Raw genomic sequence first — 113532 nt, 5'->3', positions numbered from 1 at the left:
GCGCGCAGCGCGTCGAGCCGGCCGCGCGGCCGCTGATGGGCAGCGAGGACTTCGCGTTCATGCTCGAAGCCTGCCCCGGCACCTATGCGTGGATCGGCAACGGCGTCGGCTCGAAGGGCGGCTGCATGGTCCACAACCCGGCCTACGATTTCAACGACGACATCCTCGCTATCGGTGCGAGCTACTGGGTGCGCCTGGCCGAAGCCTGGCTCGCCGACTGATCCCTTCGGAGCACATCATGAACGCACCCACCATCGCCCGCGCGCCGGCGAATGTATCGACGCCCACGAGCCGCGCAGCGCGCACGCGGCTTGTCATGGCGGCGGCAGTCGGCAATGCGCTCGAGTTCTACGACTTCACGGTCTATGCGTTCTTCGCGCTCGTCATCGGCAAGCTGTTCTTTCCGGTGCACGATCCGGTCGGCCAGTTGCTCCTTGCCGTGGCGAGCTTCGGCGTCGGGTTCTTCACGCGGCCCGTGGGCGGCCTGTTGATCGGCATGTACGCCGACCGCGCCGGACGCAAGAAAGCGATGCTGCTCACGCTCGGCCTGATGGCGCTCGGCACCGCGATGATCGCGGCCGCGCCGACGTTCGCGCAGATCGGCATCGCCGCGCCCGTCATCCTCGTGATCGCGCGCCTGATACAAGGCTTCTCGGCGGGCGGCGAAGTGGGCGCATCGACCACGCTGCTGCTCGAACAGGCGCCGTCGAATCGACGCGGCTTCTACGCATCGTGGCAGTTCGCGAGTCAGGGACTCTCGGCGCTCGCGGGCGCGCTGACCGGCGTCGTGCTGACGGCATCGCTCACGTCCTCGCAACTGGAGAGCTGGGGCTGGCGCGTGCCGTTCATCATCGGCACCGCGATCGTGCCGGTCGGCTGGTGGCTGCGCCGCACGATGGAAGAAGCGCCGCGCGAAAGCGTGGCCGCCGCGCCGAAAGCGCCGAAGCTCCCGCTCGTCACCGTGCTTCGCGAGCATGGCCGCGCGGTGCTCAACGGTTTGGGTCTCACGATCGGCGGCACGTCGGCGCACTTCATCATCGTGTTCTATCTGTCGATCTACGGCGTGAAGACGCTCGGCCTGCCGGGCTGGACGTCGATGCTCTCCGGCTGCGTATCGGGCGCGATTCTCTTCATCGTTGCGCCGATCGGCGGGTATCTGTCGGATCGCATCGGCCGCAACAAGCTCGCGCAGACGACGCGCATCCTGCTCATGCTCGCGATCTGGCCGGCGTTCGCGCTCCTGAACATGTCGCCGACGACCGAAACGCTGCTCGCGGTCGTCACGGCGCTCTCGATCGTGCATTCGCTCAATGTCGGCCCGACCGGCGCGATGCTCGGCGAACTGTTCCCGCGTTCCGTGCGGGCGACGGGCGCGGCGATCGTCTACAGCCTGGGCGTCGCGATCTTCGGCGGCTTTGCGCAGTTTTTCGTGACTTCGCTCATCGTCATCACGAAGAGCGTGATGGCGCCCGCGTGGTACGTGATCGGCTGCGGCGTGTTCTCCGTGATCGCCGTGGCGTGCATGCGCGACAGATCGAAGGACGCGCTCGACTGATCGTCAAATCTTGCGCCTGACGCGCGCCGGATGCGAAGCGAGGTGTATAACTCGACGTATCCGGGTTTTGAAAAAGGCCGCTCGCGCGGTCTTTTTCACTGGATCCCACACTATGAAGAAAGCGCGATAAAGGGGACATCCATGCGCAAGCTACGCTCGCAAAGCTGGTTCGGCGGCAACGACAAAGACGCCTTCATCCACCGCTCGTGGATGAAAAATCAGGGCATCCCTCACGATCAGTTCGATGGCCGGCCGGTCATCGGCATCTGCAATACATGGTCGGAACTCACGCCTTGCAACGCGCATTTCCGCGAGCTCGCCGAGTATGTGAAGCGCGGCGTGCGCGAGGCGGGCGGCCTGCCGCTCGAATTCCCGGTGATGTCGCTCGGCGAATCGAATCTGCGGCCCACGGCGATGCTGTTTCGCAACCTCGCGTCGATGGACGTCGAAGAGTCGATCCGCGGCAATCCCATCGATGGCGTCATTCTTCTCGTCGGCTGCGACAAGACCACGCCGGCCCTGCTGATGGGCGCGGCGTCGTGCAATCTGCCCGCGCTCGCGGTATCGGGCGGACCGATGCTGAACGGGCGCTTTCGCGGCGGCACGATCGGTTCGGGCACGGGCGTATGGCAGATGTCGGAGGAAGTGCGCGCGGGCAAGATGACGCAGGAGGAATTCGTCGAAGCCGAATCGTGCATGAACCGCTCGCGCGGCCATTGCATGACGATGGGCACTGCGTCCACGATGGCGTCGATGGTCGAATCGCTCGGCATGGGCCTGCCGCACAACGCCGCGATTCCCGCCGTCGACGCGCGCCGTCAGGTGCTCGCGCATATGGCGGGGCGGCGCATCGTCGGGATGGTCAAGGAGGATCTCACGATGGACAAGATCCTCACGCGCGAAGCCTTCGAGAACGCGATCCGCACGAACGCGGCCATCGGCGGATCGACGAATGCGGTCGTGCATCTGATTGCGCTGGCGAAACGCATCGGCGTCGAACTGAAGCTCGAGGACTGGGAACTCGGGTCCGACGTGCCGTGCCTCGTGAACCTGCAACCATCGGGCGAGTATCTGATGGAAGACTTCTATTACGCGGGCGGCTTGCCCGCGGTCCTGCGTCAGCTCGGCGAGCAAGGCTTGCTGCATCGCGATGCGCTCACGGTGAACGGCCGGACGATCTGGGACAACGTGAGCGAAGCGCCCAACTACGACGATAAGGTCATCACCCGGTTCGAGAAGCCGTTCAAGCCGCACGCGGGCATCGCGGTGCTGAAGGGCAATCTCGCGCCGAACGGCGCGGTCATCAAGCCATCGGCGGCGACGCAATCCTTGCTGAAGCATCGCGGGCGCGCGGTCGTGTTCGAAAACGTCGAGGACTTGCACGCGAAAGTCGACGACGATTCGCTCGATATCGACGAGCACTGCATCATGGTCCTGAAGGGCGCGGGGCCGAAGGGTTATCCGGGTTTCGCCGAAGTCGGCAACATGCCGCTGCCGAAAAAAGTGCTGCAAAAGGGCATCACCGACATGGTCCGCATTTCCGATGGCCGCATGAGCGGCACCGCATACGGCGCGGTCGTGCTGCACGTGTCACCGGAGGCCGCGGCGGGCGGCCCGCTTGCGCTCGTGCAGACAGGCGACATGATCGAGCTCGACGTCGAGGCGCGCCGTCTGCATCTCGAAGTGTCGGACGAAGAACTGGCAAAGCGCCGCGCCGCATGGCAAGCGCCCGAGCTGCCGAGGCGGGGCTATTACCGCTTGTACGTGGAGCATGTCTTGCAGGCGGATCAGGGCGCGGACCTGGATTTCCTCGTCGGTTCGAGCGGCGCGCCGGTGCCGCGCGATTCACATTGAGCGGAGACGATCGATGTCACAACATCAAACGCCGCCGTCCGGCATGTGGCCGGTGCTCTACGCCTACTTCGACGCGCTGAACCGGCTCGACGGCGACGCCACGCGCAGACAGATCGACGCGACCATCGCGGCGGGCGCGCCCGCGATCGTCACGCTCGGTCTTGCAACTGAAGTGAATCGCCTGTCCGACGCCGAAAAGCGCACGATGATCGACGACTGTGCCGCGCACATCGCGGGCCGCGTGCCGCTCGCGGTCACGATCACCGGCGACAGCATCGAGCGCCAAGTCGCGCTCGCTGACTACGCGCTCGAACGCGGCGCATCATGGCTCATCCTTCAGCCGCCATCGATACGCGGCGAGCCCGAAGCCTTCTATTACGAGTTCTTCGCATCGGTGCTCGAACGAACCGGCGCGAACGCAGGCATTCAGAACGCGCCGGAATATCTCGGCGTTGGTCTGTCCGCCGAATCGATCGCCGCGCTCGCGGCCGAGCAGCCCAACTTTCGTTTGCTGAAAGGCGAAGGCCCGGCCGGGACGATCCGCGCGACCATCGAACGCCTGCGCGCGCTCGAACAGCCTCTCGCGGTGTTCAACGGACGCGGCGGTCAGGAACTCGTCGACAACCTGCGCGCGGGCTGCGACGGCCTGATCGTCGCGCCGGATGCGTTCGATCGCCAGGTGGCGATCCATCAGGCGTTCGTCGAAGGGCACGAGCACGACGCCGAATCGCTGTATGCACAAACGCTGCCGGAAATCGTCTTCGTGATGCAGTCCCTGGAAACGCTCACCTGTTACGGCAAGCGCATCGCGGCATGGCGCATGGGCTTCGATGTCGTGCACGATCGCGGCGCGCGACCGACCCCGTTCGGCATCGAATGCGCACGGCGGTTCGCGCAACGCCTCGGGCCGGCGTCGCGCGTTTTGCGTGGATGAATCATCGAACCGGGCGGCGCGCGAAGCGCTGCTCGATCACCGACGTCCCCCATTGCGTGCCTTCGGCTTCATCGGTCAAGGTGAAGCCGAAGGATTCGTACAGATGGCGCGCGGCGTCGAGGCTCTTGAAGGTCCAGAGATACGTCTCGTCGTAGTGGGCATCGACGAAATCCATCGCGCGCGCCATCAGTTGCCGGCCCACGCCGCTGCCGCGCAATGTATCGTCGATGATGAACCAGCGCAGATGCGCGACGCGCGTCTTCGCATCGCCGTCGATGGCGAGCGAGCCGAGCGTGCGTTCGCCGTCCATGACGAGCCACAGCGCCTTGCCGGGCGCGGGCAGGCTCTCGGCGAACGCGGCCAGTTCGGTGGCGACCTTGCGCTCGAAGTAGACGCCAAAGCCCGCATGATGCGCATAGAAGCGCGCGTGCAGGCTCGTTACATCGCCGATGCAGCCCGGCCGGTATCCCTCGACGACGCGCGCATTCGGCGCCTGCGCGGCGTGCGCCGTCTTGTGGTCGTGACCGTGCGCGAGCGCATCGGCGTAGAGCGCGAGCGAGCGCACGAGCGTCTGCTGATCCTCGGGCACCATGCGGCGCAGCGCATCGGAGACCTGATCGGTCGCGAACTTGTCGATCTTTCTGCGCAGCTTCTGGCCTGCCGCCGTGAGATAGAGCTCGGACGAGCGCGCATCATCGCTGGATGTTTGCCGCGTGACGAGCCCCGCCGCTTCGAGCCGCGCAATCTGCCGGCTCGCGTTGGACTTGTCCAGTCGCAAGATCTGCGCGATGTCGCGCGCCTGAATGCCGGGTGTCGCGCCGATCTCGATGATCGCGTGCACCGCTGACGGCGGCAGGCCGCTCTCGGCGAGCGTGTTGCGCATGAAGCCCAGTTCGCGCACGAGCTTGCGCGAGAACTCGCGCAATTCGAGGATCGTTTTATCGCGGGATTGAACGGGTGTGTCGATGAAATCCATGACGGCTCCATCGGTTGCAAAGCGCAACCATGTCCGTTCAATTTAGTTGCGGCATGCAACTTTCGCAAGAAAAATCGTGCTCCCGAAAATGCTCACCTTTAGCCGCGATCGCGTGCGAATGGATCTCCACAGTTGCCTTGCACAGCGCAGTGATTCGAATGCGTGTCGAGAACCGAAGCCTGCCTTCGCAAACCTTAAGAGATGCTTAGACAAGCGAACGCATGCGCATTGAAATTGCGATGAAAGGCATGTGTATCGTCGCGTGAGGAAACTACCGTGGACGAAAAAAAAACCCGGCGGAGAGGCCGGGCGAAGGTGGTCGGGCGAGTTCCGAGTTCACGCCCGACCGCGTGGCACTCTGCAGGACGCCGCGGCGCGCGGACAGGTCTGCGCGCCGCTGAGCCGGGAGCCGGCGGGATGAAGTTCCACATGAAGCTGCACGAGCCAGTCGCCCGGGCAGGCTCCGTCGATCACGAGCTTGTCCGAAGCCCAGGCGATGCGGCGTGCCGAACGGGCGGCATCGAATGCGAGCCTCGCAATGCGCCGCACGACGAGCACGATGCCCGCGGCGCTCGCGAGAGTCGCAAGGCGCACCGCGGTACTTCCGAGCGCATTCACGTGGCCCGCGCAGCCGCAGACCGTGAGCCACGCGGCATCCGACGCGGCGATGCACCAGGCGATCAGCACCGCATTCGCACGCAGGGAAGCAAGAGTGGACGATCGCATCGGCATCTCCGGGCCGCACGGCCGCGAATCGGCGCGCTCGACGGTATAGTGCGGGGACGAAGCTTATGCAATGCTTAAGCAGGACGCGCACGACGCCGATAACGGGGCCACGATGTGCGGCAGCGCGCAAAACTTAAGTGGCGCTTAAGCATGCAGGCCGGACAATCGGTGCGACCTGTTCGAGCCTGGAGAAAGCGCATGCGCCTGTTATTGGTGGAGGACGACGAGATGATCGCGGAAACCGTGCTCGCCGCGTTGCGTCGCGGGGGTTACACCGTCGACTGGGCGCAGGACGGCCGGGCGGCGGAGCTTTCGCTCGGCAACGGCGTCTACGACCTCGTACTGCTGGACCTGAATCTGCCCAAGCGCGACGGTCTCGACGTGCTCGCCACGTATCGCAAGAACGGCGGCGATGCGCCCGTGATGATCCTGACCGCGCGCGATGCCGTCGACGACCGCATCCGTGGCCTCGATGCCGGCGCGGACGACTACCTGATGAAGCCCTTCGATCTCGACGAGCTCGCCGCCCGCGTGCGCGCGCTTCTGAGACGCCGCACGGGCCACAAGCATCCGGTGTATTCGCACGGCGAGCTGACCCTCGATCCCGCCGCGCACGAAGCAGGCAAGGGCGGCGTCGCGCTCAACCTCGTGCCGCGCGAGTTCGCGCTGCTGCAGGCGCTGATCGAGGAGCCGTCGCGCGTGTTTCGCCGCTCGGAGCTCGAAGAAAAGCTGTACGGCTGGGGTGAGGAAGTCGGCAGCAACGCGATCGAAGTCCATGTGCACAGCTTGCGGCGCAAGATCGGCGCGGAGGAAATCGTGACGGTGCGCGGTGTCGGTTATCGCCTGAAGAGGATCGGATGACATCAATTCGCCGATGGCTGCTCGGATGGCTCTTATGCGGCCTCGGCGTCGCCTGTCTGATCGCGGGTATCGGCATTTTCAGCACGGCGCGGCTTGAAGCGGGCGAGCTCTTCGACTACGAGCTGCGCACCGTCGCGCTCTCGCTGCCGCACAACATCAACGCCGACGATGTCGCGCAAGGGCGCGATCACGAACTGCATGGCATTGCGGATGACAGGCTCGTCATCGACATTTGGGACCGGTCCGGCCGGCTCATCTATCACTCGCCTCACGAGCCCGCGCTGCCGCGTTTTGGCGTGGGTTTCGGCTCCGCCGAGCGCGAAGGCTATCGCTGGCGCGCGTTTGGCGTCGCGCAGCAAGACCGTTTCATCCAGGTGGCCCAGCCCTATTTCATTCGCGACGATCTCGCCATCTCGCTCGCGCTGCGCACGATCTGGCCGCTCGCCTTGCTCATTCCGGTGATCGTCGTGATCGTGCTCTTCGTCGTCGCGCGCGGGCTTTCGCCGGTGCGCTGGCTGTCGCACTCGCTCGCCGCGCGCTCGCCGGAATCGCTCAAACCCATTGCATTCGACAAGCCGATGCCCGACGAACTGCATCCCCTTGTCAACGCGTTGAATGATCTGCTCGGGCGCCTCGGTGACGCGTCGCAGGCGCAGCGCACGTTCGTCGCGGATGCGGCTCACGAGTTGCGCACGCCGCTCACGGCGCTCAAGCTGCAAATCCAGGGCGCGATCGGCGACGGTTCGCTTCAGGTCGATGCCGCGACGCTCGCGAAAATCGATGGCCGGCTGAATCGGCTCATCCATCTCGCGCAGCAACTGCTCAGCATGGCGCGCGAAGATGCCGCGCGCGAGGCGGCTATCGCGCCGATGAGCCTGCGCGCGCTGTGCGAACTCCGCGTGAGCGATTTCTCCTTGCTGGCCGAAGCGCGCTCGATCGATCTCGGCCTCGAGCTCGAACAGGCGCGGGACGAACACGACGCGTTCACCGTCATGGGCGACATGCACGCGCTCGCCGTGCTCGTGAACAACCTGCTCGACAACGCGATCCGTCATACGCCGCACGGCGGACGCGTCGACGTGACGTTGCGGCGCGAAGCGGAAGGCATCGCGCTGACCGTGCTCGATTCCGGTCCGGGCATTCCGGAAAGCGAGATCGATCGCGTCTGCGACCGCTTCTATCGCTGCGTGGGCACGTCGGGGCATGGCAGCGGGCTCGGCCTCGCGATCGCGCTGCGCGTCGCACAACGGCATCACGCGACGCTCGAAGTCACGAATCGCGACGATGCGAGCGGACTCATCGTCCGGGTGCGCGGCTTGCGCGCGGTTGCATCGGCGCCGCACGCGAAGGACATCGTCAGCGGAATGCATGTGTGAATGAAAGCGCAAGAAGCGGGGCGTCATCCGTTCCAGGCGCGACGATGCTTGTCGTTTCATCTCTCCATGCCGGGCCTATCATGAAGAAGCTCGTCCTTTGCGCATGTCTCGCATGGACCTGCGCCGTGCTTGCGGCCAATGTCGACGCGCCTGCTACCGCTTCGGCCGCGGCGTCCGAACCGAAGACGCTGAAAGAGCGCCTGGGCGACAAGGCAAGCGACGAGCAACGGGTCGACAATTGCCACGTCCCCGCCGATCAGCGCGGCACGAAGATTCGCCCCGACAGGTGCGCGCCCTGAAGCATGGGCGGATGTGTTACCTTTCGAGAATGAACCATTTGGTACAAACTCAAGGAGCCCGCCTTGTCTTCCACTCAAGCATCATCCGTCCTGCGCCTCGGCATTCTCGGCGGCGCGAACATCGCCAGGCAGTTCGCGCGTGACGTCAGGCCGAGCGAGCGCGTGCGCGTCGTGGCTGTCGCGAGCCGCAGCGACGAAAACGCGAAAGCCTTCGCGCAAGCGAACGGCATCGACACATGGTTCGGCAGCTATGATGCGCTGCTTGCGAGCCCGGATATCGACGCCGTCTATATTCCGCTGCCCAACAGCCTGCATGCCGAATGGGCGATCAAGGCCGCGGACCACGGCAAGCACATACTGTGCGAAAAGCCGCTTGCGCTCGACCGCGACGAAGCCGTGCGCATGTTCGAGGCCGCCGATCGCAACGGCGTGATGCTGCTCGAATCGTTCCCGTATTACTTCCAGCCGCAGACCGCCGCGATGATGGCGCTGATCGGCGAAGGCGCGATCGGCGAGGTGCGCGCGATTCAGGCGAGCTTCGGCTTCACGGTGGGCAATCCCGGCGCGAACATCCGCATGAAGCCCGAGCTCGGCGGCGGCGCGCTGCTCGACGCGGGCAGCTATCCGCTGAGCCTCATTCGCCTCGTGATGGGATGCGCCCCGCAACGCGTCGATGCAATCGCGACGTGGGCCGACAGCAAGGTCGACATCAGTCTCATGGCGACGCTCGTCTATGCCGATGGCCGCCGCGCGCAGGTCTCGTGCGCGATGGATGCGGCGAATCATCGTTACGCGACGATCATCGGCTCGCAAGGCACCATCGACACCGAGTATCTCAATCATACGAGCGCAGAAACGGCCGGCGACCAGTACGGCTATCTGCCGAGCCAGATGCGCGTGCGGCGCGGCATTCCGAATTCGGTGCCGTTCGAGCCGGTCGCATCCGATGTGGGCAGCGGCTTCTTCTTCGCGGCGGAAAGCTTCGCGCGCATGGTTGCGACGCGCGACGCCGCCGCGATCGAGTACTACGCGCAGGTGAGCCTCGACAATGCCGCGACGCTCGCGGCGATCAGCGAAAGCGCGCGCAGCGAGAAGCCCGTCACGCTTTGAGTGGCCGAAGCGATTCACGCGCCGGCCGGACGCGTGAATCGCGCGTCATGCGCCGCACATCAACGCTTGACGATCACCACTTCCATGTACTCGCTCGGCACCACGAGCGACGACGTTCCCGCCACATTGCAGCGTTCGAGCAGGCCGGTGATATCGCGTTCCAGTTCCGCCTGCTTCGCGGAATCGAGCGTGGCGAACGCGCGGTGCACCGGTCCGTAAAAATCGCGGAACACCTGAATCCAGTGCGCGCCCGATTCATAGCGCATGTTGAAGTGCTTGCGCACGCAACGAATGTCCGCCGCCTCCGACCCGAACAGCGCGACGAGATGCGGCTCGGTGCCCCAGAGCGCGGGCGATTGCAGGCCCGCGGGCGGCGGTACATAAGCGCCGATGATCTTGAACAACTGCCCGATGAAACCTTCGGGCGTCCAGTTCGCCATGCCGATGCGCCCGCCGCTCTTTGCCACACGAAGCATCTCGCTCGCGGGACGCTTGTGATCCGGCGTGAACATTGCGCCATAGGTGGACAGGACGACATCGAAGCTGCCGTCGTCAAAGGGCAGGTCTTCCGCATCGGCCACCTTGAAATCGACCGCGAGCCCTTCGGCCTGCGCGCGCGCCCGGCCCTTTTCCAGCAACGCGGGCACGTAGTCGGTCGATGTCACGTGAGCGAAGCGTCGTGCCGCGGCGAGCGTCGCGTTGCCGTTGCCGGCGGCGATATCGAGGACGCGTTCGCCGGCGCGCACGTCGACCGCTTCGGCAAGCATCTCGCCGACGATCTGCAACGTCGTGCCGATGACCGCAAAGTCTCCGCTTGCCCAGGTGGCCTGTTGCCGGGACTTGATCGCGGCGAAGTCGGGCTGCGGATTGATCGGCTCGTTGCGAACCGCGGATGTATTCAACGCATGCATGGTTCCTTCTCCAGATTCCAGATGATGTGTCGAGCAACGCCCTGATGGCGGGCAACGGCAGTATCCCGTTACCATCGCTTCGACGCCTGTCCGCGAGTCGCCGCGAATTGCCCATTCGTCCGCTTCGTCTTCGCGCCGCGTTCCGGCGATGCTTTCGAACGGCGGGAGCCGACATGAGCCACGACATCCTTTCCGATGTGCTGCGCACGGTGCGCCTGCGGGGCGCGCTCTTCTTTCACGTGAGCGGCAATCGAAGCTGGGCGGCGGAGGCGCCGCCCGCGCGCGACATCGCGAGCATCGTCATGCCGGAATGCGAGCACGTGATGGAATATCACGTCGTGACGCACGGCAACTGCTGGGGCGCGATCGTCGGGGAAGCGCCGGTGCGCCTCGCGAGCGGAGACATCATCGTGTTTCCGCATGGCGATGCGCATGTGATCTCCAGCGCGCCCGGCGTTCGCGCCGAAGTCGACGTGGCCGCGCTGTCGGCGAAGATCGATCAGTTGCCGTTCACGCTGACCTACGACGCGGTCGAAGCGCGCAACAATCCCTGTCCCGACGATCCATATGAAACGATGCTCGTATGCGGCTTTCTCGGCTGCGATCTGCGTCCGTTCAATCCGCTCATCGCCACGTTGCCGCGGCTTTTGCACCTGAAGGAGACGGGCACGCAGGGCTGGATCAATCACTTCATGCACCAGGCCGTGCTGGAATCGCGTCACAAGCGGCCAGGCGGCGAGGCGATGCTCGAACGCATGAGCGAAATGATGTTCGTCGATGCCGTGCGCCGCTACGTCGATGGACTGCCCGATGAAAGTCGCGGCTGGCTCGCGGGCTTGCGCGATCGTTTCGTCGGCCGCGCGCTCGCCGTCATGCACGACGCGCCCGCGCACGAGTGGACGGTCGAAGAGCTCGGCGAGCGGGTGGGTCTGTCGCGCTCGGCATTGCATGAGCGTTTCGTCGACATGATCGGGCTGCCGCCGATGCAATACCTCGTCAACTGGCGCATGCAGGTCGCGGCCGGACTGCTGCGCAACACGAACTCGACGATCGCGGCCGTGGCGCAGGAGGTGGGCTACGCATCCGAGGCGGCCTTCATTCGCGCGTTCAAGCGTCTCGTCGGCAAGCCGCCGGCAACATGGCGTCGTGAGAAGAGCCGCGCGGAAGCCGTGACCGAGGCCCCACACGCGAATTCGGATTGACGCGGCTGGAATCTCTGACTAACGTCAGAGATATGAACCCGACCGACATCAGCCAGATTCGCAGCTTCAATCGCACCGTTGCCGAGGGCATCGGCGCGCTCAACGATCATTTTCTCGGGCGCGGCCGTCCAATGGGCGAGTCTCGGCTGCTCTGGGAGATCGGAGCACAGGGCGTCGATCTTCGCGTGCTGCGCGAGCGCCTCGGTCTCGATTCGGGCTATCTGAGCCGCACGCTCACGGCGCTCGAGCGGCAGGGGCTCGTCACGGTCGAGTCTCGTCCCGAAGACCGCAGGGTGCGCCGCGCCAGTCTGACCGAAGCCGGTCGCGCCGAACGCGAGGAACTCGAACGGCTTTCCGATGCCGTCGCGGGCGGCATGCTGGCGCCTTTGAGCGAGGCGCAGCGCCGGCGGCTGATCGCAGCGATGGCCGAAGTCGAGCGCCTGCTGCTGCCTTCGCTGATCCGCTTCGCGATCGAAGATCCTGCGAGCGCCGATGCGCGATGGTGCATCGACCAATATTTCGCCGAGCTGAACGCCCGCTTCGATGCGGGCTTCGATCCGTCGATCAGCCTGTCCGCCGATGCGCGCGAATTGACCGCGCCGCAAGGCGCGCTGATCGTGGCGAGGCTTCGCGGTGCGGCGATAGGCTGTGTCGCCCTCAAGTTTCACGGCACGTCGCCGGCCGAGCTGAAACGGATGTGGGTGAGCGCCGACGCTCGCGGACTGGGCGTCGGACGGCGATTGCTCGAAGAGGCCGAAAGGCACGCGCGGCAAAGCGGCGCGAAGGTCGTGCGGCTCGAGACGAACAAGGCGCTCGCGGAAGCCGTCGGACTCTATCGGCGGTCGGGTTACGTCGAGGTCGCCGCGTTCAGCGACGAGCCTTATGCGGATCACTGGTTCGAGAAAGCATTGCGTTGACGCGTATCGTCAGCGCGTGCCCGTCAACGCGATGACGAGATCCAGGAACGCGCGCGTCTTCGCCGGCGGATGATGCCGCGACGGATAAAACGCATAGAGCGGAAAGCGCTCGTCGGGCCAGTCGGGAAAGAGGTCTACGAGCTTTCCATCGGCAAGCAGGTGCTCGTGGCCGAGCAGGAGTATCTGCGCGATGCCATAGCCCGAAAGAATCGTGCTCAGCATCGTGCCCGGATCGTTGAGTGTGAGGCGGCCGTGCGTCTGCACGCTCAGGCGCTTCTTCTTGCGATGAAACTCCCACGCGAACGGCCGTCCCGTTTCGGGATCGCGAAACTCGATGCACGTGTGCGTGTCGTCGGCGAGTGCCTGTGGCGTCGCGGGCTTGCCGTGCCGCTTGATATACGAAGGCGCGGCGACGGTGCGCACCGGCGTATCGAGCAGCTTGCGCGCGACGAGGCTCGAATCGCGCGGCTCGCCGAAGCGCACGGCGAGGTCGAACCCGTCCGCGATGATGTCGCCGAGACGATCGCTCGTGATGAGCTCCAGTTGCAGATCCGGATGCGCGTTCAGGAACGCATCGAGCTTCGGGCCGAGCAATAGCCGCGAGAAGATCGGATCGACGTTTACGCGCAGGCGGCCGCGCACGGCCGTTGCACCCTCCGATGCGGTGGCCGCGGCTTCCTCCAGTCCCGCGAGATGCGGCATGACGTGTTCGAAGAAACGGCGGCCGTCATCGGTGAGCGAGACGCTGCGCGTGGTGCGATCGAAAAGACGGATCTTCAGGCGCGCTTCGAGGCGCGCGATGGCGCGGCTCACGCCGGGCTGCGACATGCCGAGACGTTCGCCCGCCGCGGCGAAGGTGCCGGCATCGACGATCGCGGCGAACACGCTGATGCCGTTGAGGATGCGTTCGTTGAAGCCGGCCATTCATGCCTCCGCGTCATGGATAAAAGGGCATTCATGTTATCGCGATGCGGGGGAAGGAGCGAATGCCAGCCGGATCAGCAAAAAAAAAAACGGGCCCCGAAGGGCCCGGCAAATCACTCCAATACGGTCAGCTTCATGCGTGGTGGGCCTTGGCGACCTTGTCCACGGACATCGAATCGGCGCGCAGACGCTCGTACTCTTGCTCGCTCATCGGCACGGCGTCCTTCTTGCCCAGATCGTTCAGACGGATGCGATACGTCTCACGCGCCGAGTACGCCGCAATCGCCGCGATGACCGTCACGCCGAAGGCAATGGCGCCGACCGTCAGCGGGATGTTGCTCGATCCCGGGGGCGCAACCGCCGCGAACAGGGCGGGCAGCAGCGCGGTGATCGTCGTGCCGATGTTCTGCGCAATCGCCATCGCCGAAACACGCGAGCGGGTCGGGAACAGTTCCGGATAGAAGCTCGGGAAGATCGCGTTGTAGCCCTGGTACACGACACCCCACATGAGCAGCGACATCAGGAATGCGAGCGGGACGCTGTGGATGCTGATCGCATAGAGATACGCGAAAGCCAGCAGACCCGAGATCAGCGAGCCGCCGATCATCATCGGGCGACGGCCGATCTTGTCCGACAGGTTGCCGACGAACGGAATCACCAGCACCGCGACGATGTTGCCGACCACCGGAATCCACAGATACACGCTCTTGTGGAAGCCGATGCCGTACGAAGACTGCACCGCATACGCCGCACCGAAGATCGTCGCGACGACGGGAATCACGTTCATCAGCGCCATGCAGACGACGCGGATCATGTCCGGCGTGCTGTTGGCGAACGCTTCCTTGATCGGCGACTTCGGCAGATCGCCGTGCGATTCTTCGGACGTGAACGCTGGCGTCTCATGCACTTCCTTCCGGATGATGTAGCCCGCAACCAGCACGAAGGCCGACAGCAGGAACGGCACGCGCCAGCCCCAGGAGTTGAACATGTCTTCCGGCATGAACGTGGCGAGCGGGAGGAACACGGCGGCCGCGAGAATCTGGCCGGCCTGCACGCCTTGCAGCGTGAAGCTCGCGTAATAGCCGCGACGTCCGAAGGGTGCATGCTCCAGAATCATCGAGCTGGCGCCGGAGATTTCACCCGCCACCGCGAAGCCCTGAATCAGGCGCAGCACGACGAGCAAGGCCGGTGCGAGCATGCCGACGCTGTGATACGTCGGCAGCAGACCAACGGCCATCGTCGAGAAACCCATCAGGAACATGCAGATGAGCAGCACGTTCTTGCGGCCGTGCGTGTCGCCCAGATGGCCGAGCACGAATGCGCCGATCGGACGGGCGACGTAACCCACGCCGTACGTTGCGAGCGACGCGATGATCGCCACCTTCGGATTGCCCGACGGGAAGAACAACTGCGGGAAAATGAGGGCTGCTGCCTGGGCGTAGATGAAGAAGTCGTAATACTCCAGCGCCGAGCCGATCCAGCCGCTCGCGGTCGCTTTTTTCGCCTGGCGGCCGCCGTGCGCGTCTTCCTTAGGGCTAGCCATAGAGATGTCTCCGAACAATGGGTTTATAGAGTTGAGCTTGATACCTGGTCGAGCGGCGGGGCATTCGGAAACAGCGGAATTGCGCGTCGCTCTGAAAGTGATTGGAGAATAAAAGCACAACCCCTTTGCATCAATGTTTTATGATTATTTTTGCGCGATTATCGCACGCAAGTGTCCGATAATCGGACGCTTTGGGGGTTAGCACTAGCAAATGGCTTTCGTCGAGCGCCGAAACATCACAATATCCATAACTAAACAGACATGTCAGCATGACTAAACCGGAACTCGACAAGCGCGACTGGATCGCCGGTCTCGAGAAGGGTCTCGCGATCCTCGAAGCCTTCGACGATCAGCACGCGCGCATGACGCCCACACAAGCCGCGATGCGCACCGGCCTCACGCGCACCGCGGCGCGCCGCTATCTGCTGACGCTCGCGCATCTGGGCTACGTCCAGACCGACGGCAAGCTCTTCAACCTCACGCCGCGCGTGCTGCGCATGGGCTGGTCATATTTCGAGTCGGCGCGGCTGCCGCGCATCGTGCAGCCCTACTTGCAGCAATTGAGCGCGTTGATCCACGAATCGGTGTACGTGAGCGTGCTCGACGACTGGGACCTCGTGATCATCGCGCGCAACGGTTCCACGCGCGTGATGACGACGGGCTTCGTGCTCGGCGCGCGCGTGCCGGCCGCGCTGATGTCGGGCGGTATCGCGATGCTCGCTTACATGGACGAGGCATCGGTGCGCGGATGGCTCGACGCGACCGAGTTCAAGCCCTTCACGCCGCTCACGATCACCAACAAGGAAAGGCTCTACGAGAAGATCCGGCAGGCGCGGATCGACGGCTACGTCGAGATCGAGCAGCAATTGCAGATGGGCGTGCGTGGCATCGCAGTGCCGATGAAGAACCGGCACGGCGAAGTGGTGGCGGCATTGTCGGCGAACATGCCGATCGGAAAGGAAACGGGCGAGGCCGCGCTCGCTCGCGTATTGCCGCCGTTGCAGGAGACCGCGTTGTCGATGTTGAACGTGATCTAGTTATGCCGTGCTGTGGGTAAAGGTGAGGGTTTTCGGGATCATGTGGTCTGGGCGCTCCCGAGGCCCGTATTCAAAGGCCTTTTTGCGAACGCGGACGGTTCAAAGGTGAGGGTTTTCGGGATCTTCGCTATTCGCCGTCGGCTGGAAGAGGACTACCGCTGATACGCGACGTGCGTGACTCGTCGGGCACACTCTCACTTCGGCTAATTCCGCGTCCCTACACGCCTTTCCATGGTTAATCGCCAAAGGAAAGGGGAACGAAATGACCCAGTTCAACGCATCGGCGAGCGCGCGCAAGGCACGGCGCAGCGGCTCGCTTCTCAGGCTTTCGGCGGTCACTGTCCAGAAGACCACCTTCAGCGATGCGATTCGCCCGCAGTTCGAGAACATCGCGCGTCATCCGGCGGGCCCCTATGATCCGAGGACGGGACTCTGACGCGCGCGGCTCAGGCTCACGCTCCGCCCGTGAAGATCGGCCCTTGTCCGCCCGGCATGAAAGCGCGCGGCGCATGATCGGCGTTCGCGCCTGACTGATCGCGCGTGGCCGCCGCCGGCGCGGGATCGCGCAGCGTGACGGCCGTCTCCGACGTAATCGGCACGCTCGGTTGCGCGAGCAGTTCGGTCTTGCGCATCGAGCCCGCCGACGTCCCGAAGTAATACCCGATGATGCTGATCCATGCGGTCCCGAGCGCGCCGACCACGACGTTTACGAGATCGCGATTCGCCTCGGGCAAGGCGCGCAGCGCCATCAACAGCAGGATGCCGAAGAAGCCGCCCGTGACGCACATCGCGAGGACCTTCGGCACCCAGTCCTTGTTCGCGATGCCCATTGCGCGCGCATCGGCGCGGTCGCCCGCCGCGATGCGCGCCATGTCCGCTTCGAACGACAGCCGCGCCTGCGCCGCCGCGACCACCAGTTGTTGCAACTGCAACGAGTTCGCGCTTTCCGCCTGCCTGATCTTGTCGAGCGCGGCGGGATCGTTGAGCGCGGTCTCGACGACATCCGGATCGCTCGGCGTGCCGAGCGCATGCGAGATGATCGCGGCGGCCGTCGTGACGCCGAGCCCGACCGGCCCGCCGATGAGACCCGCCAGAAGAGGCGCCTTCGCGCCGATCGCTGCCGCCACTTTGGTCCAGTCCATCATGCTGCTCCCAAGAGAAGATTCGTCGCCATGCGGTCGGTCCAGCCGCGGCTGAACGTCGGCCAGGCATGCAGGCCCTTCAGATAACGCAATCGATAGGCAATGAAACGCAGGACGAAGCGCATCGGATCGGCGGCTTTCACGGCATCGACGGTATCGGGGCCGAACTTGCCGTCTTCCTTCGCGCCCGATGCCTTCTGCATCCACAGCACGACGAGACCGCCGTTGTAGTTCGCATCGAAGATCTGGAAGGCGACGCGCGGATCGAATTCGTCGAGATGCAGCGGATCCCAGTACTTCTGCTTGGCGATGCGCTTGGCGAGTTCGAGCGGAAGGTCCTTCATCGCGCCGGCATAGCCGTAGCCACGCGCGACGCGCGCCGTCACGCCCCACATCGTTTCGCCGCCCGGGTCCGCCGGATGGAACGAGTAGCCGCCTTCGCTGCCGATCAGCGCTTCGAAGGCGTTATCGAAACTGTTCATGGTGATCTCCTTGGCGCCTGCGCGTGCCGCCGGTAGCTCGCGTGACGAACAGCGCGGCGCCGGAAGGAACGGGCCGGCGCACGAGGCGGCCGGCCCGGTCGCGTCAAACAGTGGCAGGCAGTCATGACGCGACGGCAATGCCATATGCATCGGCCGTGCCAGTCGATCGATGAAACGCGCCTAAGCCTTGTCCTGCAAGGCTCAGGTGGAGCACGAAGGCAAGCCGGGGAAAGTGAACTGTCGTGCGACGGCCAACGCTTTCAAGCGCAATTGTTCGGGCCGCTCAGACATCGGAAGTGCATACCGGCACGCTCATTCGATGCTCATTCTCCCTTCCTACGATGCAAAGCATCCAGGCGGCGCGGTCCCGATCGAACCTATCGCACTGCCTTTCGTTGACCACGTTTCATCGAGGAGAAATGCCATGCGTCACTATCCAACGGACAGTCCCCGCGCGGCCGCGCGCATCGTCGTGATGTCGCTGATCGCGGACGGCCATATCGGCAGTGCGGAAATCGAAGAGCTCGAACGGCGCGGATTCTATGCGCGGCTCGGGCTTCATGCAGGGGAGTTGCATGAAGTCGTGCGCGAGGTCTGCGAAGACCTCACGCGCTGTTCCTTTCTCACATGGGACGACGCGTGCCGGGTCGATCCACGCGTCATGCAACGGCTTGCGGAAGAAGTGCGCGACGAGCGCATGCGACGCGACGTGCTCACGCTCTGCGAATCGGCCGTCGTCGCGGACGGCGTGATGACCTGCACCGAAGCCGCCGTGATCGATGCGGTGAAGCACGCGTGGCGCGTGCATTGAAGCGCGCGAACCATCGAACGGAGACGACATCATGCAACAGCACATTCTCGTCGCAGTAGGCCCGGATAACAGCCATGCCGCGCTCGCGCTCGGCATCGCGCGGGCCCGCGAATGCAATGCGCGCCTCACGGCGCTTCATGTGGTGGACCGTACGCCATTCTGGGCGCTATCGTCCGCGCAGTACGACTTCGGCGCGGCGCTCGCGCACGTCGACGAACGCGCGCGAGAGATCGAGAAGCGCACGCTTCAGGCGATACGCGCGTCGAGCATCAACGGCGTGTGCGTGACGATGGACCTGCCCGCCGGCACGACGCTCGCGCGCGTGATCGCGCAGGCCGCGCGCGAGTTCGATGCGGACCTCGTCGTGATCGGCCGCACGAAGGCCACGCACTGGCGCTTCTGGGAAGAGCGCGTGTCGGATGCGGTGAGCCGTCACAGCAATCGTCGCGTGCTCATCGCATCGAACCGCGCGGACGATGAAGCGCCCGTTGAAACAAAAGCGACACCGTTACGCTTTACCATCGTCGATTCGACGCAGCGCGTCACCCCATCGTACAGCTCGAGAGGAAGCTCGCCATGCCGGATCGTATCGTCAAGCCGTCCCGACGCACCTTGCTGAAGGGTCTCGTTTCCGGCACGGGGCTCGCGCTCACGGGCGCGGGTCTCGCCGATGCCCTCGCGCAAGGCGTCGCGCCCGCCGTCGTCACCGCCGACAAGTTGCGTCCGCAACTACCCGGCGGCGTGATGAGCGGCGACGTCACGGCGACGAGCGGCATCGTATGGAGCCGCACGGACCGGCCGGCGCGCATGATCGTCGAGTACTCGACGAGCGAGCGCTTCGATACGTTCCAGCGCCGCATCGGGCCGGCCGCGCTCGACAGCAGCGACTTCACGGCACGCGTCGATCTGACCGGCCTGCCGCCGGGCGCCGACGTGTTCTATCGCGTACGCTTTCAGGATCTCGTCGATGGCAAGGCATACAGCGAGCCGATGACGGGACGCCTGCGCACGGCGTCGCTCGAGGCGAGCAAGCCGATCACCTTCGTCTTCTCCGGCGATGAAGCGGGGCAGGGCTGGGGCATCAACGAACGCTTCGGCGGCTATCGCATCTATGAGGCGATGCGCCGCGAAGCGCCGGACTTCTTCATCCATCAGGGCGATCAGATCTACGCGGACAGCGTGATCGAATCCGAAGTGAAGCTGCCCGACGGCACGCTGTGGACCAACATCGTCACCGAGGGCAAGTCGCATGTCGCGCAGACGCTCGACGACTATCGCGCGGCTTTCGCCTACAACCAGCTCGACAGGAACAAGCGCCGCTTTGCCGCGGAAGTACCGTTCCTCGTGCAATGGGACGATCACGAAGTGCGCAACAACTGGTATCCGGGCCAGAGAATCGGTGACGCGGAGAAGCGTTATCAGACGCGCGCGATCAACCTGCTCGAAGCGCGCGCGAGACAGGCGATGTTCGAGTACAACCCGTATCGCATCAATCAGCTCGATCCAGAGCAGGTCTATCGCGGCTTTCAGTTCGGTCCGCTGCTCGATGTCTTCATGCTCGACGAGCGATCGTATCGCGGCGCGAACTCGCCGAACCGGCAGACACGTCTCGATGCGGATTCCGCCTTTCTCGGCTCGCAGCAGACGGCGTGGCTGAAGGCATCGTTGAAGGCGTCGCGTGCGACGTGGAAGGTGATCGCGAGCGACATGCCGATCTCGCTCGTCGTCCCCGATGCCAACCCCGATGTGCCGAAAGGCACGTTCGAGGCATGGGCCAATGCGGAGAATGGTGCGCCGCTCGGGCGCGAACTGGAGCTCGCGGAGATCCTGCGCTTCATCAAGCAGGAAGACATCAGCAACGTCGTGTGGATCACGGCGGACGTGCATTACGCTCAGGCGACGCACTACGATCCCTCGCGCGCGAAGTTCGCCGAGTTCAAGCCGTTCTGGGAGTTCGTCGGTGGGCCGATCAACGCGGGCACGTTCGGGCCGAACGATCTCGACATGACGTTCGGTCCGGAACTGCGCTACGTGAGCGTGCCGAAGGACAACCCGCAGAACCGCTCGCCCGCGTCGCTGCAACAGTTCTATGGCCGCGCGAAGATCGACCCCGTCAGCCGCGCAATGACGGTCTCGCTGCACGATCTGGACGGCAAGTCGCTCTACGAAGTGAAACTCGAGGTCGAAGCCTGAACGCAGCGTCGATCGCGCGGCTATCCGGCGAGCTTCGTCGCCAGTCCGGCGACATGCTTGCCCTGATAGCGCGCAATGTCGAGTTCGTTCTGCGAAGGCTGGCGGCTGCCGTCGGCGGAGGCCATCGTGGTCGCGCCGTAGGGCGTGCCGCCTGAGATCTCGCTCATGTTCGTGAGCCCGGCGCATGCATACGGCACGCCGACGACCACCATGCCGTGGTGCAGCAGCGTGCTGTGAAACGACGTGATCGTGGTTTCCTGGCCGCCGTGCTGGGAAGCAGTCGACGAAAACACGCTGCCGATCTTGCCGACGAGCGCGCCTTTCACCCACAACCCGCCGGTCTGGTCGAGGAAGGTGCGCATCTGGCCCGCCATGTTGCCGAAGCGCGTCGGCGTGCCGAAGATGATCGCGTCGTAATCCGCGAGTTCGTCGACGGTGGCGACGCTCGCCTGCTGATCGAGCTTCACGCCGATCTTCGCGGCCTGGTCGGCGGGGATCGTTTCGGGCACGCGTTTGACCGTGACTTCCGCGCCCGCGACGCCACGCGCGCCTTCGGCTATCGCCTGCGCCATCGTTTCGACGTGGCCGTACATCGAATAGTAGAGAACCAGTACTTTCGCCATGATGTGTCCTTGTGTGAGGGTGCATCGGATGGAGACACGCGGCTGCCTGCGCGCACTCAAAGATAGCACCGCCGCGTCCATGCGCAATGAATTGGCCTGCCCGCGCGAGCGCCAGGCGTTCATGGACGTGCGCGGCTTTCTCCGCTCACAATGGCGGCAATTCAAACGGAGACACGACCGCCATGAACGGCCACGCCTTGCTCAGCGCGAATCTGCTCATCGCTTACTCGGCTTATTTCGTCGGCACGGCGAGCCCCGGGCCGAGCAATCTCGCGATCATGTCCATAGCCAGCACATCGGGCCGGCGCGCGGCATTCGCATTCGCGGCGGGTGTGATGTCCGGCTCGTTCTTCTGGGCGATGCTCGCGGCGCTCGGCCTTTCCGCCGCGCTGACCGCGTATTCGGGGTTTCTCATCGGCGTCAAAATCTGCGGCGGGTTATATCTGCTGTGGCTCGCGTTCAAATCGGGGCGCGCGGCGTTGAAGCCTCCGCTGCGGCGCTCGTCGGCGGATGCGCAGGGGCAAAGCGGCCGCAGGCTCTATGCGCGCGGCGCGCTCTTGCATCTCACCAATCCGAAGGCGATTCTCGTGTGGATGTCGGTGGCGGCGCTCGGCTCGTCGGCGGGGGAAGGGCCGGGGCATATGCTCGTGGTCGTCGCGGGATGTCTGTGCATCGGCGCGTGCGTGTTCGGCGGCTATGCCGCGCTCTTCTCGATGCCGTCCGCGCGGCGCATCTACATGCGCATCCAGCGCGGCCTCGATGCGTGCCTCGCGCTCGTGTTCGGCGCGGCGGGCATTCGCCTGCTGACTTCGCGGGTGTGATGCACGAACCGGCTCGCACGCGCAACGCTGCTTTCGGCCGAGTGGGCGTTCGTGTGGCTGACGCGTCTGCCGGCGCCCGTTCTCATCGCCGTCGAGCAGGAAAAGCGCGGCGCGCGGTTCCGGGTCGTGACGACCGTGCATGCGTTCTGACAACCTCATCGTGTCGTTCGCGCTCGCGCAGCGCGTGTAGCGGATTTGCCGCATCGCGCGCGGTTCGGCTTTGCATCCGGACGATCGGCGGCTACGCTCAAACCAGACGCCCCTATCGCCAGAACAATGCCGACCGACGATTCTTCCCGACGCGCCCGCCCGATTCCGCCCGAAAGCGCCGAAGCCGTGGTCGCGTATGTGCACATCATCCGCGACGCATTTGCCGCGCTCGGGCGCGAACTCGTCGCGATCAGACCGACGCCCGCCCGCGCGCTTTTCGCGACGCAGGCGATGCTGTCCGTCGGGCTCGCTGTGGCGCTCGCGTATGCGTTCCACCTGAGCAACATCTGGTGGGCGGCGATCAGCGGCTTCGCGGTGATGCAGTCGAAGTTTTCCGCGTGCGCGCAGCGCGGCGTGCAGCGGGTGGTCGGCACGGTCGCGGGCGCGATCATCGGCGCGGTGGCGGGCGTCATGGTCGGCGATGTGCCGTGGCTCTTCGTGCCGCTGCTCGGCGTGATCGTGGGCGTGTCGGTGTATCGCGCGCTCGTGTCGGATGCGGGCTACGCGTGGGTGCTGGGCGCGGTGACGTCGTTGATGGTGACGTTCGAGGCGCATCGGCTCGTCTCTGCCGCGGCGACGGCGTCGTTCGCGTTGCTGCGGGTCGCGGAAGTCGTCGTCGGGACGATGGCGTGCGTGGCCGTGTCGGCGCTTTTTCATGCGGGCGTGCAGCACTATCGCAAGTCGCGGGGCGCGCCGCCGGTGCCGCGCGCGCAGGCGGCATCCACGGTGGATCGCATCGATGGCGTCAACGCGCAAGCCGTCACCGTGATTCCGTCCGATGCCGCGCGGGCCGTGCAGGCGCTCGACGCGACGCACGTCGCCCGCGCCGAGCAGATCGCGCTCGCGATGCGCAAGCGCCTCGCATGGCAGGGCGCGTGGTCGGTGACGATCCTGGCATCGCTCGCGTACACATGGAATCTGAGCGGCTTCGCGCAGGCGATGGTGACGGCGGTCGCCGTGCTGATCCTGCCCGCATCGGCGCTCGGCAAGCCGACGCGCAAGCCGGTCGCCGAGCGCATGATCCAGCGCTTCATCGGCTGTCTGCTGGCGGGCGCGGTGAGTCTCGCGCTGCTGCCGTTAGTGGGCGATAACGCGCTCGCCTGCATGGTCGCGCTGTGCGCGGGCGTGTGGATGGGCTGTCACGTGCAGACCGGCACGCAAGGCGCGAGCTATGTCGGGCGGCAGTTCAGCATCGCGTTCATCATGGTGTTCGTGCAGGACCACCACTGGTCGTCCGACCCGATGCCGGCGCTGATGAGGCTCGTGGGGATTCTGGGCGGGATCGTGGTGTTGTCGGCGGTGATGGCGCTGGGCGCCGCGTGGGCCGCGAGACGAACGTCGCGCGTCGCGATGCGGTGACTCCAGCCAGCCGCATCGCGCGATGACTTAAGCCTCTTCCGCCCAGGCCTGATTTTCCCGCGCCATCAACGCGCTCGACGCCGCCGGTCCGAACGTCCCCGCCGTGTATCCGCGCGGCCGGTCGCCCAGTTCCTTCCAGCCGTTGAGAATTGGCTCGACCCACGTCCACGCGGCTTCCAGTTCATCGCGTCGCATGAAGTGCGTGAGCCTGCCGCGAATCACGTCGATCAGCAAGCGCTCGTAAGCCTCCGCGCGCCGTTGCGTCATGGCCTGTTGCAGATCGAGATTGAGCGTGACCGGCTGCATATGCATGCCGCTTCCCGGTTCCTTAGCCAGCATCTGCAACTGGATCGACTCTTCGGGCTGCAGTGTGATCGTCAGCCGGTTGCCGTAGTGACGCGGACCGTCCGGAATGATCGAGAACGGCAGATCCGCGAAATCGATGACGATCTCCGAGCGGCGATTCTGCATGCGCTTGCCGGTGCGCAGGAAGAACGGCACATTCGCCCAGCGCCAGTTGTTGATATGCGCGCGCAATGCGACGAACGTCTCCGCGCGGCTGTCGGGCGGCACGTTCTGTTCTTCGAGATAGCCCTTCACCGCCTCGCCGCCGACCGCGCCCGCCGTGTACTGGCCGCGCACCGTGTCGCGGGCGATATCGGCGACGGTCATCGGCCGCAGCGATTTCAGCACCTTCAGCTTTTCGTCGCGCACGGCGTCCGGATCGAGCGACACGGGCGGTTCCATCGCGACGATGCACAGCAGTTGCAGCAAGTGGTTCTGCACCATGTCGCGCAACGCGCCGGTGTGATCGTAGAAGCCCGCGCGGCTGCCCACGCCGACTGTCTCCGACACCGTGATCTGCACGCTCTTGATATACGGCGCCTGCCACAGCGGCCCGAAGATCGCATTGCCGAAGCGCAGCACCATCAGGTTCTGCACGGTTTCCTTGCCGAGATAATGGTCGATGCGATAAATCTGCTCTTCCTTGAAGTGCTTGCCGACGGCATCGTTGATCGCGCGCGCGGAGGCGAGATCGTGGCCGAGCGGCTTTTCCAGCACGACGCGCGCGTGATCGTCGAGAATGCCGGCGTTGTCGAGGTTTTCGCAGATGGTCACGAACAGTTCAGGCGACGTAGACAGGTAAAGCACGCGCTGCGAGCCGGGGCGCACCGCTTGCGCGAGACGCTCGAAATCGCCGGGATTCTCGATGTCGACGCGCACGTAGTCGAAGAGCGCGAGGAATTTGTCCCACGACTGCGCATCGAAGGCTTTGGCGTCGATGAACGGACGCGCCTGTTCTTCCATGAAATTCTTGAGGTAGTCCTCGCGCGTCCAGTCCTTGCGGCCAATCGCGAGAATGCGCGTGTCGGCGGGCAGGTTGCAGTGCATGTGCGCCATGTAGAGCGCCGGCAGCAGCTTGCGCGCCGCGAGGTCTCCGCCGCCGCCGAAGATGATCATGTCGAGCGGGCGTTCGTTTGAGGGAGAAGTTGGATTCGTCATGGTGCGTGAGCCGGTAAAGGTTCAGGAAAGCCGAAAGCGCGCCGATCGGTGCGATCGTTCGAGACAGCTATGTTGCATGTTTTGCCGGCACTTTGCACGGCAGTCGTGCTAACGGGCGTTCGATTCGCCGGCCGGTGGACGAAATGTCACCGACAGTGCGTAATGTTTAGCGCGGGTTAGCGCAACGAAACGTCCGCGCGCAGCGTCGTCACGGCGAGGTCGAGGAACGCACGCACCTTCTGCGTGACATGACGTCCTTCGCGATGCACGAGATGGATCGGCAAGGGCGGCGGCTCGAATTCCGGCAGCACGATCGCGAGACGCGCGTCGGCGACATGCCGTGCGACCTGATACGACAGGAGCCGCGCCATGCCGAAATCCGCGAGCGCGGCGGCGATCGCGGAATCATTGGTCGTCGTCGTGAAGCGCGGATGTGCGCGCACGAGAAACTGCCGCTCGCCGTCGTGCAGGCGCCATTCCGGCGGCGACGACGAGCCCGTCGACGCGATGATCACATGTTCAGCGAGATCGTCCGGATGACGCGGCGTGCCGTGCTTCTCGAGATAGGCGGGCGATGCGCACAGCACGCGCCGCACGCGCCCCACGTTGATCGCCTGCAACGATGAATCCGGCAATTGCGCGATGCGCACCGCCACGTCGATGCCCTCGTCGACGAGATTGACCACACGATCGACGAACCAGCAGCTCGCATCGGCTTCGGGATAACGGCGCAGATAGTCGAGCACGATCGGTGTGACGTGCAGCCGGCCGAACATCACCGGCGCGGTGATCGAGAGCAGGCCGCGCGGCGACGAATGCGTGCCCGTCGCGGAGAGCTCGGCGATATCGATCTCGCCGAGGATGCGCCGGCAATCCTCGAAATAGCCGCTGCCGGCATCGGTGAGACGCACGACGCGCGTCGTGCGCGTGAGCAGGCGCACGCCGAGACGCTCTTCGAGCTCGGTCACGACACGGCTCACGACCGACGGCGAGACATCGAGCTTGCGCGCCGCCGATGCGAAGCCGCCGGTCTCGACCACCGTGACGAAGGTCGTCATTGCCTGTAAACGGTCCATGAGAAAACACGAGGCACGCGAGCATGAAGATGCCGTGCATTCTCGGGGATATGTGCGCGGGGCACAATCCACGACCGCTTGACGTCCTGGTCAAAGGTCGAGTTCCAGCTTGCCGCCGTCGTCCGCGGCGGGCATTGCGCAGCAGATCAGCGCTTCGTCGTCGGCGACGCGGAAAGCCGGCTCGCTTTCATACGACACCGCGCCCTGCACGATGCGCGTTCTGCATGTGCCGCACGTTCCACCCCGGCAGTTGAATTCCGGCGAAAGGCCGTTCGCTTCCGCGAGTTCGAGCAAGGTGCCCGCACCGGGTTTCCATTGCGCGTCTTTGGCCGACTTCGAGAAACTGACTTTCACCGGCTCGGTCGCGGCGGGGCGCATCGGCTTCACGTCGGCGCCGCGATCCGCCGTGCGCTTGAGCGCCGAAGGACCGAACGCCTCCGCATGAATGCGCCCGTCGGAGACATTGAGCGCGCGCAGCCTGTCGTAGATCGACTGCATGAACGCGCCGGGGCCGCACAGATAGAAGTCGTAGTCGTTGAAGGGCATGCGGCTCGTCAGCAGGTCGATGTCGATGCGCCCCGATGCATCGTAGTCGCGCCCGAGCTCTGCGCCGTTCGTGTCGCTCAGCACGCGGATCACGTTCACCGCACCGCCCGCTGCTTGCGCGAGCGCTTCGATTTCCTGGGCGAACGCGCGGCTCGCGAGCGAATGCGCCGATACGATCATCCACACCGGACGAACGCGCCGCTTTCTCAGCCCTTCATACACCACGTGCCGGAGCATCGCGAGCATCGGCGTGATGCCGACGCCCGCCGCCATCAGCACGGCCGGACGATGCTCGAACGGGTCGATCGTGAAGTCGCCGGCGGGCGAGCGCGCTTCGATCACGTCGCCGACTTTAAGCGTGTCGTGCAGATGCCCGGATACGCGTCCCTCGCGCTTCACGCTGATGCGATACCGGCCGTCCGATGGCGCGACCGAAAGCGTGTACGTGCGGATCAGCGGTTTCGCCTCGCCCGGCGGCGTAACGCGAATCGGCAGATGCTGGCCGGCCTGGTGAGGAACGATGCCCGCGCCATCGGCCGGTTCGAGATGGAAGGAGCGGATCGCGTTGCTTTCATCGACGATCTTGCTCACGCGGAAGGTTCGCCACGCATTCGCGAGCGCGGCCGCCTTCAGGCGCTCGGCCGCCTGCTCCCAGTCGCCCGTCATCAACGAATTGGGCGACGCGCCCTCGCTGCGCGCCTTCCACCGCAACGGCAGCGCGCCCGCACGATACACGATGCGGCGCGGCGTGAAGCGCCACAGCCGCTCCGCGCCCTGGAACGCGGCGGTTTCGTGGGAATCGAGCAGTACTTCGGCGTCGCCCGCGAGCTGCAAGACGTCGCCGGTCTCGAAGTCGGCGAAGACGAGTCCCGCGCGGCCGTTCACGAGAATGTTGCCGAGCGTGTTGAAGAAGAGATTGCCCGCGAAATCCGGAATGGTGAGCGAGCCGTCGTCGGTCAGGCGCACGAATCCCGGCTTGCCGCCGCGATGCGACACGTCCACCTGCCGATGCCCGTCTTCGCGATCGAAATACGACGCGACGAAGAACGTGTCCGCGCCCGCGATCATCGCTTTGGCGCGCGGCGAAAGCGCGTCGGACATGACGGGCTGCACGGGCGAGGGCACGGCCGGATCGCGCACGAACTCGAAATCGCGCAACTGGATGTACTGCGGGCAATTGCCGAAGCTGTGCTCGACGGCCACATCGAACCCGACGTTCGCGCCGTCGCGACGGATCGCGCCGTTCATGCGGTTGCGGCGGCGCGTGTGCAACTCGATGCCGAGCAGGCCGATCGACGCGCCATCGTTCATGCCGGCATCGGCGGGATCGAGCGGATCGCGCGCGCGGCTCATCGACAAGGTTTTCGCATCGGGCGCGCGCATGAAGCCGGGCGGCCCCGCGAGCAGCGTTGCCCACGGATCGCCGCGCTCGTCGACCGCGCCCGCCACGACGAACGGCAACTGCGCGAAGAACTGGCGATGCTGCTCCGGCATGTGATCGCGCACGACGCGCCGCCCGACGCCGTCCATGCGCTCATCGACGCCGAAGGCTTTCTGAATGGCGATTTCGCCCGGATGCCACGGCGAAGGCGTGGCGGCAGATGGAACAGCGGAGAGCGCTGAAGCGGACATGATCGGATGCCTCTTCGATTCGGGCGCGGCGGCAGAGCGCAATGCAAGACGCGAAGCCGCCGCGCTCACTTTACGCCGCGAGACCCGCGGCTGTCTTCTGGAAGGGAACGAAGCCGGGCAACGCCTCGACGCGCGCGAGCCACGCATTCACATTCGCGTAGCCGGAGATATCGACATTGCCTTCGGGCGCGCTCGAGATGTAGCTGTAGAGCGCGACATCCGCGATGCTCGGGTGCGTCGCGCCGATATCCGCGATCCAGTCGCGCTGCGCCAGTTCCGAATCGATCACCTTGAGCACGTTGTGCGCGCGGGCGATGACTTCCTGCGCATCGAATTTCGCGCCGAACACGGTGATGAGACGCGCGGCGGCGGGTCCGAACGCGATCTGACCGGCCGCGACCGACAGCCAGCGCTGCACGGCGGCGGCTTCGGCGGGCGTGTCGGGCAGCCATTTCGTGTCGCCGGCTTTCATCGCGAGATAGACGAGGATCGCGTTCGAGTCGGCAATGACGATATCGCCGTCGACGAGCACGGGAATCTGGCCGAAGCGGTTCAGCTTCAGATAGTCGGGCGTCTTGTGCGCGGCGGCCGCGAGATCGACGAATTCTGCTTCGTGGTCGACTCCGAGCAGGTTCAGGAAGAGACGTGCGCGGTGCGCATGACCGGACAGCGGATGGTGATAGATCTTCACGGCAGATTTCCCTGATTCGGTTGATGGCCGGGAGAAGTCCCGTCCTGCGAATCAAGTATCGGTTCTTGCCGTGAGAAGGAGAATAGCGGCGGATTTCAAATCACTATTCTCGTATCGAGAACGGTGAGCGCGCGCGTCGTGCGTCCGCTCACGCAGCGCTCACTCGCCGCGCGGCACGTTCGCCTTGTTGCCCGCGAGCGGCGAGCCGTAGCCGCCGCTGTTGGCGTTGTTCGGAAGACCGTTGACGAGCTGCGCGCGCGGATCGCTCGGATTGAGATTGAGTTCGCCCGCCTGCGCGTTGCCGTGCGTCGGATATTGACTGCCGAGCGGCGCGTCCGGCATGAGCTTCGTGCTGTTCTGCGGCGCGTACATGTCGGTTTCGACGCTCGGATGCAACTGCGCGAAAGCCGATGTGGCGGCAAAGGCCGATGTGAAAACAAACGCGGCACAAGTCACTTTCATGGCTGACTCCCTGCAAAAGTCCCGTTCAGTGTAGTCCGCGAGCGGGACGAAAGACGCCATCACCCTTTCGCCGACCAGTCCAGCGTTTGTTCTCTCACAACGCCTACTTCTTGTGTTTTTTGAGCTTTGCTTTGCGCTTGGGCCGTTCATCGATGATGCGCGCTCGATGCTTGTCCTTCATCTTCTTCCATTGCTTGCATTCGTTCTTCGTGCGCAGACAACCGATGCACAGGTCGGTCTTTTCATCGAACTTGCAGATGCCGATGCAGGGTGAATCGACTGCCATGATGTCCTTTTCAATGAGCCGCGGCTTTCGCCGATGAACCGCGGCGAAACGTCAATGTCGCACGCGCGACGTTTGCGCATCCAACTGATTGTTCCGATCATGGCGATAGAGCACGGCGCGGCCCGCGCTGCTCCCGTATCTCCTCACCGTTGAACCGATTGCAGGGGAATTCGGCTCCCGAATAGACTCACCTCAATGGCGACGGGCGCGACGCGCACGGCACGCGCCTTGCTTGACCGTCGCTGCTCCCGCGCACAAGCCGGCGCGCCAGCAACACGCCGTGCGCCGCCCGACTTAAATACAGAAAGCGAGCCATTCCCCATGCCGCAAGCACCCGGGCCGCGCCGGCCACCCGCGAAGATCCTGCCGCCCGAAGCGCCCGGCGTGCGTGCGCTGGCGTCACTCGTGACGGGCGTCGTCATCATTTGCGCGCTGTATTTCGGCCGCGCGGTGATGATCCCGATCATCCTCGCGATCCTATTGAGCTTTTTGCTCGCGCCGTTCGTCGACTTCCTGCGGCGGCTGCGCTTCGGTCAGGTGCCGTCGGTGATCGTCGCGGTGGTGATCGCGCTGTCCGTGCTGACTGCGGTCGGCGCCTTGATCGGCGCGCAGGTCGCGCAGCTCGCGAGCGATCTGCCGAAGTATCAGGTCGCGGTCGAGCGCAAGATCGAAAACGTGCAGCGCATGACCGTCGGCCGCGCCGACGAGTTTCTCGGCCGCGCATCCCGTGCGTTGAAGCGCATTTCGCCCGCGCGCGAGCAGGAGCCGAAGAACGAGGACAACCCGGCCGCGTCGCCGATCGATCAGCCGATGCCCGTCGAAGTTCACGAGCCCACGCCGACGCCGCTGGAGCTGGCGCAGCGCTTTCTGTCGCCGATCATCAGTCCTCTGGAAACCACGGGCATCGTGCTCGTCGTCGCGGTGTTCATCCTGTTGCAGCGTGAGGATCTGCGCGACCGGCTGATACGGCTTTTCGGCTCGCGCGACCTGCATCGCGCGACCACGGCGATGGACGAGGCCGCCCGGCGTCTGTCGCGCTACTTCCTCGCGCAGCTCGGCATCAACGCGAGCGTGGGGATCGTCATCGCGATCGGGCTTGCGATCATCGGCGTGCCGGGCGCGCTGCTGTTCGGCGTGATGACCGCACTCCTGCGCTTCGTGCCTTACGTCGGGACGTGGATCGCGGCGATCGTCGCGGTCGTGTTCGCGGCGGCGGTCGGCCCCGGCTGGGCGATGCTCGTGTGGACCATCGTCCTGTTCGGCGTGACGGATATTCTCGCGGGTCAGGTCGTCGAGCCGCTGCTGTACGGGCACAGCACGGGATTGTCGCCGTTCGCGGTGATCGTCGCGGCGATCTTCTGGAGCTGGATCTGGGGGCCGATCGGCCTCGTGCTCTCGACGCCGCTTACTCTGTGCCTCGTGATTCTCGGCCGCCACGTCGATCGGCTCGAATTTCTCGATGTGCTCTTCGGCGACCGCCCCGCGCTCACGCCCGCCGAGAACTTCTATCAGCGCCTGCTCGCGAACGATCCCGACGAGGCGCTCGTGCAGGCCGAGACGCTGCTCAAGGAGCGCTCGCTGATCGCGTATTACGACGAGGTCGCGCTGGAAGGCCTGCGCTACGCCCACAACGACGTGCTGCGCGGTGTCGTGACCGCGGATCAGCTGCGGCGCATCAACGAATCCGCGCTCGACATCATCGAAGGACTGGAGGACGCAGAAGATACCGCCGTGACCGTCGAGCGCAAGGAAGAGCTGCCCGCGAGCTTCGATTCTGTCGACAATGCGCAAGGCCTGGCGCACGAAACCCCGCCCGCGCGCTTCGATGCCGAGAAAGAAGGCCACACGGCGTCGGTGCTGTGCATCGCGGGGAGAAGCGAGCTGGACGATCTCGCGGCGACCATCGCCGTGCAGCTCTTTCGCAAGCACGGCCTGTACGCGGATCTCGCGGGCTACGAGCGCTTCTCGCGCGGACGTTTCGGTGAAGTCGATCTCGCGGGCGTGTCGATCATCTGCGTGGTGTCGTTCGATGCAGCCGAGTCGCCGCCATATTTGCGCAATCTGCTGCGGCGCCTGCATCAGCGTGCGCCATCGGCCGAGCTGATTGTCGGGCTGGTGTTCCCCGAAAGCCCGTTGCAAGGTGAAGTGCTTGTGCGCACGAGCTCGGCGGCGGTGTCGTTCCGGGAACTGGTCGAGGCATGCGTGGCAGCCGCGCGCCGCCAGTCGAGCGACGGCGTGCCGTGGGCCGGTCTCGGCGACACGGGCGGCGAAGCCGCTTTGAGCGGGCCGGGCGAGGACGTGCCTGAATTGCGGAACGCGTGACGCGTGACGCGCTTACCGGTTCCCGTCGAACAGATCGTTGAGCATGGTATCGAAGGCGGCTTGCGCGTCTTCGAGTTCCTGAAGCGCGGCATCGAACGTCTGCAGCGCCATCTGCGACGGCCGGCCGTCGCCTTCGGGCGGAAACTGCGTTTGCAGCGCCAGGAAGGCGGACTGAACCTGACGCGTCGCGTTGACGATACGTTCCATCGCTCGCGCTTCTTCCGCGCGATTGTTCTCAGCGGTCATCGGACACACTCCTCGTTGGCAATGTCCCGATAGTACCAAGCGATGCGCTCTTCGACGCTGCCCGATCTCAAGCTTTCGCGACCGTGAAGAGCCGCACGGCTTCGTCGAGCACCACGGCGCGTTGCGCGAGGCGCTGCGCGGTAGCCGCCGCCTGCTCGACGAGCGCGGCGTTCTGCTGGGTCGAGTCGTCGAGATGCGCGACCGCCTGATTCACCTGCGCGATGCCCTCGGCCTGCTCGCTGCTCGCCTTCGCCACTTCCATGATGATCGTCGACACGCGGTTCACCGCTTCGTCGATGGCGCGCATCTGGCTCGTCGTGCGCGTGACGAGGCTCGTGCCTTCCGCGATTTGCGCGACGCTCGTCGCCACCACGCCTTCGATTTCCTTCGCCGATGCCGCGCAGCGCTGCGCCAGATTGCGCACTTCGGTCGCGACGACCGCGAACGAGCGGCCCGCTTCGCCCGCGCGCGCCGCCTCGACGGCCGCGTTCAGCGCGAGGATGTTGGTCTGGAACGCGATGCCGTCGATGACATCGGTGATGTCCGCGATGCGCCGCGACGCCGCCGTGATGCCCGCCATCGTCTGCTCGACCTGGCTCGCGATGCGCCCGCCGTCATCCGCCGCGGCCTGCGCTTCCCTGACGAGTTCGAGGGCGCGCACGGTGGCGTCGGCGTTGCCTTGAACGGTGGTGGTCAGCTGATCCATCGTCGCGGCGGTCTGTTCGAGCGACGCCGCCTGCATTTCCGTGCGGCGCGACAGGTCCGTGTTGCCGCTCGAAATCTCGGTGGCGGCTTCGAGCATGCCGCCGATCTGCCCGCGCACGTCGAAGACGATCGCCGCGAGATTCGCCTTCAGCTGGCCGAGCGCGCGCTGCACATCGCCCAGATCGTCGTGGCGCGCGTCGGGCATGTCGACGGTCAGATCGCCCGCCGCCATGCGCGCGGCGAAACCGGACATCGTCCGCACGGGTGCATCCACCTGACGCGACAGCGCGAGCCAGCCCGCGAAGCTCGCCGCCGCGCCGACGGCGAGCGCGATCCAGAACGGCAACGGCGGCGCGCCGCGCCAGCCGGCCAGTGCGGCGATCGACATGCTGACGGGCACTGCCGCGAAAGCCGTACCCAGACGCGCGCTGACCGGCATGTTCGCGATCGCGGCGAGCTTGCCGGCGATGCCGTGTTTCACGAGCGCGCCGCGCACGAGCTTGTGCGACGCGTTGCCGGTCTTGATCTGCGCATAGAGCGCCGTTGCCTCGCGCACTTCGTCCAGCGTCGGCTTCACGCGCACGGAGAGATAACCGACGACCTTGCCGTGCTCCATCACCGGCGTCACGTTCGCGCGTACCCAATAATGATCGCCGTTCTTGCGCCGGTTCTTGACGAGCGCGGTCCACGAGCGGCCGGCGCGGACCGTCGCCCAGAGATCGGCGAAAGCTTCGCGCGGCATGTCGGGGTGACGAATGATGTTGTGCGGCTCGCCGATCAGCTCCTCGCGCGAGAAGCCTGACACTGACACGAACGCCGGATTGCAGTACTGGATGTTGCCGGAGAGATCGGTGGCGGAGACGAGCATCTCCGAGGCGGGGAATTCGAACGCTTGCTGGGTGACGGGCTGGTTGTTGCGCATGATGTCCTTGCTTCTTCCGATTCGCGCGCCGCCTTCGGGAAGGCGGCGCACGCCTGATTACAAGGACATAACGGCCAGAACCCCCACGATCTTTAGGGGATTCCGAGTGAAACACTCAAGTGTGGCGGAATGTCGCCGATAGACGCGCGTCGCTCACTGCGCGCTCCATCCTCCATCGATCTGCAGCGCCGAGCCGCGCATCTCGCTTGCGGCATCGGAGCAGAGAAACACCGCCATGTCGCCGATCTGCTGCGCGGTCACGAACTGCGCGGACGGCTGTTTGTCGCCGAGCAGCTTTGCGCGGGCGGCATCGGGCGTGAGCGAGTCGCGCGCGGCGAGATCGTCGATTTGCTTCTGCACGAGCGGCGTGAGCACGAAGCCCGGGCAGATCGCGTTGACGGTCACGCCGGTGCGGGCGTTTTCGAGCGCGGCGACTTTCGTCAGCCCGAGAATGCCATGCTTGGCGGCGACATAAGCCGACTTGCCCGCCGAGCCGACGAGCCCATGCACCGACGCGATGTTGATCACGCGGCCCCAGTTGCGGGCGCGCATCTGCGGCAGCGCGACGCGCATCGTGTGGAACGCCGAGCTCAGATTGATCGCGATGATGGCGTCCCAGCGGTCGACCGGGAATTCGTCGATGGTCGCGACGTGCTGGATGCCGGCATTGTTCACGAGGACGTCGACGGCGCCGAATGTTTCGTTCGCGAAGGCGATCATCGACTCGATTTCTTCGGGCTTCGTCATGTCGGCTGCGTGGTGGACGGCCTTCGCGCCGGTCGCTTCGATTTGCTTCAGGGTGCCTTCGATATCGCCGAAGCCGTTTAGCACGAGATTCGCACCGGCTTGCGCGAGCGCCGTGGCGATGGCGAGGCCGATGCCGCTCGTCGAACCGGTGACGAGGGCCGTTTTGCCGGCGAGCGATTTGTTCGATGCGGTTTGGATCATATGCGGTGCGTTCCTTTGGCTTGGGTTTTTTATGGCCTTTGAATGGCCGGCGCTTTTTTGTCCTGCTTCTGGGGCTTGCGTAGAGTTTGGCGTGCTGTCGCCATTGGCGGAATTGGGGTTGGCGCTGGCTTTCGGTTTGTTTTTGCTTTGGCTTTCGCTTTTGTTTTCGCCGGATCCCGTTTTCTTTTTGGTTTATTAGCGTTGCCCCCGCGTGGGGCAGTGCCAGTAGACCGACACGAAATCAGGATTCCGCGCGAAAAGAAGGCCCACCGGCACCGCCTCAAGCAAGACGGATCAAACGATCCCCGTCAGGTAATACACCGCGATAACAAAGAACACAGCGAGCGTCTTGATAACCGTCACCGCGAAAATATCGCGATACGACTCCCGATGCGTAAGCCCGGTCACCGCGAGCAGCGTAATGACCGCGCCGTTGTGCGGCAGCGTATCCATACCGCCGGAGGCCATCGCCACCACCCGATGCAGCACTTCGAGCGGAATATGCGCCGCCTGCGCCCCAGCGATAAACGTATCGGACATCGCGGCGAGCGCGATACTCATGCCGCCCGACGCCGAACCGGTGATCCCCGCGAGCGCACTCACGGAAATAGCCGCATTGACGAGCGGATTCGGAATGCTCTTCAGCGCATCGCTGACCACGATAAAGCCCGGCAAAGCCGCGATCACACCGCCGAAGCCATACTCGGAAGCCGTGTTCATCGCCGCGAGCAACGCGCCCGCGACAGCCGCACGTGTGCCGACCGCGAACCGCTCCTTCACACGCGGGAACGCCGTCAGCAAGACGAGCACGATACCCAGCAACAACGCACCCTCGACCGCCCAGATCGCCACGACGGTCTTCACAGCCGTGGTCACCGGCGCATGCACGCCCGGCAGCACCTCCGGCGGCACCGTGTAACTCGCGCCGTACCACGTCGGAATCCACTTCGTCAGCGCGAAGTTCGCCACGCCGACGAGAATCAGCGGCGCAATCGCGAGCACCGGATTCGGCAGCGACGTCGATTCCACGCGCTCCGGCTCGTTCACGAGCGAGGTGCCGTAGCCTTCACCCTTGGCCATCGCCGAGCGGCGGCGCCATTCGAGGAACGTCAGGCCGACCACGATGATGAACACCGAGCCGATCACGCCGAGCCACGGCGCGGCCCAGCCGGTCGTCTTGAAGAACGTCGTCGGGATGATGTTCTGGATTTGCGGCGTGCCCGGCAGCGAATCCATCGTGAACGAGAACGCGCCCAGCGCAATCGCGCCCGGCATCAGGCGCTTCGGGATATTGCTCTGCCGGTACATCTCCGCCGCGAACGGATACACCGCGAACACGACGACGAACAGCGACACGCCGCCATAGGTGAGCAGAGCGCACACCGCGACGATCACCGCATTGACGCGCGACTTGCCGATATAGCGAATGGCGGCAGCGACGATCGACTCCGAGAAGCCCGACAGCTCGATGACTTTCCCGAACACCGCGCCGAGCAGGAACACCGGAAAGTACAGCTTCACGAAGCCGACCATCTTCTCCATGAAGATGCCGGAGAACACGGGCGCGACGGCGGCGGGATCGGTGAGGAGCACGGCGGCGAGCGCCGCGATCGGGGCGAAAAGAATGACGCTGTAGCCGCGATAGGCGGCAAGCATCAGGAACGCCAGGGCGGCGAGCACGATGAGGAACGACATTGAGTCTCCGTGAGTGGTTGTTCTTTGAAACGTTGTGCGCGTCTTCTGGAAGCGCCACCGGCGCGTCGATAACGCACCGCGCGGGCACAATGCAGGTTCCGTGCCAAGAAGCCGAAACGCAACGCTGACGGGCATCGGGCCAGCATGCCATCGCAACGTTTCAGTCCGATGTCTCCGGATCGAGACATTGCAAAGGCATCGCGCAGCCATGCAACTCGTCAAGACTAGTACAGATGCGGATTGCCGGCGCGTCTCCGAATGGAGATATTTGTCTCGGTTTAGAGAATTGGAGACCTGGGCGCCATGCGCAACGACTGGATCAACGTGCCCCTCGACTATAGCGACGTCATGCGTCGCGCGATGGAGTCGCTTTTCAAAACCTTCGAGAATCTGAGCGAGGGCACTTTCATCGTCGATGCCGATGCGCGCGTCGTGTGGATCAACAAGCGCTATGCGGCGCGTTTCGGATTCGACGATCCGCTCGACGCGATCGGCCTCGACTGCGAAGCGGTGATTCCAAACAGCCTGATGCGCGAAGTCGTCGCTACAGGCAAGCCGATTCTGCTCGACGTGCTGGAAACCGATCGCGAGCCGCTCGTGGTCACGCGCCTGCCGCTCAGGGACGAGTCCGGCGCGATCATCGGCGCGATCGGTTTTGCGCTGTTCGACGAGATGAAGGCGCTCACGCCGCTTTTCGCGCATTACTCGCGCGTGCAGCAGGAACTCATCGCGACGCGTCAGTCGCTCGCGCAGGCGCGACGCGCGAAATACACGTTTTCGAGCTTCGTCGGCACGAGTCCGGCCAGTCTCGAAGTGAAGCGCCAGGCGCGGCGGGCGGCGCTCGTCGATTCGCCGGTGCTCCTGCTCGGCGAGACCGGCACCGGCAAGGAACTGCTCGCGCATTCGATCCACGGCGCATCGACGCGCGCCGGCAAGCCGCTTGTAACGGTCAATGTCGCGGCCATTCCCGACACGCTGCTCGAAGTCGAATTTTTCGGCGCGGCGGCGGGCGCATACACCGGCGCCGAGCGAAAGGGCCGCGTCGGCAAGTTCGAGCTGGCCGACGGCGGCACGCTCTTTCTCGACGAAATCGGCGACATGCCGCTGCCGTTGCAGGGCAAGCTCCTGCGCGTGCTGCAGGACAAGGAGTTCGAGCCGCTCGGCTCGAATCGCATCGTGCGCGCGGATGTGCGCATCATCGCGGCGACGTCCGCCGATCTGCCCGCGCTCGTCGCGGCGGGCCGCTTTCGCGCGGACCTGTTCTATCGCCTGAACGTGCTCACGATTCACGCGCCGCCGTTGCGCGACCGGCTCGGCGATATCGAGGCGCTTGCCTACGCGATTCTCGAAGATCTGTCCGCCGACACGCGACCAGGGCATGTCGGCCATTTCGTGCTGCATAAGGACGGGCTGCAACTTCTCGAGGCGTATTCCTGGCCGGGCAATGTCCGTGAGTTGCGCAACACGCTCGAGCGCGCGCTGATGCTTTCGGAAACCGAGCACATCGACGCCCGCGCGTTGAGCGCGTTCATCGACGCGGGGCGCGTTGCGATCGCGGCCCAGGCGGAACCGGCGGCGCAGGAAGCGGGCGGCCCGCCGAGCCTGTCCTATGCGGACGCGATGACCGATTTCGAACGGCGCTTTCTCTCCGATGCCTTGCGCGCAAGCGGCGGACGCGTCGCGGATGCGGCGGAGAAAATCGGTATCGGGCGGGCGACGCTGTACAAGAAGATCGCGGCGCTCGGCATCGCCGTCTGAAGGGCTTTTGCGCACCGGCCAAACGGCGCGAAAGCTTCGCGTGGCATACTCCCGAAATCGAAAATAACGACCAGAATCAAAGGGGTACGGGATGAAGCGCGGGATGAGAATCGGCAGGGCAATCGGCCTTTCAGTCATGCTTGCGGGCAGCGCGTGGGCGCTTGCCGGATGCAGCAGCGCACCGCCGCTTTTTTCCGCCGATGGTCGCCCGACACAGCAGATTCAGTGCCCCACTTACAGCGGCTGGAGCAACTGCACCGACAACGCGAAGGCGCTCTGCCCGAGCGGTTATGACGTGCTCGGGCAGTCGACCGAGAACAATCAGAACGCGCTGCTCATCGCCTGCAAGGGAAGTTGACCGCTCAGCCTTGCTGCGTCTCGCGCAGCATCGTGACGTCGTACCCGAGCGCGCGCGTGCGCTCGATGAGCGTGCGGCGCAACTCGGCCGAAGGCTTCGCCTCGCGCGTCAGGATCCAGAGATAACGCCCGGTGGGCTCGCCGACGATGGACCACGTGTAATCGTCGGCGTGATCGAGGATCCAGTAGTCGCCGACATAGAACGGGCCGAAGAACGACACCTTCAACTTCGTCCCGTTCGATCCCGGGACGATCTTCGCGCGCCCCTCCGCCGAGCGGTACGGACCGTTCACGTCGCCTTGCCTGCACGCGTTGACGACGGATATGAGCCCGTCCTCGCGACGCGCGTAATTCGCCGTGACGGCTTCGCAGTTGCGTTCGAAGCGGTTCTCGTAGCGCGCGAACTCGTGCCACTGACCGAGATAGCGGTCGAGATCGACGGCCTTCGACGGTTCGGGCACATCGTCGTTGCCGCTCTTGCGCGCTCCGTTCGATGCGCACGCAGCGAGCGTGACGATGCCGCCGATCAAAGCCAGCGCCGCCGCGCCGTATGCCCAGGGTCTTCCGATTTTCATGTCGCCGATGAGTGAGAAGTGCGAGGGCAGAACGAGCAGCAAGCTTCGTTCCGTCCATATGTGACTCCCGAATTTCCTCACCGTCCGCCGCGTATCGTGTCGTGGGCGAACATCGGCGCGAGGCGCAAGTGGCTGTCCTGATTGGGTTTTATTCGATAGCCGCGACCCAGCGATAACGCATTGGCGCGGCTCCCGAATCACCTCACCTTTGGCAAAGCATGCCGATATCTCTGCAAGCTACGCCGGTTTTTGAAGACCGGCCGCACGGTGCGCCGGATACAGACCGCTGCGACCTAGAGAAAAGCCGAATGCGTTAAAGAACAATGACTTGCATCGTCCACTTGATACTGTGAATGAGCTGCTGGAAATGCTTCGCGGTCCGGATGATCCGGCCAAGAGTGAGCCACGCGTTCACACAGCGGCTCACCGTCGCCACACTCCCGAAACCTCTCACCTTTTTGTCCCGGGGTATCCTCTCGCTCTTCATACGCCCAAAGCAGCCGCCTCATGTCTTCGACGGTTTCCTTGCCTCAAGCATTCGTATCACTGCCTTCGCTGCTTACTCCTCTCGTCACGATCATCCTGCCGGTCTTCGGTCTCATCTTCGCGGGCTACGCCTGCCGCAAGCTGAACAAACTCGGGCCGGGCGCCGCATCCGAACTGAATCGCTTCGTCGTCTATCTGGCGTTGCCCGCGCTGCTCTTCGACACCATGGCGAAGACGCCGTGGAGCATGCTCGATCAGCCTGCGTTCATCGCCGCATTCGGCATCGGCTCAGCGGTCATCTTTCTGCTGACGCTCGTCGTGCGGCTGATGCAGTCGCGTCATCTCGCCGATGCGAGCATCGACGGATTGAACGCGGCGTATCCGAACACCGGTTTCGTCGGCTTGCCGCTTTGCCTGCTCGCGTTCGGCAAGGAGAGTCTCGCGCCGGCCGTGATCGCGACGATCATCACCGTCTGCGTGCTGTTCTCGGTGGCGATCGTGCTGATCGAGCTCGGACTGCAAAAAGAGAAGCACATCGGCGCAACGCTCGCGCATGTGGCGAAGTCGCTGGGGAAGAATCCGTTGTTGATCGCGCCGGTCGCTGGCGCGTTGTTGAGCGGTTCGGGCGCGCAGGTGCCCGAAGGCGCAGAAGCGCTGCTCAAGTTGTTGGGCGGCGCGGCGAGTCCTTGCGCGCTCGTCGCGCTCGGTCTTTTTCTCGGCGCGAAAGGCGAGGCGCGCGCCGTCGGCACGACGAGCGCGCTCGTGGCGCTCAAGCTCGTCGCGCAGCCGCTTTTGACATGGTGGCTGGCCTTCCATGTATTCAACTTGCCGCCGCTCTGGGCGAAGACCGCCGTGATTCTGAGCGCCCTGCCGACCGGCACCGGCCCATTCATGCTCGCCGAGTTTTATCGACGCGAAGGCGGGGTGACGTCGAGCGCGATTCTCTTCTCGACCGTGGCTTCGCTCGTCACGGTGACGCTTTGTTTGACTCTGATGCTCTGAGCATGCAAAAAAACGCCCGGCGCGGGGCACCGGGCGTAACCACCTTCTGTTCGACGGTGGAGGAGGACCAGTTCAGACTGCTTCCTCTGATTCCTTCAAGTTGCCGCTGGTTACCGCGTGTTGCTGCCGCCGTGAGCGTCGGCGCGCAGTTGTGCATGCCGTTCCTGATACGGACGCAACTGCGGGTAGCTCAGCGAATTCACGGCGTCGAGATCGCCCGCACGACGCGCGCTCGCGAGTTCCGCCTTCACTTCCGCGCGAGACTTGCCCACCGATGTCGTCTGAGCGAAAGCGGGTGCGGTAGGGAGAAGCGCGGACAGAACCAGACCGCCGAGCAATGCGTTTTTCATTTGAAGCCTCCTGAATGCTTGCGCGTCGACCCCGACGCTTGAAGGGCAGTCTAGGAGCATTCCTATTGGACAAAAATACCGATTGAGCCAACACATTGTTGTCAAGAGTGAATGAATGCTGGTCCTTAACACCAATTAAACGTTGGCTTCACACGGCGGATTGTTACGATATCGACAAGAAAGCCGCCACGATGCCTGCTTTTACGGACATTTGGCGCGCACCATGTTTCGTGTACGAATCAAAAACTGAACGGAATGGGAGTTACTCTCGACTTATCCACAATTTCTGTGGATAACCGTGGGGATAGGTCACCGCGAACCGCATGGCGTCGCGGCGAAAGGTAGATTGCTCGATTCGTCGCAAAAATAGTCCGTAACGTGTCGGCGGGCGTCGAAGACTGTAACCTTGCGATGCGCCTGACATGTGCACGCGTGTCGTTTCGAGAGCGGCGCTTCCGGACCGTTCATCGTCCGGTCCGTCTATTTTTCATCCTTTCACGGGGAAGATTTCATGGCCTTGAAGATTGCGGTGGTCGTTGGCAGCCTGCGGCGGGAGTCGTTCAACAAGCAGCTCGCGCATGCGCTCGTCTCGCTTGCGCCGAGCGATTTTTCCTTCGAGTTTCTCGACATCGGCACGTTGCCGCTCTACAGCCAGGACTACGACAGTGACTTCCCGGAAGTCGCGCGCGCGTTCAAGCAGAAAATCGCCGATGCCAACGGCTTGCTGATCGTGACGCCCGAGTACAACCGCTCGATTCCCGGGGTCTTGAAGAACGCGCTCGACTGGGCCTCGCGTCCGTGGGGGCAAAGCGTCTGGGGCGGCAAGCCGGGCGCGATCATCGGGACGTCGGTCGGGGCCATCGGCACGGCCATCGCACAGTCGCATTTGCGCGGCGTGTGCGCGTATCTGGACATCGTGCTGATGAATCAGCCGGAGATGTACATCAAGCACGATGAGAAGCGCATCGACGCGAGCGGCAATATCGTGAGCGAGGACACGCGCAAGTATCTGCAGACGTTCATGGACAAGTACGCCGCATGGGTGCGTGATCGGGCGGCGTAAGCGCTCACCTTTCCCGATGCGACTACGGCCCGCTGAGAGCGGGCCGTAGTCGTTTGCTGCTGTTTCACATGACGAGACTCAGACGTGATGATGTCCCGTCACGCGATCCCATCCGTGGCGGATGGCGGCCTTGAAGCGGTCCCACGTATCGCCTTCGGGATGCTTGCTTTCCCAGTCGCGACGCGTTTCATATTCCATCTGCTCATCCCACGCGCGGCTGCGGAAGCGATCGTCGTTGCCGAGCGTCGCGCCGTAGCGATACGCACCCTGATAGTCCTCATAAGGCTCGCCCGTCGCCGAGTACTTTGATTCGTAATCGGCGCGGAAGTCTTCTTCGTACTCCATGTACTCGTTGGGCACCGTTGCCGGACCGGCTGTGGGCGCACCCACCGGACCGGCGGCTTGCGTGCCCGCCGAAGCGACCACCGGATCAGGCGACGATCCCGCCGCGCGCGCCGCACCGGGCTGATAGGGCGCCGCCGGTTCGTCGAGCGGTCCGAGCGGTTCGACCGAGCGCCATTCCGAAGCCGTGTCGGTGCGCACGCCGGGTAGCGGGTCACGTTCGGACGCAGCCGCGCCCGTCGTGCGAAGCGGATCACGGCCGGCAAGCGCGTCGCGTTCCGATAGCGATTCGCCCGTGAGTCCGTCGCGCGCCGCGAGCGGATCGGCGGGCGTGCCGGCGAGCGGATCGGCAAGCGGGTCGATGCCGGTCGTCGCGTACGGATCGCGGCCCGTTACGGGATCGCGTCCGGCGAGCGGATCGCGCGTGGTGCCCGCGGCTTCGCTCATCGTCGACTGGGACTGCGACTGTGACTGCGATTGCATGCCGCTGCGCGGCATCAGCGGATCGTCGGCGGGATCGCTGACGTAATCGCGCGGCGTCAGGGCAGCCGGATCGCCGACGTCCGCGTGCGGATAGGCGCGCGCGCGCATCGGCGTCGTGTCCGGACCATTCACCGGCTCGCGTCCCGGCACGGCGCTGCCGCGTCCTAGGCCGAGCTCGTCGAGCACCGAATGGTCGCGGTCGTCGGCGGCCGTCGCGGACATGCCCGGCGTGCCGTGTTCGAGCGTCGTCCAGCTCGCCGCGCGTTCGTCGATATCGATCGCGCCCTGGTCGCTCAGTGTCGCGCGCGCGACGTCGGCCTGCTCGGCGCTCGGTGTATCGACGGCAACGAGGATCGCGCCGCGCCGCACGGCCTCCGAATAGTGCGCGACTTCCGGCGGGTGATCGCGCCCGCCGAAGAGCATGCTGAAGAAACGCTCGATGTTCGCGAGCATGCCTGGTTCCCGATGCGTGACGGCGTCGGGCATGTCGGATTGCGCGGCTGCGTCGTCGCGTTTGGGATTGGCCTGCAGTTCGATATCCGCGCGCGGGAAGCCAGCGGCGATCAAAGCCGAGCGTGCGTCCTCGGCTTGCGCAAAGGTATCAAAAACTCCGATGACGGTGTGTCGCATGTACGCCTCCTGCGGTGGGCGGATTCCGGAAATCGGCGACGTCGTCGCCGCGCCTGGAGGCAATTACGCAACTCGCGTGCCGGATGCGTGCGGGCCGTCGGGCGCTGGAGAGCATGTGACCGGATGGCGGCGCTTTTACAAACGGGCGTGCAAAAGTCGATCGGATTGCGGGCGCTTCAACGATCGGAGGAACGCGCCGCATGCATATCGCGCGTGGCGTCCACGCGCTCGCGGATCGCGCGCAGGAGCGAGTCGAGCAGCGCGATATCGAATGGCTTCGACAGCACGCGCGCGCCCATTTGCCGCGCGCGGTCGAGTTCTTCCGCGTAACCCGTGACGAGAATCACCGGAATGTGCGGCTCGAAGCGCTGCAACATCTCGGCGAGATCGATGCCGTTCATCTGCCCCGGCATGTGGATGTCGGACAGCACGACGTCGAAGGGGAAGTCGGTGGCGGCGTCGGCGCGCGCGGCTTCGAGCACGGTGGCGGCGGTATCGGCGTTGAAGACATAGGTGACGTGGTGGCCCATCATCGTGAGCAGGGCCTCGGTGCCGGCGGCGACTTCCTCATTGTCTTCGACGAGCAGCACGCGCAAGCCGTCCGCCTGTCCCGCCGCGGCCTGTTCTTCCGCCACGGCCGCGCCCGGTGCGCCCGCCGCGCGCGGCAGATACAGGCGCACCGCCGTGCCGGCGCCGATCGCGCTGTCGATGGTCGCGAGCCCGCCCGCACGTTCGCAGAACGCAAAGACCTGCGGCAGGCCGAGGCCCGTGCCCATGCCCTTCGGCTTGGTCGTGAAGAGCGGTTCGAACGCGCGCCCGAGCACGTCGGAACTCATGCCGGAGCCGTTGTCCTCCAGCATGATCTGCACGAATTCGCCGGTGATCGGAAAGCCGTCTTCGTGGCGAAAGCGCACGTTGTCGGCGCGCACGGTGAAGGTGCCGCCGTTGGGCATCGCGTCGCGCGCATTCACCGCGATGTTGATGAGCGCGAGTTCCAGTTCCGCCGGATCGACGCGGATCGCCCACACGTCCGGCGCGACCTCGACGTTGAGCGCCACCTTCGCACCGAGCGACGCGCGCAGCAGCTCGCGTCCCGCCGGCACCCATCTGCCGATAGCGATGATCTCGCTTCTCAACGGCTGCTTGCGCGCGACGCCGAGCAACTGCCGCGTCAACGACTGGCCGCTCTTCAACGCGCGTTCCATCGCCGTCAGCTCGCGGTCGAGGCCGGGCGCGCCGCGCCGCCGCGCGATCTGCACATTGGTCGAGACGATCATCAGGAGATTGTTGAAATCGTGCGCTACGCTGCCCACGAGATTGCCGAGCGCTTCCATCTTGCGCGCCTGGCGATACGCGGATTCGATCGAACGGCGCATCGACGCTTCCGCCTGCCAGCGCTCCCACGCGTCTTCTTCGGTCGCGAGCCGCCGCAACGATTGCGCGATCACGCCCCACAGCACGACGCACGGCGCGAATATCGAGAGCGCCAGCACGCTCAGATGCTTCCACCAGGCGGACCAGATCGTCGCGATCGGATAGCCGCTCGACACGTAGACCGGATAGGCGCCGACGCGCCGGAACGCGACGATCTTCAATTGATTGTCGAGCCCGGACACCATCTTCACGACGCCGCTGCGGCGCCCCTCGACGTACGCTTCGCGCAACGGCGAGCTGGCGGCGAGCGCCATGCGCTCGGGCGGGCGCGGCGGATACCAGGCGAGCACTTCGCCATCCGAGCGTGATAATCCGAGCGAGACGCTCGGGTTGTCGCCGATGAGCTCGCGGTAGAACGCGCCGAAGTACGCGGGCCGCAACGCGATCGACACGATGCCGTCGAACTTGCCCGACGCCGTGCGGCGCGCGACCGCCGTGTTGAACACCTGCTCGCCGGCGACCCGTCCCACCATCACGCGGGAAATCTGTTCGATCTGCTGGCCGGCGCGCAAGCCGCCGAAATCGTCCCGGTCCGCGACCGAAATGTCGGGCGCCGGCCAGGTGCGGCTCGTCGCGAGCAGCCTGCCGTCGGAACCGAACACCGAAGCCGCCGCGACCTGCTGATAGCTGCTGCTGATCGTCCTGAGACGTTGATGAATCGTGGCGCTCTCGCGACGGATGGCGGCGGCGTCGAGGTCGTCGAGCAGATCGACGATGCGCTCGTTGAGCGTCACGTTCAGATCGAAGACCTTGAGGGCGTGCTCCTCGGCGACGCGGGCATTGCGCGCGACGAGATCGGAGGCATCCGCGACGCGCGCGTGGTAATCGGTGAAGGCGGTGACCACGACGTATACGCACGGCAGCACGATCGCGGCGACGAGGAGCGCGTAGAGCGTAAGCCGCTGCGCGGCGAAGTTGCGTTCGGGAACGACCGGAAACGGCGGTTCTTCCTGCCATGATTCCCCGGCAGGATCGGCGTTGGACTCCTCACGTTGCAGCGTCATTTTTGGCAGCGAATTGGAAAACTTACTCGACGCCTGCGCCAGGCGCCCGTCGTGACGGGCGCGTGGTAGGAAGTTGCCGAGCCTGACCGGTGCAACCGCAAGTAGAACGCATGAAGCATGCCGATCGGGGAGTCAAGCTGCACGCGACACGTGGAGGAAAACCTCGGTCACGCGCGAAGTTAGCGAGATTATCGGAAGCGCAAACGTACACAAAAGCAAGAGAACGTATCACAACAGAAGGTGGGGCGTAGAATCTTCCTGATTAACGACTGTTTTAATCATATTAATTCTCGCTTCGCACTCTCGCGAGTTGCTTTGACATTCTGATGGGCAGACAATGCAATCCTCCGACCTGATACGCCACTTAGAAGCGTCGGCCGGAGGATACAAGCAGCCTTGCGGCGCGCGCCGGGGAGCAGTACCGCTTGTCCGGCCAGTCGCCGGCGGGCAGCGCGACCAAGCGAGGATAAGAAGGCCACGGTCCGGAACTTTTTTCGGACCACGCACGGGGCAGTCAACATGACGCCGATCGAGAGCCAGCATGCATCGCGCGGAGTGCGCACGCTGATCACCCAGCGCTCGCCCGCGGGTTGGCGCGCCTTCGTCCACAAGCGCCGCGCCTGGCTCATCGCCGCCGAGCTGCATCTCCGACAGCGCCCGCATTCCCGCCGGGCGAGAGGGCTCGTACCGGTTCTGCCGTGAAGATCGCTTTAAAGATCGCCGCGCGGATGCCGTAATCAAATACGAGAGCCTGCCGTGTCTGCCGACGCGCCGCCGCCCTCAGCCCGAAAACAGCCCAAAAAGATCCTGCCGACCATGCCGTTGCCGATTGTCATTGCCGATGATTCCCTGCTCGCGCGCAAGGTGCTGACGCGCGCGCTGCCCCCGGACTGGGACGTCGAGATCTCCTATGCGACCAACGGGCGCGAGGCGCTCGAGCATTACCGGGCCGGCCGCGCCTCGGTGATGTTCCTCGATCTCACGATGCCCGACATGACGGGCTATCAGGTGCTCGACGCCTTGCAACACGAGGACCTGAACACGTTCGTGATCGTCGTGTCGGCCGACGTGCAGCCGATGGCCCAGGAGCGGGTGCGCGCGCTCGGCGCGATCGCGTTCCTGCCGAAGCCGGTGACGCCCGAAGCGCTGCGTCCTGTTTTGAAGGAGTACGGACTCCATGGTTGAACCCGCCCTGAACGAAGATCAGCGCGACGCGCTGCAGGAAGTCGCCAACATGGCGATGGGCCAGGCCGCGACCCGACTCTCGAAGCTGCTCGGCACATTCATCGAGCTGTCGGTGCCGCGCGTGCGCGTCGTGAGCGTGGCCGAGGCATCCGCGGCGCTCGCCGAGATGACCGGCATCACCGATACCGTGACGGCCGTGCGCCAGGGCTTTCGTTCCGACATCAAGGGCGAGGCGATCGTGCTGTGCAAGAGCGGCAGCGTCGATCAGCTGTGCGCGCTCGTTGACGATCCGTACACGAAATCCACCTACGAGGCGACGACGCGCACCGAACTCGTCTTCGACGTCGCGACCGTGCTGATGGGCGCGTGCGTGTCGTGCATCCTCGACCGACTCGGCCGCTCGCCCATCTTCTCGCCGCCTGGCATGCTCGGCTCGGAAATCGGGCTCGACGAGGTGTTTCAGCCGGCGATGCTCGCCTGGAAGACCGCACTCCTGCTCGAAGTGAATTTCGCGCTCGAGGACCACAGCTTCCGCGCGCATCTCGTGATGCTGATGGCCGAAGACGCCATCCCGCATCTGAACGAAGCGCTCGACGCGCTTCTGTCGAGCCTCTGAACGGGACGCCATCGTGAGCATGGACGAACTGCGCCACGCGCTCTCCGAACTCGTGATCGAGCGCGTGGGTTTCGGCATTTTCGTGCTCGATCGCGATCTGAACGTGCTGATGTGGAACCGGTTCATGCAGGACCACAGCGGCAGGACGGCCGAACAGGTGATCGGCAAATCCATCTTCGCGAGCTTCCCCGAACTGCCGCGCGTCTGGTTCACGCGCAAGGTCGAGAGCGTGTTCCAGCTCGGCAGCTTCGCGTTCAGCTCGTGGGAGCAGCGGCCGTATCTCTTCAAGTTCGACCACGATCGGCCGATTACCGGCGGCGTCGATTTCATGCAGCAGGACTGCACCTTCATGCCGCTCATGCTCGAGCGCGAGGTGCGCGCCGTCTGCGTGACGATTTCCGACGCGACGCACGCGAGCATGATGCAGCGCGCCCGCGACGAAGCGGTGGCGAAGCTGCAGGAATTCGCGGACCGCGATGGTTTGACCGGCATCGCCAACCGGCGCTACTTCGAATTGCGCCTGCGCGACGAATTCTCGCGCTGGCAGCGCTACGGCGGCGAGCTGTCGATGCTCCTCTTCGATCTCGACCACTTCAAGCGCATCAACGACGACCTCGGCCACCTCGTCGGCGACACGGTTTTGCGCGTGATGGCCGAGCGCGTCGCGAAGAGCGTGCGCGTGCAGGACGTGTTCGGGCGCTTCGGCGGCGAGGAATTCGCGCTGCTTCTGCCGTGCACGAATTTCGAGGACGCGATGATCGTCGCGGAGAAGGTGCGCCGCGAGATCGGCGAGACGCCCATCGACGTGCAGGGCGCACGCGTGCCGGTCACGGCGAGCGTCGGGGCGGCGCGTGCGCGGACCGGCGTGACGTCCTCGTACGAGGCGCTCATCAACGAGGCCGATGCGGCGCTTTATACGGCCAAGCGTGAGGGGCGGAATCGGGCAGTGGGCTTCGCCTGAATCGCCGCTCGATACGCCGGGCCTTGCCCCGCGCGGCTCCGGCGCAATCGGGCAAAGTATTGATATACTCTTTGCCGCTTCCGGCGCAGTCACAGCCGGCTCGCGCGCCGCCTTTCCTCCTCGGTCGTCCCGCTCAGCGCCACGTGGTTCCGCGCGCACCGGCGGCATCGGGACCGGCGCCCGATCTCTTACAAATTTGCCCTTGGGGGCGCCACAGCGGAGTTCGTCTTGGCTGTTTCCAATATCATCGCTGACGATCCTGCTCCAGACGCCGCCAAGGCGTCGTCGGGAAGTTCGTTTTATCTCGCGATGCGCATCCTTCCCGCCGAGCAGCGGGACGCGATGTACCAGATCTACGCGTTCTGCCGGGCGGTCGACGATATCGCCGACGAAGGCACCCTGCCGCGCCGCGAGCGCGCGCTCGCGCTCGATCAGTGGCGCGAGGACATCGACGCGTGCTACGCCGGCAAGCCGAAGAAATCGCTCGAAGCGCTCACCCGCCACATCCAGGCTTTCCAGCTTTCACGCGACGACTTCCAGGCCGTGATCGACGGCATGGCGATGGACGCCGCCGGCGATATCGTCGCCCCCGACGAAGCCACGCTCGACCTCTATTGCGACCGGGTGGCGAGCGCGGTCGGGCGGCTGTCGGTGAGAATATTCGGGATGCACGAGGACGCCGGACGGCGGCTCGCGCACCATCTCGGCCGCGCGCTGCAACTGACCAACATCCTGCGCGACATCGACGAAGACGCGGAAATCGGCCGCGTGTACCTGCCGCGCGAACTGCTCGCGCGCGAAGGCATTTCTACGAGCGATCCGGCGAGCATCGTCGGCGATGCCCGCCTGCCGCGCGTGTGCGCCGTGCTCGCCGAGCGCGCGAAAGGCCATTACGCCCAGTCCGATGCGATCATGGCGGCGTCGCCGCGCGCCCAGGTGCGCGCCCCGCGCATCATGTCGGCGGCGTATCGCACCGTGCTCGACGCCAACCTGAAACGCGGCTTCGACCTGCCACGCACGCGCGTGCGCACGCCGCGTGCGCGCCTGCTGTGGATCGTGGCGCGCAACCTGATCTGATGTCCCGGCGTGTCTTCGTCGTCGGTGCGGGCGTCGCCGGCCTCGCCGCCGCGGTCGAGGCGCAGCGCCGCGGCGCGCGCGTCGTGCTGCACGAGGCGGCGCCTCACGCGGGCGGCCGTTGCCGCTCCTTCTTCGATGCAAAGCTCGGTGTCACGCTCGATAACGGCAATCATCTGCTGCTATCAGGCAATCAATCGACGATGGCCTATCTGCGTGCGATCGGCGCAACCGGCACGCTGATCGGTCCGACGCAGCCCGAGTATCCGTTCTTCGATGTCGCGACCGGCGACGCCTGGACCGTCCGCATGTCGCCGGGGCGCTTGCCGCGCTGGATCTTCGACGCCGAGACGCGTGTGCCGGGCACGCAGCCCGCCGACTACCTGCCGTACCTGCCGCTCTTCTGGGCTAAGCCGGGCCGCACGATCGAGGAATCGGTGCGCCGGAAGGATCGCGTATGGAGTCTTCTCGTGCGTCCGCTCCTGCGTGCGATGCTCAACGCCGATCCGTCCGAAGCGAGCGCGGAGCTCGCGGCCGGTTTGCTGCGCGAGACGGTCGCGCAGGGCGGTCAGGCGTGCCGTCCGCTGATCGCGAGAAGCGGGCTGTCGCATGCGTTCGTCGAGCCGGCGTTGCGGCTTTTGCAGTATGGCGGCGCGGAGATCCGGCTCGGTTCGCGCGTCGCGGGCATCGGGGTTTCGGGCACGGATTCGAAGGAGCGTGTAAGCTCGCTGGCTTTCGAAGGCGCGGCGGAGCCCGTCACGCTCGGCACGGGCGATGGCGTCGTGCTCGCCGTGCCGCCCGACGCGGCGCGCCGGCTGGTGCCGGACCTGACCGCGCCGGATGCATCGCGCGCGATCATGACCGTGCACTTCGCTGTGGACGCGCCGACGGGCTTTCAGCCGCTGACCTGCGTCGTCAACGGCATGTCGGACTGGATCTTCGCCGCCGACGGCCGGCTCTCGGTCACGCTCGCAAGCGCCGGCCGATGGCTCGCGACGCCGCACGAAGAACTCGCGCAGGCGGTATGGCTGGAGACGGCGAAGGCGGTGCGCATGCCCGCGGTGCCGACGCCGCCGTGGCAAGTCGTCGCCGAGGAGCACGCGACGTTTGCCGCCGTGCCGTCGCAGGAAGGCCTGCGGGCCGCCACGCGCACGCGCTGGCACAATTTCACACTCGCGGGCGACTGGACGGCGACCGGCCTGCCCGCGACGATCGAAGGCGCAATCCGCTCCGGCCAGAAGGCGGCGGACGCGCTGTTGAACCCATCGATGGAACGCTGATGAACGATTTATCCCTGTCGGCCGTGGGCGTGCAGGTTTCGGGCGCCTCGCTCGACGCTGCCGTCCACCGCGCCACCGATGCGCTGCTCGCGGCGCAACATCCGGAAGGCTACTGGCTCTACGAACTCGAAGCGGACGCAACCATCCCGGCTGAATACGTGCTGCTCGTCCACTATCTCGGCGAGACCGCCGACGAGAAGCTCGAAGCGAAGATCGGCCGGTATCTGCGCCGCATTCAACGCGCGGACGGCGGCTGGCCGCTCTTCACCGACGGCGCGATGGACGTCTCCGCGACCGTGAAGGCGTATTTCGCGCTGAAGATGATCGGCGATTCGGCCGACGCCGAACACATGCAGCGCGCCCGCCGCGCGATCCTCGCCGCGGGCGGTGCCGAGAAGGTGAACGTGTTCACGCGCATCCTGCTCGCGCTTTTCGGCGTCGTGTCGTGGCGCGCGGTGCCGATGATGCCCGTCGAAATCATGCGCCTGCCGATGTGGTTCCCGTTCCATCTGTCGAAGGTGTCGTACTGGGCGCGCACGGTGATCGTGCCGATGCTCGTGCTCAACGCGAAGCGCCCGCGCGCGCGCAATCCGCGCGGCGTGCGCATCGACGAGGTGTTCACGAATCCGCCGGTCAATACCGGCATGCCGTCGCGTTCGGGGCATCAGAGCCGCGGCTGGTTCGCGTTCTTCCGCGTCGTCGATTCGATCCTGCGCGTCGCCGATCCGCTGCTGCCCAAAGCCGGCCGCGAACGCGCGATCGATGAAGCGGTGCGCTTCGTCGACGAGCGCCTGAACGGCGAAGACGGCCTTGGCGCGATTTTTCCGGCGATGGCCAACTCGGTGATGATGTACGACGTCCTCGGCTATCCGCCCGAACATCCGAATCGCGCGATTGCGCGCAAGTCGCTCGACAAGCTCCTGATCGTCGACGACGCCGACGATGGCGAGGCGTATTGCCAGCCGTGCCTGTCGCCGGTGTGGGATACATCGCTCGCGGCGCATGCGCTGCTCGAAACCGGCATGCCAAAGGCGCGCTCGGCGGTGGCGCGCGGCCTCGAATGGCTCGTGCCGCTGCAGATTCTCGACGTGCGCGGCGACTGGATCTCCCGCCGTCCTGACGTGCGGCCGGGCGGGTGGGCATTCCAGTTCGCGAACCCGCATTATCCCGATGTCGATGACACGGCCGTCGTCGCGATGGCGATGGAGCGTGCCGATCGCGAGAACGGCACGGCGATGTACGGCGAGTCGATCGCGCGCGCGCGTGAGTGGGTCGTCGGCATGCAGAGCAGCGACGGCGGATGGGGCGCGTTCGAGCCGGAAAACACGCAGTACTACCTGAACAACATCCCGTTCTCGGATCACGGCGCGCTGCTCGACCCGCCGACGGTCGATGTCTCCGCGCGCTGCCTTTCGATGCTCGCGCAACTCGGCGAGACGTCGCTCAACAGCGAGCCCGCGCGTCGCGCGTTCGACTACATCGTGCGAGGCCAGGAGCGCGATGGAAGCTGGTACGGCCGCTGGGGCCTGAATTACATCTACGGCACCTGGTCGGCGATGTGCGCGCTGAACGCCGCCGGCGTCGCACCGACGGACCCGCGCATGAAGCGCGCGGCGGACTGGCTCGTCGGCATCCAGAACAGCGACGGCGGCTGGGGCGAGGACGGCGAGAGCTACAAGCTCGACTATCGCGGTTACGAACAGGCGCCGAGCACCGCGTCGCAGACGGCGTGGGCGCTGCTCGGACTGATGGCGGCGGGTCTGGTCGAGCATCCGGCGGTCGCGCGAGGCGTCGATTATTTGCTCAGGACGCAGCAGGCGCACGGCCTGTGGGACGAGACGCGCTTCACGGCGACAGGCTTCCCGCGCGTGTTCTACCTGCGCTACCACGGCTATCGCAAGTTCTTCCCGCTGTGGGCGCTCGCGCGCTATCGAAACCTGACACGCGACGGCCTCACGCGCGTGACGGCGGCAATGTGAACGCGCCCGTCGTCGCCGTGACCGGCATGGCGTTCGAGGCGAAGATCGTGCGCGGGCGGGGCGTCGATGTGGTGTTCGCGGCGCGCGCCGACTGGCTGGAGCGCGCGTTGTCCGATGCGATCGCGCGCGGCTGCTCGGGCATCATCAGCTTCGGCACGGCGGGCGGACTCGCGCCGGATATCGAGCCGGGCGAGTTGATCGTCGCCGAGAGCGTGTGCGGTCCGTTCGGCGAGTTGCATACCGATGCGGCGTGGTCGGCGCGCATCGTCGATGCGTTCGCGGGCACGCCTGTCGGGCGCGTCGTGCGGCGCGGCAGGATGGCGGGCGTCACCGCGCCCGTCAAGACCGAGGCGGAGAAGCGCTCGCTGCATTCGTCGACCGACGCGCTGGCCGTCGATATGGAATCGCATATTGCCGGGGCGATCGCGACGGCGCGCGGCTTGCCGTTCGCGGTGTGCCGGGCGGTCGTCGATCCGGCCTGGCGAACATTGCCGCCTGCCGCGACGGCCGGTTTGCGCGACGACGGCACGACGGCCATCGGTCCGATTCTGCGGGAATTGCTGCGCGATCCGGCGCAACTGGGCGCGCTGTTGCGGCTCGCGTCCGACGCTCGCGCGGCCCGCGCGACGCTCGTCCAGGCGCGGCATGCGCTGGGATCGGCGCGGGCTCTGGCGTTTGGCTGATCATTTTGTTCTCCCCTTGCTTTCTGCGGGTTAACCCTCACTTCGTTATAATCAGGGAAAACCCTTACCCAGCGCGCGTCTCTTCTCTGCACTTCGACGCGCGGTAAAGAAAGCGAGGTACCGCAAATGAATTTCCACACCCGTAAGTGGGTCAAGCCCGAAGATCTGAATCCGAACGGCAGCCTGTTCGGCGGGAGCCTTCTGCGCTGGATCGACGAAGAAGCCGCGATTTACGCGATTTCGCAGCTGGGCAATCAGCGCGTCGTGACCAAGTTCATGTCCGAAATCAACTTTGTGAGCTCGGCGCGTCAGGGCGACATCATCGAGCTGGGCATCACCGCGACGCATTTCGGCCGCACGTCGATCACGCTGCGCGCGGAAGTCCGCAACAAGATCACGCGCAAGAGCATTCTGACCGTCGAGAAGATGGTGTTCGTGAACCTCAACGAGCAGGGCGAGCCCGTGCCGCATGGCCGCACGAAGATTCGCTACGCCGACGAACTGTTCGAGGCGTATCGCCGTGATCAGGGCGGGGTGGAAGCGCCGAAAGTTTCCGACGACGATCTGATGGAGGAAGTGGCGGAAGAGGCCGCGCATTGATAGCGCACCCGCACACTAAAGACAAAACGGGCGCTCGGGCGCCCGTTTCCTTTCCGGCTTCGAGACCTGCCTACTTCCCCGCTGGCTGCGCCGCCGGATCGTCATACTGCGGCAATCCCTGAGCCTTGCTCGAGCTCGGCGACGGCTGCGCCTTCGGCGCGTTCTCCTCGGGCGCAGGCGACTTTCCGCCGACCCCACCCGCAGGCGATGCCGCCGCGCCCGGATCGACATACGTCGGCAAGCCTTGCTCCCTGCTGCCGCCGCCGCTTGAGCCTTCCGGCGCGCTGGCTCCCTCCGGCGCGCTCGCGCCTTCGGGCGCCGATGCGCCTTCATCGCCGTAATCGGGCAGCGAGCTCGCGCCGCCGCCGGTCAGCAAATATTGACGCCGCTGCGTGTATGCGTCGCGCACAAACGCGTATTTGTCGAGCGCGGCGGCCGAAAGCAGGTCGGTCGCGCCGATCAGGTCCGCACGCGCGCTCACGAAGTTCACGCCATAGAGCGGCCAGCGGATGCCCGCATCGGCATAACTGACGGGATTCACGCGCCAGTCGACGAGCCAGGTCGTCGAATCGCGAAACGAGCTCGGGCCGAGCAGCGGCAGCACCAGATACGGCCCCGACGGCATGCCGTAGTGCCCGAGCGTCAGGCCGAAGTCCTGATGGTGCTTCGGCAAGCCGGCGGGCGACGCGATATCGATCAGGCCGCCGATGCCGAACAGCGAGTTCATCGCGATGCGCATCAGATCCTGCGTCGCATCGGTGATCTTCAACTGCAGCAGGTTGTTCGCGAAGTTCGAGAAATCGCCCAGATTCGAGAAGAAATTGCTGACCGCGGTGCGGAACGGGCTCGGCGTGTAATCGACATAGAACTGCGCGACGGGCTTGGCGACGTAGGTATCGAGCGTGTCGTTGAACGTGAAGATCTTGCGGTTCATTGGCTCGAGCGGGTCTTTCGCATTGCGGTCCGGGCCGGTCGCGCAGCCCGTTGTTGCGAGCGCGCCCGCAATCGCCAGGCTCATCCCAAATCTGCGCAGTGCACGAGCGGTCACAGCCGTCGATCCCCACTTCATTCTTCAATTCCTCTTAGGTTGTCATGTCGTTGCGCCGCCCTGAGCTTCGCGCGGGCGGCCGCGCGCACCTTGCGCGGTTTGCCCATCAGGACGGGCTGGAAGACCACCGCGCCGATGAGCGTGCAAAAGAGCGACAGCGCCAGCAGCCGCCCCATGCTGGACGTGCCCGGATGATGAGAGAACCACAGGCTTCCGAACGCCGTCGCCGTCGTGGCCGCACTGAACATAACGGCATGCGTGAGGCTGGACTGAAGCAACCGCGTCTGCCCGGAACGCCACGCCATCACGAAATAGATCTTGAACGCCACGCCGACGCCCAGCATCAGCGGCAGCGCGATGATGTTCGCGAAGTTGAGCGGCATCCTGAAGACGACGCACAGTTCCAGCGTGACGATCGCGGAGACGAGCAACGGTACCAAAGTTCTCAAAACGTCGCCAAAACGGCGCAGCGCGATCCACAGCAGCACGGCGATCGCGATGAGCGAGTAGAGCGCCGCCTGCTCGAACGCCTTGATGATCGTCTCCGCCGAATGGCGCACGGAAATCGGCCCGCCGATCGCGTCGGGCGCGGCCTTCTGCACTGCGTCGGCGAAGCGGGCGAGGAGCGCGTCGTCGTTGGGATCGACCCCGGGCGGGATCCTCGGCGCGATGTCGACGAGCGCTTCGCCCTGCGGCGTCACGAACGACGCGACCATCTGCGGCGGCAGCGTGTCGCGCGTGATTTCCGCAGGCGTCAGGAGCGCGCGCAACTGCGCGAGCGCGAGGCGCAGCGGCTCGGCCATCGCGTGCTCGGCGCGGTCGCGCGTCGCGGCGTCGGCTTGCGCCAGCTTTGCGAGCGTCTCCGAAAGATGCTTCGCTTCCTTGTCGCCGGGGCCGGGATGCTCGTCGGCGGCGAGCGAAAGCTGGTTCGACACGCGTTTGAGCGCCGCGACGCGCACGGCGTCCGTCACGGGCGCTGCCGTCTGCTGATCGAGCGCGGGCAGCAGTTGATCGGCGGCGGCCTTGATGAGCTCGAGTTTCTTCGGCTGATCGGACGGGATGAGCGAGGAGAGCGTCGTCGCGCTCCCGACTTCCGGCAGTTTCCGCAGTTTCGCCGCGATGCCGTCGGCGTCGGCGAGCGAGGGCGCGAGCACCGCGACATCGTTCACCGCGCCTTCCGGCGAGTCCTTGAGCGCGATGAGCGTCGCCATCGACTCGGTATGCGGGTCTTTCAGATGCAGCGGATTGAAGTCGAAGCGCAGATCGAAGAGCAGCGGCAGCGCGCCGATGACGACCACGAGCGTGCCGATGAGCACCGGCTTGCGATGCCGGTCGAGGAACTCGTCGACGGGCGCGAGCACCGGAAAGCCCGGTGACTGCGCTTCGCCCGGCGGCGCGAACACTTTGATGAGCGCGGGCAACAGCGTCATGTTGGTCGCGTAGGCCACGAACATGCCGACGCCCGCGATCAGCCCCAGCTCCGAGACGCCGCGATACGCGGTCGGCAGAAACGAGAAGAAGCTCGCGGCGGTCGCGGCGGCGGCGAGCGTGAGCGGCACGGCGACATGGCGCGCGGTTTCCGCGAGCGAGACGTCGAGCCGCTTGTGCCGGTAACGCTCCTCGCGATACTTCACGCCGAACTGGATGCCGAAGTCCACGCCCAGGCCGACGAACAGCACCATGAACGCGACCGAGATCATGTTGAGCGCGTGGACCATCATGAGGCCGAGCGCGGCGGTGATCGCGAGCCCGACGAAGAGCGTGATGAACACCGCGAGGATCATGCGCTTCGAGCGCAGCGCGACCCAGAGGATCATCAGCACGACGAGGAAGGTCAGGGCGCCATTGAGCACGGCGCCGTCCTGCACGGATGCGAATTCCTCGTCGGCGAGCGGCTGTGCGCCCGTCAGATGCAGCGTCGCCCCATACTTTTTGTCGATGCCGAGCTCGGCGGCCTTCGCGCGAATCTCTTCCGATGTCCCCGCCGCCGCCTTCAGCGCATTGAAGTTCAGTTCCGGCAACACGGTGACGAACGCACGCCCGGGCGCCGCGCTGTTTGGCGAATCCGCGAGGCCGCGCCAGGAGAATGCGGCGGGCTGATTCGCGAGCACGCGGTCGAGCACGGCCGCGCTCCTGCCGAGCAGACCCGCCATCTGGCCGAGGCTGACCTGTCCGAGCGTCAGCGGCAGATTGAGCGTCGTGTTGAGGGTCTGCGCGAGGCCGGTGAGCGTCGGGTCGTGCGCGAGCGTGTTGATGAGCGGGCGCGCCTCTACGAGCTGCTTCGTGACCTGTTCGACCTTGTCCGTCGGCAGATAGAGCAGGCCGTTGTGCTCGAAGAACGCGCCGCCCTCGGGCTGCGACACCGACCTGAAGCGCTCCGGCTCTTTCGCGAGCGCGGCGGCGAGCTCGTTCGCGGCGGCATCGGCGAATTCCTGCGCCGGCGCCTGAACGACGATCAGCAGCGCCGCGCCGCGCTGCGGAAACGCCGCGTCGATCGCCTTGCTGCGCGCAGCCCACTCGGGCTCCGTCTCGATCAGCTGGCTGACATCGGTGCTGATTCTGAAGTGATGGACGACATAAATCGTGGAGAGCACGCCGAGCAGCAGCGAAACGGCGATAATCCACGCCGGCCGGCGGATGGCGAGGGTGACGAAGCGAGTAATGTTGGACGTCAGCATGAAGACGCTACCTGGTGTGCCCTGTTATCTTTTGTGCGTGCGAACGCGCGAATTGCATGATGCCGACCGCCGGGATCCGGATCACTCCATGAAACGACGTGGGAAGCCGCGCAAGTATACCGGGCGCACCGCAACACTCCATGCTTGAACTGTTGCGGCGCGGCGGTGTCGATATACTGACCTCGCAGCCAGCTGGCCGCCGCTGCAATGTCCGAAGGCCGCACAACCCGCGCCACCAAACCTGATTAGAGAACGGGTGCCATGAAACGCTATCTGTCTATTTGCTTCGCTTTCCTCCTAGCCTCGCTGTCCTTCGCGGGCGAGGCACTCGCACAAACGAGTCCCGATGCCGTCGTGAAGAGCGCCGTCGAAGGCACTGTCAACGCGATGAAGGCCGACCCGCAGGCGCGCGGCGGCGACATGGCGAAGATCACGCAGCTCGTCGAAACGCGCTTCCTGCCCGCTACCGACTTCCAGCGCACCACGCGCATCGCGGTGGGCAAGGCCTGGGCGAGCGCCACGCCCGAGCAGCAAAAGCAGCTTTACGACCAGTTCCAAACGCTTCTGGTTCGCACGTATGCGGCCTCGCTCTCGCAATTGCGCGATCAGGACGTGAAGTTCAAGTTCGATGCGCCCAACATCGATGCCAACACGAAAGACACAGTGGTCGAATCGCACGTCATTTCCACGGGCGGCGACAACCCCGTGCGCTATCGTCTGGAGAAGACGCCGCAGGGCTGGAAAATCTACGACATCGACATGATGGGCGCGTGGCTCATCCAGGTCTACCAGCAACAATTCGCCGGCCAGTTGCAAAAGGGCGGCGTCGACGGCCTCATCAAATTCCTTTCCGAGCACAACGCCCGGTCCGCAGGCTGAGTCGCGTCTCGTCGCGCTTCGTGTCTTCCGCCGAGGCCGGGCGTCACGTTCGGCGGTGCTCCACCGCGAACTTGATCAGCTCGGCCTGTCCGTCGATATCCAGTTTGCGCTTCAAATTCAGGCGATGCGTTTCCACCGTGCGCACCGACAGCCCGTGCTGCTGCGCGATCTGCTTGCTCGATAAGCCCTCGGCCAGCGCGTCGAGGACGTCGCGCTCACGCGGCGTCAGGCGTTCGAGCGGCGTCTGCATCGACTGTGCCTGAATCATGCGTGCGGCGAGCCCGGCGCTGAAAAAGGTCTTTCCGGCGAGCACCGCGTCGATCGCCTGAAGGATCTCCGCGGCGGGCGAATCCTTCAGCACGTAGCCGCTCGCGCCCGCGCGCACCGCCTGCTTCACGTACTCCACGTTGTCGTGCATCGACAGCATCAGCACGCGGATGCCCGGATGCCGCTCGTGAAAAAGCGCCGCCAGCTCGATGCCGCTCATGCCCGCCATGCCGACGTCCATCAGCGCGAGATCGGGCGGATTCGATTCGTCGGCGGCGAGCGCGAGCGCTTCTTTTGCGTTGCCCGCCTCGCCGGTCACGCAAAGACGCGGCACGGAGTCGAGTCGGGCGCGCAAGCCGTCGCGCACGAGCGGGTGATCGTCCACGAGAATGATGCGGGCGGGTTCAGCGCTCATCGGTAAGTCCTTGAAGATTGGGTGCGGCGAGCGGCAGCGGCACGCTCGCGGTGATCGACGTGCGGCCGAGTTGCGAGCCGATCGCCAGCGTGCCGCCGAGCGTGTCGAGCCGCTCGCGCATGTTGCGCAGTCCGACGCCGCTCGCCGGATCGGAGAGCGCGCCATGCGCGTCGAAGCCGCGGCCGTTGTCGGTGATGTCGAGCGTGACGGCGTGCGCGGCGATATCGAGCGTGATCACCGCGCGCGATGCCTGCGCGTGCCGCGCGATGTTGGTCAGCGCTTCCTGCGCGATGCGAAAGAGCACGGTGTTGACGGGATCGGGCAGCGTCGTGCGCTGCGTCGCACAGGGCTTGCCGTCGTCCATCGATTCGAAGCGCGCCTCGATGCCGTCCTGGCCGTCGAATTCGCGCACGAGCTGCTCCAGCGCCGCGGCGAGACCGAGGTCGTCGAGCATCGCGGGGCGCAGCGCATGCGAGATGCGGCGCACTTCGCGCAGCGTGCCCGAGAGACGTCCGAGGCTCGTCGCGAGCGCGGCCTCCGCGGTCGGCTCGCGCGCCGTGCCATGCTCGAAACGCGCGAGCGCCGATTCGAGCAGCAGCTTCACCGAGACGAGCATCTGGCTGATGCCGTCGTGCAACTCGCGCGAGAGCCGCGCGCGTTCCTGTTCCTGCGAATCCACCACTTGCCGCGCGAGGCGCTTCAGCTTCGCATCGGCGCTTCGATGCTCGCTGATGTTGAGCACCGCGCCGCACACCGCGATGATCGCGAGCCCGGCGAGCGCGATCGCGCCGATCCACATCAGCGTGCGCTCGATATTCGTGGCCGCCTGCGAGTCGATGCGCGCAAGCGTCGTCTCGACATCCTCCAGATAGATGCCCGTGCCCATCATCCAGCCCCAGCGCTCGAGCGGCACCACGTAACCGAGCTTGGGCGCGATCAGTCCGGTGGACGGCCGCCGCCAGACGTACCGGACGTAGCCGCCGCCTTTCGATGCCTGTTCGATGAGTTCCTGAATGGTCAGCGCGCCGTTCGGGTCGCGCATCAGCCAGAGGTCGCGTCCGACGAGATCCGGCTGGCGCGGATGCATGAGCGATGTGCCGTGCATCGTGTAGACGAAAAAGTAGCCGTCCTGTCCGAAATCGAGCCGCTGCAGCGCGTCGAGCGCGAGGCGGCGGCGTTCGTCGTCGCTGCGCGGGTCGGTCGCGGGAGCATCATAGTATGGCGCGATCGCGCTCTTCGCGATCTCGACGTAATGCCGCAGCTCGATCTCCTTGCTCGCCATGTAGGCGGCCTGCGTCGTCTCGTGCTGCGCCTGCGCGAGCGACTGCGCCTGCTGGCGTACACCGTAGGTGATTCCACCGATCGCCAGCGCGAACGGCACGATCGCAAGCAGGAAGATCTTTGCCTTGAGATTCATTGATACAGGGTTTTCCGCTACGTGAAGCCACGTAGTACGCATACGTAGTTATGCGCTTGTAAGCGCCCGGGCGAAAGCGAATACTACCGCCCAATGCGCTATCACGGCGCATCCATCGACCTGACGGGTCAATAACTAAGGAGACGCCATGAATCGGGCTTCCGGATTCCTGGTCTGGATCGCGCTCGCGCTATTGGGCGCGTTCGCATTCGGCACCATTGCACTCGCGCACGGCGAGCGTATCAGCGCACTGTGGATCGTCATCGCGGCGGTCTGCGTCTATCTCATCGCTTATCGGTTCTATTCGCGCTTCGTTGCGGCGAAAGTGCTGCAACTCGACGGCCTGCGCATGACGCCGGCCGTTCGTCATAACGATGGCCTCGACTACGTGCCGACGAACAAGTACGTGCTCTTCGGCCATCACTTCGCCGCGATCGCGGGCGCGGGCCCGCTGGTAGGCCCTGTGCTGGCCGCGCAGATGGGCTACACGCCCGGCATGCTGTGGATACTCGCCGGTGTGGTGTTCGCGGGCGCGGTGCAGGATTTCGTCATCCTGTTCATCTCGACGCGACGCGACGGCCGCTCGCTCGGCGATCTCATCAAGATGGAGCTGGGCACCGTGCCCGGCGTGATCGCGCTTTTCGGCGCGTTCCTCATCATGGTGATCATTCTCGCGGTGCTCGCGCTGATCGTCGTCAAAGCGCTGACCAATTCGCCGTGGGGCACGTTCACCGTCGCGGCGACCATTCCGATCGCGCTCTTCATGGGCGTCTATACGCGCTACATCCGTCCGGGGCGCATCGGCGAGGTGTCGATCATCGGTTTCATCGGCCTGATGCTCGCGATCGTGTACGGCGGCCAGGTCGCGGAATCGGCGACGTTCGCGCCGTATTTCACGTTCACCGGCGTGCAGCTCGTGTGGATCCTGATCGGCTACGGTTTCGTCGCGTCGGTGCTGCCGGTGTGGCTGCTGCTCGCGCCGCGCGATTATCTGTCGACTTTCCTCAAGATCGGCACGATTCTGGGTCTCGCGGTCGGCATTCTGATCGTCGCGCCCGAACTGAAGATGCCGGCGTTCACCAAGTTTGTCGATGGCAGCGGGCCGGTGTGGTCGGGCAACCTGTTCCCGTTCCTGTTCATCACGATCGCGTGCGGCGCGGTGTCGGGCTTCCATGCGCTCATCTCGTCGGGCACGACGCCCAAGATGATCGATAACGAAGTCAACATGCGCTTCATCGGTTATGGCGCGATGCTGATGGAGTCGTTCGTCGCGATCATGGCGCTCGTCGCCGCCTGCGTGATCGAGCCGGGCGTGTACTTCGCGATGAACAGCCCCGCCGCGCTGCTCGGCTCGACGCCCGAAGCGGTCGCGCAGACCGTCTCGAGCTGGGGCTTCGCGCTGACGCCGGACATGCTGACGGCGACGGCGAAGGCGGTCGGCGAGACGACCATCGTGGCGCGTGCCGGCGGCGCGCCGACGCTCGCGGTCGGCATGGCGCAAATTCTTCATCAGGTGATCGGCGGCCCGGCGATGATGGCGTTCTGGTATCACTTCGCCATTCTGTTCGAAGCGCTCTTCATCCTGACCGCGGTCGATGCGGGCACGCGCGCCGGCCGCTTCATGCTGCAGGATCTGCTCGGCACGTTCCATCCGGCGCTGCGCCGCACGGAGTCGCTTCCGGCCAACCTCATCGCGACGGGCCTGTGCGTCGCCGCGTGGGGCTACTTCCTGTATCAGGGCGTGGTCGATCCGTTCGGCGGCATCAACACGCTGTGGCCGCTCTTCGGCATCTCGAATCAGATGCTCGCGGGCATCGCGCTGATGCTCGGCACCGTCGTGCTGTTCAAGATGAAGCGCGAGCGCTACGCGTGGGTCACGCTCGTGCCGACGATCTGGCTGCTCATCTGCACGTTGACGGCCGGCTGGCAGAAGATTTTCGACGCGAATCCGAAGGTCGGCTTCCTCGCGCACGCGGGCAAGCTGAAGGACGCGTACGACGCGGGCAAGGTGATGGCGCCGGCGAAGTCGCTCGCGGAGATGCAGCGCATCATCTTCAACGATTACGTCGATGCGGCGCTTGCCGGGTTGTTCATCTTCGTGGTGGTGAGCATCGCGGTGTACGGCGTGCTGGCCGTGTTGCGCGCGCGTCGCGAAACGAAGCCGACGGTGCGCGAGACGCCATTCGAGGCGATGCCCGCCGGCGCGGGCGCAGCGGTTCGTTCGGGCCACTAGGAGCGCACGATGTTCACCGATCTTCGGCAAGCAGGACGCTATCTCGGCCAGACGATGCGTCTGATGGTCGGAATGCCTGATTACGACGCTTATGTCACGCACATGCAGACGACGCATCCCGACAAGCCGATGATGAGCTATGCGGAGTTTTTCCGTGAGCGTCAGGAGGCGAGGTACGGATCGGGAGCGGGGAAGTGCTGCTGAGCTGATGCGGCTTAGCAGTGGTTGACGAGAACGCGACGGCGAGAGCCGTCGCGTTTTTTGTGCGTGTAGAAATGGCAATGTTCGATCTCGCCGCTCGAAGCGTTGCCGATCCGATGGAACCCGTCGCCGTAGATGATCGGGAGGCCCTCAAAGATCAAGGGCGGCGAACATGAAAGCAAAAAGGGCGGGTGACCCAAGTCACCCGCCCTTCGCATTTCCAAACGTCCGATAAGCGCCTCAGTTCACCGCCGCCGCCGTCTTCGAACCCTTGTTCTTCTGCATGCGGCCGATCTCTTCCAGCTTGATTTCGACGTGCTTCGAGAACACGTATTCGGCCGGACGCTGCTTGTCGATCGGCAGGTCCTTGGCGAATGCGCCCGTCGTGCGCGGACCCGAAAGGGCGATCTTCGCGGCCTTGAGCGGATGCGCCACCGTATCCATCACGGCCGTCGCCTCGAAGCCGCAGTGGACCATGCAGTCCGCGCACTTTTCGTACTTGCCGGTGCCGTACTTGTCCCAGTCGGTGGTTTCCATCAGTTCCTTGAAGGTCTTCACGTAACCTTCGCCGACCAGATAGCAGGGCTTTTGCCAACCGAACACCGTGCGTGCCGGGTTGCCCCACGGCGTGCACTGATACGTCTGGTTGCCCGCGAGGAAGTCGAGGAACAGCGTGGACTGGCTGAACGACCAGTTCTTGCCGTTGTTGCCGCGCTTGAAGATTTCGCGGAACAGATTCTTGGTCTTTTCGCGATTCAGGAAGTGCTGCTGATCCGGCGCGCGCTCATACGCGTAGCCCGGCGAGACGGTGATGCCATCGACGCCGATCGGGCCGAGCGTGTCGAAGAACTTCGCGACGCGCTCGGGTTCGGCATCGTTGAACAGCGTGCAGTTGATGTTTACGCGAAAGCCGCGGCGCTTCGCTTCCTTGATGGCGGCGACGGCCTTGTCGTAGGTGCCCGGCTGCGAAACCGAGTGATCGTGCGCCTCGCGGTCGCCGTCGAGGTGCACCGACCAGACGAAGTACGGGCTCGGCTCGTAATCGTCCATCTTCTTTTCCATCAGCAGCGCGTTCGTGCAGAGATACACGAACTTCTTGCGCGCCATGATGCCCTTCACGATCTGCGGCATTTCCTTGTGCAACAAAGGCTCGCCCCCCGCGATCGACACGACCGGCGCCCCGCATTCGTCGACGGCGCCGAGACACTCTTCCAGCGACAGGCGCTGGTTCAGGATCGGATCCGGATAGTCGATCTTGCCGCAGCCGTTACAGGCGAGATTGCAGCGGAAGAGCGGTTCCAGCATCAGCGCGAGCGGGTAACGCTTGTTGCCCGTCAGGTGCTGCTTGAAGATGTAGGCGCCTACGCGGGCCTTCTGGAGCATCGGGATAGACAATTGCGTCCTCTCCTTATTCTTCGCGAATCGCGGTTGCCGCAACGGCGGCGACCGGCTGAGTGAGCTTCGCGGGAAGTTTGAATTCGACCTTCTCCTCGCGGCCGTTCATCGTCGTGACTTCGACGTTTCCGAACGCGCGCAGGGCATCGATCACATGTTTGACCATTTCCTCGGGCGCCGAAGCGCCCGCGGTGATGCCGACCGTCTGCACATTGGCAAACCACTCCGGCTTGATCTCTGAACCGTCCGCGACGAGGTAGCTCGGAACGCCGGTCTCGGCGCCGATTTCCCGCAGGCGGTTGGAATTGGAACTGTTGGTCGCGCCGACCACGAGCAGCACGTCCACCTGGCTCGACAGCTCGCGCACGGCGGCCTGGCGGTTTTGCGTCGCGTAGCAGATGTCGCGCGTGTCCGGGCCGACGATATCCGTGAAGCGGCGCTGCAAGGCATCGATGATGCCGCGCGTGTCATCGACCGAAAGCGTGGTCTGCGTGACGTAGGCGACGGGCGTGTCCGGCGCGAGCGTCATCTTTTCCACTTCGGCCTCGCTCTGCACCAGCACGACTTCGGCCGGAATCTGCCCGATCGTGCCCTCGACTTCCGGATGACCCGCGTGGCCGATCAGAATGAGCGTGCGTCCCTGCGATACGTACTGCCGCCCCTGCACATGAACTTTCGTGACGAGCGGGCAAGTGGCGTCCAGCACGTCGAGCCCGCGCGTCTGCGCATCCTTTTCGACGCTCTGCGCGACGCCGTGCGCACTGAAGATCGCGACCGCGCCGTGCGGCACTTCATCCAGTTCCTCGACGAAACGCGCACCCTTGCTGCGCAGGTTGTCGACGACATGACGGTTGTGAACGATCTCGTGACGCACATAGACAGGCGCGCCATGCCGTTCGAGGGCCCGATCGACGATTTCGATCGCACGGACCACGCCCGCACAAAAGCCGCGGGGTTGAGCAAGGATGATACGCATATTCGAACGAACTCCGACTGACGCGGGTTTCGGGATAGCCGGCGCGAAGCTCGCGCTTTCCGTTGATTCGGCGTTCGTGACGTCTCGGAAACGTCAGGAGAGCGCCAGGAAAGCAGACCGGAAAAAAAGACACGGTGATTGTGGTCTGCGCGCCGAAGTTGACCGCGTATTCTAACCCGTTCCCTTTTTGGGTGCTCAATGGCCGCTTCACTGCACAGCCCGTCGCGCGCGTCAGTACGACAATTTTGAGAAGCCAGTAAACTGTCGCGTCTTGCCGTCATGCGGTCCGGGGCGTTCGCCCTACGGCGTTCATCCGTGTCTATTTCCCGCAACGCGCCGTCGACCGCACCTTCCGGCTGCGCCACCGTTTCCAAGCTAATCGTTTATTTCATGCTACTGATCGCCTGGCTGTCTTTTTTGATCTGGATTGTGCTGCTGTTCGCACGCGGCGGCTTCTGGCGCGCGGAACCCGCGCCGGCGCTGTCCGATACGACGGTCCACGCCGTCGGCAACGCGGAGATCGCGCGCCGCGGCGCATGGCCCGCGCTCGTGGCCGTCGTACCGGCGCGCAACGAGGCCGACGTCATCGGGCGGGCGGTTGGCTCGCTGCTGAAGCAGGACTACGCGGGCGCGTTTCATGTGATCGTCGTCGATGACCACAGCACCGACGGCACCGCGAGCGTCGCGCTCGCCGCCGCCCGCGATCTCGGGCTCGAAGATCGTCTGACCGTGCTGACCGCGCAGCCGCTGCCGCCGGGCTGGTCGGGCAAGGTGTGGGCGCAGTCGCAGGGCATCGGCGCGATCGATTCGCTTGGCCTGCCCGCCGAGTTCCTGCTCCTGACCGACGCCGACATCCATCATCCGGCCGATGCCGCGACGCAACTCGTCGCGCGCACGATTCTCGAAGACCGCGATCTGGTCTCGCTGATGGTGCGTCTGCGTTGCGATTCGCTCTGGGAGAAGGTGCTGATTCCGGCATTCGTGTTTTTCTTCGCGAAGCTCTATCCGTTCGCCTGGGTCAACGACGTGAAGAAGCCGACGTCCGGCGCGGCGGGCGGCTGCATGCTCGTGCGCCGCTCGGCGCTCGTGGAGGCGGGCGGGATCGAATCGATCCGTCAGGAACTGATCGACGATTGCAGTCTCGCCGCGCGCATCAAGCATCGCGCGGGCCGCAACGACGCGCGACCCATCCGGCTCGATCTCGCCGCGCGCAGCGAATCGCTGCGTCCTTACGAAAGCTGGCGCGATATCTGGAACATGATCGCCCGCACGGCGTTCACGCAACTGCGCTATTCGCCGCTGCTGCTGGCCGGCACGGTGCTCGGCATGGCGCTGATCTATCTCGCGCCGCCGGTGCTCGCGCTCGTCTACGGCGCGCGCGCCTGGCCCGCATGCGCCGCGTGGGCGATCATGTGCATCGCCTATGGTCCGATGCTGCGCTATTACGGCAGGTCGCTCTTATGGGCGCCGCTCCTGCCGCTCGTCGCGTTGTTCTACGTGAGCGCGACGATCGGCTCGGCCGTGCGTTACTGGAGCGGGAAGGGCGGGCAATGGAAGGCGCGCGTGCAGGCGCCGACTCAGGAGGGTTCGTAAGCGGCAGTTCGCGCTTATTTCTTCGTCAACATGGCATACAGCTCGATGACCATGTTCGGCGAAAACGTGAACGGCACCCAGCCGTGGCCGCTGTGACGCAGGACCAGCAGCCGGTCGCCGTTCGCGTGTTTCTGCGTCGCCATGACCGGATTTTTGGTGGCCGCGAAGCGCCATCCGGGCGGGATGCCCGTCGGCTGCTCCACCGTCATCGACGCGCGCACGTTCGACAATTGCTCGATCAGCTCCGACACGCCTTCCGGGCTCAGCTTCACCGTCTTGCCCGCAATCGTCATTTCGACCGCGTTGCGCTCCGGTCGCGAGACGACGAGCGTGGGCGGCTCGTTCAGGCCGGGCGGTTCGGCGGGCGCAGCGGAACCGTCCGGTTCGCGCACGTTGCCCAGCGCGGGCGGTTCGTCCGGCGAAACTTCACTGGACGGCGTCGCGGCTTCGGTCGATTCAACGGATGTTCGGACAGATGCGGCTGCGGTCTGGAGGAGCGTGTCGAGGCTCGACTCCAGCGCGCCGAGCTGGTCTTGTAGATTCATGCGAGTGTGTCTGTGTCTGGCAAGCGGGCGGCGAGGCAACGATTCTACCCGCTCGAATTTGGCGAGGTCGGCACAGGTTGTAACCAATTGCACCGAGCGTGCGGATTACACGACAGATTTCTTCGATGCCGATGGCGGCATCGTGCGATGCGGCGGCTCAAAAACAAAACCGGCATCCCCGAAGAGATGCCGGTCGATCGGGGCGCGCATGACGCGCCCGTACCGCGCTTTACTGCGCGCGCACTTGCGCGAGCGCGGCGTTGAACGTCTTGCTCGGACGCATCACCGCTTCGAGCTTCTTCTCGTCCGGCTTGTAATAGCCGCCGATGTCGGCCGCATTGCCCTGCACGGCGGCGAGTTCGTCGACGATCTTCTGCTCGTTCTCGGCGAGCGTCTTCGCGAGCGGCGCGAACAGTCCGGCGAGTTCCTTGTCGTCCGTCTGCGATGCGAGCTCTTGCGCCCAGTACATCGCGAGATAGAACTGGCTGCCGCGATTGTCGAGCTGGCCGGTCTTCGGCGACGGGCTCTTGTTGTTGTCGAGCAGCTTGCCGGTGGCGGCGTCGAGCGCCTTCGCGACGAGCTTCGCACGCGCGTTGTCGTTCTTGATGCCGAGCTCTTCGAGCGACACCGCCAGCGCGAGGAATTCGCCAAGCGAGTCCCAGCGCAGGTGGTTCTCCTGCACGAGCTGCTGCACGTGCTTCGGCGCCGAGCCGCCCGCGCCGGTCTCGTACAGGCCGCCGCCCGCCATCAGCGGAACGATCGACAGCATCTTCGCGCTCGTGCCGAGTTCCATGATCGGGAACAGGTCGGTCAGATAGTCGCGCAGGATGTTGCCGGTGACCGAGATCGTGTCCATGCCGCGAATCACGCGCTCGAGCGTGTAACGCATCGCGCGCACCTGCGACATGATCTGGATGTCGAGGCCCGTGGTGTCGTAATCCTTCAGGTACGTCTCGACCTTCTTGATGAGTTCGGCTTCGTGCGGACGATACGGGTCGAGCCAGAACACCGCCGGCGTGCCCGAGTTCTTCACGCGCGTGACGGCGAGCTTCACCCAGTCCCGGATCGGCGCGTCCTTCACGAGGCACATGCGCCAGATGTCACCCTTCTCGACTTCCTGCGTGAGCCCTTCGATGACTTCGTTCGTCGCGTTATCGACGATACGCGCCGTGCCGTCTTCCGCGATCTCGAACGTCTTGTCGTGCGAGCCGTACTCCTCGGCCTTCTGCGCCATCAGGCCGACGTTCGGCACCGTGCCCATGGTCTTGGGATCGAACGCGCCGTTCGTCTTGCAGAAATTGATGATTTCCTGATAGATGCGCGCGAACGTGCTTTCCGGAATCAGGCACTTCGTGTCTTGCGGACGGCCGTCGGCGCCCCACATCTTGCCGCCGGCGCGGATCATCGCGGGCATGGAAGCGTCGACGATCACGTCGTTCGGCGCGTGCAGGTTCGAGATGCCCTTGGCCGAATCGACCATCGCGAGCGCCGGGCGGTGCTCGTGGCACGCGTGCATGTCGCGGATGACTTCGTCGCGCTGCGATTCCGGCAGCGCCTCGATCTTCGTGTACAGATCGACGAGGCCGTTGTTCACATTGATGCCGAGCTCTTCGAAGAGCTTCGCGTGCTTCGCGAACGCGTCCTTGTAGAACACCTTCACGGCGTGGCCGAAGACGATCGGGTGCGAGACCTTCATCATGGTCGCCTTCACGTGCAGCGACAGCATGACGCCGGTCTTGCGCGCGTCTTCCATCTGCTCTTCGTAGAATTCGACGAGCGCCTTCTTGCTCATGAACATGCTGTCGACGATCTCGCCTTCCTGCAGCTTGACCTTCGGCTTGAGCACGATGGTTTCGCCGCGCTTCGTGACGAGTTCCATGCGCACTTCGCGGGCGCGGTCGTTCGTGATCGACTTTTCGCCGTGATAGAAGTCGCCGTGCTTCATGTGCGCGACGTGCGTGCGCGAGGCCATGCTCCACTCGCCCATGCTGTGCGGATGCTTCTTCGCGTAGTTTTTCACGGCGAGCGGCGCGCGGCGGTCCGAGTTGCCTTCGCGCAGCACCGGGTTCACGGCCGAGCCGAGGCACTTTCCATAGCGCGCGCGAATGGCTTTCTCTTCGTCGTTCTTCGGCTCTTCGGGATAGTCGGGCAGTTTGTAGCCCTTCGACTGGAGTTCCTTGATCGCGCTCGTCAACTGGTGCAAGGACGCGCTGATGTTCGGCAGCTTGATGATGTTGGTGTCGTCGAGCTGCGTGAGGCGGCCGAGCTCGGCGAGGTTGTCGGGGACCTTCTGCTCGTCGGTCAGGAATTCGGGGAATTCGCCCAGAATGCGCGCGGCGACGGAGATGTCGCTCGTCGCGACATTGACGCCCGCCGGCGCGGTGAATGCACGGATGATCGGCAGAAAGGCGCTGGTCGCGAGCAGCGGAGCTTCGTCGGTCAGGGTGTAGATGATGGTGGGTTGCTGATTACTCATCGCTTGTCTCGACATCCGAAAACAGGTTGGAAAAAACCGCCGGCCTCGGCACCCCTCCGGCAACAAAGCGCTATTCTGCCTGATTTTGCGAGGCGCGCGTGTGAATTTCGCCATGCGCGAACGGCCAAAACGGACGTTTATCGTGCTATATCAATAACTTAACTTTTTTCAAGTCTTATACAAGAGTTGCGCGCCGGCGCGCCATTGCGCCGCGCGGAACGTTTCACGAAATGATTTGGTGCTTCACGTGACGAGATACCCGTTTGCCCGGAACCAGTCGAGCGCATCCTTCAATCCTTCCCGATACGGCCGCGCGCTGTAGCCCAGCACGCGTTCGGCCTTGGCCGATGTGAAGTACATCTTGTTCTTCGACATGCGCAGTGCATCGACGGTCACGAACGGCTCCTTGCCGCTCACCTTGGCGAACAGTTCGGCGCCGACCGCGAGCGGATAGAGCGGCCCGCGCGGCAGCCTGATGGTCGGCGGCTTGCGCCCGACGAATCCGGCGATGTCCGCGAGCATCTGCTGCAAGGGCAGGTTCTCGCCGCCGAGGATGTACCGCTCGCCGGTCTTGCCACGTTCCAGCGCGAGGAAGTGTCCGTTCGCGACGTCGTCGACATGGACGAGATTCAGGCCCGTATCGACGAAGGCGGGAATCTTGCCCGTCGCCGCTTCGACGATGATGCGCCCGGTCGGTGTCGGACGCACGTCGCGCGGGCCGATCGGCGTCGACGGATTGACGATCACCGCGGGCAGCGCGTTCCGCGCGACCATGCGCTCCACGGCGCGCTCGGCGAGCACCTTGCTGCGCTTGTACGCGCCGATCGTGCTTGCCGCGTCCGACGGCTTCGTCTCGTCGACGATCACGCCCGAACTCGTCACCTTCAGGGTCGCGACGCTGCTGGTATAAACGATGCGCTCGACGCCTTCGGCCAGCGCCGCGCGCATCGTCGCCTCGGTGCCTTCGAGATTCGCGCGCTCGATTTCGCTCGGGTCGGGCGCCCAGATGCGGTAATCGGCCGCGACGTGGAACAGGAAGCGCACGCCCTTGAGCGCCGCGCGCATCGACGCTTCGTCGCGCATGTCGCCGACGACGATCTCCGCATTCAGCGATTCGACGTTCTTGCGCGGGCTGGTCTTGCGCACGAGCACGCGCACGTCGAAACCGCGTTCGATGGCGAGCCGTGCGACCGCGGACCCGACGAACCCCGAGGCGCCCGTGACGAGCACGCGAGAGCCGGAAAAATCAGTCATTCTTACCTCGTTAAAAACGCTGGCGCGGCCGTGTTTCGTAACAACTGCCGCGCGGGAAAGCATGCGCCGATCGGCTGCAAAGCCCGATGTGACAAGGGCTTGCGGCTCATGCTAAGGTCCGTGCCTGCTGCCGGCGCGAGACCCGCGCAAAACATGAACAGACCCGGTGGACGATGCCTCAAGACTCTAAAACACTACGCTCCTGGATTTATCTCGCCATCGCGCTCGCGCTCGCCGTCGTATTCAGCATCGATGTGCTCACGCCGATGCGCGTCGCGATCTGGGTCTTTTACGTGCTGCCGGTCGTGCTGTGCGTCTGGGCCGACCGGCCGTCGGTGCCGATCGTCACCGCGGGTGCATCGGCCGCGCTGATGATCGCAGGCTACGCACTCGCCACAGGCGATCCCGGCACGAGCAGTGCGGTGCTCCAGGTCAACCGCGTGATGGGCATCGTCGTGCTGATCGTGCTCGCGGCGGTGGCGCATCTGTATATCAAATCGCGGCTCGCCATACAACGCACGACCTGGCTGCAGCAGGGCATCGTGCAGGCGGGCGTCAAGCTGCGCGGCGAGCAGTCAGTGGCTTCGATCGGCGTGAGCATTCTGCGTTCGATCATTCCGTATGTGGACGCGAAAGTCGGCGTCGTCTACGCGCTCGAAGGCGATGTGCTCGTGCGCGTCGCGGCCTGGGCGCTGCCGGACGAGGGCGGCGCGCCGGCCAGGATCGGGCGCGGCGAAGGGCTCATCGGCCAGGCGATCGAGGAAGCGCGTGTGCTCGAACTGCGCGACGCATCTTCGCATTATCTGAAAGTCGGCTCCGCGCTCGGATCGGCGACGGCGTCGCGCGTCCTGATTGCGCCGCTTTCTGCCGATGGCGATATCGTCGGCGCGATCGAGCTCGGCTTCGTCGGCAGCGAGGGACGTTTCGGCGATGCCCGCGCGCTGCTCGAGCAGGCGTCGGAACCGATCGGCATGGCGCTGCGTTCGGCGCGTTATCGCGCGCGTCTCGTCGAGCTGCTCGAAGAAACGCAGCGCCAGAGCGAGGAATTACAGGTGCAGCAGGAAGAGCTGCGCGTCTCGAACGAGGAGCTCGAAGAGCGCGGCCGCGCGCTGCAGGATTCGCAGGCGCGTCTCGAACAGCAGCAGGCGGAACTCGAACAAACCAATGTCCAGCTCGAAGAGCACACGCAGCATCTGGAGCGGCAGAAGGCCGAGCTTCTGCAGGCGCAGCAGGAGCTGACCGCGAACGCACTGGAAATGGAGCGCGCGAGCCAGTACAAGTCGGAGTTCCTCGCGAACATGTCGCACGAACTGCGCACGCCGCTCAACAGTTCGCTGATCCTCGCGAAGCTCCTGCAGGACAACAAGCAAGGCAACCTGACCGACGAACAGGTGCGCTACGCGGCGACGATCCATTCGTCGAACAGCGATCTGCTTTCGCTCATCAACGACATCCTCGATTTGTCGAAGGTCGAGGCGGGGCAGATGGACCTGCAGTTCGCGCCCACGTCCGTCGATTCGATTTTGCAGACGCTGCGGCAGTCCTTCGCGCCCATCGCCGGGAGCAAGGGTGTGGAATTCGTCACGGAGCATGGCGAGAACGTGCCGCAGTATTTCGTCACCGACAGCCAGCGGCTGCTGCAAGTGCTGCGCAATCTGCTGTCCAACGCGTTCAAGTTCACCGAGCGCGGCCGGGTGACCGTCGCGGTCGAGCGCGCGGGCGACAATGCGCTGCGCTTCGATGTGCGCGACACGGGCATCGGCATCGCGCGCGAGAAGCAGGACATGATTTTCCAGGCCTTCCAGCAAGCCGACGGCACGACGAGCCGCAAGTACGGCGGCAGCGGCCTCGGGCTGTCGATCTCGCGCGAGTTCTCGCGCCTGCTCGGCGGCTCGGTGTCCGTGTCGAGCGAACTCGGCCAGGGCAGCGTATTTTCGGTGACGCTGCCTATCGCCGTGCGCGAAGGCACCGTCACCGCGAAGCTCGATACGATCGGCACGATGAGCGAGCCGGCGCCGGCCGCCGCGCCCGCGTCCGTACCCGCACCCGCACCCGCGCCGCCGCCCGTGCAGCCGTCGCCCGTTCAGGCACCGGTCGCGATGCCCGAGCCGATGGCCATCGCCGATGATCGCGCCGACCGCAAGCGTCCGGATCGCGTGATTCTCGTCATCGAGGACGATCAGCCGTTCGCCGGCATTCTCTACGATCTCGCCCACGAACTCGACTTCGACTGCGTGCACGCTGCCACCGCCACGCAGGGCGTCGAGCTCGCGCGTTCGCTTCAGCCGAACGGGATTCTGCTCGACATCGGCTTGCCGGATCAGTCGGGTCTCACGGTGCTCGAATGGCTGAAGCACGATCCGCTCACGCGCCACATCCCGATTCACGTCGTCTCCGCGACCGATCACGCCGACGTCGCGCTGCACCTGGGCGCGATCGGCTACACGCTGAAGCCGGGCGCGCGCGACGATCTCGCCCGCGCCATCCGCAAGCTCGAAGCGCGCTCGGCGCAAGGCATGCGCCGCGTGCTCGTCGTGGAGGACGATCCGGCGCTGCGCCAGAGCATTCATGCGCTGCTCGCGAGCGAGACGGTCGGGATCGTGGAGGCGGGATCGATCGCGGAGGCCATCGAGGAGATGCAGCGCGCGCCGTTCGATTGCGTCGTGATGGATCTCGCGCTGCCCGACGGCTCCGGCTACGAACTGCTCGAACGCGTGTCGGCGGGCGGAGGGCAGGCGTCGCCGCCCGTCATCGTCTATACCGGACGGCTGCTGTCGCAGGAAGAGGAGCAGCGCCTGCGCCGATACTCGAAATCGATCATCATCAAGGGAGCGAAATCGCCGGAGCGCCTGCTCGACGAAGTCACGCTGTTCCTGCATAGCGTGGAAAGCGCGCTGCCGCCCGAGCAGCAGCGCATGCTGCGCGCGGCGCGTCAGCGCGACGACGTGTTCGAGGGCCGCACGATCCTGCTCGCGGAAGACGACGTGCGCAACATCTTCGCGCTCTCGCGCGTGATCGAGCCGCTCGGCGCCACGCTCGAAATCGCGCGCAACGGACGCGAGGCGCTCGAAGCGCTCGCGCGGCGCAGCGATATCGACCTCGTGCTGATGGACGTCATGATGCCCGAGATGGACGGCCTCACCGCGATGACCGAAATCCGCAAGCGCGCGGAATTTGCGCGCCTGCCGATCATCGCGCTGACGGCGAAGGCGATGCCGAGCGATCGCCAGAAATGTCTCGAAGCGGGTGCGGACGACTACATATCCAAACCCATCGATGTGGATAAGCTCGTGTCGCTGTGCCGCGTATGGCTGCGCCAGCGATGAACGGACCCATCTCCCAGATGAATGACGCCCGGCACGACGAAGAAGCGACGTTCGACATCGAACTGAAGCTGATACTCGAAGCGATCTACCTGCGCTATCAGCACGACTTCCGGCATTACTCCGTGAGTTCGCTGAGGCGCAGGCTCGCGCAGGCCGTGCACGATTTCGGCCTGCCGACGCTCTCGCATCTTCAGGAGCGCATTCTGCGAGACCCGGCGCTGTTCGCCCGGCTCTTTCAGTACCTCACGGTGCAGGTGAGCGAGATGTTCCGCGACCCGCAGTATTTCCGCGCGATCCGCGAGCAGGTCGTGCCTATTCTGCAGACTTATCCGTCGATCAAGGTGTGGGTCGCGGGATGCAGCAGCGGCGAGGAGCTGTGGTCGCTCGCGGTGCTCTTTGCCGAAGAAAAGATCGCGGACCGCACGGTGTTCTACGCGACCGACATCAACGCCGAGGCATTGCGTCAGGCAGAAAGCGGCATTTATCCGCTGGAGCGCATGGCGGGTTTCAGCCAGAACTATCTGGCGGCGGGCGGCAAGCGTTCGCTGTCGGACTACTATCACGCGGCCTACGGCGCGGCGAAGTTCTCGCAGACGCTCAAGTCGCGCGTGGTGTTCGCGGATCACAGTCTCGCGACGGACAGCGTGTTTCTCGAAGCGCATCTGGTGTCGTGCCGCAATGTGCTGATCTATTTCGATCGCGCGCTACAGGATCGTGCCCTCGGCCTCTTCAGCGATTCGCTCGTGCGGCGCGGGTTCCTCGGTCTCGGCAGCAAGGAGAGCCTGCGCTTTTCCACGTATGCAGACCGTTTCGCGGACTTCAATCCGCGCGAGCGGCTTTATCAGAAGGTGTGACGATGTTCGACGCGGACCGCATCGGGGCAGTCGTGATCGGCGCATCGGCGGGCGGCGTCGAGGCGCTCAATCAGTTGCTGCCCGGCTTGCCGAAGGCGTTCGCGCCGCCGGTGCTCGTCGTGGTGCATGTGCGGCACGGACAGCCGAGCCTCTTGCCCGGATTGTTCGCTTCGCGCTGCGAGCTTGCCATCGAGGAGCCTTTCGACAAGGACGAGATCGCGCCGGGCACCGTATATTTCGCGCCGCCGGGCTATCACATGCTCGTCGAGGCCGAAGGCGGCGCGACGCCGGCGATCGCGCTGTCCGTCGATCCGCCCGTGCGCTTTTCGCGGCCATCGGTGGATGTGCTGTTCGAATCGGCGGCGCATGCTTACGGCGAGCGCCTGCTCGGCATCGTGCTGTCGGGCGCGAACGACGACGGCGCGCGCGGCGCACGCGCGATCCGCGATGCGGGCGGCGCGTGCTGGGCGCAGGACCCGGCGACGGCGACCGCGCCCGCGATGCCGCTCGCGGCCATCGCGCAAGGCGCGGTGAACGAAGTGCTCACGCTGGATCACATGGCGATGCGGCTCACCCAATGCATCGGCTACAGGCAATGAAAGAAGCAAGGCAAGGAGTCACCAGATGACGCAACCCATCCACGTGCTGATCGTCGACGACATCCGCAATAACATCACCGCGCTCGAAGCGTCGCTCGCGCGGCCGGATCTGTCGGTGCTGAAAGCCGAATCGGGACCGGCCGCGCTCGAGCTTCTGCTCAAGCACGAGGTCGCGCTCGCGATTCTCGACGTCAACATGCCCGGCATGGACGGGTTCGAACTCGCCGAGCTGATGCGTGGCAGCCCCCGCACCGCGCACGTGCCGATCATCTTTCTGACGGCGACGGCGCAGGACGCGAGCCGCACCTTTCGCGGCTATGAAGCGGGCGCGGTGGATTTTCTCTACAAGCCCTTCGATTCGCGCATTCTCAATTCGAAGGTCGATGTATTCATCCAGATGGAGCGCCAGAAGCAGCAGCTCGCGACGCAACTCGCGACCGTGCAGCAACTGCTCGATGCGAACGAGATGCTGATGGCCGTGCTCGGCCACGATCTGCGCACGCCGCTGTCGGCGGTGATCGCATCGGCGGAGTATCTCGCGCGCTTCGTGCAGGACGAGAACGTCGCGAACATCGGCACGCGCATCAAGTCGAGCGGCATGCGCATGGTGCGCATGGTCGATCAGTTGCTCAATCTCGCGCGTCTGCGTGGCGGGCGCGTCACCTTGCAGCCGCGTGCGGTCGAGTTGATGACGCTCGCGAAGAATATCGTCGATGAATACGAGGCGCGTTTCGGCAAAGGGCGCATCTTCGTGCTGCGTCAGGGCGATACGCTCTTGCAAGGCGACGGCGATCTGCTCTCGCAAGTGTTCTCGAATCTCATCGGCAATGCGCTGCAGCACGGGCTGGAAGGCTCGGCGATCCAGGTGCGCCTCGACGGCAACGCCGACCATGTGACCATCACCGTGCAAAACGCGGGCGAGATTCCCGCCGACGTCCTGCCGACGATCTTCGCGCCGTATCGCTCGGGCCAGCGCCAGCATGAATCGAGCGGCCTGGGGCTCGGGCTCTACATCACGCGCGAGATCGCGCAGATGCACGGCGGCGACGTCACGGTACGCTCGGCAGCCGAATCCGGCACGGTGTTCGAAGTGACGCTGCCGCGCGTGCCGCATCCGCGTTCGGGCGAGCGCGCCGACATGGCGCAACCTTTCCGTCTGAGTTGAAGCGCGTGTCTACAATGCGGCGTATGGACGTCTGAAAGGAGAAAGCACGATGCCGGGCCCGGATCTGGATACGAGAATCGAAACCTATTACGTGCGTGTGCGCGGCGTCGTGCAGGGCGTCGGCTTCAGGCACTACACGGTGAGAAAGGCGCATGCGCTCGGCGTGCGCGGCTGGGTCGCCAATCTCGATGACGGCTCCGTCGAAGCCATCGTGCAGGGCGCGGCCAATCAGGTCGACCTGATGCTCGAATGGCTGCGACGCGGGCCGCCGCATGCCCGCGTCACCGAGTTTCACAGCGAAGAGCGCCACATCGAGAAGCGCTACGAGCGCTTCGAGCAGCACTAGCTAGTTCATCGCGCGACCAGCAGGCTCTCCGCGAACTGCCATTCCTCGTCGCGCCACTGATGCGTGCATTCGAAGCCCGCATCGGCGGCGATCGGCGCGACTTCATCGGCCGCGTATTTGTGGCTGCTTTCCGTCCAGATCGTCTCGCCTTCGCGGAAGTCCACGCGCAGGTCCGCGCCGCGCACGCGCACGGACAGCGCGCGCTTCGCCCGCAAGTGCATTTCGATGCTGCGCGCATCCGGATTGAAACGCGCGACGTGCTCGAAGGCTTCGAGCGGAAAGTCGCCGGCGAGTTCGCGATTGATGCGCGCGAGCATGTTCAGATTGAACGCGGCCGTGACGCCGATCGGGTCGTCATACGCCGCGATGAGCACCGGCAGCGGCTTGATGAGATCGGTGCCGAGCAACAGCGCGTCGCCGGGCTGGAGCATGCCGCGAATCGAGCGCAGGAACTTCGTCGCCGCGAGCCGCGCGAAATTGCCGATGGTGCTGCCGAGAAACAGCACGAGCAGTCGTTCGCCGTCCTTGCGCTTCGAACTGACTTCCGACAATCCCGCGAGGTAATCGCGCTCGTGTCCGACGATCGACACGCGCTCGATATCGCTCAATTCGCGACGGCACAACTGCAAGGCGGTGCGCGAAATTTCAATCGGATGGTAAGCAGTGGGCTGCTTTTTACACAGCGCCTCAAGAATGCGGCGCGTCTTGCGGCCACTGCCGCTGCCGAGTTCGGCGACCTGGATGTCGCCCGGCATGGCCGCGACGATGTCCGCCGCGTGATCCTTCAGCACGCGCTCCTCGGCGCGCGTCACGCCGTATTCGGGCAGCGCGGTGATCACTTCGAAGAGGGCCGAGCCCACTTCGTCATACAGATACATCGAAGGCAGTTCTTTTTGCGGACGCTTGCTGAGTCCTACGTGCACGGCCTCTGCAAAGGCGTTGGAAAAGCGGGGCGACAGGGCTGGTTGAGTCATGACGTCTCCATCGATGCGGCGTTTTCTTCGCGTGCCATCGTCGACGTGACGGCACGGCGCGTGTTGCTGCGGATGCAATGACGTGAGCGGCAGGTGTTCGTACGGGGCGCCGCCCGGACTTCAGGACCGGACCGGCAGTAATGCCGGACCGACAAGGGTCGCCGATCATCGTGACCGGCAAAAGACAACCGCAAGTGACAGCGATCATGCGGTGGAGTTCACGCCGAAATGCGAAGCATGAACGAAGCAAAAAGCGGGCACGTCCGGGGAAACTGATTGAAGCGGGTTTTGAAAATGGTGCGCGCTGCGCGTTTAGAATGCGCGTTCCACGTTTCATTCGGCTTGCACTCACCTACCGCGCGCAGCGCCTCTTTCGATGAATCAGCATGACCTGGGACGCGGCATTGCGCTGTCCGTCGCCGCATCCGCGCTATTCGCGCTCATGTCCGGCTATACGAAATGGCTCGCGCCGCTCGACGGGCTCGACATCTTCGCGTGGCGTATCGTATGGACATTGCCGGGTGCGCTCGCGCTCGTCGCGCTGCGCAAACGCTGGCCGCAATTATGCGCGCTCATCGCGAGGCTCGCCAAAACGCCGCATCTGCTGCTGATGTCCGCTGCCGCCGCCGCGCTGCTCGGCGTGCAGTTGTGGATCTTTCTCTGGGCGCCGCTGCACGGGCGCGCGCTCGAAGTATCGCTCGGCTATTTCCTCCTGCCTCTTGCGATGGTGCTGCTCGGCCGCTTCCACTACGACGAGCGTCTCGACGGTTTCCAGTGGGCGGGTGTCGCCGCGGCGGCCGTGGGCGTGGCGCATGAGCTCGTCATCACGCATGCGTTCGCGTGGCCGACGCTCGTCGTGATGCTCGGCTATCCGCCTTACTTCGTGTTGCGTCGCCGGCTGAATGCCGATCCGCTCGTGTCCTTCGCCGTTGAAATCATGCTGATCGCGCCTGTCGCCGTGATGATGCTGATCGTGCGCGGTTCGTTCGCGGATGTCGTCGGCGAGCCGCGTCTCGCGCTGCTGCTTCTGCCCGGACTCGGCGCGTTGAGCACGATCGCGCTGGCGTCGTATCTGCGTGCGAGCCGTCATCTGCCGCTCGCGCTCTTCGGCATTCTCGGCTACGTGGAACCGGTGCTGCTCGTCGGCGTCGCTGTCCTGTTGCTCGGCGAGCCGTTTTCAGCGCGGCAACTCGGCACTTATGTGCCGATCTGGATGGCCGTCGTGCTGACCGGCGTGCACAGCGCGCGTCTTCTGATGCGCGAACGCTCGGAGAAGCAGGCATTGCCGACGAGCGAACATCACGCGAGCATCGAGCATGAAACGGTCGCGGAGGAAATCGAGCGCGTGGACTGATCAGCGCGCGGCGCGCGTTTCGATAGCGTCGTGCAGTTCGCGCATGAGACCGAGGCCGAACAAGAGTTCGACGAGAATGAAGAGCGGCCCGATCAGCAAGCCGATGATATCGTCGGCGAAAGCGGGCTTGCGACGTTCATAACGCATATGCCCGATGAACTGAAACACCCACCCGATCACGAACATGCCGACGCCGATCGCGAGCCAGCTCCACGTAGTGTGCGATGCAGCCCACTGCCCGAACGCCGCGCTGAGCGCGGACACGATACCCATGCCGATGCCGAGCGGCACGTCGAGCCAGAGATAGTAGAGCGTAGCGAGCGCGAACAGCACCCATGCGGGCGTGAGCAGACATGCGCCCGATAACACGGGCCATGCGGGACGGCTCAGCAATGCGGCGATCGCGAGGACGATGAGCGGAATGCCTACGAAGTGCGTGGCGATATTGCGCCTGTCGCGATGATAGTCGGCGTACTGCGACAACTGATCGGTCAGTGTGCGCATGTCGGGCGTCTCCTTTCGTGTTTTTTGTTTCACGAATGATAAGCCGCACAACGATATCGGCAAGTGGAACATGTCCTTTAGCGGGCGCAAATCATTCGATCAAAGGACATGCAAAAAGGACATGCAAAAAGGCGAGCCCGAAGGCTCGCCTGAATTGAACGCACTGGTTTGTTTATATGCAACGCCCAGTGCGCGATGCGATGACGCTGGCCTCCCTTACTTCTTCGCCGCGTCCACCTTCGCATCGGCGGCCGTCTTGTTTGCGTCGCTTTGCGCCTCGACTTTTTCCTTGTCGGCCTTCGCTTGCGCCACGTTGGCATCCTTCGCTGCGTCCTGCTTCTTTTGATCGGCCTTGGATTGTGCAGCATGCTTCTTCTTGTTGGCTTTCGCCTGTGCCTTCGTGGCGTCACCGCGAGCGTCGGAAGCCTGTTCCGGCGTGGTCGCCTGCGCTACCTTCGCGGCTTCCTTGTTGGCGTCGGCTTGCGCCGATGCCTTGTCCTCGTTCGCCGATGCCTGCGCCTTCGCGGCATCGTGCTGCGCTTCCGCCTTCTTCTTGTTGGCGGTCGCCTGAGCCTCGGCTTTTTCGTTGTTGGCCTTCAATTGCGCTTTGCCGGCATCGGTTGCGGCCGTTTGCGCGAATGCGGTGGTGACGAGCATGGCGGATGCGAGAGCAGCGACGTTCTTCTTCATGGTTTGAATCTCCCTTGATTCTTTCTTCGAGGACACGTGGCGCGCAATGCGCCGCGTTGACGATGAAAACGCCCCGCCCGTCGATATAGTTGACGTCGATCTGGTGACAAACAGTAACCAGTGGCGAGCAAATGAAACCGCATGCGGTAAAACCGGCGGCGTTGACCGATAGCGAAGAGACGCTTTACCGGACAAGTCGCTAAATCTGTTACGGACGAGCGAAATCAATTCTGTTTGTAACCGCGCTCAGGGTAATTCGTTATCCGAATCGAAGGACGACTTTGAAGAAACGTGTAGCGGGCGATTTGTAATCGTTGAAATGCGCGGTTACCAACTACTGCAGTTATTTCTTAGCTGTCTGCTTAAGATGATCTCCATGAACCCGGCAAACGGGAAATGGAGAAGCTCATGAAACGCGCAGCACTTGTCTTGTTGATGATCGGTAGTTTGACGGCGGCGGGCCAGGCATCGGCGCATGGGCATGGCGGCGGTCATCGCGGCGGTGGCGGGGATGGCGGAGCGATCGTCGGCGCGCTGATCGGCGGCGCGGTGCTCGGCGCGCTGGTGACGTCCGTCGCGAGTGCACAGCCGACGTATGCGCAACCCGTCTATCAACAACCCGAGTACGCGCAGCCGGTCTACGCACAACCGGCGCCGCCGCCTGGCTACTGCTACGACAACTACCGTGGCGCGTATGTGCCTTGCGGTTACTGATTGCGCGTGACTCGCGGCACGCCCCTTGCGCTGATGCGGACACGGTCGTTGCATCCAATGCGCGACGACCGACACGCAAACTTGGGAGACTCGCAATGAACGCAACGACGAAGAAGCTGGTGATTTCCGCGCTGGTGCTGGGCCTGTCCGGCGGTGTCTATGCGCAAGCAGGCGGCGGCGGTGGTGGCGGCGCAGGCGGTGCAGGCGGCGGCGCTGCTGCGGGCGGTTCGGCAGGCGCAGGCGGCAATGGTTCGGCGGGCGCCGGCTCGGCGGCCGGCGGTAAGGGCGGCGGCGTAGGCATGGGCGGCGCCGGGATGGGCGGCTCGGCGGACGGCTCGACCGGCACCGGCGCGAAGAGCGGCATGAGCAACGACGCGACCAACGGCATGAGCCAGGATCAGGGTACCGCCACGCGCAGCGCGCCGAATAACGGCAACATGAATTCGGGCGGCATGAAGTCGGACGGCACCGGGACCAAGAAGGCATATTGAACGATGCCAGCGCGCTTTGCGGGTGCGATCGCCGCGGCGTCATCGAGACGCGAGAGCGGCATCCGCCTGGCGGCGGTGCGCGTTATCAAAGAAACTCCGCCCGGACGGGCGAGTGAAAAGTGACTGTTATTGCCCGCCCGCCGATGCCGCATCCGCCGATGCGGCCGGCTCGAACGTCTTTACGCGCAAGCTGACCTTCTCGGCGTAGGCGCGCGATCCGCCGTAGTTCTTCAGCGCGGCGTCAACATCGCCCTGAGCGGATTTCACATAGCCGTGAAGGATCGCGGAGCCGGTTTCGATGTTGTCTTCCGGGTCCGTCAGGTCTACGTTGCGCACGAGCTTCTTGTGCGCCGACGGCACCACCTGCATCAGACCCGTCGCATTGTTCGGCCCTCTGGCCGTTTCCTTGAAGCGCGATTCGATCGAAATGATGGCGAGCAAAAGCGCCGGTGGAAGCGAATACTTCGATGCCGACGACATGACTGCCGCCGCGATGGTCTGCGCCTTTTCACGCGCCACGCCGAATTTTCGCGTGAGCATGTCCGAAATCTTGTGACTCGCCTGCTCCGTCTTCGGGTCTGGCTGCGCGGCGGACTGCGCGGCCGCCTCGCTTGCTGCGAGCGGGTTTTCCTGCGCGAGCGCGGTCTGCGCTGCGCTCAGTGAGACGGAAAGGGCGACAAGGATAGGGAGGAAACGACGCATCGGACAGAGAGATCAAAGCGGAATCGCATTATAGCCACATAAAAAGTCCTTGTGGATCATGTACTTGTCTTAAATATGATGTTTTCTTTTCACAAATCGGAACGAATTACGTGCGTTCGGCGCGCTTCGCGGAGCGCGCTGAAATGCCCTCGCCGGCGTCATCCGAGAGGCGCGCGAACATCGGCAGCGAGGCCAGGACGACGAGCGCCGTCACGATGAATCCGCAGGCGAGTTGCCAGCGCTCGGTGTGCGCGCTTCCGGAAACGAGCATCGTCGCCTGGATCGTGCCGGCCGCGACCGTGACGCCGACCGCCTTCATCAACTGCTGCGCGGTGCCCTGAAACGAGGTCGCGGCGGCGAGGCGCGGCTTGGGCACATCGGCGAATGCGAGCGCGCCCATCGTCGCGAAACTGAGCGAGCGGCCGAGTCCGCCCAGCAGTAAAAGCAGAAAGATCGCGACGGCGGGCCATGCTTGCGACATCGTCGAGCAGACGAGCAGCACGGCCGCGAACACGACGCTGCCCGTGCACAGGACGTTGCGGACCGAGAAGCGCCGCAGCGCGAGCGCCGTCATCGGACGCATGCAGAAGGAGCCGAGCGCGCTCGCGAATGTGACGAGACCGCTCGCCGTCGCGCTGTAGCCGAAGCCCGTCTGAAGCGTGAGCGGCACGAGAAACGGCAGTGCGCCCGCGCCGGCGCGAAACAGGCTGCCCGCGACAGTCGCCGCATGAAAAGTGGGAATCGACAGGAGCGAGAAGTCGATGGCGGGATTCGGCACGCGGCGGCAGTGCAGCACCGTCACGCGAAAGAGGAGCAGGCCGGCCGCCACGCAGATCCACGGCACGCCGATGGGCAGCACGCCGCGCCCCGCGCTCTCGATGCCGATCATGAACAGACTGAGCGAGGCGCCCGACAGCAGCATGCCGCGCAGATCGGGCGACGTCCGGTCCTCGGGCGGCGACGGCGGCAGCAGCTTCCACGTGAGCCACAGGCCCACGATGCCCACCGGCACGTTGACCCAGAAGATGCTGCGCCACGAGAGCGTGTCGGTGAGAAAGCCGCCGAGCGGCGGTCCGAGCAAGGGACCGACGAGCGCGGGCATCGTGAGCCACGTCGTCGCCTGGAGGAGTTCTTCGCGCTTGACGCCGCGAAACAGGATCAGGCGACCGACGGGCACCATCATCGCGCCGCCGAGACCCTGGACGACGCGCGCAGCCAGCAATTGCGGCAGATTCATCGCGGCGGCGCACGCGACGGACGCGAGCGTGAACGTCGTGATCGCCCACATGAACACGCGGCGCGCGCCGAAGCGGTCGGCGACCCACCCGCTCGCGGGAATGAACACGGTCAGCGCGACGAGATAAGCGGTGATCGCGCTGGATAGATGGACGGGGTCGACCTGGAGGTCGCGGGCCATCGTAGGGATGGCGGTGGCGACGATCGTGCCGTCCATGTTCTGCATGAAGAGCGCGCTCGCCACGACGGCGGCGGTGATGCGAAAGTTGCCGCCTTTCACGATGCGTCGCTCGCTCGCGCGGTGAAGGCTTGCTGCAAGGCGTATCGAAATGGGAAGGATTGCATGGCGCACAGTCTAGCGCGATACGCCAGTCGGCGTTTCCGTTCGCGGCATGAATGTTCATCCGAGCGGCATGTTCGGTTCGAGACCCACCTGACGCTCAATCCGCGCTTATCGGCCATAGCGGACGGTGGTCAACCGCGACGCCAGCGCGCCTCTTCCGGCAATTGGCCGACAACTCGCTTGTGCAGATCCATTTGGAGGATGCGGCGATGGAGAGCTTGTCGATCTTCGCGGTGATGCCCGAGCAGGCCATACGTTCCGAATAGGGTGAATGCCTGTTTGCGCGCGCTTCAAAGCGACGAATTCTGGCCGAAACCGGGTCGAATCCGGCCGCAACATTTTTGTCTGATCAATGAGCGGAAACGCACTTCTGCGACGCCATCAAATCCGTAAATTGTCGAAAAACTAAGCAGGCTCATCACTGTGGGCCTTACGGACGACGGGGAAGATCGACATGGCGCTTGTCAGAATCGCGGAAAAGGATTTGAGGGTGGGTGCGCCACTAGACTTCGCTGTCTACACCGCAACAGGGAAACTGCTGATCAACCAGGGTGGCTGCATTCGGTCCGAAAACCAGCGCGACAGGCTCGTTGCGATGGGCGGTTTTCGAGACGCCGAATCTGCTCAGCCCGGCAAGCGAGCGCCCGCACAGGAAAGCCTCATTGTCTCCACCGCGAGCCATGATCGAGCCATTGCCGATGCCCGGCCCGTGGCAGCGCCGTCAGAGATCCTTCCAAAGAATCTTGAGAGGTTGCAGCTAACCGTTGTCGCCAGGCCGGACGCCGCGTTGCAAGTCGAGTTCGTGGGTTCGATCTCCGGGACTGCACTGGTCGTCGCGGTCTTGACCGGGTTTGAGTTCCTCGAGCCGGAAGTCGAGGTCGAGTGCAAGGCTCTCCTCGGTCGGAAGATTTATCGCTTTCACACAGTCGTCACCGGACGCAACCAGTCACCGGCGCAGGTTGTCTATCTCGCGCATCCCGATGCCGTCACGGCCCACGTCGTACGCAAACACCCGCGCATCGCAACAAGCATGGCCGCGCGGCTCATCAGAAACGACTGTATCGCTGCGGGCTTCGATGTCACGGTGGTCAACGTCAGCATGGGCGGGGCCTCTTTGCGCGCCTCCGATCGGTATCTGAAAATTGGCGAGCACTTCAAGCTGGCCCTGCGTGTTCGCGCCGAAGGCAAGGTGCACGCCGTTATGTTCAACTGCATTGCAAGGAACTCGCGGCCTACGGACGGCGGCGTATTGATCGGCGTCGAGTTCAGCGGCTTTCCCAACGACGCCCGCTCATTGCTCAAGACGCACATGTTCGAGACAGCGACGAGCAGCCACCTGTGACGAGCGCCGGCTAGTTTGTGCGCGGCCTGCTACCCGAGTTCCTGGAGGCCAACCCTGGCGCACAAGTCGAATTGATCATCAGCAATCAATCGATCGACCTCGGCAAGAGCGAGGCGGACGGGGCACTGCGCCTCGGATCGCCCGGCCAGGACTCTCTATATGCGACCAGAGTAGCGAGCGTTGGATTTGGGCTGTACGCGTCGAAGGAGTACGTCCGTCTATACGGGCTACCCGAGAATGACGCAGATCTGCTGAAGCATCGCTTCATAGGGATGTCCGGCAAGCTTGCCAGATTCGAGCCATCTGTCTGGTTGAATGATTTCGCGCCGCACGAATGTATGGCGATATCGTCCGACAGCCTGGGCTTCGGCTATCTCGCGGCTGAGAATGGGCTCGGTATTGCACTTCTGGCCTGTATCGTAGGTAACAGCTCGGCCAACCTTGTGCGTGTACCGATTACGACCAAAGTGCCCGTGCTGCCTCTATGGCTGGTCATGCACGAAGCTACCCGAAAGTTGCCCGGCGTCAAGGCACTGGCGCAGTACATTCGAACACAGGCGCACCATAAGGCCGCTGACTTCGGCGGCAGCCACTGAGTATGGCGTGGGGAAAGTCGGAATCGGTCGGCATGATTCGCATTGGCGTAGTGCCGGCATCGATCGATTAACGCACGCGTGCAGCGATCTCGTCGCGCTGTCGTGCGAGACGCATCGGCGGCGACGCGGGCGCTGATCTCTTAACGAAGGGCAGGCGTAGTCCTGCGGATTCGACGACCGCCTCTTCATCGCGCAAGTAACGCGTCGCGCACGAGCGTCTGGTCCTCGTTTACCGCCTCATCGCACGAGTCACCTCAACCGCTGCGCTGTTGCCCAGGAAAATCATGCTTTCCTGCACGTGCGTCGGCAAAGTAGCGCTGGGTTCAGCCAGTCTATTCACAGGTCGAAGTTAGCGAGCGCGTCACGAGCGCAACGCTTGCGGCCATATCCATGAAATGCGGCAGCGCGGGCGTGACGCGATGCGCGTCCTTCGCTTCGTCGTCCCAGCGGCGCAGAGCGATCGCGTCGTGTGCATAGGGCTTCGCCAGAAACGCTTGCGCGGCTTCATCGTCGAATATGCCGCCTTGCAGTTGCAGGCTTCGCACCGAATCCGCGGACAGTCGCGCGTGATACGACGTGTCGATCGCGCACAGGCAGCGCTTCGCATCGACGTGCAGGCGGATCGGCTCGAGCACGGCGTCGGAGAAGAGCGGGCGCAGGAACGGCAGCGCGAAGTACTGGTGCAGATCGTCGATGCCGCGCTCGGTCGGCGTCTCGCCCTGCAGATTCAGCAAGTGCCCGAGGTCATGCAGTAATGCCGCGACGATCAGCTCGGGGCGCGCGCCCGCCGCCTCGGCCAGCGTGGCGCTTTGCAATGCGTGCTGCAATTGGGTGACCGGCTCGCCGCTGTAGGCGAGCGAGCCGTGCGTGTCGAAGAGATGCCGGATGTCGGCGAGTGTCAGCGCCATCGTAAGGAAAGGGTCGAGCGGGTATGCTGGAGCGCGAAAACGCGCAATGGTCGCAGGCTTTTGTGACGCGACGATGGCCGCGCGCAGAATGGAACCGACGCTCATGCCCTTCTTCTTCAGCCGACGCCCCGAACTCGCCGGACTCGATCGCTCCGCACGCCGCGACGTGCGCCGCCTCGCGTGGCATTTCGCGCAGCGACACTGGACGCTGCACGCGCCGGCGTTCGCGTGGGTCGTGTTCGTGCTGCTGCACACGCGCTATCACATCGTCCCGGAGCGGCGCGATTATCTCTTGATCACGCTCGCGATTTTCGTGCTGGCGGTGGTCAATATCCGGCTTCATATCTCGCGCTATTTGAAACCCTCCCGCGCCATTTTCGACGCGCTCGGGAGCGCGGCCGCACGCAGGATCACGGGCCGCTAGGCGCGTGTTGCGATGCCGCATCTTGCGAAAAGACCCCGTTTTTCGCGTGTTACGATGCTCGGCGACCCGTATCCAACCGAAGGCAAGATGGCGACGCTATACCAGACCCTCGGCGTGGACGAGCACGCCACCGAAGAAGAAATCAAACGCGCGTATCGCAAAGCCGCGATGCGCTGCCACCCCGATCGCAATGTAGGCAACGAAGACACTGCGCGCGCGAAGTTTCTGGAGATCAAGGAAGCCTACGCGATTCTCTCCGATCCCGCGCAGCGCGAAGTGTACGACCGTATTTACGCTGAAGAGATGCGTCGCTTCGAAGAGCGCGTGCGCCGGGAAGAAGCCGAACGCGAGGCGCGTGAGGCGAAGGAGCGCGAGGCGCGCGAGGCGCTCTATGCGAAGCGCGTATCGCTCGCGATGCGCTTCGCATCGAAAGGCCATAACCGCGATGTCGTGTTCGGCGTGCTGCTCGGTGCGCAATGCGGCGAGCCTGAGGCACGTCAGATCGCGGACAGCGCAATTGCGCTGCATGAATCCAGACAGGCCAGCAAAGACAGAAAAGAGCGAGAGGAAGCACGCGCCAAGGACGAGAGAGAAGAGCAGGAGCCTGTCAGCGACAGCGCCGGCGCGGCGAATCCGCTCGGCGCAATGTGGTTCCAGTTCCTCAACAACCTTCGTTTCTGATTGCCACCCCGGGGCGGTGAAACAAGACTGGCTCAGGCGACCAGTCTTTCACCGCGCATGTTGCTTTGCTTCGGTGCGGGCGGATAGACGCACCAGTGACCGTCGTCGTGACGAAAGAAGAACAGCGCTCTCGCCGCCGCGCCGTGCAGCGCCTCGACACAAACATATCGGCGCCTGTCGGAACGCGTGCGGCTGAACTGCCGTACATGCACGGGCATGCTGCCCGGCGCGAGCCATTTTTCGACCTGATAACGAAGGGACCGCTCGTTCACGCATTTCATTTTCAGTCTCCTGCGGCATTCATGATCGGGTTTACGGTCGAGGCTGCCGATCTTTAAGTCCCGCTCAATGAAAACCCTGCCGCAATGCACCACGTTCTTGATAAAACACTTGAACTCTACGCCCGGAATTACTGGCAGTGCCCGTTTTTGCGAAATAGCAACAGCGAGCAACAGCGAGCTTTTACGCGTCTTCCCCATGCCCCGTTCATTCAAAACGCGTACGCCGATGAGTTCATCGTCGTGCAACGTGATGCAGGGGTATGTGCGCGATCGGTCATATGAAATGGCCGATGCGTACGCTACCCGTCACTGGATGTTAAGCGAATGTCGTGCCTGAGACGCACGAATCATAGCGGACGCGCAAAACTCAGCTCGTGGCCGTCCGGATCGGTGAGATGGAAATAGCGCTCGTTCCAGGGCGCATCGCGCGGCGCGAATTGCGGCTCGATGCCGTGCGCCTGCGCTTTCCGGTAGAACGCGTCCACATCGGACACGTAGATGATCACGCGGCCCCAAAACTGAATCGGGCCGTGCGTCTCGCTGGTGAGATTGAGAAATGAACTGCCGAGCGCGAACGAAGTGAAGGCCTCGTTTGCGCCGCCATACAGGAGGCGAAAGCCGAGCGCTTCATAGAAGCGCACCGCGCGCGGCATGTCGTGCGTCGCGAGCGTGATCGCGCTCAGGCCTTCGACATGCGCGTCGTCTTCTCGCGATCCCATGCTCTCGTTCGTCATCCCGGATGATGCTGATGCGACACCAGCGGCAGCACCGAAAGATCCGGATGCGTGCCATCGACGATGCTCTTGCCGATATGCCGCGCATCGTCCACGGCGTCCTGTGCGCTCTTGTATGCGTCTTCGCCGTCGGCGTGAAAATGCACCGCTTCGCCGGGTATCTCCGCGTTCGCGCCGGGCCTGCACACATGTCCGATATACACGTAGCGATCCGCCTTGCCGGGCGCCGCGTGTTCGGGCGTCGGCTTCAATTGCGGCTGCACGTGGATCTCGAAACCTTCGTAGTCGAAAACGTGCCACTGAGCGGGATCGTCGGGCATGATCGCCTCCTTGGTGTAGTGTTCGCTCGCAAGTCAACGTTACTCCAGTTGACGCGATGAATCCACCGCGAAGGGTATTCACGTCAGATGAAAGCCGCGCTCGCATCGGCGCGTGCGGCAGGTCACGGGAAAATTGACATCGTTCTCGCGCGCAGCGGATACTTTTCGGCGCGCTTTGCGTTCGAGCGGGTTCGAGCGGGTTCGAGCGGTTCGAGCGCATACGTCTGCCGTTTTCCCGCATCGGGAGGCGCCGTGAAGCCAGCCACGACACATCGCACGGTTCTCGCGCGCGCCATGCCGCGCGCCGCCGCGCTCGTCGGCGATATCACCGCCGGCACCGTGTCCACGCTCATGATGCTCTGCTACGCGATGAGCCTCGGCACGCTCATCTTCAGCGCCGATCTTGCGCGCTATGCCGAGCTCGGCGTCCCGACCGCGCTCGTGAGCTGCATCGTCACCGCGTTCGTCATCGCGCTGACGAGCTCGATGCGCATGAACATCGGCGGCCCGGACAGCAATGCGACTGCGTTTCTCGTCGGCGTCGCGGCGGGCGTCGCGAGCAGCGTGCGCGCGAACGGCGGATCGCCGACGGAAATCCTGCTGACGGTGCTCGTCGCCATCGCGCTGTGCTCGCTCGTCACGGGAGTCATTCTCTTCGCGATCGGTTCATCCAGACGCAGCCGCTCGCTGCAATTCCTGCCATATCCCGTGATGGGCGGCTTTCTCGCCGGGACCGGCTATCTGCTGATCGCGGGCGCGTTTCGCGTGCTGACGGGCGTCGCACTCGACTGGCACACGCTGCCGCGGCTCGTGCAACTGCACTGGCTCGCATGGGCGCCCGCGCTCTTCGTCGGCGCGCTCGCGACGATCCTCGCGCGCACATGGCGGCACGCGGCCGCATTGCCGATCACGCTCGCCATCGGCATCGCGCTCTTCTATGCGCTGCTGCACGTCGCCGGCATTTCGCCCGATGACGCGCGCAACATGGGCCTCCTGCTTCAGCATGTGCCGATGCACGCGCTGCACATCCCCGAGCTGCACTTGCCGTCGTCGCTCGCGCACGGCGAGGTCGACTGGCGTGCGATCGTCGCGCACCTGCCCGAGACGCTTATCGTCACGTCGGTGTCGGCGATCACGATCATCATGAACTCGACCGCGATGGGCGCGGCCACCGGGCAGGACATCGACCTGAACCGCGAGATGCGCGCTGCGGGCCTCGCGAATATCGCGAGCGGTCTCTTCGGCGGGATGGTCGGCTATCAGTCGTACAACCGCTCGATGCTCAACGCGCGCGCCGGCGCGACGAGCCGCGCGGCAGGTGTGTTCGCCGCGCTCGCGTGCCTCTTCGTGCTGATCGCCTCGCCCGATCTCGTCTCGCTGTTCCCGGTGCCGGTGCTCGTCGGCATGCAGATCTACATGGGGCTGCGGCTCATGATGGACTGGCTCGTCGGCGCGTATCGCAAGCTCACGTGGCACGAATATTTGCTCGTGCCGCTGATTCTCGCGGTGATCGCGTTCTATGGCGTGATCGCGGGCGTCGTCGCGGGCGTGGTCGCGGCATGCGTGACGTTTGCGCTGCTCTACGGACGCGCCGGCTGCGTGCGCATGGAGTTCGACGGCCGCACCCGCACGTCGAACGTCGAACGCAGCATCGAGGAGACACGCTTTCTGATGGATCGCGGCGATGAAATCTGCGGCGTCTGCCTGCAAGGTTTCCTCTTCTTCGGCTCCGCGAACTCGATGCTCCAGCGGGTGCGTGAACGCATTCGCTCGCATGGTCCGCGACCGGTGCGTCACGTCGTGCTCGATTTCGCCTGGACCAACGGCATGGACGCGTCCGTGTCGCTCGCGTTCGTGAAGCTGCGCCAGGCGTGCGCGGCGATCGGCGCGGATCTCGTGCTGACCGCGCTGCCGCGCAACTCGCGCGTGCTGCTCGAGCGCACGGGCGCGCTCGCGCTCGGTATCCGCGAGTTCGACACGCTCGACGCGGGCCTCGAATGGATTGAAGCGCAGCAGCTCGCCGCATCGACGCGCACGCGCGAACCGCGCGTGCCGGCCGGCGATTTTCGGGCGATGCTCGCGCCGCACTTCACGCCGCGCGCGCTGGAAGGGCTGGCTAATCTGCTCGACGTATGCGCTATCGGCGCGGGCGAGGCGCTCTTTCGCCGGGGCGATGCGGGCGATGCGCTCTATATCGTCGAGGAAGGGCGCGTGACCGTGTCGCTTCCGCTCGCGAACGGCCGCTCGGTGCGGCTGCGCTCGTTCGGGCCGGGGACGATCATCGGCGAAATGGCGGTGTATACGAATGCGCCGCGAAGCGCGGATGTCTTCGCCGACGAGCCCGCGCGCCTGCGGCGTCTCACGCTCGCGGCGTTGCGCAAGCTCGAACTCGACGATCCGCTGACCGCGCAGGAATGGCATCGCTTCGTCGTGAAGATGATGGCGTCGCGGCTCGCGGTAGCGGACGAAGCGTTGCGCGCGTCGTCGTGAGCACGTGTCGCTTGCCCGTCTGCGCGATCACCGGTATGGTCGCGTGCAGATGCTCATCATCGAGGCCGACGCCATGATCCACTCGCTTCGCGCGCTGCTCGCGATCACGCTCGCCATCGTCATGAGCGGCGCGCTCGCGCAGTCCGCGCCGCAATCCATCGCGATGCTCGATTGCACGCTCATCGACGACAACGCAGCCTACAACGATGCCGAGATCAATCGCATTCAGACGGAGCGCCTCGCGATGGTGAGCGGCGCCTTGCGCGATGACCTGCGCGAACGCGCGCTCTTTCGCGTCGCCGACAACGCGCAGGCGGGCGATCTGATCGCGTCGCTGAAAAGTGCGCAGGACATGAGCGCGTGCAACGGCTGCGAACTGCGTGTCGCAAAAGAGCTGGGCGCGTCGCGGGTCGGCGTGTGCTGGGTGCAGAAGATCAGCAATCTCATTCTCAACATGAACTTGCGTGTCGAAGATGCCGACAGCGGCGCGATGCGCTTTCAGCGCTCGGTGGACATACGCGGGAACACCGATTTGTCGTGGAAGCGGGGGGCGAAGGCGCTCGTCGATCTGCTTGCAAGCGATCCCTCCGCGACGCGCTGACTCCGCGCGACGCGTCTTTCCCGTCGAATTCGGGAATTTCTCCCGGCCGATGCCGTTGCCACTGCGCCGACGATTGCGCTAAGTTGGACTTGCAGGCACGCGCGACGTGCGATTTCGCCGCGCGCGTGCGTCAAACGAACTCGAACAAGCCAACGAAACCGCTGGAGACGACCATGCAAGTCAGATTCAAGGCGGCGCGCATCGCCTGCGCGTCGGTGTTCGCGCCATCGCTCGCACTCGCCGCGAGCTTCGCGCACGCCGCCGCGCCGACCGCCTACGTGACGACCGAGAGCGCCGGCGTCGGCGTGATCGATCTCGACAATCTCTCGCTCGCGAAGACGTGGGATGTCGGCAAGGACGGCCCGCGCGGCCTTTCGCTGAACAAGGATGGCACGCGTCTCTATGTGGCGAACAAGACGACGGGCGACCTGTCCGAGATCGACACATCGTCGGGCAAGGTCGTGCGGCGCGTGAAGATCGGCAAGAATCCGGAATTCGTGCGCGTGTTCGGCGGCTATGCCTATGTGACGTACGAGCCGGGGGAAAGCGGCGGCCCGCCGAAACCTGGCCAGCCGGAAAAGGATGACGACGACGCCAACTCGCCGCCCGCCGAAATTGCCATCATCGATTTGAAGACGATGAAGGTCACGCATTCGGTCAAGAGCGGCCACGAGACGGAAGGCGTCGAGTTTTCCCCCGATGGCAAGCTGATCCTCGTGACCAACGAAGGCGACGACACGGTGTCGGTGTATCGCGTCGGGACGGGCAAGCCGGTGCGCACGGTGAAGCTCGACAAGGGTTCGCGTCCGCGCGGCATCAAGGCGTCGCCGGACGGCAAGCAATATGTCGTCACGCTCGAGAACGCGAACAAGTTCGTCGTGCTCGATGGCACGAGCCTGAAGACCATGAAGACCGTTGATACGAAGACGGGCCCGTATGGCGTCTCGTTCGATCCGTCGGGCAAGCGGCTGCTGATCGCGGCATCGCGCGACAAGACCTTGCAGGTGTTCGATGGCGCGACCTACGAGCACATGCAGGACGTGCCCGTGGGTCAGCGCTGCTGGCACTTCAGCTTCACCCCCGACGGCTCGAAGCTGCTGCTCGCGTGCGGGCGCTCGAACGCGGTCTATGTGCTCGACGGCGCCGATTACAAGGAGATCAAGCAGATCGGCGATCTGCCGCTCGCGTGGGGCATCGTCACGTATCCGGCGAGCGCGGGGTCGATCGTCGGGCGTTGAACGGAACGTTGTTCTCGTTCGGCAGACGGCCGCCTTGCGCGGCCGTTTCGTTCTGCGCGGTCCGTCGTTGCGCAAGCCAGAACGCTTCGCCGTTTCGATGCCTGATAGCATCGGGGAAAGACGTTCTATGACATCTCGCCCGGGCAGCTGGCGGACAATGCACGGCTTCATCCGCCCGGAGAGGCTGACGCCATGCCGAAAATTTCCGTAGTCGTGCCGACTTACAACGCGCAAAAATACATCGTCGAGACCTTGCACTCGTTGCTGCGTCAGGACGCGGACTTCGAGCTTCTCGTTCTGGACGACGCCAGCACCGACGCGACACTCGATCTCGTGCGCGGTCTGAACGATTCACGAATCCGCGTATTCGCGCTCGAACACAATCAGGGGCGGCCCGCCAACGCGAATCGGGCGTTCAACCTGTGCCGCGGCGAATACATCGCGCGCATCGATCACGACGACATCGCCGAGCCGGACCGGTTGAGAAAGCAGAGTGTGTTTCTCGATGCGCATCCGGATATCACTGTCGTCGGCACGCAAATCCGGCATTTCGACGAAGACCATTTCACGAGCGACTTTCCGCTCGACGACGCGAACATCAAGGCGCGCTTTACGGTCGGTGGAGCGTACCTGGCCAATCCGAGCACCATGTTCCGGCGTGAGTTCGTGCAGCAGCATGGCATCCGCTACGATCCCAACCTCGACATCGTCGACGATCTCGGCTTCTGGTTCGACTGCATGCTTCATGGCGCGCGTTTCGCGAATCTGCCGGAAGCGCTCACGCTGTATCGCGTGCATAGCGGCATGACGTCGCTCAACCTGGATAGCGCGAAGCTGTATGAAGCGAAGATCCGGCTCTACGCGCGCATGCTCCCGGCGTTCTACCCGCGCATGACAGGACACGACGTCGCCAACATAAACAAGCTGTACGCCCATCCGATCGAGATCGAGATGAGCATGGACGATGTGCTTGCATTGCATCGCTCCGTGGGCGTGGCGCTCTCCGAAATCGATCTGCGTTGGGGTGCGGACCCGGCGCAACTCGAAGGCGGGCTTCTCGGCATGCTCGGTCACAGGATGAACCTGCGCAATCAAAAGCATCCGCGCAGCGAGGAAGATCTGCATCGCTGCAACGTCGCGCTTTGGGAGGGCCTCGAGTCGCGCGGCATTCCGTGGAAGTCGTATCAGGAATAGGCCGCGCGCATTCGCGCCGCGTCACTTCCACGCATACCGCATCCCCACCCACACGCCGCGCGGCGCACCCACGCCGAGGAACTGCTCGTTGACGGTGTCGCCGCCGTTGAACGTATGGTTCGGCCCGTTGAAGAAGTTCTCGCCGAGAATCGCGAAGTTCGCATAGCGCTTGTTCAACAGGTTCTTCACCGTCGCATAGACCTGCAGTTGCTTGGTCACGTTGTAGGTCGTGTCGAGGTCGATCAGGAAATAACCCGCGACGCTGCCGTTCACGTCCTGATTGTTCTCGTCGCCCCGCGCGAAGATGCTGCTGCGATACGTAAGATTCGCGCCGATGTTCCAGCGCGAAATCGGGTTGTAGTCGAGGCGCATCTTCACCGTGTTCGCCGGAATGCCCGGAATGCGGTCGCCCGAATGCACGGTGATGTTGCCGTCGTCGGCGCTCGAATTGCTTGCGCTGCTTTCGCTCCACGTCGAGCGATACGTCGCGTTCACATAGCTATAGCTCGCCGCGACGCCCAGCGGCCCCCATTGCGTGCGGCCCGCGAGTTCGAAGCCTTGCCGCCGCGTCTTGCCGACGTTCTGGAAATACCCGAGCGTGCTCGCCGCGCCCTGACTGCTGACGAACTGGATATCGTCGGTAAGCGTCGTGCTGTAGGCCGCCGCGCTCCACGTCGTATGGTTGCCGATGCGCCCGCGCGCGCCGATTTCGAATGTCTTCGAGATCACGGGCTTCAGATCCGGGTCCGCGATGAAGTCGTTGGGCAGCGAGCAGGGCGCGGCCGGGTCCGCGCACGCGAGCTCGATGGCGGTCGGCGAGCGCATGCCTTCGTTATACGTCGCGTACGCCGTGAAGTAAGGCGTCGGATTCCAGTTGAAGCCGATGGCCGGATTGAAGCGCGAGAACGTGTGATTCCCGTCGAGCAGCGGCTGCACGCCGCTTTCATCGCCGATGGTCGCCTTCGCCCAGTTGTAGCGGCCTGCTAGCGTCATCGACCATTGCTCGTTGAAGGAGAACGTGTTTTCGAAGTAGATGCCCAGATTCGCATTGTGCGTCTTCGCGTCCGTGGTCGGCGCGAAAGGACCGGTGCCGATGGTCGCGCGGTTGTCCTCGAAGACGGCCGGCTGCTCGGCTTGATTGAAATGCGAATTCGCGAAGTCGCCCGCCGCGCCGATGATCAGCTGATTGTCATGGCCGAACAGCCTGTTGAGCAGCGTGAGTTGCAGACTCGCGCCGTAGCTGTCCGTCACGATGACCGACTGATCGTTGAAGGCTTGCGTGAGTTCGTCGGCATCGTCGCCGTTCGGATCGAAATCTTCGTTCACGTTGGAACTCACGTTCTTGTTGCGATAGTGGCGGTAATACACGTTGCCGCTCAACTGCACGTTCGGCGTGATGTAGTGCTCCGCGTTGATCGTCAGATAGCCGACCTGGTTCTCGTTCGTATCGGGGAACGTGTAGGCCTGACGGAAGTTGTCCATGAACGAGCGCGGGATCGTCTGCGAGCCGTTCAGCGTGTTGTCCGCGCCGCCCATCGATACGGAGATCGTCGTATCGGCATCGGTATAGCGGATCTTGCCGAACGCCTGTCGCAACTTGCTCGCGTTGTGATCGGCCCAGCCGTTGTCGTTCGTGATGTTGGCGGTGAAGTAGTAATCCAGATGATCGCCGATCAAGCCGCCTTGCTCGATTTGCGCATACTTGCGCCCGAACGAGCCGAAGCCGACATCCACATTGCCGCCGGGATTGCTGCGGCCGTTCTTGGTGGTTACGGCGACCGCGCCGCCGAGCGTGTTCAGGCCGAAGGTCGGGTTCGAGCCGGGGATGATCTGCATCGTCTGGATCGCGGCCTGCGGAATCAGGTCCCAGTTGACGACATCGCCGAAGGGCTCGTTGATGCGCACGCCGTCCATGAACACCGACAGCCCTTGCGGCGTGCCGAGCAGCGGCGAAGCGGTAAAGCCGCGATAGTTGATGTCGGTCTGCCACGGATTGCCCTGGGCATCGTTGGTATCGACGCTGACGACGTTCTTTTCCAGGTAGTTGGCGATCGTGGGCGTATGCTGCGCCTCGATCTCCGAGCCCTTGATGGTCTGCACGTTCGCGGGCACCTTTTCGAGCGGTGTGCCGACGCCGACGAGCGGCGTGGTGCCGACCACGACGATCGTGGGCAACTCCGTGTCCGGCGGCGTTTGCGCCTGCGCTGCCGAGGCAGCGGGCGGCGCTTCGGCCGCATTGGTCGATGGAGGCGTTTGCGCCCACGCAGCCACGGTGATGCTCGCGAACGCGCCGCCGAAGATGAGCCGCAGCCCTGCTCGGGGTTTGAACGGATGCGCGGGCGCGGGCAGGCGCGGCATGCTCCTCATCGGTCGTCTCCTCTTATCGTTCGATCCACGCGTCGGGATTGTTCTCTCAATGAAAGCGTCGCATAAGAATGAACGGATGGACCGGGAGGTTTTCCCGATCGCGCAGGGAAGCGTTCCCAAATGCGTTCCCGCTACCGCACCGCGCGATGACGCCGTGCGTAGAATGCATTCCGTGATGCCATCCGAATCCTTGCCCTCTCTCGCGAAAGACGCCGACCGTCGCGCGCCGCGCTCGCCGGCATGGCGCGATCTGGCCTGCGTGATCGCGATCACGCTCGTCGCCGCCGCGCTCTTCGCACGCTTTGACTTCAGCGAGTACGCGTTTCGCCTGACGCGCAGCGCCGAGCGCTTCCAGCTCGACGAATTGCCGCCGACGCTCGTCGTGCTCGCGATCGGCTTCGCGTGGTTCGCGTGGCGCCGCTATCGCGAGGCGCAGTCGGAAGTGCGCCGGCGACGCGTGCTGGAAGAAGAGGCCGAGCATCTGCTCGCGGAGAACCGGCGGCTCGCGAGTCAGGCGATCGCGGCACAGGAAACCGAGCGTCGCCATCTCGCGCGCGAATTGCACGACGAGCTCGGCCAGTATCTCAACGCCATGTCGCTCGATGCCGGGCGTATCCGCGACCTGTCGGCGGGGCGCGAGGCGGAGGTGCATCGGCTGTCGCTGTCGCTGATGCACAGCGCGACGCACGTGTATCGCGAGATCGGCGGGATGATTCGCAGGCTGCGTCCCATCGGGCTCGATGAATTCGGTTTGCCGACCGCGCTCGAACATTGCGTCGATGGCTGGCGCGAGCGCTTGCCCGATGCGACATTTACGCTCGCCGTCGAAGGCGACTTCGACAATCTGAGCGATGCGCTCAACATCACGCTGTACCGGCTCGTGCAGGAAGGGCTTACGAACGTGTCGAAGTTCGCGCGGCGCTCACGCGTGGAGATTTATCTGGCGCGCGCGCCGCAGGAAATCGTCGTGACGATGGCCGACGACGGGCCGGGCGTTGATCTCGCGAAGCCGCGCAACGGGCTCGGTCTGATCGGCATGCGCGAGCGTGTCGAAGCGCTCGGCGGGACGCTTCAGATCGCGAGCGAGCCGGGCGGCGGCTTCCTTTTTTGCGCGCGCGTGCCGGCTCAGGCAGGACTGCCGTTGCCGACTTCGGGGCCGAACGACGCAGCGGCGGACGAAGCGAAATCGGCGAAGTGAAGGCCCAGGCGATTCGCGATCTGCGCAAGTTGCACGCCGTTGTCCGCGCCGAACTTTTGGCGGATCACCGATTGATGATTCGCGACCGTCTTCTGACTCAGGCCCAGCTTCTCCGCGATGCTCGGCAGCGTATAACCCTGCACGAGCAGACGCAGCACTTCGAACTCGCGCGCGGATAACTGCCGTCCCGGGGGGCCTTCCTGAATCGTCGCGCGCAAGGCCAGCGCCTGCGAAATATCCGGACTCAGATAGCACGCGCGGCGCGCGACGGATCGCACCGCTTCGACGAGCACGTCAGGGGCGCTCGCCTTCGTGACATAGCCGCGCGCTCCGGCATCGAGCGCGCGCCGCACGAAGATCGCTTCCTCATGCACGCTGAAGATCAGCACATGCGCATGCGGCTCGCGCGCCAGCATGCGCCGCATCGCCTCGATGCCGCTCGCGCCGGGCAGCGCGAGATCCATCACCACGACATCCGGCTGCAACGCGCAAAACTTCTGGTAAGCCTCGGCCGCATCCGCCGCTTCGCCCGCGACGCTCACGTCGGGACTCAGTTCGAGCAGACGCTTGTAGCCTTCACGCACGACGGCGTGATCGTCCACGAGCAGCACGGAGATGTCGGCAATCATGGCTTGTCTTCTCCTTCTTCTGAACCATTATCGCGAGCAAGCGCCGCGATGCGTTTCGAGTTCGCATCGTTGCGAAAGACGATGGGTTGCTCCTGCGGTTCCTGCCTCGCCGATGCCGCGCGCACCACTTCGATCACGCGCTCGTGATGCGGGGACTTGTCGCACACCGGGTCCGCATTCGCGGGGTCCTGCGTCAACAGATACGCCTGACAGCGGCAGCCACCCATGTCGATGGCTTTCTCGTCGCAACTGCGGCACGGCTCCTTCATCCAGCCGAAGCCGCGAAAGCGATTGAACGCATCGCTCTCGTACCAGATGTCCTTGAGCGGCATCTCGGTGACGTTCGGAAACGTGAGGCCCGGCAGCGAGCGCGCGGTGTGGCACGGCAGCGCGGCGCCATCGGGCGCGATGCCGAGAAACACCGAGCCCCAGCCGTTCATGCAGCGCTTGGGCCGGCGTTCGTAGTAATCGGGCACGACGAAAAAGATCTTGCACCTGTCGCCGATCTCCTTGCGATAGCGCTCGACCACGGCCTCCGCTTCGTCGAGTTGCTCTTTCGTCGGCATGAGCTGCGCGCGGTTCGCATGCGCCCAGCCGTAGTACTGCGTGTTCGCGAGCTCGAGATATTCGGCGCCCATCGCGAGCGCCATGTCGATGATGCGTCCGATATGCGGCAGGTTATAACGATGCAGCACGCAGTTGAGCACCATCGGAAAGCCATACGCCTTGATGAGCGTCGCGACGCGCTTCTTGTAGTCGAAGGTCTTCGTGCTGGAGAGAAAGTCGTTGAGTTCCTGCGATGAATCCTGAAACGAAAGCTGGATGTGATCGAGCCCGGCTTCCTGCAGCGCGCTGATGCGCTTCTCCGTCAGGCCAATGCCCGACGTGATGAGATTCGTATAGAAACCCAGCTTGCGTGCTTCACCGACGAGCGTTTCGAGATCGTCGCGCAAGAGCGGCTCGCCGCCGGAGAAGCCGAGTTGCGCCGCGCCCAACGCGCGCGCCTGACGCAATACGTCGATCCATTGAGCGGTATCGAGCTCGCGCGTATGGTCGGCGTAATTCACGGGGTTGTAGCAGAACACGCAATGCAGCGGACAGCGATACGTCAGCTCCGCGAGCAGCCACAGCGGCGGCGCAATCGGCGCGCCTTCGTGCTCGGGTTTCGCGATCGGTTCGGACAAGTCGGTCATGACGCTACTCCAGCCAGCCGCGCGCACGCGCCCCGGCGATGAACGCGCGCACGTCGTCGCCGAGGCCGGACGCGTTGAACGCCTGTTCCAGATCCGCGACGAGCGCGGGGATATCGCGCGTGCCGTCGCAACGCAGAAGAATCTGCGCGGCGCTTTGATTGAGCTTCACCATGCCTTCGGGATAAAGCAGCACATGCGCATCCTGCGCCGGCTCCCATTGCAGTCGAAAGAGGCGTTTTAGCTTCGGATGCAACGAATCGTCGGGCGCTTCGACGGCTTCTTGCTTGCGTTGCGTCGGATTGATGTCGCTCATTGCGGGAAAGCCTTTTCGATCGAATCGAGCATGGTCCAGAGAATGTCGAGCTTGAATTGCAGGATATCGAGCGCGCGTTGCTGCGCCTGACGCGTCGTGAAATGCGCGAGCGTCACTTCGAGACCGTGCTCGACGTCGCGCTGGGCAAGCGACACGCGCGAGCGGAAATACAAAAGCCCTTCCGGCTCGATCCACTTGTAATGCTCGGGCCACGTCGCGAGACGATCCTTGTGAATCTGCGGCGCGAACATCTCGGTGAGCGACGAGCACACCGATTCCTGCCACGGCGCGCGCCGCGCGAAGTTCACGTACGCATCGACGGCGAAGCGCACGCCCGGCGTCACGAGCTTCAGCGACCATAGATCGTCGCGGGACAGGCCCACTGCGTCGCCGAGACGCGCCCATGCCTCGATGCCGCCCGGCTGATCGCCGTAGCCGTCGTGATCGAGAATGCGCAACACCCAGCGTCGGCGCGTTTCGCGATCGGGACAATTCGACATCACCGCCGCATCCTTCAGCGGAATGTTGATCTGGTAGTAGAAGCGGTTCGCGACCCAGCCGCGAATCTGTTCCTTCGAAGAGCCGCCGCTATTCATCGTCACGTTGAATGGATGATGAATGTGATACGCCGTGCCCTTCGCGCGCAACTGCGCTTCGAATTCCTCGCGCGTCCACGCGGGCCCGTCGTCCTTCACCGCGGTGAAGATCGGGCCTGTGGTCGGGTTGAGCATCGGATCGAACATCGGGCGGTCTCCAGTATCCAGTGCGAGTGTCATAGCTCGAAGCTCATGCCGTCGTGCGCGACTTCGATGCCGTGCTCCGACAGAATGCGTCGTTCGGGTCCATCCTCGACGAGGATAGGGTTCGTGTTGTTGATGTGGATCAGCACCTTGCGGACGTCCGCGCGATCGATCGAATCCAGCACTTCGATCATGCCGCCCGCGCCGCTCTGCGCGAGATGGCCCATGTCCCTGCCGGTCTTCTTCGTGAGCTTCAGCGCGATCATTTCGTCGTCGGTCCACACGGTGCCGTCGACGAGCAGCAGGTCCGCTTCGCGCATCGCATCGAGCACGTGCGGTTCCAGTGCGCCGAGACCCGGTGCATAGAACGCGCGCCTGCCTGTGGCCGTATTCGTGAACATGAGGCCGATGTTATCGCCCGTTTCCGGCGCATCGCGATGCGGCGAATAAGGCGGCGCCTTGCTCGACAAAGGCAACGCGTCGATGGCGACGCGCGGCAGTTCGGGTACGGAGAACGATGCGCCATCGAGCGCGATGCGCCTGTGCTCCACACCGCAGTAATGCGACAGAATCGACGTGACCGGAAAGCCCGTCGAGAGGTCTTGCCACACGGCGTCGGTCGTATAAAGCGGCAAGGGCGCGCCGCGCTCGCGCAGCATCAGCAGGCCCGTGACGTGATCGATCTGCGCATCCATCGTGACGACGGCCGCGATGCCGGTATCGCGCACACGGCGCGCGGGCTGCAGTTCGGGATTCGCCGCGATCTGCGCCAGGATATCCGGCGATGCGTTGACGAGCAGCCAGTCCTCGCCGTTATCGGTGACGGCAATGGACGACTGCGTGCGCGCGCGCGCCGCGATCGTCCCGCGCCGCACGCCGTCGCAATTGCGGCAGTTGCAGTTCCATTGCGGAAAGCCGCCGCCCGCCGATGAACCGAGCACGCGTATTTTCAAGGCAACATCCTCCGCAAGAGACCGTCGCGGTCGATCAGTTGATGCTTCATCGCGCCGAGAAAATGCAGGATGACCAGCGCGGCCATGATCCACGCGAGATATCCGTGGATGCCGAAAAAAATCTCCCGAAGGTGCTTGTCGTCCCAGCCCCATTGCGGCAGCGCAATGCCCCAGAGCTTCGTGCCGAACTTGTTGAACGACGAGCCGAGATATCCGGTGAGCGGCATCGCCACCATGCCTGCATATAAAAGAGCCTGCGTAATGCTCGCGGCGGCGCGTTGCCACGTTCGCATCGGCGGCAGAGGCGGCCGGCCATAAGCCAGGCGTACCAGGATGCGGATCAGCACCAGCAGGAAAGCGGTGATTCCAAGCGACTTGTGGAAGTTTATGAGGTCCGACTTGAACGGCAGCCCGCGCGGCAGACCGACCATATAGAAGCCGATGCACAGCATCGCGATGATCGCAATCGCCATGAGCCAGTGCAATGCGATCATCGGGCGCGCGTAACGCTCGCCAGCGGCATCGATGCTGCCGTCGCGCGAGGTCGCGGTTGTCCGCGCGGTGCTCATGCCCTGCCTCCCGTGAAAATGGTTTTCGTTCCGACGATTCAATCTGCATTTTTCTCGCCTGTCTAAGAATTGGCGATCAGCAATTCCCCCCGTCCATCCACGGCGAGGTCGCCGGCGTAGCGTCGCGGCAACACATCGCCGGCCAATGCCGCGAATGACGCAAGCCCGCGTGTGCGCTCGCGCGCGAGCATCCGCGTGAAGAGCAGCCAGAACACGTCGAAGCCGCGCCCGCCCTCGGTGAAAGTCGGCGGAATGCGAGATGGCGCATGTGTCAGTAACACCGTGCCGCGCCGCATGCCGTATCCCAAGTGTGCGCCCACTTCCCCTCCGACGCAGACCGATCCCGCGATCAGCCGCGACGCCGCGAAATCGCCTGCATCGCCCGCGACGAGCACCGTCCCGCGCCGCATGCGGTCCGCGAGGCGCGCGCCCGCGTTGCCGTGAATCGCGAGTGTGCCGCCCGCCATGCCTTCCATGTCGCCGGGCAGCGCGCCCGCCGCGAAATCGCCCGCGTCGCCGTGAATCGACAGACGGCCGCCTTGCATCTCGCACGCGGCGAAAGCACCTGCATCGCCCTCAATGTGCAACTCGCCGCCGGACATCTTCAAGCCCGCGTAATCGCCTGCGTTGCCCTGCACCGTGAGCGTGCCTTCGGTCATGTTCGCGCCGATGCGATCGAGCCAGCACGCGTCGCCTTCGATCGTGAGCGAGGGCTTGTCATCCTGCGTCAGCGCGATATCGAAGAGATCGCCGAGCGCGCACGTTTCGCCGGCGCCTTGCAGGACGACGCGAGGCAAGTCGGCCCGCGAAGCAGCCGCAAGTTCGACAGGCAGTAATTTCGACCCGTCGACGCGAAAGCCCGGCGCATTTTTTACGCGCAACGTGATCGCGTTCATGCGCGGCTCCCGTCGATATCTTTAGACAGCTCGTGCAGCTTGAAGTGATAGGGCCCGAGCTTGCCGCCGTAATTGCCTGCGGAAATGCGCAGGACGCCGCCCGCGCGGCCGATGTTCGTTGCGGCCGCGATGCCGGCTGTCATCGCGGCGCCGACATCGGCGTCGGTGAGGCCGTCGATCACGATTTCGAGCACGCACGCGACGTCCGGCGTCAGCTCGCTTTTCTTCGACAAACCGACGAGCGTCGGACAGAACGCATCATTGGTCGATGCGGCCGCGCCCGCGTATTTCGAGCCGATCTTGGAGCCCGAGCGCACGACGCCGCCCGGAAACGGGGTGATGACGTTCGGCAACCGATGCATCGCGGCGACGGCGGACTCCGCAGCTTGCAAGGCGCTGTCGATATCGCGCGCAAGAAACAGCAGGTTGCCGCCGCCGACCGCCTTCACGGTCGCGGTAAATTCCTCGCAGACGAACTCGCCGTCCATCACCGGCACGCGCCAGTAACGCGTGCCGTCGAGGACTTTCGAGATCTGATGGCCGTCGCCGAAAAAGCGCAGGCCAGCGCCGAGCGGCGCATTGTCGGAGAGCGGTGCGCGCGTGTTGGCGGGATCGATGCCGCCATAGACCGCCGTCGTCGGGCATGTCAGCACGCATTGGCCGACACGCCGCGCGATCTGCTTGGCCAATTCCTTCGACGATATCGCGAAGATCAGGACCGAGATGCCCGGCCTGCCATCGGGCGTTTCATCGCCCGTGAGATCGCGTTCGATGCCCGCCTCGCAGCCGCAATCGATGACGGACGTAGCGAACCCCGTCAGCGAATTGGCCGCATGGCGCGCCCACGTCGGCGTATGCGCGGTGATGACGAGGCGGGTCGCCTTCATCGGGAAGGCTTCGGCAAAGGTGTCGTCGATCTGCGTATCGTTGATGCGCATGCGTCAACTCCCGCTCGCCGCGAAGCACGCGACGGGCAAGAGCCGCCCGCCGTTGCAGCATGCGCAGATTTCGTCGTCGCCGATCGCGATATTTTCGAAGCGTGTCGCGAGATTCTTCTGCGCGAAATCTCGCACGCGCTTTTCGATCGCGCGGTCGTAGTCCGGGCTCACGTAATGAATGCCGCCGGTCGGCGTCGCGAGCAGCGTGCCGTCGCGCGCGATCAGTTCGCCATCCTTGAACACATAAGCGGGCGATGTGAACATGCGCTCGCGATCGGCGTCGTCGCGATATACGGCGATATCCGCCGCCGCGCCTGCGCCGAGATGACCGCGATCTTTCAAACCGAGCAGTTTCGCGGGACCGGCGCGCGTAATGATCGCGATCTCGTAGAGCGAGAATTCGCGCGTGATTTCGGCGAGCGCGGTCGTGGTCTTCGCATCGGCGTGCAGCGTGTCGAGTTGCGCGTCGCGAAAGGACTTGTCCATCAGCAAGCGGATCAGATGCGGATAGCTTGTGAAGGGCGCGCCGTTCGGATGATCGGTGGTCATCGATACGCGCCACGGATCGTCGACGAGCAGAAAGATTTCCAGCCCGATGATCCATTGCAGCGCGTTCACAAAGCTCTCTTCGCGATACTTGAACGGCACGACGCCGCAGCCCGCATCGCATTCGATATCGCCGAGGACCCATTTTCGCGGCCGGGCCATCGGTGCGTTCTTGAACTGCATCATCGTGTCGCCTGATGCCGTGACCGTCTGACCGAAGATGATCTGGCCGACATCGATCGTCACATTGGGCCGCGCGTTCACCGCTTCGGCGATCGCCCGCGCGCCCGACGAGAACTTGCGCGGGCCTTCGGTGCCATAGCTATGGAACTGGATATGCGTCAGATGAATGGGCAGGCCTTCGGCGGTATCCATCGTTCGGATCGTCGATTCGATATTGCCCGGCACGCCGAGATTGCTTGCATGCACATGCAGCGGATGCGGCACGCGCAGATCGGTCAGCGCGCGTGTGAGCGTCTTCAATACATCGCGCGGCGTGATGCCGTAGTGCACGTGTTTTTCATCGACATCGAGCGAACGCTGATTGAATTTGAACGCCGAAATGCCGCCGGGATTCACGACCTTCACGCCGAGCGCCTTGCTCGAATTGATCGTCCAGCCGACGTAATCGCGCAGGCGCTCGAAATCTTCGTTGGCGGCGAGCATCTGAAGGAAGAGCTCGTCATTGCCCATCATCACGTAGGCGCCGTGATCGATGATCGGCGTGTCGCCCATTTCCAGATGCGCATGCCGCGCGTTCGAGGCGATCATCGCCGGTTCGAACGCGGCCGTATAGCCCATTTCCGCATAGCGATAACCTGCGGCGAGCGTGCCCGGCGCGCACACACCGCATGAAGGCAGGCGCATGTAGCGGCCTTCGTTCGGGCGATCGGGCACGGCGCGCGGATCGTCGCGATGATCTTCCGGCAGCAACAGGCGCGACAGATTAGTCTTGCCGCCGCCGATATGCGAATGCAGGTCGATGCCGCCCGCCATCACGATCATGCCGTTGGCATCGAAATCACGTTCGATGCTTTCTGCTTGCGCATGATCGACGATGCGTCCGTCGCGGATATAGATGTCGCGCTTCTCGCCATTCACGCCGTTCGCCGGATCGTAGAGCGTGCCGCCCTTGAGACGCGCGAGGCTCATGATGGCCTCCGTGCCTGCGCGAGTTGCGAAGCGATCGAAGCGACCGTCGGCAAGACGACACTGCGCGCGGCGGCGAGCGGCGCGACCACGGACGTATCGACGCGAAACAGATGTCCGCCGCTGTCGATGCCGGGCGTCGCGACCGGAATGAACACGGTCGGGCCTTTGCGCGCGGGCGTTTGCGTCGATGGATGGCCGAGGATGATCGCGGGCACGTCGTCGGCGAGGGAGGCGGGCAGCGGCTCGGGCGCGAAGCTCGAGACCCAGAGCAGCGCATCGATTTCACCGCGGCGCAGGAGCGTTTCAGTGCGATAGCGATGCGTATCGTGATCCAGCGGCATGCCGTATGCGACGCGCGTGCGCAGCGGAAAGCCCGAGAGCCATGTGATCGCCTGATTGACGGAGGCGGCGCCGTCGTCGCCGGTCAGCGCGAGCGCGCCGGCGCGCGCGGTGCGGTTGATTGCTTTCACGATGCGTTGCAGCGCTTCGATTGCAAGCGCCGCATGAGGGCCGGCGAATGCCGATGGCTCGTAGACGAAGGCCGTATAGTGCGCCGTCTTGATGCGCTCGGTCAGCGCGACGAGATCGGGTGTCGGAATCGGGCGGCCGCCTTCGACATGCGCGGACCACAGCGCGAGCGTATCGAAGGGATCGGTGTCGCGCAGAATCGCTTCGGCGCGTGCATGCGCTGCTTCATCGATGTCGCATCCGACGAATACGATGTTCACGTCGCGTCCTTCGCCGATGGCGCGTTCGTAGAAGCGCGGATAGCGTTGCGAGGGCCTGCATGCGAACACGATGACGAGATCGGCGCGTGAGCGCACTTCCGATAGCGTCGTGAAGAAGGAACCGCGGTCTTGCAGGGCGCGGTTGCTATCCGCGAGCGTATCGCCGTGCAGATGATCGAGGATCGCGCCGCACTGCGCGCAGAGTTCATAGAGCGCGCGTGCGCCGGCCACGTCGGTCGCGAGTCCGCCGAAGAGCGGCCGACGTGCGCTCGATAGGATCGCCGCGGCCTGCGAGAGCGCCGACGCGAGATCGGTGGGTTGCCCGTCGATCGCGGGGTGGCGGTTTGCGTCCTGCGGACCGAAGTGGGCAAGCGACGCCTCGAGCCTGGTGCAGGCGGTGTGCGGCGCTGCGAGCCGCTGGTCGCCGGTTGGTGCGAGCGTGATGTCGTCGCATAGCAATGGGCAGAATGGACAGGTCCAAAGGTTTGCGCCTGCGGCCTGGGCGTTCGATGTTGTGGGGGAATCGGGCATGGTCGTGCTTTGGAGCAAGGTTTATGCCGGTTTTCTTTTTGCTTTTTGCGGTTTTTTTCGCTGGATCCCGTATTCTTTTTGGTTTATTAGCGTTGCCCCTATGCGGGGCGGCAGTCACTTTCTTTGCTGCTGCAAAGAAAGTAACCAAAGAAAGCAGCTCGAGACGCCCGCGGTCACACGCAGATTGGCCACGCGTGCCAGGCGATCGTGGGCTGCCTAAGTGTCGCCCTCATAGGACTAACCCGGCTTGGATCGCGCACGGTCTGTCGCCTCGCACCGCTTGACTCACTGGCTCAGCGCCAAATGGCTCCGGCCCGCTTCGCGGCCGATGGGTCAATCGGGTCTGCTCGTGCTTCCTTACTAGCGCCTCGATCTCACTGCATTGGTTATCCGTTGGTTTCCCTTGTTGACCCGGCGGCAGCGCGTAGCGCTGTGCCGGAGCTATTTGGTGCTGAACCAGCTTCTTTTGAGTACTAGCTAGTCAGACCGTGCGCGATCCAAGCCCGGCGGGTCCTTTGAGGGCGACACTTAGGCAGCCCACGGTCACATGGCAAGCATGGCTAAACTGCGTGTGACCGCGGGCGTCTCGAGCTGCTTTCTTTGGTTACTTTCTTTGCAGCAGCAAAGAAAGTGACTGCCGCCCCGCATAGGGGCAGTGCTAATAGACCAACACGAATACGGGATCCAGCGAAAGCAAAAAAACAAGAGAAACAAAAACCTGCTCCGCAATGCAACACACTGTCACCCATGCACCACGTGATGCAACAGCTTCTTGCCAAAGGATTACAGCCCCACCAAAGCCGCCAAGCCCTTGGCATAGATATTGAGTTCATCGCCCGAAAGCCCTGCGATGCACATCGCACCGCGCCACGGTGCCATCGTGAATCGCGGAAGCGACGAGCCACGCATGGGCGCCGCTGCCAGAAGCAAGAGCGAGGTCATCGACGTGACGGATGCCGCCCGCGCCGATCACTTCCCGCGCGCCGGCGAGCGCACGCACGGAAGCGAAAGTGTCGAGATCAGGCCCGGCATGCGCGCCAACGTGATCGAGCGTCATCACGATCACCCGCGACGGCCAGAAAGCACTTTCGGCATGCACGGAACCGAGCGCGCGCCCGCCGCGATAGTCGAGCGAGAGGATCGGCTCCAGGCCGCACGCCGAGGCCTCAGCGATCGCGCCGATGTCGAGCAGCGTCTCGGTGCCGAACACGGGCACGATCGCGGCGGGCGTCGAAGACCGCGTCAGCCCCGCGATGCGTTCGACGAGCGCACGCATCGGCGCGAATGCGGTGAAGCCCGCATCGAGCCAGATGCGCACGCCGTCGCCGAGGGCGTCGCATATGGCGGCGAGCGCACGGTCGTGCGCGCCGCGCTGCAGGATCGCGCCCAGATCGGCGACGTACACGGTGCGCGCGTCGGTGGCGGCGACGAGCGCCCGGGCGATCGCGACAGGATCGCTCGTGGCGCACAACGAGGACTGGATCGGCCGGTAACGCGAACGCTCGCCGCGCACCGCGCGTACCGCGTGGCCGTCGAGCAGATCGAGAACGGGTATCACCTGCATGGATGGCTTTCCTTTGACCAAGATCTTTGTATTCGAGTATCTCACCGGCGGCGGCATCGATCCGGACGCGGCAGGCGCAGGCAGCCTCGCCGACCTCTCCGCGCTGATCGTCGAGGGCCGCGTGATGCGCGACGCCATCGCCGCCGATCTGCGTGCACTTCCGGGCATCGAGGTGACCGTCGCCAGCTCGCGCTTCGAGCAGATCGACGACGCGCAAGGTTACGTGCGCGCCCAGCCCGGCGAGCCGGTCATTCGCTTCGTCGCCCGCGTGGCGCGCGAGCACGACTATGCCTGCATCGTCGCGCCCGAGTGCGACGGGCTGCTGCTCAAACTCTACGACGCCGTCGGCCAGGCGCGCTGGCTCGGCTGCGCGAAGGAAGCGATCCGCGCGGCATCGAGCAAGAGCGCAACCGCCGCGTGCCTCGCCGCGCGCAGCATCCACGCGACGCCCGCGCTCGAACCGGAGAACGCAGCCGCCGCAATCGGGCGACGCTGGGTCGTCAAACCCGACGACGGCGCGGGCGGCCTCGACACCTACGTCTATGACGATCTCGCCGCCGCGCGCGCCGAATACGAAGCGCGCGCGGAAGCGGGGCGCAATCCCGTATTGCAGGAATGGGTCGACGGCGAGCCGCTGAGCCTTTCGCTGATTTGCCGCGAACGGCTGTCGCGGCTCGTGAGCATCAATCGTCAGCGCATCGGTTTGTCGGATGCGGCGGGATCGGGACGCCGCGCGCGCATCGTGCAGTTCGATGGCGTCGATGTCGATCGCATCGACCGGCATGGTCCGCAAGGGCGCGCGCTCGAGCGGCTCGCGCTGCGGGTCGCCGAAGCGCTTCCGGGTTTGCGCGGTTTCGCAGGCATCGACGTCGTCTGGCATCCGGAGCGCGGGCCGGTCGTGATTGAAGTGAATCCGCGTCTCACGGTCGCGTATGCGGAATTGAGCCGGCGCGGCGGCAGGAATCTCGCGGCGGAACTGCTCGCGGCGCATCGCGTGCCCGGTTTCGATGGCGATGCCGGATTGCTGCGCGCGTGCGGCGGAGCGGCGTCATGACGGCGTCGACATCAGCGGATGCGCCGGTGTTCGGCTGGGACGTGGGCGGCGCGCACGTCAAGGTGTCGATGGCGACGCGCGCGGGCGTGCTCGCCGATGTCGCGCAATGGGCATGTCCGCTCTGGCAGGGCATCGCGCATCTGGAACGCGTGATCGACGCCATGTTCGAGCGCTGGCCCGCCGCCGCCGATGCCGCCGCGCGTCACGCCGTCACGATGACGGGCGAAATGGTCGATCTCTTCGCCGACCGCGCCGAAGGCGTGCGCACATTGACGCGCACGCTCGCGCAGCGGCTCGGGCCGCGCACGATGTTTTTCGCCGGCGACGCCGGCTGGCTCGCGCGTTCGGCATGCGCCGACGGCTGGCGCAAGGTCGCATCGGCGAACTGGCTCGCGACCGCGCGATGGGTCGCGACGTGCATCCCGGATGCGGTGCTGATCGATATCGGCAGCACGACGACGGACATCATCCCGATCGTCGGCGGCCGTGTCTTGGCGCGCGGCGCGAACGACGCCGAGCGGCTCGTCAGCGGCGAGCTGGTTTATCAGGGCATCGTGCGTACGCCGTTGTGCGGGGTCGCGCATCGCATCGCGTTTCGCGGCGAAACGACCGGCGTGATGAACGAATGGTTCGCGACGACCGCGGATGTCTATCGTCTGACGGGCGAGTTGTGGCCCGAGCACGACCAGCATCCGAGCGCCGACAACGGACCGAAGACGGAAGCCGCGAGCCGCGCGCGTATCGCGCGGATGATCGGCCGCGACGCCGCCGATGCGAGCGATTCCGAATGGCGGCGTTTCGCGCAGAACTGGCGGCACGAACAGTTGCGCGCGCTCGAAACGAATCTCGCGCGCGTGATCGCGCGGGATGCGGCGCTGGCCGCTGCACCGATCGTCGGCGCGGGCTGCGGGCGCTTTCTGGCGGCGGCGCTGGCGCGGCAGGAGGCGCGCAGTTATATCGATTTCGCGCGGCTCGCGGGCGTCGCGGACGACGACGCGACGCGTGCCGAATGGGTATCGACGTGCGCGCCGAGCGTGGCGGTCGCGCTTTTGGCGTCGATGGCGGCGAAGGGCGCGGCAGGCAACGAAGCCCGTTCCCACGCCGATGCGGCGCCGCGCGCGGCGTAAGAGCGTGCGGAATATAGCGGAGTAAGGATGGGGTATCGGAGCGGGTGCGTGGCCCGGCGGCATCATCGAACGAGGACAGGAATATGTGGGTGGTGAAGATCGGGGGTAGCCTGAGCCACGATCCGGCGCTGCGCGAGTGGCTGACGCGGCTCTGGGAAGTGGGCGGCGGGCGTGTCGTGATCGTGCCGGGCGGCGGCGATTTTGCGGACGCGGTGCGGCAGTATCAGCACGAATGGCATTTCGACGATCTCGCGGCTCACAACATGTGCCTGCTCGCGATGGCGCAATACGCGATTCTGATGCAGGGCGTGGTGCCGGAGCTCGTGCTCGCGTCGAACGAGCATCGGATTCGCGGGGCATTGCGCGATGGGCGCGTCGCGGTGTGGGTGCCGACGGATCTGATGCGGGCGACGCCCGATTCGATGACGAACTGGGATACCACTTCCGATAGCCTTGCCGCGTGGCTTTCTTCCTTGCTCAATGCGGAGCGGTTGATGATCGTGAAGTCTTGCGATGTCGATGCAAGTGCCCCGTTGGAGGCGCTGGCCGCGCGAGGCATTTTGGACCGGCGGTTTCCCGCTTATGTGCGGGATGCCAATTATATTGTTGAGATTTTTAGTAAAGGAGATGCTGATGTTATGCGGGATCGGTTGTTGAATGTTGCGGTTTGAGGTTGCGGTTTTTTCGCTGGATCCCATTTTGTTATTGGTCTATTAGCGTTGCCCCTATGCGGGGCGGCAGTCACTTTCTTTGCTGCTGCAAAGAAAGTAACCAAAGAAAGCAGCTCG

The 113532-nt window shown here is 64.6% G+C and carries 106 protein-coding genes (1 of these 106 only partly in view); 54 read left to right on the top strand and 52 right to left on the bottom strand.

Translation table 11 applies throughout. The annotated features are described in order from the left end of the window. From NCS58_RS21210 to NCS58_RS21195, 4 genes are all read left to right on the top strand, one after another. Nucleotides 1–221: the 3' portion of a M20 aminoacylase family protein gene (locus NCS58_RS21210; RefSeq protein WP_061120404.1), read on the top strand. Its footprint begins 961 nt before the window's first position; only the last 221 of its 1182 coding nucleotides appear in the window; the start codon falls outside the window, past its left edge; its stop codon occupies nt 219–221. A gap of 17 nt (nt 222–238) precedes the next feature. Beyond that, the gene (locus tag NCS58_RS21205; RefSeq protein WP_061120403.1) at nt 239–1555 is read left to right on the top strand and encodes an MFS transporter; all 1317 of its coding nucleotides are present in this window, start codon (nt 239–241) and stop codon (nt 1553–1555) included. A gap of 141 nt (nt 1556–1696) precedes the next feature. Further along, nucleotides 1697–3409: an IlvD/Edd family dehydratase gene (locus NCS58_RS21200; RefSeq protein ID WP_061120037.1), complete on the top strand. Its 1713-nt coding sequence runs from the start codon at nt 1697–1699 to the stop codon at nt 3407–3409. A gap of 13 nt (nt 3410–3422) precedes the next feature. After that, nucleotides 3423–4343, top strand: coding sequence for a dihydrodipicolinate synthase family protein (locus NCS58_RS21195; protein ID WP_250477530.1), 921 nt, complete (start codon nt 3423–3425; stop codon nt 4341–4343). 1 nt (nt 4344) lies between these two features. Here NCS58_RS21195 and NCS58_RS21190 read toward each other — a convergent pair whose 3' ends face one another. Both NCS58_RS21190 and NCS58_RS21185 read right to left on the bottom strand, forming a co-directional pair. Next, on the bottom strand, nt 4345–5319 hold the full coding sequence (locus NCS58_RS21190) for a helix-turn-helix domain-containing GNAT family N-acetyltransferase (protein WP_061120036.1): 975 nt from the start codon (nt 5317–5319) through the stop codon (nt 4345–4347). A 336-nt stretch (nt 5320–5655) separates the two neighbouring features. After that, a complete protein-coding gene (locus NCS58_RS21185) occupies nt 5656–6045 on the bottom strand; it encodes a hypothetical protein (protein ID WP_143756383.1) in 390 nt (129 codons plus the stop codon). 198 nt (nt 6046–6243) lie between these two features. Between NCS58_RS21185 and NCS58_RS21180 the strand changes: the two genes are divergently transcribed. The 4 genes from NCS58_RS21180 to NCS58_RS21165 all read left to right on the top strand — a co-directional run bounded on the left by NCS58_RS21180 (nt 6244) and on the right by NCS58_RS21165 (nt 9691). Then, a complete protein-coding gene (locus NCS58_RS21180) occupies nt 6244–6906 on the top strand; it encodes a response regulator (protein WP_061120034.1) in 663 nt (220 codons plus the stop codon). Then, entirely contained in the window at nt 6903–8282 is a 1380-nt protein-coding gene (locus NCS58_RS21175) for an ATP-binding protein (RefSeq protein WP_061120033.1), read from the top strand. Before NCS58_RS21180 ends, NCS58_RS21175 begins: the two co-directional genes overlap by 4 nt. 80 nt (nt 8283–8362) lie before the next feature. Continuing rightward, on the top strand, nt 8363–8581 hold the full coding sequence (locus NCS58_RS21170; protein WP_061120032.1) for a hypothetical protein: 219 nt from the start codon (nt 8363–8365) through the stop codon (nt 8579–8581). Nucleotides 8582–8644: 63 nt separating this feature from the next. Further along, the gene (locus NCS58_RS21165; RefSeq protein WP_061120031.1) at nt 8645–9691 is read left to right on the top strand and encodes a Gfo/Idh/MocA family protein; all 1047 of its coding nucleotides are present in this window, start codon (nt 8645–8647) and stop codon (nt 9689–9691) included. Between the two features lie 59 nt (nt 9692–9750). Here NCS58_RS21165 and NCS58_RS21160 read toward each other — a convergent pair whose 3' ends face one another. Continuing rightward, on the bottom strand, nt 9751–10602 hold the full coding sequence (locus tag NCS58_RS21160; protein WP_061120030.1) for a class I SAM-dependent methyltransferase: 852 nt from the start codon (nt 10600–10602) through the stop codon (nt 9751–9753). A 173-nt stretch (nt 10603–10775) separates the two neighbouring features. On the opposite strand from NCS58_RS21160, the gene NCS58_RS21155 reads away from it, so the two are divergent. Both NCS58_RS21155 and NCS58_RS21150 read left to right on the top strand, forming a co-directional pair. Then, on the top strand, nt 10776–11804 hold the full coding sequence (locus tag NCS58_RS21155; RefSeq protein WP_061120029.1) for an AraC family transcriptional regulator: 1029 nt from the start codon (nt 10776–10778) through the stop codon (nt 11802–11804). 32 nt (nt 11805–11836) lie between these two features. After that, a complete protein-coding gene (locus NCS58_RS21150) occupies nt 11837–12721 on the top strand; it encodes a helix-turn-helix domain-containing GNAT family N-acetyltransferase (protein ID WP_061120028.1) in 885 nt (294 codons plus the stop codon). Nucleotides 12722–12730: 9 nt separating this feature from the next. On the opposite strand, the gene NCS58_RS21145 is transcribed toward NCS58_RS21150, so the two are convergent. Further along, nucleotides 12731–13645 (bottom strand): LysR family transcriptional regulator, encoded by a 915-nt coding sequence (locus NCS58_RS21145; RefSeq protein WP_061120027.1) that lies wholly within the window; start codon nt 13643–13645, stop codon nt 12731–12733. Nucleotides 13646–13778: 133 nt separating this feature from the next. Beyond that, a complete protein-coding gene (locus tag NCS58_RS21140) occupies nt 13779–15188 on the bottom strand; it encodes an MFS transporter (protein WP_061120026.1) in 1410 nt (469 codons plus the stop codon). Nucleotides 15189–15457: 269 nt separating this feature from the next. Here NCS58_RS21140 and NCS58_RS21135 point away from each other — a divergent pair, with 269 nt between their 5' ends. Further along, nucleotides 15458–16225: an IclR family transcriptional regulator C-terminal domain-containing protein gene (locus NCS58_RS21135; RefSeq protein WP_061120025.1), complete on the top strand. Its 768-nt coding sequence runs from the start codon at nt 15458–15460 to the stop codon at nt 16223–16225. Between the two features lie 262 nt (nt 16226–16487). Next, the gene (locus tag NCS58_RS21130) at nt 16488–16661 is read left to right on the top strand and encodes a hypothetical protein (RefSeq protein ID WP_250477529.1); all 174 of its coding nucleotides are present in this window, start codon (nt 16488–16490) and stop codon (nt 16659–16661) included. Nucleotides 16662–16677: 16 nt separating this feature from the next. Here NCS58_RS21130 and NCS58_RS21125 read toward each other — a convergent pair whose 3' ends face one another. Next, on the bottom strand, nt 16678–17367 hold the full coding sequence (locus tag NCS58_RS21125) for a hypothetical protein (RefSeq protein WP_061120024.1): 690 nt from the start codon (nt 17365–17367) through the stop codon (nt 16678–16680). Further along, complete coding sequence (locus NCS58_RS21120; protein WP_061120055.1) at nt 17367–17849, bottom strand: glycoside hydrolase family 108 protein; 483 nt, start codon at nt 17847–17849, stop codon at nt 17367–17369. The genes NCS58_RS21125 and NCS58_RS21120 overlap by 1 nt, the downstream gene beginning before the upstream one ends. A 424-nt stretch (nt 17850–18273) precedes the next feature. On the opposite strand from NCS58_RS21120, the gene NCS58_RS21115 reads away from it, so the two are divergent. The 3 genes from NCS58_RS21115 to NCS58_RS21105 are packed head-to-tail and all read left to right on the top strand — an operon-like array spanning nt 18274 to nt 20853. Then, the gene (locus NCS58_RS21115) at nt 18274–18660 is read left to right on the top strand and encodes a TerB family tellurite resistance protein (RefSeq protein WP_061120023.1); all 387 of its coding nucleotides are present in this window, start codon (nt 18274–18276) and stop codon (nt 18658–18660) included. A 31-nt stretch (nt 18661–18691) separates the two neighbouring features. Beyond that, nucleotides 18692–19279, top strand: coding sequence for a universal stress protein (locus NCS58_RS21110; protein WP_061120022.1), 588 nt, complete (start codon nt 18692–18694; stop codon nt 19277–19279). Further along, complete coding sequence (locus tag NCS58_RS21105; RefSeq protein WP_061120021.1) at nt 19237–20853, top strand: alkaline phosphatase; 1617 nt, start codon at nt 19237–19239, stop codon at nt 20851–20853. The genes NCS58_RS21110 and NCS58_RS21105 overlap by 43 nt, the downstream gene beginning before the upstream one ends. Before the next feature lie 20 nt (nt 20854–20873). Here NCS58_RS21105 and wrbA read toward each other — a convergent pair whose 3' ends face one another. Further along, complete coding sequence (gene wrbA / locus NCS58_RS21100; protein ID WP_061120020.1) at nt 20874–21476, bottom strand: NAD(P)H:quinone oxidoreductase; 603 nt, start codon at nt 21474–21476, stop codon at nt 20874–20876. A gap of 182 nt (nt 21477–21658) precedes the next feature. On the opposite strand from wrbA, the gene NCS58_RS21095 reads away from it, so the two are divergent. Both NCS58_RS21095 and NCS58_RS21090 read left to right on the top strand, forming a co-directional pair. Continuing rightward, complete coding sequence (locus NCS58_RS21095; protein ID WP_061120019.1) at nt 21659–22297, top strand: LysE family translocator; 639 nt, start codon at nt 21659–21661, stop codon at nt 22295–22297. Nucleotides 22298–22573: 276 nt separating this feature from the next. Beyond that, the gene (locus NCS58_RS21090; protein ID WP_250477528.1) at nt 22574–23866 is read left to right on the top strand and encodes an FUSC family protein; all 1293 of its coding nucleotides are present in this window, start codon (nt 22574–22576) and stop codon (nt 23864–23866) included. A 27-nt stretch (nt 23867–23893) separates the two neighbouring features. Here NCS58_RS21090 and zwf read toward each other — a convergent pair whose 3' ends face one another. The 6 genes from zwf to NCS58_RS21060 form a co-directional block, all read right to left on the bottom strand. Next, nucleotides 23894–25369 carry a glucose-6-phosphate dehydrogenase gene (zwf, locus tag NCS58_RS21085; RefSeq protein WP_061120017.1) on the bottom strand — a complete coding sequence of 492 codons (1476 nt, stop codon included), beginning with the start codon at nt 25367–25369 and terminating at the stop codon, nt 23894–23896. A gap of 176 nt (nt 25370–25545) precedes the next feature. Further along, the gene (locus NCS58_RS21080) at nt 25546–26445 is read right to left on the bottom strand and encodes a LysR family transcriptional regulator (protein WP_061120016.1); all 900 of its coding nucleotides are present in this window, start codon (nt 26443–26445) and stop codon (nt 25546–25548) included. A gap of 90 nt (nt 26446–26535) precedes the next feature. Continuing rightward, entirely contained in the window at nt 26536–28623 is a 2088-nt protein-coding gene (locus NCS58_RS21075; protein WP_061120054.1) for a pyridoxamine 5'-phosphate oxidase family protein, read from the bottom strand. Nucleotides 28624–28693: 70 nt separating this feature from the next. Then, complete coding sequence (locus NCS58_RS21070) at nt 28694–29314, bottom strand: glutathione S-transferase family protein (RefSeq protein WP_061120015.1); 621 nt, start codon at nt 29312–29314, stop codon at nt 28694–28696. 159 nt (nt 29315–29473) lie between these two features. Next, on the bottom strand, nt 29474–29776 hold the full coding sequence (locus NCS58_RS21065; protein WP_250490499.1) for a hypothetical protein: 303 nt from the start codon (nt 29774–29776) through the stop codon (nt 29474–29476). A 103-nt stretch (nt 29777–29879) separates the two neighbouring features. Continuing rightward, nucleotides 29880–30062: a DUF1289 domain-containing protein gene (locus NCS58_RS21060; protein ID WP_061120013.1), complete on the bottom strand. Its 183-nt coding sequence runs from the start codon at nt 30060–30062 to the stop codon at nt 29880–29882. 321 nt (nt 30063–30383) lie between these two features. Between NCS58_RS21060 and NCS58_RS21055 the strand changes: the two genes are divergently transcribed. Beyond that, the gene (locus tag NCS58_RS21055; RefSeq protein WP_061120012.1) at nt 30384–32384 is read left to right on the top strand and encodes an AI-2E family transporter; all 2001 of its coding nucleotides are present in this window, start codon (nt 30384–30386) and stop codon (nt 32382–32384) included. Between the two features lie 12 nt (nt 32385–32396). Here the strand turns inward: NCS58_RS21055 and NCS58_RS21050 are convergent, their stop codons facing one another. From NCS58_RS21050 to NCS58_RS21035, 4 genes are all read right to left on the bottom strand, one after another. Next, complete coding sequence (locus NCS58_RS21050; RefSeq protein ID WP_061120011.1) at nt 32397–32630, bottom strand: hypothetical protein; 234 nt, start codon at nt 32628–32630, stop codon at nt 32397–32399. A 67-nt stretch (nt 32631–32697) separates the two neighbouring features. After that, on the bottom strand, nt 32698–34257 hold the full coding sequence (locus NCS58_RS21045; RefSeq protein ID WP_061120053.1) for a PAS domain-containing methyl-accepting chemotaxis protein: 1560 nt from the start codon (nt 34255–34257) through the stop codon (nt 32698–32700). Nucleotides 34258–34410: 153 nt separating this feature from the next. Then, nucleotides 34411–35205 (bottom strand): 3-hydroxybutyrate dehydrogenase, encoded by a 795-nt coding sequence (locus NCS58_RS21040; RefSeq protein WP_250477526.1) that lies wholly within the window; start codon nt 35203–35205, stop codon nt 34411–34413. Nucleotides 35206–35499: 294 nt separating this feature from the next. Continuing rightward, nucleotides 35500–36900, bottom strand: coding sequence for a GntP family permease (locus NCS58_RS21035; protein WP_061120009.1), 1401 nt, complete (start codon nt 36898–36900; stop codon nt 35500–35502). A 303-nt stretch (nt 36901–37203) separates the two neighbouring features. Between NCS58_RS21035 and NCS58_RS21030 the strand changes: the two genes are divergently transcribed. Continuing rightward, nucleotides 37204–38658, top strand: a complete 1455-nt coding sequence (locus tag NCS58_RS21030) for a sigma-54-dependent Fis family transcriptional regulator (protein WP_061120008.1) — start codon at nt 37204–37206, stop codon at nt 38656–38658. 103 nt (nt 38659–38761) lie between these two features. Next, the gene (locus NCS58_RS21025; RefSeq protein WP_061120052.1) at nt 38762–39016 is read left to right on the top strand and encodes a hypothetical protein; all 255 of its coding nucleotides are present in this window, start codon (nt 38762–38764) and stop codon (nt 39014–39016) included. A gap of 4 nt (nt 39017–39020) precedes the next feature. On the opposite strand, the gene NCS58_RS21020 is transcribed toward NCS58_RS21025, so the two are convergent. After that, on the bottom strand, nt 39021–39590 hold the full coding sequence (locus NCS58_RS21020) for a lipocalin family protein (RefSeq protein ID WP_061120051.1): 570 nt from the start codon (nt 39588–39590) through the stop codon (nt 39021–39023). A gap of 507 nt (nt 39591–40097) precedes the next feature. On the opposite strand from NCS58_RS21020, the gene NCS58_RS21015 reads away from it, so the two are divergent. Next, nucleotides 40098–41078 carry an AEC family transporter gene (locus tag NCS58_RS21015; protein WP_086961371.1) on the top strand — a complete coding sequence of 327 codons (981 nt, stop codon included), beginning with the start codon at nt 40098–40100 and terminating at the stop codon, nt 41076–41078. 110 nt (nt 41079–41188) lie between these two features. On the opposite strand, the gene NCS58_RS21010 is transcribed toward NCS58_RS21015, so the two are convergent. Continuing rightward, complete coding sequence (locus tag NCS58_RS21010) at nt 41189–41428, bottom strand: DUF4148 domain-containing protein (RefSeq protein WP_061120007.1); 240 nt, start codon at nt 41426–41428, stop codon at nt 41189–41191. A gap of 511 nt (nt 41429–41939) precedes the next feature. Between NCS58_RS21010 and NCS58_RS21005 the strand changes: the two genes are divergently transcribed. Next, nucleotides 41940–42491 (top strand): NADPH-dependent FMN reductase, encoded by a 552-nt coding sequence (locus NCS58_RS21005; RefSeq protein ID WP_061120006.1) that lies wholly within the window; start codon nt 41940–41942, stop codon nt 42489–42491. A 78-nt stretch (nt 42492–42569) separates the two neighbouring features. Here NCS58_RS21005 and NCS58_RS21000 read toward each other — a convergent pair whose 3' ends face one another. Together NCS58_RS21000 and NCS58_RS20995 are read right to left on the bottom strand one after the other, a co-directional pair. Further along, nucleotides 42570–43946: a hypothetical protein gene (locus tag NCS58_RS21000; RefSeq protein ID WP_061120005.1), complete on the bottom strand. Its 1377-nt coding sequence runs from the start codon at nt 43944–43946 to the stop codon at nt 42570–42572. 176 nt (nt 43947–44122) lie between these two features. Next, on the bottom strand, nt 44123–46384 hold the full coding sequence (locus NCS58_RS20995; RefSeq protein ID WP_250538873.1) for a hybrid sensor histidine kinase/response regulator: 2262 nt from the start codon (nt 46382–46384) through the stop codon (nt 44123–44125). 816 nt (nt 46385–47200) lie between these two features. On the opposite strand from NCS58_RS20995, the gene NCS58_RS20990 reads away from it, so the two are divergent. The 8 genes from NCS58_RS20990 to NCS58_RS20955 all read left to right on the top strand — a co-directional run bounded on the left by NCS58_RS20990 (nt 47201) and on the right by NCS58_RS20955 (nt 54762). Beyond that, a complete protein-coding gene (locus NCS58_RS20990) occupies nt 47201–47569 on the top strand; it encodes a response regulator (RefSeq protein WP_014251608.1) in 369 nt (122 codons plus the stop codon). After that, nucleotides 47562–48185 (top strand): chemotaxis protein CheC, encoded by a 624-nt coding sequence (locus NCS58_RS20985; protein ID WP_061120002.1) that lies wholly within the window; start codon nt 47562–47564, stop codon nt 48183–48185. The genes NCS58_RS20990 and NCS58_RS20985 overlap by 8 nt, the downstream gene beginning before the upstream one ends. Nucleotides 48186–48204: 19 nt before the next feature. Beyond that, complete coding sequence (locus NCS58_RS20980; protein ID WP_061120001.1) at nt 48205–49146, top strand: GGDEF domain-containing protein; 942 nt, start codon at nt 48205–48207, stop codon at nt 49144–49146. A gap of 228 nt (nt 49147–49374) precedes the next feature. Continuing rightward, nucleotides 49375–50223 (top strand): presqualene diphosphate synthase HpnD, encoded by an 849-nt coding sequence (hpnD, locus tag NCS58_RS20975; protein WP_061120000.1) that lies wholly within the window; start codon nt 49375–49377, stop codon nt 50221–50223. Beyond that, the gene (gene hpnE, locus NCS58_RS20970; RefSeq protein WP_250477524.1) at nt 50223–51500 is read left to right on the top strand and encodes a hydroxysqualene dehydroxylase HpnE; all 1278 of its coding nucleotides are present in this window, start codon (nt 50223–50225) and stop codon (nt 51498–51500) included. The genes hpnD and hpnE overlap by 1 nt, the downstream gene beginning before the upstream one ends. Further along, nucleotides 51500–53479, top strand: coding sequence for a squalene--hopene cyclase (gene shc, locus NCS58_RS20965; RefSeq protein WP_061119998.1), 1980 nt, complete (start codon nt 51500–51502; stop codon nt 53477–53479). The genes hpnE and shc overlap by 1 nt, the downstream gene beginning before the upstream one ends. Continuing rightward, nucleotides 53476–54162 carry a phosphorylase gene (locus tag NCS58_RS20960; protein WP_086961369.1) on the top strand — a complete coding sequence of 229 codons (687 nt, stop codon included), beginning with the start codon at nt 53476–53478 and terminating at the stop codon, nt 54160–54162. Before shc ends, NCS58_RS20960 begins: the two co-directional genes overlap by 4 nt. Nucleotides 54163–54288: 126 nt before the next feature. Further along, a complete protein-coding gene (locus NCS58_RS20955) occupies nt 54289–54762 on the top strand; it encodes an acyl-CoA thioesterase (RefSeq protein WP_061119997.1) in 474 nt (157 codons plus the stop codon). A 70-nt stretch (nt 54763–54832) separates the two neighbouring features. On the opposite strand, the gene NCS58_RS20950 is transcribed toward NCS58_RS20955, so the two are convergent. Together NCS58_RS20950 and NCS58_RS20945 are read right to left on the bottom strand one after the other, a co-directional pair. Next, on the bottom strand, nt 54833–55780 hold the full coding sequence (locus NCS58_RS20950; RefSeq protein WP_061119996.1) for a VacJ family lipoprotein: 948 nt from the start codon (nt 55778–55780) through the stop codon (nt 54833–54835). A 47-nt stretch (nt 55781–55827) separates the two neighbouring features. Continuing rightward, nucleotides 55828–58488 (bottom strand): MMPL family transporter, encoded by a 2661-nt coding sequence (locus NCS58_RS20945; RefSeq protein WP_061119995.1) that lies wholly within the window; start codon nt 58486–58488, stop codon nt 55828–55830. Between the two features lie 261 nt (nt 58489–58749). Here NCS58_RS20945 and NCS58_RS20940 point away from each other — a divergent pair, with 261 nt between their 5' ends. Then, nucleotides 58750–59367, top strand: a complete 618-nt coding sequence (locus NCS58_RS20940) for a phospholipid-binding protein MlaC (protein ID WP_061119994.1) — start codon at nt 58750–58752, stop codon at nt 59365–59367. A 43-nt stretch (nt 59368–59410) separates the two neighbouring features. On the opposite strand, the gene NCS58_RS20935 is transcribed toward NCS58_RS20940, so the two are convergent. Beyond that, nucleotides 59411–60049: a response regulator transcription factor gene (locus NCS58_RS20935; protein WP_061119993.1), complete on the bottom strand. Its 639-nt coding sequence runs from the start codon at nt 60047–60049 to the stop codon at nt 59411–59413. After that, on the bottom strand, nt 60039–61466 hold the full coding sequence (locus NCS58_RS20930) for a cache domain-containing protein (protein WP_061119992.1): 1428 nt from the start codon (nt 61464–61466) through the stop codon (nt 60039–60041). The genes NCS58_RS20935 and NCS58_RS20930 overlap by 11 nt, the downstream gene beginning before the upstream one ends. 148 nt (nt 61467–61614) lie before the next feature. Between NCS58_RS20930 and NCS58_RS20925 the strand changes: the two genes are divergently transcribed. After that, the gene (locus tag NCS58_RS20925) at nt 61615–63699 is read left to right on the top strand and encodes a carbon starvation CstA family protein (RefSeq protein WP_061119991.1); all 2085 of its coding nucleotides are present in this window, start codon (nt 61615–61617) and stop codon (nt 63697–63699) included. A gap of 9 nt (nt 63700–63708) precedes the next feature. Next, nucleotides 63709–63903, top strand: a complete 195-nt coding sequence (locus tag NCS58_RS20920; RefSeq protein ID WP_061119990.1) for a YbdD/YjiX family protein — start codon at nt 63709–63711, stop codon at nt 63901–63903. Nucleotides 63904–64140: 237 nt separating this feature from the next. Here NCS58_RS20920 and hpnH read toward each other — a convergent pair whose 3' ends face one another. Together hpnH and ispH are read right to left on the bottom strand one after the other, a co-directional pair. Further along, on the bottom strand, nt 64141–65295 hold the full coding sequence (gene hpnH / locus NCS58_RS20915; RefSeq protein ID WP_061119989.1) for an adenosyl-hopene transferase HpnH: 1155 nt from the start codon (nt 65293–65295) through the stop codon (nt 64141–64143). A 13-nt stretch (nt 65296–65308) separates the two neighbouring features. After that, on the bottom strand, nt 65309–66271 hold the full coding sequence (ispH, locus tag NCS58_RS20910; RefSeq protein WP_061119988.1) for a 4-hydroxy-3-methylbut-2-enyl diphosphate reductase: 963 nt from the start codon (nt 66269–66271) through the stop codon (nt 65309–65311). Between the two features lie 390 nt (nt 66272–66661). Between ispH and NCS58_RS20905 the strand changes: the two genes are divergently transcribed. Further along, complete coding sequence (locus NCS58_RS20905) at nt 66662–67864, top strand: glycosyltransferase (protein ID WP_061119987.1); 1203 nt, start codon at nt 66662–66664, stop codon at nt 67862–67864. 14 nt (nt 67865–67878) lie between these two features. On the opposite strand, the gene NCS58_RS20900 is transcribed toward NCS58_RS20905, so the two are convergent. From NCS58_RS20900 to hpnA, 3 genes are all read right to left on the bottom strand, one after another. Beyond that, nucleotides 67879–68409: a hypothetical protein gene (locus NCS58_RS20900; protein WP_061119986.1), complete on the bottom strand. Its 531-nt coding sequence runs from the start codon at nt 68407–68409 to the stop codon at nt 67879–67881. Between the two features lie 229 nt (nt 68410–68638). Further along, on the bottom strand, nt 68639–70885 hold the full coding sequence (locus tag NCS58_RS20895) for an NADP-dependent isocitrate dehydrogenase (protein ID WP_061120048.1): 2247 nt from the start codon (nt 70883–70885) through the stop codon (nt 68639–68641). A 243-nt stretch (nt 70886–71128) separates the two neighbouring features. Beyond that, the gene (gene hpnA, locus NCS58_RS20890) at nt 71129–72139 is read right to left on the bottom strand and encodes a hopanoid-associated sugar epimerase (protein WP_061119985.1); all 1011 of its coding nucleotides are present in this window, start codon (nt 72137–72139) and stop codon (nt 71129–71131) included. Between the two features lie 173 nt (nt 72140–72312). Between hpnA and NCS58_RS20885 the strand changes: the two genes are divergently transcribed. The 5 genes from NCS58_RS20885 to NCS58_RS20865 are packed head-to-tail and all read left to right on the top strand — an operon-like array spanning nt 72313 to nt 78429. Continuing rightward, nucleotides 72313–75465: a response regulator gene (locus NCS58_RS20885; RefSeq protein WP_250538872.1), complete on the top strand. Its 3153-nt coding sequence runs from the start codon at nt 72313–72315 to the stop codon at nt 75463–75465. A 17-nt stretch (nt 75466–75482) separates the two neighbouring features. Next, on the top strand, nt 75483–76319 hold the full coding sequence (locus NCS58_RS20880) for a protein-glutamate O-methyltransferase CheR (protein ID WP_061120047.1): 837 nt from the start codon (nt 75483–75485) through the stop codon (nt 76317–76319). A 2-nt stretch (nt 76320–76321) separates the two neighbouring features. Beyond that, entirely contained in the window at nt 76322–76918 is a 597-nt protein-coding gene (locus NCS58_RS20875) for a chemotaxis protein CheB (RefSeq protein ID WP_061119983.1), read from the top strand. 25 nt (nt 76919–76943) lie between these two features. Then, nucleotides 76944–78083: a hybrid sensor histidine kinase/response regulator gene (locus NCS58_RS20870; protein ID WP_061119982.1), complete on the top strand. Its 1140-nt coding sequence runs from the start codon at nt 76944–76946 to the stop codon at nt 78081–78083. A 49-nt stretch (nt 78084–78132) separates the two neighbouring features. Next, on the top strand, nt 78133–78429 hold the full coding sequence (locus NCS58_RS20865) for an acylphosphatase (protein WP_061119981.1): 297 nt from the start codon (nt 78133–78135) through the stop codon (nt 78427–78429). 5 nt (nt 78430–78434) lie between these two features. Here the strand turns inward: NCS58_RS20865 and egtD are convergent, their stop codons facing one another. After that, on the bottom strand, nt 78435–79403 hold the full coding sequence (gene egtD, locus NCS58_RS20860) for an L-histidine N(alpha)-methyltransferase (RefSeq protein ID WP_061119980.1): 969 nt from the start codon (nt 79401–79403) through the stop codon (nt 78435–78437). A 376-nt stretch (nt 79404–79779) separates the two neighbouring features. On the opposite strand from egtD, the gene rarD reads away from it, so the two are divergent. After that, the gene (gene rarD / locus NCS58_RS20855) at nt 79780–80757 is read left to right on the top strand and encodes an EamA family transporter RarD (protein WP_061119979.1); all 978 of its coding nucleotides are present in this window, start codon (nt 79780–79782) and stop codon (nt 80755–80757) included. On the opposite strand, the gene NCS58_RS20850 is transcribed toward rarD, so the two are convergent. Both NCS58_RS20850 and NCS58_RS20845 read right to left on the bottom strand, forming a co-directional pair. After that, a complete protein-coding gene (locus NCS58_RS20850) occupies nt 80758–81261 on the bottom strand; it encodes a DUF962 domain-containing protein (RefSeq protein ID WP_061119978.1) in 504 nt (167 codons plus the stop codon). It lies immediately after the preceding gene. 216 nt (nt 81262–81477) lie between these two features. Then, on the bottom strand, nt 81478–82179 hold the full coding sequence (locus NCS58_RS20845; RefSeq protein WP_250477521.1) for a hypothetical protein: 702 nt from the start codon (nt 82177–82179) through the stop codon (nt 81478–81480). 180 nt (nt 82180–82359) lie between these two features. Here NCS58_RS20845 and NCS58_RS20840 point away from each other — a divergent pair, with 180 nt between their 5' ends. Both NCS58_RS20840 and NCS58_RS20835 read left to right on the top strand, forming a co-directional pair. Further along, nucleotides 82360–82665 carry a hypothetical protein gene (locus tag NCS58_RS20840; protein WP_061120046.1) on the top strand — a complete coding sequence of 102 codons (306 nt, stop codon included), beginning with the start codon at nt 82360–82362 and terminating at the stop codon, nt 82663–82665. 95 nt (nt 82666–82760) lie between these two features. Continuing rightward, a complete protein-coding gene (locus tag NCS58_RS20835; RefSeq protein WP_061119976.1) occupies nt 82761–83156 on the top strand; it encodes a hypothetical protein in 396 nt (131 codons plus the stop codon). Nucleotides 83157–83282: 126 nt separating this feature from the next. Here the strand turns inward: NCS58_RS20835 and NCS58_RS20830 are convergent, their stop codons facing one another. Continuing rightward, on the bottom strand, nt 83283–83858 hold the full coding sequence (locus NCS58_RS20830; RefSeq protein ID WP_061119975.1) for a transglycosylase SLT domain-containing protein: 576 nt from the start codon (nt 83856–83858) through the stop codon (nt 83283–83285). Nucleotides 83859–83964: 106 nt separating this feature from the next. Continuing rightward, nucleotides 83965–85374, bottom strand: coding sequence for an MFS transporter (locus NCS58_RS20825; RefSeq protein WP_061119974.1), 1410 nt, complete (start codon nt 85372–85374; stop codon nt 83965–83967). A gap of 517 nt (nt 85375–85891) precedes the next feature. Here NCS58_RS20825 and NCS58_RS20820 point away from each other — a divergent pair. Together NCS58_RS20820 and NCS58_RS20815 are read left to right on the top strand one after the other, a co-directional pair. Beyond that, on the top strand, nt 85892–86779 hold the full coding sequence (locus NCS58_RS20820; RefSeq protein ID WP_061119972.1) for a PilZ domain-containing protein: 888 nt from the start codon (nt 85892–85894) through the stop codon (nt 86777–86779). Nucleotides 86780–86796: 17 nt separating this feature from the next. Continuing rightward, entirely contained in the window at nt 86797–87375 is a 579-nt protein-coding gene (locus NCS58_RS20815; protein WP_061119971.1) for a LysR substrate-binding domain-containing protein, read from the top strand. A gap of 332 nt (nt 87376–87707) precedes the next feature. Here the strand turns inward: NCS58_RS20815 and NCS58_RS20810 are convergent, their stop codons facing one another. Further along, nucleotides 87708–88283 carry a phosphonate degradation HD-domain oxygenase gene (locus tag NCS58_RS20810; RefSeq protein ID WP_061119970.1) on the bottom strand — a complete coding sequence of 192 codons (576 nt, stop codon included), beginning with the start codon at nt 88281–88283 and terminating at the stop codon, nt 87708–87710. A gap of 103 nt (nt 88284–88386) precedes the next feature. On the opposite strand from NCS58_RS20810, the gene NCS58_RS20805 reads away from it, so the two are divergent. Further along, nucleotides 88387–88707 carry a hypothetical protein gene (locus NCS58_RS20805; RefSeq protein WP_250477520.1) on the top strand — a complete coding sequence of 107 codons (321 nt, stop codon included), beginning with the start codon at nt 88387–88389 and terminating at the stop codon, nt 88705–88707. 87 nt (nt 88708–88794) lie between these two features. Next, on the top strand, nt 88795–89388 hold the full coding sequence (locus tag NCS58_RS20800) for a J domain-containing protein (protein ID WP_061120045.1): 594 nt from the start codon (nt 88795–88797) through the stop codon (nt 89386–89388). Between the two features lie 32 nt (nt 89389–89420). On the opposite strand, the gene NCS58_RS20795 is transcribed toward NCS58_RS20800, so the two are convergent. From NCS58_RS20795 to NCS58_RS20785, 3 genes are all read right to left on the bottom strand, one after another. After that, entirely contained in the window at nt 89421–89669 is a 249-nt protein-coding gene (locus NCS58_RS20795) for a hypothetical protein (protein ID WP_061119968.1), read from the bottom strand. Between the two features lie 347 nt (nt 89670–90016). Next, the gene (locus NCS58_RS20790) at nt 90017–90388 is read right to left on the bottom strand and encodes a glyoxalase/bleomycin resistance/extradiol dioxygenase family protein (protein WP_250477519.1); all 372 of its coding nucleotides are present in this window, start codon (nt 90386–90388) and stop codon (nt 90017–90019) included. An 11-nt stretch (nt 90389–90399) separates the two neighbouring features. Further along, entirely contained in the window at nt 90400–90723 is a 324-nt protein-coding gene (locus tag NCS58_RS20785; protein ID WP_061119966.1) for a hypothetical protein, read from the bottom strand. A 294-nt stretch (nt 90724–91017) separates the two neighbouring features. Here NCS58_RS20785 and NCS58_RS20780 point away from each other — a divergent pair, with 294 nt between their 5' ends. The 4 genes from NCS58_RS20780 to NCS58_RS20765 all read left to right on the top strand — a co-directional run bounded on the left by NCS58_RS20780 (nt 91018) and on the right by NCS58_RS20765 (nt 96246). Further along, the gene (locus tag NCS58_RS20780; protein ID WP_086961373.1) at nt 91018–93213 is read left to right on the top strand and encodes a SulP family inorganic anion transporter; all 2196 of its coding nucleotides are present in this window, start codon (nt 91018–91020) and stop codon (nt 93211–93213) included. A 4-nt stretch (nt 93214–93217) separates the two neighbouring features. Further along, complete coding sequence (locus NCS58_RS20775; protein ID WP_409219299.1) at nt 93218–93814, top strand: DUF3280 domain-containing protein; 597 nt, start codon at nt 93218–93220, stop codon at nt 93812–93814. Nucleotides 93815–93987: 173 nt separating this feature from the next. Next, on the top strand, nt 93988–95052 hold the full coding sequence (locus tag NCS58_RS20770) for a beta-propeller fold lactonase family protein (RefSeq protein WP_061120043.1): 1065 nt from the start codon (nt 93988–93990) through the stop codon (nt 95050–95052). Nucleotides 95053–95244: 192 nt separating this feature from the next. Then, entirely contained in the window at nt 95245–96246 is a 1002-nt protein-coding gene (locus tag NCS58_RS20765) for a glycosyltransferase (RefSeq protein ID WP_061119964.1), read from the top strand. Between the two features lie 21 nt (nt 96247–96267). On the opposite strand, the gene NCS58_RS20760 is transcribed toward NCS58_RS20765, so the two are convergent. Next, complete coding sequence (locus NCS58_RS20760) at nt 96268–98613, bottom strand: TonB-dependent receptor (protein WP_061119963.1); 2346 nt, start codon at nt 98611–98613, stop codon at nt 96268–96270. Nucleotides 98614–98788: 175 nt separating this feature from the next. Here NCS58_RS20760 and NCS58_RS20755 point away from each other — a divergent pair, with 175 nt between their 5' ends. Beyond that, complete coding sequence (locus NCS58_RS20755; RefSeq protein ID WP_061120042.1) at nt 98789–99811, top strand: ATP-binding protein; 1023 nt, start codon at nt 98789–98791, stop codon at nt 99809–99811. Here NCS58_RS20755 and NCS58_RS20750 read toward each other — a convergent pair. From NCS58_RS20750 to NCS58_RS20700, 11 genes are all read right to left on the bottom strand, one after another. Beyond that, on the bottom strand, nt 99739–100440 hold the full coding sequence (locus NCS58_RS20750) for a response regulator transcription factor (RefSeq protein ID WP_061119962.1): 702 nt from the start codon (nt 100438–100440) through the stop codon (nt 99739–99741). The two genes, NCS58_RS20755 and NCS58_RS20750, sit on opposite strands and share 73 nt — an antisense overlap. Beyond that, nucleotides 100437–101633: a pyrroloquinoline quinone biosynthesis protein PqqE gene (gene pqqE / locus NCS58_RS20745; protein WP_061119961.1), complete on the bottom strand. Its 1197-nt coding sequence runs from the start codon at nt 101631–101633 to the stop codon at nt 100437–100439. The genes NCS58_RS20750 and pqqE overlap by 4 nt, the downstream gene beginning before the upstream one ends. Before the next feature lie 4 nt (nt 101634–101637). Then, complete coding sequence (gene pqqD, locus NCS58_RS20740; RefSeq protein ID WP_250477517.1) at nt 101638–101946, bottom strand: pyrroloquinoline quinone biosynthesis peptide chaperone PqqD; 309 nt, start codon at nt 101944–101946, stop codon at nt 101638–101640. Further along, complete coding sequence (pqqC, locus tag NCS58_RS20735; protein WP_061120040.1) at nt 101943–102689, bottom strand: pyrroloquinoline-quinone synthase PqqC; 747 nt, start codon at nt 102687–102689, stop codon at nt 101943–101945. Before pqqC ends, pqqD begins: the two co-directional genes overlap by 4 nt. A 29-nt stretch (nt 102690–102718) precedes the next feature. Then, nucleotides 102719–103639, bottom strand: coding sequence for a pyrroloquinoline quinone biosynthesis protein PqqB (gene pqqB / locus NCS58_RS20730; protein WP_061119960.1), 921 nt, complete (start codon nt 103637–103639; stop codon nt 102719–102721). Next, nucleotides 103636–104208, bottom strand: coding sequence for a cytochrome b (locus NCS58_RS20725; protein ID WP_061119959.1), 573 nt, complete (start codon nt 104206–104208; stop codon nt 103636–103638). Before NCS58_RS20725 ends, pqqB begins: the two co-directional genes overlap by 4 nt. A gap of 62 nt (nt 104209–104270) precedes the next feature. Next, nucleotides 104271–105104 carry a formylmethanofuran dehydrogenase subunit C gene (locus NCS58_RS20720; protein ID WP_061119958.1) on the bottom strand — a complete coding sequence of 278 codons (834 nt, stop codon included), beginning with the start codon at nt 105102–105104 and terminating at the stop codon, nt 104271–104273. Then, the gene (gene fhcD, locus NCS58_RS20715) at nt 105101–106042 is read right to left on the bottom strand and encodes a formylmethanofuran--tetrahydromethanopterin N-formyltransferase (protein WP_061119957.1); all 942 of its coding nucleotides are present in this window, start codon (nt 106040–106042) and stop codon (nt 105101–105103) included. The genes NCS58_RS20720 and fhcD overlap by 4 nt, the downstream gene beginning before the upstream one ends. Before the next feature lie 3 nt (nt 106043–106045). Further along, nucleotides 106046–107740: a formylmethanofuran dehydrogenase subunit A gene (locus NCS58_RS20710; RefSeq protein ID WP_061119956.1), complete on the bottom strand. Its 1695-nt coding sequence runs from the start codon at nt 107738–107740 to the stop codon at nt 106046–106048. Beyond that, nucleotides 107737–108999 carry a hypothetical protein gene (locus NCS58_RS20705; protein WP_061119955.1) on the bottom strand — a complete coding sequence of 421 codons (1263 nt, stop codon included), beginning with the start codon at nt 108997–108999 and terminating at the stop codon, nt 107737–107739. Before NCS58_RS20705 ends, NCS58_RS20710 begins: the two co-directional genes overlap by 4 nt. An 829-nt stretch (nt 109000–109828) precedes the next feature. Continuing rightward, a complete protein-coding gene (locus NCS58_RS20700; RefSeq protein WP_061119954.1) occupies nt 109829–110563 on the bottom strand; it encodes a HisA/HisF-related TIM barrel protein in 735 nt (244 codons plus the stop codon). Nucleotides 110564–110576: 13 nt separating this feature from the next. Between NCS58_RS20700 and NCS58_RS20695 the strand changes: the two genes are divergently transcribed. The 3 genes from NCS58_RS20695 (at nt 110577) to NCS58_RS20685 (ending at nt 113415) form a co-directional block, all read left to right on the top strand. Beyond that, nucleotides 110577–111617, top strand: a complete 1041-nt coding sequence (locus NCS58_RS20695; protein WP_061120038.1) for an ATP-grasp domain-containing protein — start codon at nt 110577–110579, stop codon at nt 111615–111617. After that, a complete protein-coding gene (locus tag NCS58_RS20690) occupies nt 111614–112744 on the top strand; it encodes a hydantoinase/oxoprolinase family protein (RefSeq protein WP_061120039.1) in 1131 nt (376 codons plus the stop codon). The genes NCS58_RS20695 and NCS58_RS20690 overlap by 4 nt, the downstream gene beginning before the upstream one ends. An 83-nt stretch (nt 112745–112827) precedes the next feature. Further along, nucleotides 112828–113415, top strand: a complete 588-nt coding sequence (locus NCS58_RS20685) for an aspartate kinase (protein ID WP_061119953.1) — start codon at nt 112828–112830, stop codon at nt 113413–113415. Nucleotides 113416–113532 lie beyond the last annotated feature (117 nt).

The organism is Caballeronia sp. INML3B, assembly GCF_023631305.1.
GTDB classification, from domain to species: Bacteria; Pseudomonadota; Gammaproteobacteria; order Burkholderiales; family Burkholderiaceae; genus Caballeronia; species Caballeronia turbans.
This window is presented reverse-complemented; position numbering and strand designations above follow the sequence as displayed.

Excerpts from the sequence above, each read along its gene's own strand:
- NCS58_RS20810 (WP_061119970.1), bottom strand. The coding sequence starts at position 88,283 with ATGGCGCTGACACTCGCCGACATCCGGCATCTCTTCGACACGCACGGC.
- NCS58_RS20720 (WP_061119958.1), bottom strand. The coding sequence starts at position 105,104 with ATGAACGCGATCACGTTGCGCGTAAAAAATGCGCCGGGCTTTCGCGTC.
- rarD (WP_061119979.1), top strand. The coding sequence starts at position 79,780 with ATGAATCAGCATGACCTGGGACGCGGCATTGCGCTGTCCGTCGCCGCA.
- NCS58_RS20725 (WP_061119959.1), bottom strand. The coding sequence starts at position 104,208 with ATGAGCACCGCGCGGACAACCGCGACCTCGCGCGACGGCAGCATCGAT.
- NCS58_RS20830 (WP_061119975.1), bottom strand. The coding sequence starts at position 83,858 with ATGCGTCGTTTCCTCCCTATCCTTGTCGCCCTTTCCGTCTCACTGAGC.
- NCS58_RS21060 (WP_061120013.1), bottom strand. The coding sequence starts at position 30,062 with ATGGCAGTCGATTCACCCTGCATCGGCATCTGCAAGTTCGATGAAAAG.
- NCS58_RS20950 (WP_061119996.1), bottom strand. The coding sequence starts at position 55,780 with ATGAGCCTGGCGATTGCGGGCGCGCTCGCAACAACGGGCTGCGCGACC.
- NCS58_RS21200 (WP_061120037.1), top strand. The coding sequence starts at position 1,697 with ATGCGCAAGCTACGCTCGCAAAGCTGGTTCGGCGGCAACGACAAAGAC.
- NCS58_RS21125 (WP_061120024.1), bottom strand. The coding sequence starts at position 17,367 with ATGGACTGGACCAAAGTGGCGGCAGCGATCGGCGCGAAGGCGCCTCTT.
- shc (WP_061119998.1), top strand. The coding sequence starts at position 51,500 with ATGAACGATTTATCCCTGTCGGCCGTGGGCGTGCAGGTTTCGGGCGCC.
- NCS58_RS21075 (WP_061120054.1), bottom strand. The coding sequence starts at position 28,623 with ATGTCCGCTTCAGCGCTCTCCGCTGTTCCATCTGCCGCCACGCCTTCG.
- hpnA (WP_061119985.1), bottom strand. The coding sequence starts at position 72,139 with ATGACTGATTTTTCCGGCTCTCGCGTGCTCGTCACGGGCGCCTCGGGG.
- NCS58_RS20795 (WP_061119968.1), bottom strand. The coding sequence starts at position 89,669 with ATGAAATGCGTGAACGAGCGGTCCCTTCGTTATCAGGTCGAAAAATGG.
- NCS58_RS20790 (WP_250477519.1), bottom strand. The coding sequence starts at position 90,388 with ATGGGATCGCGAGAAGACGACGCGCATGTCGAAGGCCTGAGCGCGATC.
- NCS58_RS21180 (WP_061120034.1), top strand. The coding sequence starts at position 6,244 with ATGCGCCTGTTATTGGTGGAGGACGACGAGATGATCGCGGAAACCGTG.
- NCS58_RS21115 (WP_061120023.1), top strand. The coding sequence starts at position 18,274 with ATGCGTCACTATCCAACGGACAGTCCCCGCGCGGCCGCGCGCATCGTC.
- NCS58_RS20885 (WP_250538872.1), top strand. The coding sequence starts at position 72,313 with ATGCCTCAAGACTCTAAAACACTACGCTCCTGGATTTATCTCGCCATC.
- NCS58_RS20875 (WP_061119983.1), top strand. The coding sequence starts at position 76,322 with ATGTTCGACGCGGACCGCATCGGGGCAGTCGTGATCGGCGCATCGGCG.
- NCS58_RS21150 (WP_061120028.1), top strand. The coding sequence starts at position 11,837 with ATGAACCCGACCGACATCAGCCAGATTCGCAGCTTCAATCGCACCGTT.
- NCS58_RS20900 (WP_061119986.1), bottom strand. The coding sequence starts at position 68,409 with ATGAATCTACAAGACCAGCTCGGCGCGCTGGAGTCGAGCCTCGACACG.
- NCS58_RS20765 (WP_061119964.1), top strand. The coding sequence starts at position 95,245 with ATGCCGAAAATTTCCGTAGTCGTGCCGACTTACAACGCGCAAAAATAC.
- NCS58_RS20940 (WP_061119994.1), top strand. The coding sequence starts at position 58,750 with ATGAAACGCTATCTGTCTATTTGCTTCGCTTTCCTCCTAGCCTCGCTG.
- NCS58_RS21015 (WP_086961371.1), top strand. The coding sequence starts at position 40,098 with ATGTCTTCGACGGTTTCCTTGCCTCAAGCATTCGTATCACTGCCTTCG.
- NCS58_RS21000 (WP_061120005.1), bottom strand. The coding sequence starts at position 43,946 with ATGCGACACACCGTCATCGGAGTTTTTGATACCTTTGCGCAAGCCGAG.
- NCS58_RS20990 (WP_014251608.1), top strand. The coding sequence starts at position 47,201 with ATGCCGTTGCCGATTGTCATTGCCGATGATTCCCTGCTCGCGCGCAAG.
- NCS58_RS21140 (WP_061120026.1), bottom strand. The coding sequence starts at position 15,188 with ATGGCTAGCCCTAAGGAAGACGCGCACGGCGGCCGCCAGGCGAAAAAA.
- NCS58_RS20820 (WP_061119972.1), top strand. The coding sequence starts at position 85,892 with ATGGCGCTTGTCAGAATCGCGGAAAAGGATTTGAGGGTGGGTGCGCCA.
- pqqE (WP_061119961.1), bottom strand. The coding sequence starts at position 101,633 with ATGACCGACTTGTCCGAACCGATCGCGAAACCCGAGCACGAAGGCGCG.
- NCS58_RS21095 (WP_061120019.1), top strand. The coding sequence starts at position 21,659 with ATGAACGGCCACGCCTTGCTCAGCGCGAATCTGCTCATCGCTTACTCG.
- NCS58_RS20800 (WP_061120045.1), top strand. The coding sequence starts at position 88,795 with ATGGCGACGCTATACCAGACCCTCGGCGTGGACGAGCACGCCACCGAA.
- NCS58_RS21005 (WP_061120006.1), top strand. The coding sequence starts at position 41,940 with ATGGCCTTGAAGATTGCGGTGGTCGTTGGCAGCCTGCGGCGGGAGTCG.
- NCS58_RS20770 (WP_061120043.1), top strand. The coding sequence starts at position 93,988 with ATGCAAGTCAGATTCAAGGCGGCGCGCATCGCCTGCGCGTCGGTGTTC.
- wrbA (WP_061120020.1), bottom strand. The coding sequence starts at position 21,476 with ATGGCGAAAGTACTGGTTCTCTACTATTCGATGTACGGCCACGTCGAA.
- NCS58_RS20865 (WP_061119981.1), top strand. The coding sequence starts at position 78,133 with ATGCCGGGCCCGGATCTGGATACGAGAATCGAAACCTATTACGTGCGT.
- NCS58_RS21110 (WP_061120022.1), top strand. The coding sequence starts at position 18,692 with ATGCAACAGCACATTCTCGTCGCAGTAGGCCCGGATAACAGCCATGCC.
- NCS58_RS20755 (WP_061120042.1), top strand. The coding sequence starts at position 98,789 with ATGCCATCCGAATCCTTGCCCTCTCTCGCGAAAGACGCCGACCGTCGC.
- NCS58_RS20995 (WP_250538873.1), bottom strand. The coding sequence starts at position 46,384 with ATGACGCTGCAACGTGAGGAGTCCAACGCCGATCCTGCCGGGGAATCA.
- NCS58_RS20705 (WP_061119955.1), bottom strand. The coding sequence starts at position 108,999 with ATGCCCGATTCCCCCACAACATCGAACGCCCAGGCCGCAGGCGCAAAC.
- NCS58_RS20760 (WP_061119963.1), bottom strand. The coding sequence starts at position 98,613 with ATGAGGAGCATGCCGCGCCTGCCCGCGCCCGCGCATCCGTTCAAACCC.
- NCS58_RS21010 (WP_061120007.1), bottom strand. The coding sequence starts at position 41,428 with ATGAAAAACGCATTGCTCGGCGGTCTGGTTCTGTCCGCGCTTCTCCCT.
- NCS58_RS20905 (WP_061119987.1), top strand. The coding sequence starts at position 66,662 with ATGCTACTGATCGCCTGGCTGTCTTTTTTGATCTGGATTGTGCTGCTG.
- NCS58_RS21055 (WP_061120012.1), top strand. The coding sequence starts at position 30,384 with ATGCCGCAAGCACCCGGGCCGCGCCGGCCACCCGCGAAGATCCTGCCG.
- fhcD (WP_061119957.1), bottom strand. The coding sequence starts at position 106,042 with ATGCGCATCAACGATACGCAGATCGACGACACCTTTGCCGAAGCCTTC.
- NCS58_RS20805 (WP_250477520.1), top strand. The coding sequence starts at position 88,387 with ATGCCCTTCTTCTTCAGCCGACGCCCCGAACTCGCCGGACTCGATCGC.
- NCS58_RS21080 (WP_061120016.1), bottom strand. The coding sequence starts at position 26,445 with ATGGACCGTTTACAGGCAATGACGACCTTCGTCACGGTGGTCGAGACC.
- NCS58_RS21040 (WP_250477526.1), bottom strand. The coding sequence starts at position 35,205 with ATGATCCAAACCGCATCGAACAAATCGCTCGCCGGCAAAACGGCCCTC.
- NCS58_RS20835 (WP_061119976.1), top strand. The coding sequence starts at position 82,761 with ATGAACGCAACGACGAAGAAGCTGGTGATTTCCGCGCTGGTGCTGGGC.
- pqqC (WP_061120040.1), bottom strand. The coding sequence starts at position 102,689 with ATGTTCGATCCGATGCTCAACCCGACCACAGGCCCGATCTTCACCGCG.
- ispH (WP_061119988.1), bottom strand. The coding sequence starts at position 66,271 with ATGCGTATCATCCTTGCTCAACCCCGCGGCTTTTGTGCGGGCGTGGTC.
- NCS58_RS21090 (WP_250477528.1), top strand. The coding sequence starts at position 22,574 with ATGCCGACCGACGATTCTTCCCGACGCGCCCGCCCGATTCCGCCCGAA.
- NCS58_RS20895 (WP_061120048.1), bottom strand. The coding sequence starts at position 70,885 with ATGAGTAATCAGCAACCCACCATCATCTACACCCTGACCGACGAAGCT.
- NCS58_RS20925 (WP_061119991.1), top strand. The coding sequence starts at position 61,615 with ATGAATCGGGCTTCCGGATTCCTGGTCTGGATCGCGCTCGCGCTATTG.
- NCS58_RS20700 (WP_061119954.1), bottom strand. The coding sequence starts at position 110,563 with ATGCAGGTGATACCCGTTCTCGATCTGCTCGACGGCCACGCGGTACGC.
- egtD (WP_061119980.1), bottom strand. The coding sequence starts at position 79,403 with ATGACTCAACCAGCCCTGTCGCCCCGCTTTTCCAACGCCTTTGCAGAG.
- NCS58_RS21130 (WP_250477529.1), top strand. The coding sequence starts at position 16,488 with ATGACCCAGTTCAACGCATCGGCGAGCGCGCGCAAGGCACGGCGCAGC.
- NCS58_RS21120 (WP_061120055.1), bottom strand. The coding sequence starts at position 17,849 with ATGAACAGTTTCGATAACGCCTTCGAAGCGCTGATCGGCAGCGAAGGC.
- NCS58_RS21190 (WP_061120036.1), bottom strand. The coding sequence starts at position 5,319 with ATGGATTTCATCGACACACCCGTTCAATCCCGCGATAAAACGATCCTC.
- NCS58_RS21020 (WP_061120051.1), bottom strand. The coding sequence starts at position 39,590 with ATGAAAATCGGAAGACCCTGGGCATACGGCGCGGCGGCGCTGGCTTTG.
- NCS58_RS20710 (WP_061119956.1), bottom strand. The coding sequence starts at position 107,740 with ATGAGCCTCGCGCGTCTCAAGGGCGGCACGCTCTACGATCCGGCGAAC.
- zwf (WP_061120017.1), bottom strand. The coding sequence starts at position 25,369 with ATGACGAATCCAACTTCTCCCTCAAACGAACGCCCGCTCGACATGATC.
- NCS58_RS21155 (WP_061120029.1), top strand. The coding sequence starts at position 10,776 with ATGAGCCACGACATCCTTTCCGATGTGCTGCGCACGGTGCGCCTGCGG.
- NCS58_RS20850 (WP_061119978.1), bottom strand. The coding sequence starts at position 81,261 with ATGCGCACACTGACCGATCAGTTGTCGCAGTACGCCGACTATCATCGC.
- NCS58_RS21135 (WP_061120025.1), top strand. The coding sequence starts at position 15,458 with ATGACTAAACCGGAACTCGACAAGCGCGACTGGATCGCCGGTCTCGAG.
- NCS58_RS21045 (WP_061120053.1), bottom strand. The coding sequence starts at position 34,257 with ATGCGCAACAACCAGCCCGTCACCCAGCAAGCGTTCGAATTCCCCGCC.
- NCS58_RS20785 (WP_061119966.1), bottom strand. The coding sequence starts at position 90,723 with ATGCCCGACGATCCCGCTCAGTGGCACGTTTTCGACTACGAAGGTTTC.
- NCS58_RS21145 (WP_061120027.1), bottom strand. The coding sequence starts at position 13,645 with ATGGCCGGCTTCAACGAACGCATCCTCAACGGCATCAGCGTGTTCGCC.
- NCS58_RS20870 (WP_061119982.1), top strand. The coding sequence starts at position 76,944 with ATGACGCAACCCATCCACGTGCTGATCGTCGACGACATCCGCAATAAC.
- NCS58_RS21030 (WP_061120008.1), top strand. The coding sequence starts at position 37,204 with ATGCGCAACGACTGGATCAACGTGCCCCTCGACTATAGCGACGTCATG.
- NCS58_RS21205 (WP_061120403.1), top strand. The coding sequence starts at position 239 with ATGAACGCACCCACCATCGCCCGCGCGCCGGCGAATGTATCGACGCCC.
- NCS58_RS20945 (WP_061119995.1), bottom strand. The coding sequence starts at position 58,488 with ATGCTGACGTCCAACATTACTCGCTTCGTCACCCTCGCCATCCGCCGG.
- NCS58_RS20840 (WP_061120046.1), top strand. The coding sequence starts at position 82,360 with ATGAAACGCGCAGCACTTGTCTTGTTGATGATCGGTAGTTTGACGGCG.
- NCS58_RS20935 (WP_061119993.1), bottom strand. The coding sequence starts at position 60,049 with ATGAGCGCTGAACCCGCCCGCATCATTCTCGTGGACGATCACCCGCTC.
- NCS58_RS21050 (WP_061120011.1), bottom strand. The coding sequence starts at position 32,630 with ATGACCGCTGAGAACAATCGCGCGGAAGAAGCGCGAGCGATGGAACGT.
- NCS58_RS20985 (WP_061120002.1), top strand. The coding sequence starts at position 47,562 with ATGGTTGAACCCGCCCTGAACGAAGATCAGCGCGACGCGCTGCAGGAA.
- NCS58_RS20920 (WP_061119990.1), top strand. The coding sequence starts at position 63,709 with ATGTTCACCGATCTTCGGCAAGCAGGACGCTATCTCGGCCAGACGATG.
- NCS58_RS21025 (WP_061120052.1), top strand. The coding sequence starts at position 38,762 with ATGAGAATCGGCAGGGCAATCGGCCTTTCAGTCATGCTTGCGGGCAGC.
- NCS58_RS20750 (WP_061119962.1), bottom strand. The coding sequence starts at position 100,440 with ATGATTGCCGACATCTCCGTGCTGCTCGTGGACGATCACGCCGTCGTG.
- NCS58_RS20780 (WP_086961373.1), top strand. The coding sequence starts at position 91,018 with ATGCCGCGCGCCGCCGCGCTCGTCGGCGATATCACCGCCGGCACCGTG.
- NCS58_RS21185 (WP_143756383.1), bottom strand. The coding sequence starts at position 6,045 with ATGCGATCGTCCACTCTTGCTTCCCTGCGTGCGAATGCGGTGCTGATC.
- NCS58_RS20690 (WP_061120039.1), top strand. The coding sequence starts at position 111,614 with ATGACGGCGTCGACATCAGCGGATGCGCCGGTGTTCGGCTGGGACGTG.
- NCS58_RS21035 (WP_061120009.1), bottom strand. The coding sequence starts at position 36,900 with ATGTCGTTCCTCATCGTGCTCGCCGCCCTGGCGTTCCTGATGCTTGCC.
- hpnE (WP_250477524.1), top strand. The coding sequence starts at position 50,223 with ATGTCCCGGCGTGTCTTCGTCGTCGGTGCGGGCGTCGCCGGCCTCGCC.
- NCS58_RS21105 (WP_061120021.1), top strand. The coding sequence starts at position 19,237 with ATGCCGGATCGTATCGTCAAGCCGTCCCGACGCACCTTGCTGAAGGGT.
- NCS58_RS21170 (WP_061120032.1), top strand. The coding sequence starts at position 8,363 with ATGAAGAAGCTCGTCCTTTGCGCATGTCTCGCATGGACCTGCGCCGTG.
- NCS58_RS21065 (WP_250490499.1), bottom strand. The coding sequence starts at position 29,776 with ATGAAAGTGACTTGTGCCGCGTTTGTTTTCACATCGGCCTTTGCCGCC.
- NCS58_RS21195 (WP_250477530.1), top strand. The coding sequence starts at position 3,423 with ATGTCACAACATCAAACGCCGCCGTCCGGCATGTGGCCGGTGCTCTAC.
- NCS58_RS21175 (WP_061120033.1), top strand. The coding sequence starts at position 6,903 with ATGACATCAATTCGCCGATGGCTGCTCGGATGGCTCTTATGCGGCCTC.
- NCS58_RS20880 (WP_061120047.1), top strand. The coding sequence starts at position 75,483 with ATGAATGACGCCCGGCACGACGAAGAAGCGACGTTCGACATCGAACTG.
- NCS58_RS20930 (WP_061119992.1), bottom strand. The coding sequence starts at position 61,466 with ATGAATCTCAAGGCAAAGATCTTCCTGCTTGCGATCGTGCCGTTCGCG.
- NCS58_RS20955 (WP_061119997.1), top strand. The coding sequence starts at position 54,289 with ATGAATTTCCACACCCGTAAGTGGGTCAAGCCCGAAGATCTGAATCCG.
- pqqD (WP_250477517.1), bottom strand. The coding sequence starts at position 101,946 with ATGAGCGACATCAATCCGACGCAACGCAAGCAAGAAGCCGTCGAAGCG.
- NCS58_RS20685 (WP_061119953.1), top strand. The coding sequence starts at position 112,828 with ATGTGGGTGGTGAAGATCGGGGGTAGCCTGAGCCACGATCCGGCGCTG.
- NCS58_RS20980 (WP_061120001.1), top strand. The coding sequence starts at position 48,205 with ATGGACGAACTGCGCCACGCGCTCTCCGAACTCGTGATCGAGCGCGTG.
- NCS58_RS21160 (WP_061120030.1), bottom strand. The coding sequence starts at position 10,602 with ATGCATGCGTTGAATACATCCGCGGTTCGCAACGAGCCGATCAATCCG.